The following is a 115,343-nucleotide window of genomic DNA, read 5'->3' as shown; positions in this document are numbered from 1 at the left end:
GACGAGCAGCAAAAACGGGAACGAGCGAATGACATTGACCACACTGTTCAATAGGGTGAACAGCAGTCGATTTTCATATTTTTGCCCTTTGCCGCACAAATACAAAATCGTTCCTGCCGGAAGCCCTAACAGTACAGCTGCTGCGATAGAAATCCCCACCATAATAAACGTCTCTCCGATGGCTTTCCATATCTCAGACTGATATTGCGCAATGATGTTCAGCATTTCATTCATCAGCTTCACCTGCTTTCGCTGTTGAACCTACCGCAGCGTCAGCTACACGTTGCGTGGAAAGCAGCTGTCCATCCCGCATTTCTGATACATGGGTACAAATGTTGCGTACCACGTCCATATCGTGCGTTACAATTACAATGGTAACTCCCAGTTCACGGTTGATCTCCCGTAACACGCCCAGAATATCCGCGGTCGTCTGCGGATCAAGCGCCGAGGTCGGCTCATCACACAGCAGCACCGCAGGTCGATTCGCCAGCGCTCTGGCTATCGCTACACGTTGCTTTTGGCCTCCGCTCAATTGTGCCGGATACTGTTCTGCTTTATCAGCTAAGCCGACGAATTGCAGGCATTCGCGCACACGTTCTGCTCTCTCTTTTTTCGCGACACCTGCCAGCTCCAACGGCATTGCTACATTTCCACTGACCGTCCGATTGTGAACAAGATGATAATGCTGAAAAATCATCCCTATGGATCGCCGCGCTTCACGGAGACGTTTTTCCGGCATGCGAGTCAGATCTTCCCCGTTCACAACCACGTTTCCCTCATCCGGCCTTTCCAATACATTCATCAACCGGAGCAAGGTAGACTTACCGGCACCGCTGGCACCTATAATACCGTGGATTTCCCCCTCCTCCACTTGAAGGGACACGGATTGAACCGCATGAAATTGGCCGCTTGAGGTGGTATAATGCTTGTTTACCTGATGCAGCGTAATCATGAAACCTGGCCTCCTGATGATCCATTTCTCAGGGAAAATGTAATAAGCCCGCCAGCCCAGGCGGGTCTGTACGAGCCGTCAATTCCCATTGCATTAATATACCACAGAGCAGAAAACGGGCAAAGCCTTTTGACAACAATTAACGTACATCCCACACCCCTACATAAGGAAAGCAAATCCCAAGTCCCCAAGCCAGCGTAAGCATGACGACAAAATAGAATATGAATACAATATCTATAGCCGAATAGCCGATCGCATAATAATACGTTCGCTTGGTTTCATTGGTAAAACCCTTGGCTTCCATAGCAATAGCAATGCGCTGGGCACGCCGAATACTTTGAGCGAGTAGCGGAATCGCATACCTGCGAAGCGTGGCATACATATTCCATTTGGACACATGCTGATGTAAACCTCGAATACGGTGGGCTTGTCTCAATGCCTGGAATTCCTCCACCATCATAGGCATCAACCGCATGGCTGCCAAAAAGCTGTATGCATACTTCGGAGGGAGCTTCCATTGCTGCATCAGTGAATAAAAAAGGTCCACTGGACGAGTCGTTAAACCAAACAACAAACCTACCGCAGCCATACTCAGCGCACGAAAGCCCAGATGCATGCCTCGGTAAAAGCTTTCCTGCGTCACATGGATCAAGCCCCATGTCCACCAGGTCGTCACCCCTTTGCCGAACATCATCATGCCCGTTGAAGTTGAAATAAACACCAATATAAAGGGAGACCCGTATAGCAGCAGCCTCTTCCATGGATGGCCTGACCAGACAAGCAGCAACAGCATAGCACACGCAACATTAAACATGACATTCGGATCATGAATGACTATAACGACCACAAACAGGATGGAAAACATCACGAGCTTTAGGCCCGGATTCACGCGATGCAGCCATGTTTTATGATGGGGAAAGGACAGGTTCATACTGTAGTTCCCCTTTCTGAATCCGCCATGTATCGGTACAATATCGACGGACAATTTCCGGGTCATGGGTGACCATCACAATGGCCGTGCCCGCCGCTCTCAGCTGCTCCAACATATCCAGCATGACAAAGGTATTACGCGCATCCTGCCCAAAGGTCGGTTCATCGAGCAGCAGCACTTCCGGCTCACGAATCATAGCCGTAGCAATACTCAACCGCCTTTTTTGGCCTAACGAAAGCTGATACGGATGCCGCTCGTCCAGCCGCTCCAGTCCGAACTGTACGAGCATCCGATCGACCCGTTCCCGGCACTGTTCAACGGTATACAAGCTCTTGGGTAACGAATACTCTAGTTCCTTTCGTACGGTATGCGCTACAAATTGCAGCTCGGGATTTTGAAACGCGAACCCGATACGCTCTGCCAGTTGTTCTGTACTGCCTGCCTCAATTCCGCGCACGCTATAACGTCCCTGTGTGCGAAGTAAGCGCATCATGGAGAGCAGTAGCGAGCTTTTGCCAGCCCCGTTTTCACCAACCACGCCAATCCAGTCGCCAGGCTTCACCTGCGCATGCTCCACATAAATCACTGAACTTAAACCGCGGAGGCCGCTAAAATGTTCTAGCTCCAGCACATCAGTCCCCGCACCATTCTGTTGCGTCACTGCTTCACTCCAACGTGGCGAAGACGCTTCATTCCATACTCCCGGATACCACACGCCGTACTCGGACAATGCCTGCCGGTGCACATGAAATACTTCTTGGGCCCTTCCATCTGCAATGATCTCCCCTTGAGCAGAAAGCACCACAATCCGATCCACATCATGGACAATTTCATTAATTTTATGCTCCACAATCACCAGTGTCTGGTCTACCGAAATGTTGCGAATGGTATCCCACACCTGTGTAGTGCCTTCCTCGTCCAACAAAGCCGTGGGCTCATCCAGAAAAAGCACTTCTGGCTCCATAGCCAGCACAGACGCAATCGCCAGCCGCTGCTTCATTCCCTGTGACATGCTGCCAATGGGCATATGTATATCATCCGTCGATAGACCCACCTGTATCAGCAGCTCGCGAATACGGGATCGCATCTGCTCCCGGGGAACCTGATTATTTTCCAACACAAAAGCCAGTTCCTCATCTGCATATGACATACAGAACTGCGTATCAGGATCTTGAAATACAATACCTGAGACACTTGGGATTACAGCAGCATCGCATTTCATAGGCACTTCTATCGTGCGTGGAATCAGACCGCTTAACACTTGGAGCAGTGTTGATTTACCGCATCCACTCGGTCCCAGTAGCAGCAGCTTTTCCCCCTTGCGGACAGACAAAGACATATTGTGAAAAAGCAGCTCTTGCTCACCGGGGAATTTCAACCGTAGCCGGGTGATCGAAGCCACCACATCTTCGGTTGCCCGGCTCATCAATCCAGCCCCTTATAATCTTGTTCCGTTGCAGGCCTCAAACTTCGCGTGACTCCGGTTACCTCCAATGCCTTAGCCAGATAGAACGCGAATACCCCGGCAATCACAATACTGCCAATCATCCGAAATCCAATATACAAAACATAGTTCCAAGTCGATAGCTGATCAATATACCCGTAGCTGAAGTCTAAAATCAGAGAAGTGACAGCCGCCCCAGCCGCAGCTAGCGAAGCAACCCACAGGTTTGCGTTCCGATACAGAAAAGCCGCAAAAAACAGCTCCGCTCCCAAGCCTTGCAGCAGGCCATAGTACAAGGTGGACATACCCCATTCGCTTCCCAAAAAAGCACTGACCGTTGCCGCTGCCACCTCTGCCAAAATCGCAACACCCGGCTTGCGAATGATGAGATAAGCAAACGTACCTGCCATAAACCACATGCCATACATCAGTTGCTCGGCGTGTAGACCCAATGGTTTCATCAAATCATAGGCAGGTCCCCATATTTTGTAGATCAACCCGAACACAACAGCGATCACAATCGTGACCAAAATATCCGTCAGTTTCAACCCTTTGGACGCTCTTACAGCAGTATTCATTATTGCGTGCTCCCCTTTTTCCTTATAGTTGGCCTCTTGGCCATGAAAAAAAGCTTGTCTGGAGCTGAATCTCCAGGCAAGCTTTATGCGCAGTAAAAGGTGAAGCACCATACAAAACATCATTCGTCGATATGCCTTATATAACCAGTAGTCTAAACTACTACACTGATACCCAGCCAAGTCAGGATCAAGGTAAAATGCTAGGACATACATTGAATCTATCGACAACCGCAAAAAAAAGCGGCATTCCTGTATAGTGTTCTTGGTTTCTCTACGCTGGCATTACCCAGATCAGATTTCACGGTCAGTGGCAAGGGCCACCCTCTCAGCCTGACTTTCTCAAGCTCCCGACAATGCTTTTTAATTCACTATAATATATACCACATCTATGGCTTTGACAATCCTATAATCCGAAGAAACGTTTAGCCGTTTCCGTCGTCGCGATTTCGATCTCCATCATGCTTCGACCTGTACATTCGGCTATCGTAGCAGCAATGTGAGCGAGATACATGGGCTCATTACGCCCTTCTTTAGGCTTCACAGGCAAATTACGCGGGGTCAAAAATGGAGCATCCGTTTCAATCATCAGACGGTCCAAGGGAATATCTCTGACCAGTTCACGCAGATGCTTCCCCCGCCGTTCGTCGCAAATCCAGCCGGTGATTCCGATATACAGTCCCATTTCTACATACGTACGCAATTCATGTTCCGTGCCGGTAAAACAATGCACTACCGCTTTATCGACAAGCCCTTGATACTCCCGAAGCATAGCGACAAAGTCCTCATGTGCATCTCGTTCATGCAGAAATAACGGCATTTTCAGCTCACCCGCCAGTTGGATTTGCTCGCCAAACCATCGGCGCTGCACATCACGTGGCGAAAAATCACGGTTATAGTCCAATCCGCATTCCCCTATGGATACGACCTGCGGCTGACCCGCCAACTGGCGGAGCTGCTGAATCGTGTCTGCACTGCAGTCTTTGGCATCATGGGGATGCACGCCAGCTGTCGCATACAGCTTGCCCGGATAACGCGCTGCATACTGAGAAGCTTCCCGACTGCTGCGGACACTGGTCCCGGTAATAATCAGCGGTGAAATCCCTACAGCCGCGGCTCTCTCTACCACCTGTTCCCGATCTGCATGAAACGAACGATGCATCAAGTTCACACCAATATCAATTAACGGTGTACCCCTTTCCATCTCAATCCCTCCCTCGCAAACTACAATCTTGGATCAATCGGCTCTGATTCCAGAGATAGTGCGGCAAGGACGCATTCATGAATACGATCTACCGTATCCTTGCGGACAAAACGTTCCACGCCTTCCATACCAAGCGCTCCTTCCATCAGGGCATGACGCTCCTTTTTGTTCGTTCGACGCTGCTTCAGACGCTTTAAATTCTCAGGGGCAAGATAATCCATACCGTAAATGATGTGCAAATACTTCCGGCCTCTCACCTTGATTGCAGGCTGAATCATCTTGTCCCGATTTTTCATCAAAAAGCGTTCCGGCTTGATCACAATCCCCTCATGACCATCCTCTGTCATCTCGTTCCACCAACGAATGACCTCTTCCTCGCTTGCTTCGTCCGTGATCACGCGATACTCTGTCTCCATAAACAGGGAAGACAGCCCAGCCAGCTCCCGGTTTTGCTCCATATGCCAAATATGAGAATGGTCGAAAAAAGTCTTTCCGCTGTGTGCCAGCGTATGAAACGGTGCGATACGAATCTCATCCAGACCGTCCACATCCCAGCAATATTTTTGAAAAGCCTCTTGAAACGTCACGGCATTCGCGTACTTCTGTTCCATTTCCTCCAACCAGTCTCCAACCTCTCGGCCCGCAACCTTCGCCTGCTTCAGCTTGTCTACCAGCTTACTGCGATCCAGCAGAGCTGCTTCACCCACATGCGCATACTGTGCAGCAATCAATTCCCGAGCCTTGAGATTCCACGGTACAATTTCCGCATCCAGCAACACAAAATCCGTCTGGTTCCGTTCAAAATATCCGGCAGTCCGTAGATCCACATTCAGCTTTTCCAGCACTTGCTTCCCAAGGCTTTGTTCAAAGAAAGCTCTCCCGCTCCGACTGTAGATCGTGCCCAATGTCGGGTAGCCTACATACTCGACAGCGGCCTGTTCGTTTTTGAATAATAGCAAAATAGCCCGGCTACCCATATGTTTTTTCTCAGCCACCATCGTTTGTACCCCTTGCCCGCGATAATAAGCCAGCGCTTCACGCGGATGCTCCAGATAACCTTCCTCTGCAGACACCGCTGGAGCAGGACTCATGGTCGGTGGAATATACACCAGTTCCTCTATCGGTACTGTCACATGTGACACGGCATCTATAGCGGTTTTGACCGATTCTCCTTGAACGCGCACTTCGCCATACGATTCCGTCAGTACACTGTAACCAGCGATGAGCTTGCGTAAATTCGGCGGGGAAAACCGTTTTCTCTGCCACCGGACAAGTGGGCTATCGGGATCATTCGCATAATTCTCATGTGCCGGAACGCTGACAAATTCCTTTTCCGGAAAACGATAAGCGGTCAGCATACCGCCAAATACCACACCCTGATCAATATTCACCGTCTGATTCACAAGGGTAGGCTGCGGTCTAGGATCATGTCCCCATACTACTATTTCTCCCGATTCATGGTCTACGAACCAATCTTTGCGGATTGGTTTTCCGTCTGCATCCTGTCCTTCCGTATCTCCATAACGGCAATAATCAGAAATACGTGCCGACTGTTTGCCGATAAAATGATCCTTAATCCCCGCATGAGCCACGACCACGTGTCGCAATCCATTCCTGCCAAAAATAAGATGTGAGGGTGCATGTAGCAGAAAATCCCTTAACTCGCTTCTAAGCTGTTCCGCCGCTGCCTTGCCCGCTTTTTGTTCATACTGGGCCAGTTCCTCTGCAAATCGTTCATCCCCATGACTGAGAGTCACCTTTCTTCCATCAAGGTAACGGCCGATTTTCCAGCCATGATTGCTGTCAATCATATACGCTAGTCCAGCATCCACGTGCTTTTTCCAGAACTGCACCGCTTGTAACGATTTGGGGCCACGGCTCATCACATCCCCGACAGATACCAGTCTTCTGCCATCTGGATGATGGTATAGTCCTTCCGTATCTTCCGTATATCCTAGCCGCTCTATCACTTCCAGCATCTCACGGTAGCACCCATGGATATCACCAATGATGTCAATACCTGAGCCAATCTCATGAAACAGTGGCTGCGCACGGCGAACAAAATTCATTTCTTCTATATCCTTAAGGATATAGCAAGCGTTAAAGCCTTCCTCACGGATCCCACGCAGGTTCCGCTTTAACAGCTGTGCCTGCTGCTTGACCCGTTGGCGGCCACGCGGATGCTCCCTGCCTAAATCACGTTCCAGCAGCACAGCTTCGGATACATCCAGTACCAAAGCCATTACAGGAACATGCGCCTTGGCTGCCAACTGTACATATTTTTGACGGTCCTCAGCATACAAATGGGTGGCATCCACAACCGTCAGCTTATTCAAGCGACAGCGCATAGCCAGAATCGTATCCATCGCCTCAAACGCCTTGGCTGACATTTGCTGATACTCATAGAACAGTACGTCCGATTCCAGTCTTGGAAGTCCACTCCAGTCTATAAATTCCGTATCTCCGACCAGCTTGCGAAAATGATCCGAGGATACCACTTCTGTCTCCAGCAGAATCCCTTCGCTCACCAGCTTGTCTAATAATGTGGTTTTCCCACTGTTGGAGGCCCCCACCAACACAACCAGTCCAGCATGCGGTAAATGAATCGTACGTTTGGATGAATTGCTCATGCTTCCTTCTGCTCCTTTCTGCGCGTAAATATAGCCATTTGGGTCGGTTGTCCAAAGCCTTCGACCTCTTCTCCGATCCCCTTCAGCGCTACCGAATAAGGAGCTTCCACAATCCACTGCTCACATCGTTCCTGAAACTCGCTTCTACTCCATTCAAAACGGTGATCGCCATGCCGCATCTCTTGCTGATTCATACGATACACTTCATTATATTCACGATTGGGAGTCGTCACGATCAGCACGCCCGGCTGATACTCCGTTACAATCGTCTTCATCACCCGGTTCAGACGATGCTCATCCACATGCTCAATGACCTCACATAGGATCATCACATCTTTTCCCCGCAATTGTTCATCATAATAAAAGAGAGAGCCCATCATGGGTGTAGGACTGATCGCATCGGCATGCCTTTCCAGCTTGTTAAAACGCTCCACGGCTCTCAACTGTGCATACGCAGACGGCTCCACCGCCCAAATCTCTTCAACGCCCGTCATTCGGGCCATCCGAGCCGATAGCTTCCCTTCCCCTGAACCCAAATCTACGATTTTCTGTCTGCGAGGCAGCTTGCGAATTACGTCCATAATAGCTTGATACCGCAGCTCATTTAGCCGTACTGTAGGCTGTTGCTTCCCTTCCTCATGTGGCTGTTCTGGCTGTTGAATCTGTTCGTGCTTATCCTTTTGAGCTTGGACAGTATCCTTTTCAATATGTTTTTTAATACCTATTTCATCACAATCAGATTGCTCAAATTGCTCAATCAGATTGGTAAAACGAAGCGTGCGTCGAATGATAAGCTCGCGTAGCGGATGCGCTGACAGCCAGCCTTCACCGTAACGTCTCAGCTTGTCAAACTCTTCTTCACTGATATAGTAGTGCTTATAGTTATCCAACACCGGAATCAACAGCAATAACTGACGTAGCGCATACTGCACCGTCTGATGGCCACTTAACGTGACATATCTGACAGTGCTTCGATTTTTCAGCTGAAAAGAATAGTCTGCTTCCCCTCGTTCTATGTCCACTTGATAGCCCAGCGGAGCAAATAGTCCCTCCACCACAGAATCCGGTAAATCCGAAGCAACAGGCCCAAACGATAACTCCAGCGCGAAAGGATGCGTCACCCATTCTGCATACTCTTCTTTGGGTTTGCCGTTCAGTGCCGTACCAAGCGAGCCACGAATATAGGTGCAAAATAAGCTGCTGGTTACAAACTCCCGGTCATTAATATATTGTGTAATATCATAGCTATCTGGACTGTTTTTGACCAAATCTATCGAATCTGGCGAAGCCTGAATGACGATTTCTGCCTCTTCCTCGGTAAACACGGTGTACACCATGCGTACACGCGCACCCTTTTCCGTGCGATCATACGTATTGTAGGGATTTTTGGCAAGCAAGTGCGAAATCATCCCAGCATTGTTTCCGGTTGCTTTTAGCGTGATGTGCATACTCTACTTCTCCTTCCCAGCTTATACTTTCCATACTTCATTCACCGCAGCGCGGAACATATCATCCAACTGCTGATCACGTCCACTCTCCATATGCTGAAGCAAGGGCGCCTTTTGTTCAAAATAAGCAATTTGCTGCTGGATAAAATCATTCACCACCGAAAGCTGTGGCTCCACATCCAGCTCCTCGCCCGCTTTTTTACGATCAAGCAAATGTTCGATCACCTGATAAAGTTCGGTATGTGCCGGAATGAGTTCCTCTAGCAATTCTACGAATTCCATTGGAGGCATGCTGTTGTGACGTTCAATCCAGCTACAAGCCAGCAACGGGCGCAGCACGTAAAAATACTTTTTAATCTTCACCTGTTCTCCCTGCAAATAATCCCGATAATTTCCCCGCGCCATATTCAGATAATGGTACATGCAGGACTTCGGAGAGAAGGTTAACGGCGAGATCGCACGAATCTGATCAGCCACTGCATATTGCTCCAGATAGGAAATCGGAGATTGCAGCCATTCCAGCAAAGGCGGATTGGATTTGCGAAACAATTGGAGCGCCTTTTTTAAATCCCAGCCGTTTATATCCAGCAAATCGCTGATTGGCCGTTCAATCACATCCCGCTTATCAAAAATAGATAAATACCATTCTATGGGTCTTACATAGATAAATCGTACATCATAGTCACTGTCCTGTGAAGGAAACCCCCACGCCCGACTACCTGATTCACAGGCGTATACAATGCGCACCTGCTCCGCTTGCTCCAACGCGCGCAGCTCACGCAAAATCGTCTCACGCATTTCCGGTTGAATGAAACCCTGCCCATGCTTCATATCCGTCATGTTGTTCCCTCCCTTATCATTAAAGTATTTCCCGAATCTGTTCTCTAATCGACTCCTCCGTTTCATCTATCGATAAGCGGCGAAGACGCTCTGTCGTTTCCTCTCCCCACATCTCAGAAGGCCATTCCTTGAGTACATGAAGCGCTGCATGACGATTGGAGGTCACCGGACTCCAAAGTCCGGCAGCAACTAGCTCTTGTCCCATTCCTTCGTAAGAAGACAATAGCTGAAGCAAAATACCCAGACATTGATGCGCTTCATACTCCGGTCCAAAGCCCGGCACATCAGCAGGACCAGAAGAAATTTCTTCCAGAGGCAAGTGCTTTTCTGCAAAAGCCACCAGCTTACGAGCCCGCTGTTCATCCTCTGTCTTGATGAGTTCAAAGTATAGATTAGGCTTGACTGGATATTTACTTAATTGATCAAATAGCACGGGCCATACATCTAGTGCTAGCATTCGAGCTACGCGAATGGCGCAGTGGAGATGCGGTGAATCTGCATACTGCAGTTCCTGCTCTACTGGCTTCACCCACTGCGGATCGTCCATCATCTGCTGGCATATTGACGCGTAACGTTTACGTAATTCCGGCGTCCATTCATGCTCATAACGTGCCTCCCATGAATCGTCTTCTTCATCGAGAAAATCCGCAGTATCCATGATGATCGTAAAATGCTTCACAGTCGTACACATGGTCTTAGCATGGCGAAGGTAGTTGCCTATGACCATAGTGGCATGCTCATAATCGTCTATACTTTCCGCAGGTCCGCCTGCTGCCAGCAAAGCCGATAGAATATCACCCGCCCCGTCAAACAACTCCTGATCAATGTGCGGTACAGCGATGGCTGTATGCAGTTCGCCTTTATGAGCACACTCATAAGCAAGATACTCATACATGACATTGTTGCGGAATCCTTCCCTTAATAACCAGTCACGTATTTCCTGCCGCGCAGGCTCCAGCCGTTCTACTACGTGAATACGTCCCCAGCCATGTACCTGTGAGGCTAAATTATACAATTGTTCGTTGGCCTGCTCCGAAATATTACGGATAGCTACAGCTGCATATAGCGTGAATTCATCATGCTTGGCTAGTGTTAAAATAAGTTCGTGGTGCTGATCCGTCTCCAGTAATCCAAGCAGCGCAATACCGACCTTCACCACATTGCGATGTGCTCCGTGTTCAGCCAGCCAACGTGCTTCCTCATACAATTGATCCGGCTGAATTGCTGGATGCTCGCGCACCGCATCTAGCAGCGGATCAATCAGGCTGAGCGCATTTTCCTCCATCAAGCGTACATACGTCTCACGTCTCGTCTTCATCCCTGGCTTGCGGCATTGTCTGGACAACAACTGCGCCAGATCCTTAATTTTGTCAGTCTCTCCATCTCCGCCAGCGCCATGATGCCCAAATGCTCCATCCAATCCTCCTGCCACCCAACGCATCGTGTGACCTGCCCAGTATTCTTCATCATCTGGCAAATGATCATCCGTAAGCCTGCCCTGAGGGTCCAGTCCCTGCTTAATCGTTTCATAAATCGAAAGCTTACCTACCCATGGATATAACACTTCATTTTTGAATCGTCCAAACATGTTGTATCACCCTTCTGTTATGTATTGCTTCTTACTTATCGTGCTACCTTATATCCCTATAATCCTTTATTTTGGAAGTCATGAACATGGTGAAAGTATTACAAGGATGAATAATTTCCCTTTTTCCTACATCCCTTCCCTGTTAGAATAAAGGGATACTTACTTTCGGAGAACGGCAACAGAAACGGGGAATGCATCATGGCGAGAGAAAGTTTTGATAAAGAAATTCAATTCCTGCGTATGCTCACATTAACAAGCGGCGCCTATAATCGGCAGCAATTCGCAGATAGACTGGGCATTTCGGTACATACCTTTGATAAAACAATCCGGCGTCTCAAGGAAATTGTCCAATCGGTACAACAGCAGTTGCCTGCGGAACACGGACATGATTTTAATGAGATGCTGCGCTTTAATTATTACGAATCGGCTGATCCATTATTGTTATTTCTGTTTCGGGCCAAATCGCTCAAGGAATCGGAAAGCGTCCGCTTATCCCTTCTGCTGACAGCGCTACAGTCACAGCCTATGACCACCATGGAACTATTGGATGCTTGCTGCAACGGGCTGCCTTCCGACAGTTCACTACCGGATGAGAAAACGATTCGTTCCGATCTGAAATATCTGGTTGAAGTCGGCGTCGTTCGCAAGGAACCCGGCGGCAGACCTTACCGCTATGCTGTCCGCAACGATCTGGTGACAGAACTGACGGACGAGGAGCTGCTGGACTTATATGATTTTGTAGACATTATGGCCAACACCCAGCTTCCCTCTGTTCAGGGATATCTGTTGCGAGATCATCTTAAAAAAGCCATGCGCCGTCAAGCCGGAGATCGGGAGATGGCCGAACCTTTTTTATATAAATACCACTATTATTCACGCATTCTGGACGAAGCCCATATTCATCCGCTTCTACATGCCATTCGGCAACGCCGCTGTGTAACTTTTTTATATTTTTCGACATCCAAACGAAGCATGTACGGGTCACAAAACACAAACCCGCTGTTTGAAAAAGAGACCGACGGCCGTGAACACACCATTCTGCCCCTGCAAGTCATCTATGATCATCAATATGGACGTTGGTATGTGCTGGGTCATGTAGGCGGCAAAGGAATCATGAAGTTTCGTATGGAGGGCATGACTCAATTGGTGGAGGGCAAGCCTGTCCCAGAGCAGCTTCATGCCGACCTGTTAGCCGTATTGGAAGAAAAAATGCGGTACAGCTGGCTTGTTGATACGGGCCGTCCTGTAAAGGTACGGGTACGCTTTTTTAATCCTGAGGGCGCGAAGCGCAACTTTATTCGGGAACGTGTGCTGTTACAGGGACAATGGGGTACGATTGCGGAGGAAGAAAGTGAATCCTTTATCTATGAAATCACAGTGAATGGAATCACTGAGATTAAACCGTGGATTCGCAGCTTCGGATCAAGCTGTGAGGTATTGGAGCCCCAGCGGCTGCGGAAGGAATTCAGACAGGAATGGAAGGAGCTGCAAGCCTATTATGAGCCTGTTCGAGAAAATATTTAACTACCAGATCGTCTCTCGGCTGGATGAATCGGGCGCTTTTGCTACCACATCGCAGGAAAGGGTCTGGCTTAAGTCCATGCTGACAGACTCGGCAGCAATAGAGGCTTTCACCCCGTCTACGCTGGATAAGCTTCAGCAGATGCTCGCAGACGACGAGCCGCTGGAGGCTGATGGAAGTTTGCGGGAAAAAGCAGGTATCCCTGCTGTCTCGGTATACCATCCACTATTGCGTGAATTGCGTCCCATTCTGCGGTCCCGTTCAGGCATCTGTATGACCTACAAATTGCGCAATGGACGCTTGCATGAGCGAATGTCCGGTTTTCCATATAAGCTGGAGTTCTCCATGGTCAAAAAAGAATGGAGCCTGCTGTGGTATAACCGCAGACACCGCGCACTCATGTCTACCAAGCTGTCTAATATCGTGAACATCACGGAAGATGAGCTTCTACCCGAAGAGGCCGATAAATTCACCCAACGTATACACGGTATACTGGAGTCGCGCAAGGAACAGGGCATCATCGAAATTGTTCCTGTATATAACGGTGAAATGTCTCGTATTTTATATGCTTTTTCCTGCTTTGAAAAAGAGGTCGAATATGTTCAGGAAGCAGATACCTATCGTATTACACTCACTTTCCAGGCAGACGAATGTGAATATGTGTTATCCAAAATCCGTTTCCTGGGCAAACGTGTCAAGGTCGTCCAAGGCTCCCGGCTGATCTCACGAATGAAGGAAACAACAGCCAAGGCCCTTGCACGCTACGAAGAGGAATAGCTACTGAGGCAAATATGAGATACATCAATGTAAATAGCCCCTCCCTCCGTCTGTTAATGAGACGAGGGAAAGGGCTTTTAAACGAGTTATGGCAAGGCTTGTCCGCGCGCACTGACGTACAATTCATACCATTCCTCACGGGTCATCAGCTCGCTCTGGCGTTCCGCATCCTGACATGCTTTGATTCGTTCAGGATTGGCGCTGCCAATGACAGGCTGAATCCGTGCTGGATGTTTCATAAGCCAGCCAAGGACGATCGCTTCACGTGTCGTTTCCTTTTCAGAAGCCAGCTTCTGCACCAGCTCTGCCGTCTTAACGACATGCTCAGGCGCCCCTTCCAAAGAACCTCCGCTAAAACGTCCCTGCGCCAGCGGTCCCCAGGCTTGGAGCTGAATATCCTCGGTTTGGCAATATTCTAGCAACCCTTCACCAAAATGTACATTCGTCCCCGCCTGCTGGTTCACATGTACGGTCTGATCTACAAAATGCAGATGCGCCAGACTCATCTCCAGCTGATTAGCGATCAGCGGCTCCGTCAGGCTACGCTCCAGAAACCGAATTTGGCTTACATTCATATTAGAGACGCCAAAATGCCTTACTTTGCCGGATGCCTTGAGCTCACTGAACGCTTTCGCTACTTCTTCCGGCTCTACCAGCGGATCGGGGCGATGCAGCAGCAGGATGTCCAAATATTCCGTACCGAGGCGCTTCAGGATACCATCCACGGACTCCATAATATGAGCATATGAGAAATCAAAACGGCCCGGGAGCGTACCATCCGGCAGAAAAATGCCACATTTGGACTGAATTACGATTTGTTCACGCAAGCCCGGCTGTCCCTTTAAAATCCGGCCGAAAATCTCTTCCGCTTTCCCCATACGATAGATATCCGCATGATCGAACATCGTAATCCCGATGGATCGTGCAGCTTCTACAGCTCTTTCTGCTTCAACGACATGCTCCTGCGTAAACGGCGCATGGCTCCATTCACCACCAAAAGGCATACAACCAAGAGCCAGCCGACTATCGGAGATTCCACGTTTCTGTAAAGGCATAATCTTCATGCTGCTCCTCCTTCAACCTTCAAAATATTCCCTGCTTTATCCACCTATGAATAGTTAGTGGAACCGCTATCACACACCTATTTTACCACTTACTTACGTTCATGTATCACTTTGGTCCCAATCCACATCTTTTTATCCGAATATCCCCATGCTCAGATATCGCTCTCCGGTATCCGGGGCAATGCAAAGTACCCGTTTGCCTGCTCCCAAACGCCGAGCTTCCTGAATCGCCGTCCATATCGTAGCTCCGCTAGAGGGGCCCACCAGAATCCCTTCCTGGGCAGCAATCGCCCGTGTCATTGCAATCGCATCCTCATCCGAAACCTGCACGATTTCGTCATACACTTCCGTATTCAGTACGGTGGGAACAAAGCCCGGACTCGTTCCAACTAGCTTATGTGGACCGGGTTTTCCCCCAGATAGTACTGGCGAGCCCTTCGGCTCAACTACAACAATCCGCAGATCTGGCAAATGCTGACGCAGCACTTCACCCGTTCCCGTAATGGTACCGCCCGTTCCCGAAGAAGCGACGAACACATCCAGCTTCCCTTCCGTCTGTTCCAAAATTTCCAGTGCCGTCGTCGTACGGTGGATATCGGGATTTGCCTCATTTTCAAATTGATGTGGGATAAAACTCCCTTCAATTTCTGCCCCCAGTTCGAGTGCCTTGCGAATCGCTCCTGGCATCCGTTCTTCCGCTGGTGTCAGTACGACCTCAGCCCCGTAGGCTTTTAAAATATTGATCCGTTCCTTCGTCATATTCGAAGGCATCACCAAAATTGCATGGTAACCTCGGGCTGCCGCATTCATCGCAAGACCAATTCCCGTGTTGCCACTCGTCGGCTCAATAATGGTGCCTCCCGGCTTTAGATGTCCTGCCTTTTCCGCCTCGGCAATCAGGTTGCCCGCCGCTCGATCTTTAACACTGCCGCTTGGATTAAAATACTCCAGCTTCACATACACTTCCGCATCCTGCGGCCCTGTGAGCCGTTGGAGTCTTACACAAGGTGTATCTCCTATTAAATCTGTAATACTATGTACCACTTTAGGTGCCATCGTTGTATCCTCCTTAGATTGTTTCTTACAGTGTTATTTACGATCTTCATATCATACTACCAAAATAACACACTTGGCTCCTTCCTACCTGTCGCTTTTGTAAATTACATAAAACTCATCAACTTAGTATGTGAAATTCTTGCAAAATGGGTCGCCAGATATCGCCTGTAGTGATATACTCGCATTACTATTTTTTCAGGAGGATACAAGACACTTATGAGTACTCAAGAAAATATGACAGCAAACCGCTTCCCTCCCTCCTTGCTATGGTTGACCCTTGGTGCCTTCGCCATTGGCATGACCGAATTCGTCATTATGGGACTACTGCCCAATGTAGCCCATGATCTTCATGTTACAATTCCGCAAGCCGGGCAGTTAATTACCAGTTACGCACTTGGTGTGGCTATTGGTGCACCTGTGCTTACCGTATTAACTCATAAGGTACCGCAGAAAAAGCTGCTATGCCTACTCATGGCCATATTCATTTTAGGTAATCTTTTTTCCGTCATTGCTCCCAATTACGAACTTCTGATTGCTGCCCGTATGGCTACTGCATTATCGCACGGAACCTTTTTGGGAGCCGGTTCCCTGATCGCTGCCCGATTGGTTCGTCCTGACAAACGCGCGGGTGCTATTTCTATGGTGCTGACCGGTTTGACCGTGGCGAACATTATAGGCGTACCCTTTGGTACCTTTATCGGACAACAACTCGGCTGGCGTGCTTCCTTTGGAGCCATTGTGGTCATCGGCTTGATTTCTCTGTTTGGTATCATTCGTTATATTCCGGTGATTCATCAGGACAAGCCTTCCAGTCTCAAACAAGAAGTCCGAAGCCTGTTTAATCCAAAAGTGCTGCTGATGTTGCTCACAGGTGCAGTCGGTTGTGGCAGTCTGTTCACTGTCTTTACGTACATTACGCCTTTGCTTACGGATATTAGTGGCTTTGCCGAGCATAGCATTACCTGGATTCTCGTCCTGTTTGGCCTAGGGGTAACGATCGGCAACATCGTTGGCGGCAAGCTTGCGGATTGGAAACTGCTGCCATCCCTGATCGCAAACTATGCTGTACTGGCTATTATTTTGGCCATTCTGACGTTTACGCTTCAAAACAAGGTACTGGCGGTTATTACTGTCTTTATCTGGGGCATTGCTGCGTTCGGCATCATGCCGGGTATTCAGGTTCGCATCATGAATCTGGCCTATGAGGCTCCTTTGCTTGCCTCTACCTCCAGCCATTCCGCATTGAATCTGGGCAACGCAGGCGGCGCTTTTATCGGGGGAGTTGTTATTAATCAAATGGGGCTAGCCGCTATTCCATGGGTTGCATCGCTAATTACTGTCGGCGGTCTGCTACTCATGGTAGTTAGCTACATTGTGGATCGCAAGACAGCTCATACTGAAGCGATAGCGGAGATACAATCATAGAATCGTTTAGCAAGTTGGACGTAAACGAATGGTTCATTTTTCATAGATTGAGAGATATTGTCCACTCTCTTCTTCTACATTCCTCATAGTATGACATTGTAATACCAATTTATGAGGAAAGAAGTGTGCATGATGAGCCTTTTTTTTACAAACAACACGAGTAACACCATCTATGCTGCCTATGCTTATCCTGATTCCGACTGTCATCCCATGAATTATTCTAAAATGGGCTGGTATCGGCTAGAGCCTGGTGATACGAGAGAAGTATGGAGCGGGTCTGTAGGGGGAACCACATTCTATTATTATGCTGAGAATCACTCCAATAGGTGGCGTGGTACGTACCGCACACGGCTTCCGAGAAGTACTGACCATGATTTTCATTGGTGTTGGAACGATAGCAGTGGATCATCCAGACGAGTGGGGATGCGCCGACTTGCCATTGATTCATCTGTAGACAATTACACTGTTGAGTTCAGCAGAACCAATCAAAGCTTACTGTCAACAAAGAAAACTCGTAGAGCATTACCTTCCAAATCGGAGGACTCCGGCATTAACAGAATTCCGAGAAGACCGGTTCGCTTTAAAAAAGGAACCCCGGTTCCAGTAAAGTCCAAACGATAAGTCAATGATGAACCGTAACCCACAAGATGGACATTTTGAAAAAAGTGACCCCCTTGCGGGTTATTTTTGTTTTCATCTGGACGCGCAAATGCGTGTTACAACCACAGTATTTTGCCTCGCCGTTCAGCTTAACCAATGATCAAAAAAGTCTCGGTATCCCTGCTTCATCACCTGACTTGAAAACTGTTCCATGGCGTATGCCTGATTTTCTGTAGAAACCCGGCGGGGTGAGGCGGCAGCCATATTGACCAGCTCAAACCAGTTTTTCTCATTCCCTGAAAAAGAATGCGTAGAGCTGATATGTCCATAGCAAGGATGCTCTGGCTTCACGACGATTTTACCCATAGCGAGCGCTTCGGTCAGCGGCATGGCGAACGTATCAAATTTGGAGCAGCTCCAATACACCTTCGCCGTGTTCATCAGCGCAAACACCTCATCTTGCGTCAACGCAAATTGAAGTTTAACATTGTCCGGGATATCATATTTCTTCATACTTTCCTTGTAGCGTTCACCGCCAAATACCATATAGACATCCTTGTCAGGATTATGCCTCGCATACTCCAGTACCAAATCCGGACGTCGGTTCTCCTCATCTCTACCAATCCACATCACCCGGTTCTCTACCACTTGCGAGGGATCAAAATGCTTTTCCACCAGCCGCTCATTAAATCCGATCGGGATGACTGTCACATCGGTTACGCCAAACTTCGAAGCCATCTCCTGCTTGAGAAAGGCAGTCTGTACGATAGCCTTGTCCACGATCTGATAAAAAGGCTTCATCATTTCATAGCCTGTCAGTGCCGGATCAGGAAAACTATGCGGAAAAAGCACGCTGTTTTTAAAAAACATGTTCAAATAGGTAAAGCCAGATACCGTATAAATAACGTGCTCAATCTGCTGCTCATGGAGTTGGTCCAGTACGACGTCATAATTGACCAGGTCGCCTTTTTCGTGTTCATAACCCGGAAGCCAGTCATGACTGCTCACATGGCGCTCCGGTGATACAAATACGATGTCCACCCCCAATTCCAACCCGATCTGCTTCAGACGCTCTGCAAAAATACGTGGACCCTGTGCTTCAGCAAATTGTATTTTTCTCATGACCAAACCAACTTTTTTCATGGATATATTCCCTACCTTCTTTGGCTAACTAAATACAGTCTATGTCTTAAGCTACTATCTACATCGCTGGGCTTGTCCCCAATCCATCATCGCAGCACACTGGTTCAAACAGGCTAACGTTTCGTCCAACTGGGACTCTAATTGCTCTTTTGACCATTTGTCGTTGTTTCTATGCAGGTGCGTTCCAATCCTTTGCAAATCACTTGTGATTAACAACAGCATCCAGAGCGAAAATACCACAGCAAACATGCCATATTCCAGCATAAAAGCCGTTCGATCCACTCTTATCCCCAACAGCTCCAGCTGCTCCACGTAGGTGTCCAGTATACGAATACGCAATTCGGACGTCATGCGTCGGGGAAACAACGGATGGGACATGTCGATCAGGTGATATACATCCCACAGCGGTGTGTTCAGATGAGTATGCTCCCAATCCAGCACCATAAGCCGTTCCCCGCTCAGCGCATAGTTCCCCGGATGAAGATCACCATGAGACAGTACAAGCTGCTGTGAAAAAGATACATGCTCCAGCTGTACATACATACGCTGCATCTGTTGCTTAGATAATCCTAGTGAGCTGCAAAGCTGTAACACATCCGGCTTGCGCGTGTATAGCTCGGAAACCATCTCCTGAATGAGTGGCTTTGGTCCCCGCAGCGGTATCCCAGCAAAACGATCCGTCGGCAAAGCATGCCACCATGCAACAAGTCTAACAGCTCGCAATAAAGTTTCGTCTGCGTGTAGATGATGTAACGGACCAAGATCCTCAAAAACCATCCATTCTTCTCCGCCATCCACACCTGCATCAGACCAGGCTAGCAATCGGGGATAGATCGGTGATAACGCAGGAAGCACATGCTCATACACCCATCTCTCCCGCCCCTTCTGATCATCATTGGTTAGCGGTTTGAATATATAACTTTCAGAGGAAGACACGTAAAAACGTTCCACATGTCGACCATTCGTACCTGTATATAAAACCTCACGATTCCGCACCAGCGTATCATTTAAGGTACCGTCAACATTCACATATTGATAAAAAGGATTCATAGCCACCCAACTTTTTTGTGTAAAATGTAATAGCACGATCATATCATAGTCCTCGTTCCGAACGAAGCCCAGATCATCTTGGGGTAACTCGCTGCACCCAAAAAGGGGCTTGCCCAAGCAGATCATACGACCTGTTGGGCAGCCCCTTATCACATCCGCACTCCTATCCTTACTCTATTCTATACTAATTAATATTGAGTATTGCCGGACTCGCTCGTATTACTGGATTTAAAACCTTTGAACAATTGTTTTACATTATGATAACGAGTATTCGTAATTTTAGCTTTGCTGTTAGGACCGTCCGATCTCAGGATCGAATCCTTCACGTTGGAAATATCCGAGTTATCCAAAGTCATATTCACTCTAAAAGTAGAGCCCCCAAGTTGGCGAACCAGCTTACCGATATCATCGGCTCTAAAGTTTTTAATGTTAATCGTGCCTTCGGCATTAATTTGGAACACTTTATCATATGCGTGGAACGCTCCACCGCCCGTAATGTTTACCGTACCTGGTTCTTTAAGCGTCAACGCATCTTCACCGACATCCTCCCACGTTACGTTGGAGATTGTGCCGTTGCCATATACATGCACACCATCCGCAGCAGGGGCAGCGATGATCACATTTTTCAGTGTTGCATTATTTTCAAGCTTGAAAATAGGCTTTTGGGCCTCTTTCTGGCTTCCATCTCCCAAGGTATCGGGATCAGCCACTACAGTCTTGCCTTTACCATCGTAAACTTCTCCAGCTTTAACAAGTATGGTCTTATGAACGACTTCTGGAGCTGCATGTGCAGAATAATTGCCGACAAATAAGGCGACCAACATTCCTGATAAAGCGATACTGATTCCCTTTTTCAATACGTTAGCTGTGTTTGTTTTCATGTCAATTCATCCCTCTCGTAGATATTTTTCATTGTTCCAACTCTTCGTTGACTAGAACGTGTAGACCGTATCACCACCTTCGCACAATGAACCCAATGACCGATACACGTCTATAAAGCATCATTCAACTATTTGCATATGTATACTTGGTTTTTGGTTCAAAGTAATTTTGTCTCATAAATTATATAAAGCACAAATTGTAAATAGAGCGATTACATTTACAATTTGCATAACTCTATTATAATCACACTTCCAGTAATTTCAATATATTTCTCGGCAAAATATGTCCTTTTTTTCAATTTAGTACATAAAATTGCCTCTTTTATACTTGTACAAGTTTGTTTTTCTTCAATTTACACATTAAACAATACTTGAATACCTTGTTTCGTTTGCCTGCTGTTTATCACTTAATTGGTATTCAGAGTCCCTTTTATCGTATACCTCATTGCTGATGTGATCTATACTATTGAATGACACGTTTGATGAACGTATAATGTATTTAGTGCTTTGAAGCGTTACATCTCAACATTACTGGTGAGAAAAGAGTGGTTATCGTGCAAAACAATAGTGAGATTCCATTAAAAGAACAAAATATTGTGCTCATCGGCTTTATGGGTGTAGGCAAAACAACGATCGGTTCCCATCTAGCGCGCAAGCTGTATCGCGATTTCGTGGATATTGACCAGGAAATTGAACAAGAATACAACATGCCAACAACAGAGATTTTCAAGACTTATGGAGAGAAGCGTTTCCGTGAGATTGAAAAAGAGCATATTTTGAAGCTGTGCAGCAACACACGCCTTAAAATCATTTCCGTTGGCGGTGGTGCATTTTTACAGGAAGAGGTGAAGCAAGCTTGTTTGGCTTCATCGATTGTTTTCTTCTTGGATTTAAATTGGGATTCCTGGAAAGATCGGCTTAAGATGCTGATTGACACCCGTCCTAATCTACAAAACAAGACTTTAGGGGAAATTGAGGATTTATTCCGTTCCAGACAGGACATCTACGCGGTGAATCACTCCAAGATCGATACAGATCAGTTGGATGCGGAAGAAGTCGCAGACTATATTATTCAAACGCTGAATTTAGGTTGGGAGTTATATGAACCTACTCGGGGATTGAATTAAGAGAGTTACACCAAAAAGGAGGGCTCCAGCATGCTTACCGCATAGGGGCCCTCCTTTTTGGTTCACTGCGGATATATTACTGACTGGCGAGTAATGCTATCCATCTTTTAAGAATGGCTATGCAGAACCGTCAATATCTCTCTCAGTTCAGTGACTGGAATCTGCCCCGGTGCGGAAGCTTTCTTAGCGGCACCAAAGGTCAGAGCCGAACCAAACAATTCTCCGGCCAGGCGGCTCACGACACCTTTCCCCGCCATCGACATCGTAATAATCGGCCGATCTGCATGCTCTTCTGCCATAGTACGCGTGGCATCCAGCAAAGTGAGCACATCGGCTGTATTGGTCGGCATCACTGCTATCTTAGGCAGATCGCCTCCCAATTCCTGCGCCTTGCATAATCGGGAAACAATCTCCTCCTTCGACGGCGTCTTATGAAAGTCATGATTAGATATAATCACATACACGTTATGCTTATGTGCTGCTTCTACCAGCGTCTTCACATCGCCTTCCTCATTAAAAAGCTCTACATCAATAAGTTCGACTTGCCCCGTTTCGGCTACTGTACGGTTCAATTCCACATAACTCGCCGCACTGATTTCCTTTTCTCCGCCTTCCCGAGCGCTACGGAACGTAAATACGAGCGGAACATTGGCTAAAATAGACCGAATTTCATGTAAGGCAGATTTTACCTTTTCCAAATCCTCAACATGCTCGAAAAAATCGACTCTCCACTCCACGATATCCAGGTCGAGCGTACGTAAATAAGTAGCTTCTTCCTTCAACTGCTCCAACGTTTCTCCCACCATGGGCACACAAATTTTTGGCGCTCCTTCACCAATCAGGACATCTTTCACCTTTACGATTTTAGCCATCTCTATCTCACTCCCAAATTACAGTTTCAAGTCGAACATGTACAATAATTCATAGTATAACGCATTCTGAATAAGCATGCAGATGATATGATCCAGTCGTCGTTATTTGGGTTCAAGTGCGATTTTAGGCGACAATTTGCGACTTGCTGGAAAAACTAAACTGTACCGAAAATTAACAAACACCGCCAGTACGATCCCTAGCACATTCACAATAATAGCTAGCATAAAAACACTCGATATCTGAGAATGTTTCAACAGAAAGCCTGTAAACACAGGAATGATCGTGTATGACAGCGAGGTTGCTGTATAAACAAACCCGGTAATCTGTCCTTTTCGTTGACTAAAAAATTCACTCATTACGGTTAATGTCAGCTGAAGTACACCTGATATTGAAAACCCGATAACACTCGCACAAATAATGGACGCAGCCCCTGACTTGAAAAGGAGAAGCGCTCCAAAAGCCAACAGGGAAATACATGGATAAATAAGAATAATGTGAACTGGTTTAACCCATTTTCTTAACACAATGACCAATACAAACACGGAAACCAGCGAACCCATATTGTAATAAACTAATAATCTGAGAGACTCTGATTCGGTCATACCGATAAACTGTTGTCCAAAAGTAGGCAACCATAACTGCACAATATAAAGCAAGGTAGGTCCTGTAAATCCAAGCAAGATAAGGCATAGCCCTTCCTGCCAAAACCGCGGCTTACTCCGGTCATTTGCCTCCAATTTTCCCGCTAGGCTTGATACAGAATTACCGCCACTTTGCCCCTTGGCGGGCTGCACGCGCATGTCTGGGAACTTCATTTTGAACAAGTACATTGCATTCAAAGCAAATATGAGGGCAGGTAAAAAGAAAGAGAACCCGTAGAAAATATCGTGATTCATAAAAAAGATAATCATTAACGGTAAAAATGCCGCCCCAACGGATATAAAACCTCTCACCAATACTGTAGCCGAACCAGAGGATTGGGGGAAAGCTTCGATCAGCGCTGGATAAGTACCTGAATCAAGAAAAGAATTCGCTACGCCTGCCAGCACAGCCAGTACGATCGCCATCTCAAAGCTGGAACTCAGCGGTATACCGACCAAGAATACAGCCATCAGTAGCCCGGCTGCCACAATAAACGGTTTGCGACCATAACGGTCGGAGAGCACCCCGGATATGTACAGGGTAAACAACCTGCCAAATCCCATCGCAGAAACCAAGAGACTGATGCCCGCCTGATCTGTATGCAAATGCTCTGTTAAAAAGGACATGTGCGATGCCAGCATAATATTAAACATGCCGAACAAAAGATAGTTTACATAAAGTCCTGTCGCCACTGGAAAAGAAGTACGTTTCATCATGAATTCACCTGCTTTTGTAAGTAAGTCTTGTAGTATCAAAACGTGAATCATTTCACATTGCTTGCGTCGATGATGAAGTATAGAACACAATTTAAAATTTATCAAGTTTAAATATTGCGAGACTCCGGCTTAGACACGCTGATGTGTTTTCAAATAAAACTCCTTGCCATAACTTAGGGCAAAGTTCCGAAACTCTACTACTGCCGGGGATAAATATCTATTTTTAATGCTGGCTAGGTAGATAAAACGCTCGTATTCTGGATTAATAATAGGCAATGTTTTGACGTTAAAATAATCTAACGATGAAATGCGGGGCATAACTCCGATCCCGTAATTGATAGACACCAGTCCTGCCATTGCCGTATCTTCTTCAATCTCGCAAATAATCTGTGGCGTAACGCCCGCCTTGGCAAACAAATTCTCAATAATGGGCCGAACCCCACTCTTTTTGTTGAAGAAGATCACCGGGTAATCTGCTGTATCCTTGAGATCAATTTGGTCCAGAGAAGCCAGCGGATGATCAGGTGAAACAATGACCACCAGTTCCTGCTGAGCCAACGGAATAAACTCCACATCCGGTTCATTTTCCACGTGAGAGCAGAACGCCACGTCATAGTGTTCCTGCTTCAGGCCTTGAATAATATCGTTCGTATTCCCTTGGTGAAACGAAAAGGAAATGTCTTTACGGGCATCCAGAGCTGAAAAGGCTTGGATTATTGCTGGAATGAAGTGTGAACCTAGTGTGTAAATGAACGCCAAATCTATATTACCATGACTTGGACTCACTAATTCCCGTAAGTTATGCTCCCCCTTTTCCAATTCATCCATCGCGTGCTCCACATACTTCAGAAAAAATCGTCCGTATTTGTTTAACCGAATATTTCTCCCCTGCTTCTCAAACAGATGAACGCCCAAATCCTTTTCTAATTCTGAAATCGCATGACTTAAACTGGGTTGAGTGATACATAGCCGCATAGCTGCCTGAGTAAAATGCTCCATCTCCGCAAGTACACGAAAATATTGTAAGTGCTTCAGGTTCATAATTATGTAATTCCCTTCTTTAATTCATATTTTAAATTATAGAACCAAACTATGAAAAACGATAAAAATATGCATTGGATTTATAATAACACCCCTTATATAATTAAGACATAGACATTATGTGAATATTTTCACTTGTTTGTGGGCGTACTTTAATACACCTGGACGATGCCTACCTAGGCCATTGATCTAAAATTTATGTTGGGAGTTACACTTATGAAAAATCCTTATATCAGAATGGCAACAGGGCTTTATATCAACTATTTTCTTCTGGGTATGATTAATGTTATTCTCTCGTCGAATATGAGCTTTCTGACCGTGCAATTGAACACGGATAAAGCAGCCATCGGCTATCTGGTGTCAGCGATTGGAATCGGTAAACTGCTCGCTCTCGGAGTAGCCGGAAAAATGTCAGATAAATACGGAAGGAAACCACTCATTGTTATTGCATCATTTGCTTATTTAATCTTCCTAATCGGTATTCCGCTTGCACCTAACTACACGTTGGCATTCGTGTTTGCCATTATCGCAGGGCTCTGCAACTCGATGATGGATGCGGGGACTTATCCCGCACTCATTGAAGGGTTCGGAAAAAAAGCCGGGTCTGCAACCGTCCTAGTCAAAGCATCCATCTCGATCGGTGCCATTGTTATTCCTTTCATGATTGCATTTTTTATTAATCACGATATGTTCTATGGATATTCCTTCTTTATTCCAGCAGGAATTTATCTGCTGAACGGGATTTTCTTGTCAATGACCGCTTTCCCCAACCACAAAGCCGAGGAACAAAAGGCTCCAGCCGAGACTGGTCAATCAACGGATTCGTTCCACAGCGAGCCTAAGTTTTGGCAAGAAGGTTTGTCTCTGATTATTATCGGTTTTACTTCAACTGTATTGTTCATGATCGTGCAGCTATGGCTTCCTACCTTTGGACAAGAGGCTCTTGGCATGGACAAAGCCAGCGCTATTAAGCTGCTGAGCTACTATAGTATAGGTTCATTAGTTTCCGTTATTTTGTTGGCTATGGTACTTGGTAGATTCATTAAGCCCATTACCGTCATGATTGTGTATCCGCTTATTGCCCTACTTTCTTTGCTGGCTTTAATTGTATGGCACAATCCTGTCGCTACCTTGATCAGTTCATTCTTAATCGGCTTGTCTACCGCAGGCATATTCCAAATTGCCCTTACGGTAATGACGGAATTTTTCCGCAAGAACAAAGGAACTACGACTTCTCTCGTAAACATAGCAGCCAGCCTATCGTTCATCCTGATGCCTTTGGCTACCGGGAGCATGTCCAAAAGTCTGGGAATTACCTCCGTATTCATTCTGGATATTGCGATTGCTGTAGTCAGTATTTTGCTGGCCGTGTTTGTTGCTTATCGATATAAAAAAGTGTTTCATTAAACTACACACGTTACTTGGAGGCTTATATCATGAAAAATGCTGGACGTATTGACGGAAGAACACAATTAATCGGACTGCTAGCTACACCGATCGGACACTCTTTGTCCCCGGCTATGCATAATCTTGCGTTTGAAAAGCTGGGCCTAAATAACGCGTATATGGCCTTTGAAGTAGGCAATGAACAGCTTGAAGAGGTCGTACGAGGGATGCGCGCTCTGAACATACGCGGTTATAACGTGTCCATGCCTAACAAAACAGCTATACTCCAGTATCTTGACGAGCTAGACGACAGCGCTAAATTTACAGGTGCCGTCAACACTGTCGTGAATACGGATGGTAAGCTGAAAGGCTACAGTACAGATGGATCAGGTTATGTTCGTAACTTGCAGGAGAACGGCATTGATCTGAAAGGTAAGAAAATGACACTCATCGGCTCAGGCGGTGCTGCAACGCCGATTGCTATTGAAGCCGCTCGAGCTGGTCTCGCTGAAATTTCAATTTTCGCTCGTAATGACCAGTTCTTTGCCCGGGCGGAAGAAAATGTCCGTATGATTAATGAAGAGATGAAACATGCCCAAGTCAAGGCGAATATCTATGCATTAGAGAATCAGGAGAAGCTGCGTGAAGAGATTCTTACAAGTCATATTTTCGCTAATGGTACAGGTGTGGGTATGAAACCGCTGGAAGGCAAAAGTGTAATTGAGGATGTGTCCATGCTTCGTTCCGATCTGATTGTAACCGATGTAGTATACAGCCCAGCTAAATCCAAGCTGATGGAACAAGCTGAATCCGTAGGTGCAACCGCCATTAACGGTCTGGGCATGATGCTGTGGCAGGGCGCATTAGCCTTCGAACTGTGGACAGGCCAAGAGATGCCAGTCGCTTATATTAAAGAACAACTTTTTGCTGATCAACTGTAAGATTTAGAGCTGCTCAACAAGCACATCAAGCCATGAGTTCCTTCTATTATATACGCATATATGTACTTTAAATACGATGCTCGGCGAATGAACACTTCTGCCGGGCATCGTCTTTTTTATGGGTACAGCCCCGTTCTTCCTTCTCTTTTCATTAATCCTTATACGGGTCAAACTCATTGGCCCCAGCCATGCATACCCCGATTGGCTTCAGCACATGCATAACTTCCACGGTCTCGGAATGAGCGTCCAGTACCTCGCGCAGTTTGCGGTAGACGAACGGACTTTCGTCTGTACCTGCTCCGCGCAGCTCGACACCGTAGTTCCGAACAGCCTCCTTCATCTGTACATCCGTGATTTGTCCACCACTCCGTGTGCGGGTTTTCCAATTCATTTTACCGGCTGCCTGGGTACGACTCATAATACGACCTGCGCCATGGACTGTACTATAGTAGGAATCCCGATTTTCTACCGAATCTTTCCCACGCACAATCACCGAGATATCGCCCATGCTTCCTCCAATAAAGCCCATTTGGCCAGGGGCCGAGGGGGTTGCGCCTTTGCGGACTACAATGGTGTCGCGTCCATCATGCTGTTCCTTCCACGCGTAATTATGGTGGTTATGCACCGTAAAATCCGCTTCGGTCCCCATAATACCAAGCACTTGTTCTATCACATAGTCACGTCCCGCATACGCATAGCGTCCGGCAAGGCGCATCGCACGGTAGTACATGTCTCCCAGCTCACTGTTCATATCCAGCAGTACAGGCGGCTGATCCATATGTTCTCCCGGCGCCTTTCCGAGAAACTCCCGTCCTGCAGCCAAATTTAGAAACCCGCTTGCTGTTTTGTGCCCAAAGCCTCGGCTGCCAAAATGATTGGCAATCCAGACCTGTCCTGTCGCTTCCTCCACAAATACATCAACAAAGTGATTACCACTCCCTACTGTACCCAGCTGTTCTCTTGCCAAGGACTTCAGTTTGTCATGTTCTTGTTTCCCAATCGCCGCATATACTGCCCAATCTGGGTCATCGAACAGCTCATGGTCTACCTGAATTGCATTCACACGGCCTACGCCAAACGAAATATGACGTGCAATCTCATCCATCACGGCTGAAATACGTGGCATAATATCTGCGGCAAACAGCTTGGATCTTACCGCCTTATTCCCGCAGCCGATATCATACCCTACACCTGAAGGTGAAATTTGTCCGTCATACACCATCACACCGCCAATCGGCTGACTGTAGCCTTTATGATGATCTGCCATCAGTAGCGCCTGAATCACATTACCATTTTCGGCACATGTGCGGGCTTGAGATAGTGCTCCCGGGTCAGGTGATCCCCATACGCGTACTCCATTGATTTCTTGATAAGCCATCGCTTTATCCCTCCATATTTTGCAAGAAAATTTCTATATGTAAAATTGACTACTTTTAAACTTTGGATCTCTTAATAGCATTATGTACGGTTTACCCGCTTCCGAACAGGGCGTAAGTATTACAAGCACAACATCAGACGTCTCTATAAGAAAGTCCCTATAAGAAAATAAAAAAGGATATCCATGCAGCCGACCAGACTGTAGGATATCCTTTTATGATTATTTAGAAACCATTAATCAATTTTACTAATATTTTTTGATGATTCCGAATTGATCCACAATAAAAGGTTTGGCATCATTTTTGTTTTGATCAATTTCGTACGTTACGGCTGTAAGTTTATTTTCGTCTACGGTGATGCCAACAAAATTCTGTACCTGTCCTCGTACAGGTCTACGATTGTCACTCGGATCCGGGCCATATACTGCCGCATGATTCTCTTCAGCTAGCTCAAAGAGATTATAGTACTTATCTCCAAGTTTTTCGCTTGGATTCTTGTAGTAGACTTTGGGGCCAGCGGTTGCTGGGATGACATAGATACTTCCATCTGGATTCACACTATATTCAATCGTCTTATCATTTAATGTATCTTTTAATTTTGTTGGCGTTGTTGCTTTACCCTCTTGGTTGATTGGTTTCGTCCGAGCATAAATATGATCGTGCCCCTGCACGACAAAGTCGATATCAAGTTTGTCCATGAGTGGAGCGATTTGGTTACGAACTCCATTGTTATCCATGATGTCAGAATCTGTTGCATGGTTAGAGGTAGTGTAGGGACCTTTGTGAATGTTAACAATGATCCACTTTGCACCTGCCCTTTTGGCTGCCGCAGCATCTTTCTTTAACCATTCAACTTGATCTTCAGAAAAATTGGCATATTTCTCTGAGTCCTCATTGGAGTTCAGTACGATAAAGTGAGCATTGCTGTAATCAAAGGAGTAGTACGCTCCTGTTTTAGTAGCAGAACCAGCTGGTTGATTAATATTAAAGTGATCATAAAAAGCGTAGTTCTCATCCTCGTGATTACCTGCTGAAGGAACAATGGTTGTATTCAAAAGACTTTTTTGTGAATGTCCCAACAACCAGTCCCACTGCTCTTCTTTGGTACCGGTGTCTACGATATCTCCGTTGTGGACTACAAACTGAGCATTACCTACAGTTTGAAGTGCTTTTTCGAGCGTCTGTGAAGACAATATGGCTTCATCTTCACTTTTTGCTTGTGTATCAGCTAAATCAATGAAGGTAAATTCGCCGCTCTTAGGAGCCGTTTGAAACGTACCTGTTTCGCTCCATATCCCGCGCGCTGCATCACCCACACGATAATAATAAGCTGTGTCCGCTTGAAGACCTGTAGCTACAGCTTTATGGACAAGCTCTTCTGGAGAATTGGTCGATGGAGAAGAAGTCCCTTCAAATGTAAGAGCACTCGTAAAATCAGCTTCAGAAGCCGTTTTCTTGATTACTTGAACAGTGCTCTTCGTGGAAAGTTTTGAAGTATACCAGGTAAATCCTTTGGAACCTTTTGTGTCTCCATAAAATGTAGCTGTAACTTTACTAATACCATGATCTGTATTCCCTGATGACTCAGCATGGACAGGCAAGGCTGACATGCCCGTAATCAAACCTAGTGCAAGAGTAACAGACATAGATGTTGCTGACCATTTTTGAAACTTCTTAAACATGTGTACACTCCTCTGTGTAGTTAATATGTAAAAGTTATAAATATGATCATATCAATCAAATGTTAATACGTTGTTTTAGGAAATATAGTAATTTGTAAAAACGAGGTGTTAAGTGACCTAGCGATTGAGGAGAAGGATAACTGCTTTACCCTTTTAGGGCTACAAAGCCAAATAAGGCTAACCGTATATTTGCAAAGTTTGCAAAATCGGCAGCCCTTTGTGCATTGCAATTTCGATCATTCCACTGACTAATGTGCAGAAGTATTTTTCAAATCTGCTTCATAACGAAGGCCGAATTGTTGTCTTGCCTCCTCCATCACTTCAGCGACTGTAAGTGAACACTCCAAAGAGTTAATGGAACTGTTGCGTTCACCAATCTTGATCAGATCTATAAATTCCTGAATTTCATAATACATGGGCTCACGCGTCTGAGCTTTGGTCAGATCCTCAATCGTGCCGTCCCGATAATGAATTTTCACCTCATAGGGCTGACTGATTTTGTCGATCACCATCGTTCCATTCTCACCCTGAATTTCAGCAGGCAGATAGGAATCTGTAATTTTGGAATACATGACGATAGCATCCATATCAGGATACTTCATCACGATACTGCCCTCGCCATCGACACCAGAGGATAAAAGCACACCAACCGCCCGAACCTCCTCAGGTTTGCCGAACAAAGTCACCATAGGATACAAACAATACACGCCAAGGTCCATCAGGGAACCATTGGAAAAGGCCGGGTTAAACGCATTCAATACCTTACCTTGCTTAAAAGCATCAAAGCGGGAGGAGTATTGACAGTAGCTTGCAAAATAACGCCGAACCCGGCCTATTTTATACATATGATCCTTTATTATTTTAAAGTTAGGCATAAGTGTGGATTTAACGGCCTCCATCAGCAGAACATCGTTGTTGCGCGCGGCTTCGATCATACTCTTCACCTCTGCTGCATTAGACGCAAAAGGTTTCTCACACAACACGTGCTTTCCGTGATTCATACATAAGATCGCCTGCTCCGCATGTAAGGAATTGGGGCTGGCAATATATACGGCATCGACCTGGTCACTTGCGGCCATTTGCGCCAGGTCTGTAAAAACCTCCGGCTGGCTGTTATATTTGTCAGCAAAAGCTTTGCCCTTATCCTCTGTGCGTGAGTATACCGCCGTCAGGGAAAATTCGTCCGTCTCCATCGCAGCTTGAATAAACCTCTCTGTTATCCAGTTGGTTCCAACAATACCAAAACGCATCACAGTATCCCATCCTTCCCGTGAGTCATTACAATTCATATGTACCTATTCTCGCATTCCAGCCTAAACTTGTCCACTATACCGTTAGTCATATCTCGTGCTTCAACATGTTTATTCGACAAAAAAAGACTGCGGTCTATCAGCTTAATTTATACTGATTGTACCACAGTCCCTGTCAGTTATTTGGGGTTATATCTCTATTTTTTTGATATTACTTTTCCTACTTCTTCCAAAATAGCATCCATGGAAGCAGGGTCATGTACATCATACTCATCAATGTTCAGACGCAGTACAGGGCAGGCATCAAATTCGTTGATCCAATTGGAATATCTGCGATGCATTTGCTCCCAATAAGAACGCTCGGTCTGGATCTCCATCTCGCGACCGCGCTCCTCAATCCGACTCAGAATGGAGGGCAAACTGCCTTCCAGATAGATCAGCACATCAGGGTGAGGGAAAAACGGTGTCATCACCATCGCCTCAAACAGGCTAGTATACGTTTCATAATCGGTAGGATTCATCGTTCCCTGATCGGCATGCATTTTCGCAAAAATGCCTGTATCCTCATAAATAGAACGATCCTGCACAAAGCCTCCACCAGACAGGAAAATATTCTTTTGTTCCTTGAAGCGTTCCGCGAGAAAATAAATTTGCAAATGAAAGCTCCATCTTTCGAAATCGTGATAAAATTTCTCCAGATAGGGATTATGATCGACCTGCTCCAAAGAGGTTTTAAAACCAAGGCGTCCGGCCAAAGCACCGGTCAACGTGGATTTACCTACACCCACTGTGCCCGCTACCGTAATCAAGGCATTTGCAGGAATGTTGTAATTATTCACTATATAAGCTCCTTTACATCGGAAACAATTTGTTTAAATTGTGCCTGATTTTCTACAAAATCAATTTCATTCCCGTTCACGGTCAATATACGAGGGGAAGGGGACTGTTCAGCGAGAAACTGCATGCCTTTATCATAATCTATGATCAATTGCTCCAGATAGGCAGGGTCCATCTCCTGTTCAAAAGAGCGTGCACGCTTGCGAATTCTCCCCAGCAAGGTATCCAAATCTGCTTTGATATAAATGATAATGTCCGGCTTAGGCATATCATCTGTGAGCAAATGATAGATTTGACGATATTTTTCGAGCTTCACACCCTTAAGCGTACGTTCAGCAAAAATCAAATTCTTGTAGATATGATAATCAGAAATAACAGGCTGAGCTTTCTCGATATATTGCAGACCAGTATCCTCCAACTGCTTATACCGATTGCAGAGGAAGAACATTTCCAACTGGAAACTCCACTCATCTATATTCTGATAAAATTTATCGAGAAATGGGTTCTCCTCGACAATCTCTTTGATTATCGGCCAATGTAGCTCGGTTGAAAGCATCGAAGCTAACGTCGTTTTGCCTGCTCCGATGGGCCCTTCAACGGCTATAAATGGGGCTTGTTTCATGCGGTTCTGCTCCTCCTTGTACTCCAGTCCATCCTGTGGACAACTATCCTATTGTATCACAAGGTAGTACGCTAAAGGCATACCAAATCTATGGATAAAACAAAAAAACAGAGCGCTATATTTTGCTTCATAGCGTCTCTGTTTCTCATTTAAACCAACCTTTTTCATTAAAACGTGTAATCGCTTCGATCCGGTTACTGACACCCAACTTATCGAGAATGACTGAAATATAATTGCGCACCGTCCCTGTCGTTAAATACAGTTCACCAGCAATCTCTTTTGTGTTCTTTCCGTCAGCGATGAGCGCCAAGACGGTCTTTTCACGCTCTGTTAGCGGGTTGACTTCGGCATAAGCATCATCGACCAGTTCCGGAGCATAGATACGCCGACCTGCCATAATACTGCGAATGGAGGAAGCCAGCTCTTCACTGGGACTGTCCTTGAGTAGATAACCGTGTGTCCCCGCCTTGATCGCTCGTTCAAAATACCCAGGGCGGGCAAACGTAGTTAAAATCAGCATCTTGCAGTTCAAGCCTTTGAGTTCTTCAGCCGCATCCAATCCGCTCTTTATTGGCATTTCGATGTCCATAATGCATATATCCGGTTGATGCAGCTTCACCAGTTCTATAGCTTCTTCCCCGTTGCTTGCTTTTCCGACTACTTTCATGTCCTCTTCCAAGTCTAGCAGAGAAGCTAGAGCACCCAGCAGCATACGCTGGTCTTCTGCAATGACAATTCGAATCATGGCCCCACCTCCTCGTTCGGCTTTTCAGGGATATTGGGCACTTTAATGACCAAGGTCGTTCCCTGATCTGAACGCAGCTCCATACATCCGTTCACGAATTCGAGCCTTTCCTTCATACCTTGCAGGCCGTTTCCACGAAGGGTTCCATTTTCTCTCGTAATACCGACTCCATTATCCTGAATCCGAAGAGTTAATTCCTTACGAGACGGCTCAATCGTGATGGAGCAAGCGGTAGCTCCACTGTGTTTCACTACATTGGTTACGGCTTCCTTCATACACATGCTAAGAACATTTTCATTCATTAATGATGTATGCTCCAGCTTCGGGTCGCCCTCTAGAGTTAATTCAATGTGAGCAGCCTTTAAAATCTGCCGAATACGTAGTAGCTCATCCTCTAGTCGCATACCGCGCATTTGAGTAACCATTTCCCGTACCTCTTTTAACGCGCTTCTTGCCGTGAGACGAACATCGTTAATTTCGACATGCGCCCGCTCCGGGTACTGATCCATCAGTTTGCCCGCCAAATCGCTCTTCAGCCCAATGAGTGACAACTTCTGACCTAAGGTATCGTGCAGGTCACGCGCAATTCTTTGCCGTTCCTCCAGCTTAATCAATTCCGATATTTTCTTATTGGCATCCTCCAATTGGACTTGGAGCCGATCGCTTTTGTTGCGATTAAAATTCGTAATCGGAAGGAGAATCACACCGATCAGATTAAGCAGGATAAAAGGAATCTGTTTAATAAAAACGGGATTCTGAGAAACAAAACCATAATTGATCAATCCAATCGTAATAACCATTAAAATAATATACAGCGTCGTAAATGCAGCCTTACTTTTAATATTACCGATCAAATAGGCGATAAATATGGAAAAGTACATATAGCTGAACAGCAGTGTCATGGTAATCGATATGGCAATCTGTACACTGGTCCAAAAGTATATGAGCCAGCCTTTTGAGACAAAAGCCAGTACATAACATGCAAAGAATACCAAAATAATAGCAGTACCCAAAATAATATGACCTGTAGATGAAGAGCTAAAGTAGTAAAAGGGCAGGATGTAAAAGACGACCCAAACATAAGGGCTAAGCCCTGTATTTCTTTGGAAGATCTGATACCATTTTTGCATCCTGCCCACCCTCTTCTACTTCACATGACTTATATTCCTTATCTTATCATACCAGGTTTTGTTCAATGTTATTTTCTTTCTGTGCCTACAACAGGTGTAGGCATGGGTTTCGTAACTGCTACACGTTTGCTGAGGAGCGGCTTCACTTGTTTAAAGGTCAAAAAGGTTTTCGTATTTTCATCCCAAAGTCGGAACTTCAACGATTGCAGACTGCTACTCACTGTGATCGTGGTCGCCTTTTGAAGTAACGGTGTCGCTTCATGTGCTTTTTCCAAATTATAATTTGGAACTTTGGGACTCAGGTGATGAACGTGATGAAATCCGATATTGCCCGTAATCCATTGCAATACTTTAGGAAGCTTGTAGTAAGAACTGCCTTCTACGGCTGCATTAATATAACTCCACTCTTCATCGTGCTCAAAATACGAATCCTCAAATTGATGTTGTACATAGAACAACCAGATTCCCAACATACCGGATACAAAAAAGATAGGTGCCTGTACGAGAAGGAAGGCCTGCCATCCAATAGCCCAGCACAACAGTGCATACAATGCAACGATGGATATATTCGTCACATGAGTGTTCATTTTTTCCTTGCGTTTGGCTGTCTTGATATTAAAGCGATAGGAAATCAAAAAAGTATAGATCGGACCTAGTCCGAACATAACCCAAGGATTTCGGTATATGCGATAGGCCAACCGTGTCCATGTGGAAGCCTCTGTGTACTCTTCTACCGTAAGCACCCACATGTCACCTGTGCCTCTTTTATCCAGATTACTGCTGGTTGCATGGTGGATCGCGTGACTATTTTTCCATTGGTGATAAGGGCAGAGCGTAATAATACCTGTAATCGTTCCCACAATGTCGTTCAGCTTGCGGCTTTTGAAGAAGGATTGATGACCACAATCATGAAAAATAATAAACGTCCGTACCACAAACCCCGATGCAACAATGGCAATGGGAAGCGTCAGCCAGTACGAGACCGACAGGCTAAGATAAGCAGCATACCACAATAGGATCAGTGGACCCAAGGTATTGATAAGTTGCAGAACGCTGGATTTCGTGTTTATTTTCTCGTAGGGAGCCATATTTTTTTTCAATTGGGCTAATGGGAGTTGTGTCATACTCATTATGATCCTCCTTAAAGATGACGCCTATACCTTGATCCTGTTAGGCGTACATGTTGATCTAATCTCAGTATAAGGAGAACGCTCTAGGCGCTGTAGTCATAAACGTCAGTTCGTGTATATGACATTTGTCATATAGACAAGTAACATAACCCGTTTTCCAAATGTTCGCGGGTTTCTTTTCTGATGATTGTTTGTTAAAATATAAGGTATAATAACGCTGTATGTGACTGGCGAAGTCAGTGGAATGAACCACGAGGGAGCATACAAAAAAAGCGTACCGTTCGCCTGGGAGAAGTATTTGCAGAGGATTCGTCTGTCTTGACGACCTTGTGCAAATACTTTTTTTCGTTTTACAAGACCATGACACCCTGTTGATTCCATTATGCAATAAATTCAGAGGAGGCTCGGACTATGGCTATTATCATGAAATCCAAAGAAGCAGCTGAGCAAGTATATGCAACGATCCGTTCACAGGTAGAAGAAATGAAGCAGCAAGGACACCGTCCCCATCTGGCAACCCTATTGGTAGAAGGTGATCCGGCATCTGCATACTATGCACGGACCAAGCAAAAAATAGCGGAGAAGCTGGGCATCTCATTTCATCTCCATACGTTTGATCGTCATGTTAGCGAAACCGAGCTACTGCACCTGATCGGCAGTCTGAACGATGCATCCCATGTACATGGCATTATGCTGGAACTGCCGCTTCCCCAACATCTTTCCGCCTCCGTTATTAAACAATCCATTGCCCCCTACAAGGATATTGATGGGATTACACCCGATAACAAGCTGGCTACTGTAACAGGTGACGCCGGACTATATCCCGCAACACCTCAAGCCTGTATCGAGCTGCTCAAGCATTACGGTCACACATTGGCAGGCAAAAATGTCACGCTCGTGGGCATCGGACAGACAGTGGGACTTCCCCTTTTCCACATGTTGCAAAGAGAAAACGCCACCGTTACCGCCTGTCATGCAGGTACGCGTGATATTGCAGAGCATCTGAGCCATGCAGACATTGCCTTCGTGGCAGTCGGATGCCCTGATGTGATTACGCAAGATATGGTTCATCCCGGTTTGATTTTGGTAGATGCGGGAATTAATGAGACGCTAGAGGGAAAAATAGTGGGAGATGCCGCTTTAGACGTGGGGGAAAAAGTACATGCTATTTCTCCGGTTCCCGGCGGTGTTGGCACCTTAACGACTGCGATTTTGTACAAAAATCTGCTCAAAGCAATACATCTGCAACACTACTCCAGAGAGGTGGTTTACTCATGAGTGAACTGTCGTGGAATCATTCCATCGGACATTTTCTGAAAGAGGCTGCAAGTGCAGCTCCTACCCCTGGCGGAGGAAGTGTATCCGCACTGGCTGCGGCACTAGGCGCGGCTATGACCTCCATGACCGCCAACCTTTCACAAGGAGAAAAATACGCGCACATCCATGAACAAATCACGGACGTCATTAGCAGCATGGAAAGATTGTCTACACATTGTGAGGAATTAATGGTCGCAGACATCCAATCCTTTGAACAGTATATGACTGCCCTGCGTTTGCCCAAGGAAACAGACGAAGAAAAGCGCTATCGTACCCATTCCTTACAGACAGCGGTGATCGCTGCCATTGAGGTACCCATGCGCCTGCTGGAAGTATGCCGAGACGGATTGTCGCAAGCCTATAACATTGTGGAAGTGTCCAATAAAAATGTGATTTCGGATCTTGGCATCGGCGCGATCCTGTTCGAAGCCGCCGCTCAATCTGCCCTGCTTACCGTCGACATTAACCTTGCTTCGCTGAAAGATTTGGATGTCAAACAATCCTACGAAGCTAAAACAGCCGCACTCCTCCGTGAAATCGGACAAATCAAAGAACAAACCTTATTGATGGTGCGCAGCCGAATAACGGGCTGACCATTGGAAGAACCCGTCCCAAGTCATATTCTGCTTCCATGCTCAAAAAATAGCCTCTCAAACCCGCCTCTGCTCGTGGGTTTGGAGGCTATTTTATTGGAATCCAACGATTTGTGGAAAACTTTTCTATATATTCTTCGTCTATTGATAAGGAGATATTCCCCAAGGCGTTATTTAACCTTATATACATTGATGAAGAAATGAGGAAAAACGCATGAAAAGACGTACTCTGTTAATCAGTATGATCGCGCTGTTATTGTTCAGCTCCAGTGCATGGGGGGCCGGTGATGAATCGGCGTCCCGTATTCGCTCCTATGATTCCGGGAGTCTGATTCAATCCGATGGGAGCTTGTGGTTATGGGGCTATAATCAATCCGTACCGACTCGTGTAGAGGATAAGCCAAACGTTGTAAGAACATTTTCGAATATAATCCAGGAAGGCGATCTGATATTTACCTTACAAGATCATTCCGCCTGGTATGTGCCAAGAAACAACATTTCTGAATCCGTGAAATTCATTTCTCTGGAAGGACTACCAAACATCATAAACGTGCGTATTATGAATGATCATGTGCTCGCCCTAAACGCCGAAGGAACCGTATTATCCGCTGATCGAATCGAAAATGGTGGCAACTTTGCTCCTTTTCAAACCCTATCCGGCATCGAAAATGTTACAGAATTGGATAGTTACTATGAAAAAAGACCGCAATATGAGGAACGCTGGATCTTCTTGAAGAAGGACGGAAGTGTATGGAAAAATACAAGGTCCTTGCAGGGCTTCGAGCTTGTTCCATCATTAAAGGATATTACTGCTGTCTCCAAAAACATAGCCTTAAAGAAAGACGGTACTGTATGGACATGGCCCAAAGAATTTGATAAAAATGTAACTCCGTCCGAAACTTTATCCGTATCGCAGATTCAAGCCTTATCGGACATCAAAATAATTAAGACCAATGGAAGTTCCAATCTCGCGATTGATCGACAAGGACGGTTATGGTTCTGGGGTGAAACGGTCACAGGTTACTCAGATAATACAACCTATCACAATGAAAATACCCCTGTGCTATTATCAGGAGTAAAAGATGTTAAAGACGCCTTTTTCGCCGAACGCTCCATACTCGCCCTCACCACAGCTGGGAATGTATATGTTGCGTCTCTAGATGGTGAAAAGTTACCATCCAACGCCCCCTTTACATTGCTTGCTAAAAATATTCAAAGTATCAAAGCAGGTCCACGGCACGTAATCATGCAAAAAGCAGATGGGGCCTTATGGGGCTGGGGTGTCAACAAACACGCGCAGCTAGGTATAGGAGACTATGAGTTTCTGTATAGTTCACCAGTTCCTGTACAAAAACCGATTCTTGTCCGTCTCAATGGTTCGCCTGTCTCTCTGAGTAATGGTGTCATTACCCGCAACGGGCAAGCGTTTATTCCCCTTCGTTCTGTTTTTGATAAACTGGGGGCCGAGATCGCTTATGATTTCAACAGCAAAATAGCAAAAATAGATCAGTCCAAGGCAGAAGATCACCCTGTCTTTCTAGAAATAAATTTCAAAACCAGCCAAGCAAAAGTGAACGGTAAGGCTGTAAAGCTTACCAATCCGCCCTTCATGGTGAATGGTATTGGTTATCTTCCATTAAGGCTGATCAGCGAAACGCTGGGGGCCAAGGTAGATTGGATACAAAAAGAAGATACTATTGAAATTACGACAAAATAGTAAATCAAAAACCAGTCCAAACATGATTCATGTTGGACTGGTTTTTAATGCTATATACTGTGTATAATATGCGATCTCTTATCTATTTCAACAATTTGTTATAGCGCAGAATCTGCTTATTGTTTAGCTTTATTCTCTTTTTCTCTTTCGACCAGCATATCTACGATCATATCAATCTGTCCTGTAATAGCGATTGGATCATAGCGATAATACGTATCAAAATCGTTAAAGAACACTCTATTGTTCTTCACCGCAGGAAGATTCCCCCATACAGCGGACGACTTCAGTTGCTTGAGCGCGTCACCCTTTTTCTCCGGGTCATACGTAGTCAGGAACATATAATCTGCGTCATACTGCGGCAATACCTCCATCGAAAGCTGTACCGTTTGTTCCTTGGAGTTCACTGTTTTCTTTGGCATGTTCAGTTTGAGCGCATTGTATACGGCTTGTCCGCCGCGACCCGCATTGTCGCCAAAGATCCAAAGTGCGTGCTTGTCCGTCAGCTCATACAGACCGAAAGTTGCCTTTTCGTCAATCACACCTTTAAGACGTGCGCGACCTTCAGCGGCCTTTTTATCAAATGCAGCAATAAATTGCTCAGCCTTCTCCTTTTCCCCGGTGATATCGCCGAACAACTTGACCGTATCATAAAAATTAGTCGTCGTGCCGTACGGAATATACAGGGTAGGCGCAATTTTAGACAAAGCCTCATAATTCGTATCCTTCATAACCACGATCAGATCGGGTTTGAGTTCCAACGTCTTTTCCAAATTGGTCGGATCACCCACCTCTTTGGTTCCTTGTTCCTTCAGCAAATCGGTCAGAAAAGGATTTTGAAACGCAGTTGGCTCTACACCCACCACGTTAGCACCCACGGACAGCAATTCTCCACCGTAAAAATCCGTTACAATGCGCTGTGGCTTGGTCGGAATTTGAATATCCCCTTTAACCGTTTTAAAGCTTCTCGTCTTTCCAGTAGAAGCCGACTCTTGCTTATCTCCTGAAGATGAAGCCGGATTACTTCCATTATTATTTCCGCCGCAAGCGCTGATGAATACAGACAATACAAGTAACATAGCTGTCATCATAAAATACGATTTTCTTTTCAACTGATTAGCCCCCTATATATTGCGCAGATGATCTTCCAATACATATGATAATGATTATCAATATCGTAAGAAATATATCAAGCGTCGTCCTTGCTGTCAACTGAAAAACGAACTTTGCACATTCCTTTTTAATAAACCAAAAGACCTGCCAAAATGATGGCCAGGTCTTTTTCGTGGAGCCGTCTTCAAAAACCTACACATTGGGGCTAGGTTGCTGAAGACTGCTTTCTGGTGATCGCTGTTTTGTTTTATATTCTTCTCCCCAATCTTTCATCAAGTTAATAATCGGTATGAGCGTTTTCCCGAATTCGGTGAGAGAGTATTCAACCTTAGGCGGAACCTGCTGGTATACTTCACGGTGAACGACACCATCCTCTTCCAGCTCGCGCAATTGGAGTGTCAGCATACGCTGGGTGATCCCCGGACATATCCGCCGAAAATCACTAAATCGCTTAGTCCCATACATGAGATGATATAAAATAATTCCTTTCCATTTGCCCCCAATCACGTCCAGCGTGAACTCAACTGGACACGCCTGATCATTCCCAGCGGTACATTCCCCAAAGCCGCCTTTCCGATTGCGCATAGGCTTTTCTCCTCCTTAGTATCATTTTATATACTACAGCACATTAATGTGCGTACTTCAAAAACGATCATGTATATTCTAATATTAAGCATGTCACTTGGTAAGCGTCAATTTTAATCACATCCATAAGGAGTGGAATAACGATGGAAACCTTAGCTACTACTAAAGATCAAATCTTATCTGCATACGAGTTCAGACATGCAACGAAGGAATTCGATAGTCATAAGAAAATTAGCGATTCTGACTTCGACTTTATTCTTGAAACCGGTCGTTTATCTCCAAGCTCGTTTGGCTTTGAACCTTGGAAATTTGTTGTCGTTCAGAGTAAAGCTATGCGTGAGAAGCTACTGCCTTACTCTTGGGGGGCCCAAAAACAACTGCCAACAGCCAGCCATTTTGTACTCATCCTCTCTAGACTTCCTGAAGATATGATAGCCTCCTCCGATTATATCAAGAGTATGATGGAGAACGTGCAGCAATTACCAGCTGAAGTGATGCAAGGCAAAGAGAAAGTATATGACGCCTTCCTAAAATCAGATTTTGCGCTGGAGGAAAACAAAAGAGCCTTGTTCGAGTGGGGCTGCCGACAAACCTACATCGCACTGGGCAACATGATGACTGCCGCAGCTCAAATCGGCATTGATTCCTGCCCTATCGAAGGTTTTAATAAACAGGAAATCGAACGCATCCTCTCTGAAGAAGGCATTATGGATGCCAAGCATTTCGGTATTTCTTGTATGGTGGCATTTGGCTACCGTCTCAACGAGCCGCGTGGCAAAACTCGGCGATCTGTAGATCAGGTTATTGAGTGGGTGTAAAACCTTTTCTCTAAAACAAGGGGGTGTCCCCACAGCCATTTCGATGGCTGTGGGGACACCCCCTTTTCATAAAACCTCAGCTCTTAACTCTTTCCAATTACTTACTGATAATTTACTTCTTCTGCAAAGTAAATATCCTTCAAACGATCCTTTACGCGTTGAATTTCATCCGCTGTTAAAGGAGCCGTTGGACATAGCTTGAAGTTCCTTCCGGTGACATAGCTTACGTCCGTGTGACCATCCAAGTTGTAGTCCATCTTCGGAACCGGTTTTCGGGTATAATCGGTAAAGTCAATAATGGACCATGCCGCATCTCCATCCTCTTTGGATAAAATAATCCGCTGTGAGGCATTTTCGGTCCACAAATAGCGCAGATTTGCTGGTGAATTATTGGAATCCATAGCCGTCTTAATACCTGAGCCTCTAAACATGAGCGTAAACTCCGTATGATCATTATTGGATCCTGCTACCGATTCATAAATCTGTTTCAGCCCGTCCACGCCTACAATCTCAACCTTGCGATCAACAGGGAAGTGGTTCACAAAATTCTCCCATATTGGAGCCATGTTATGGGTGTTGGCAAGTGCGTTGATGTCCAAAATAATGGACAAGTAGTTTACCGTATTTATACGTTGATAAGGGTTATCCAAATATTGCTGTACTATATACAGTTGTGGTGCTGCATCCGTCTCAGTCACATATGGGTCAAGCGGATGAAGAGTCCAGCGTGAGGAATCTTTCGTATAGCGTGATCCAATCGGATCAATCGTAACCGAGTTCATGAATACGGTACCGCTATTATCTGCAAGTCCCTGTGCGGGAACAATCGGATTGTCCTTATGGGACCAGTAAGGCATCAATGGAGAGCCCTCACCATACATACCGTTGACATTATATTGTGTAGCCGACCATCCCATCGCGGATGTAATCCGATAGTGATCTTTAAGCCATTGAGTCTGTTCGGGATTCACCGTAAAGCTGGTCAATGATTTCGGCAGATACTTCCGATATTGGTCTGTATCCATGCTTTCAAACACAGATGGTGATCCCATTGTACCGGATTGGTGCAGCTCATTGAATGCATTATAACGATACATATACAACCACTCATCCATCTTTGCTTCCCAAATAGGAAACTTCAACTGGTTCGGATACCCATCCAACATTCCGACTTCGTCGTCATATTGATCAACGTATGCCAAAACCTGTCTAAGCTGCGGGCGATTTGCTTCTACAAAAACAAATCCGTTTTCCATCGCCCACGTCACTTTGATATTAGGACCAAAGTGGTCCATCAGCAATTGACGCGCTTGCTTGATTTGATCTACCGTCGTCGCGCTTCCCTGCAGCATGATGGAGACAGCAAAGTATTGCTTTTTGCGTTCCCCGGGTTCTACCGTTAATTCCGCATCAGATGTGAAGTGAACCCCTTGAGATGGCGACTCAACCGTGATCTTTAATGGAATGACCGAGTTTACTACCGGAATCAAATGCAGGTTGGCAATCTTTCCATCCTCATCAAATATTCCTCTGGAATCCTCTACCCGAAGTATCAAGTCTGAGGGCAGCAATCCAGGAGCTATAACCTCTCCATTAGCATTATGAAATACGTAGGACATATTCCAAGCAGCAGGATCTAAAGTAGCAGCCTCTGAAATGGTATACGTAGCCAAGTATACGGACCTGATTACGTTCGGTGGCTCTGCCGGCGGAGTCTTCCCTTTCACGATTAGCTTGGCCTGAGCTGTAAGGACCTGATAAGGTTTGGCAACGGTGACCTTCATTTCTACAGGAATGAAGCTGTCCGCAACCGGAATATTTTCGGGATGTGCAATTTTCCCTTGTTCATCAAAAATACCTAACCCATCACTAAATGTGTACGTAACACTTGTGACGCTGGCAGCAGGAATGCTTACGGGTCGCCCTTTATTGTAGAGCTGAAAAGATAGCTGATACGAAGGGTATGTCTCCGGTTGATTTACCAGCTCCTGCGCCTTGATTACGACCTCATCTACCAGAAAATCCGAAGAATGATCCGGTGGATCTACCGGAATTACTGGTGGTTTGGGTTTAGGTCCCGGCGGTGTCACCGACGGTTCCGGCTTCGGTTCTGGTGGTGTCACCGGAGATGCTGGTGAATCAGGGCTTGGGCGATGCCTTTTAGGCTCCTCGACTTCCGAATTCACAGGTTGTTGACTAATTTCCGGTGTCACATCGACCTCGATCTTCTTCGATTCTTGTTGGCTGGTCGTCTGAGGCATCGTTGCAGTTCCATCTCCTAATGACCCTAGCAAACGCTTGGCACGTTCTCTCAGACCGTCACCGCCTAACCATATTCGATAAGCAACCAGCGTGGCATCCTGCCGTCTCACAGACTCTTTAGGATGGAAATAGTGATTCGTATCTCCCTCGATCAGTTCCAGCCGTTCCATCAGCCATACGCTCGTTTGTGCATAATCTGATATATCAGATTGATCCACAAAACTGGATATACCAGCCGATCGGGTATCTTCAGTAACACCAAAATAGCGGGCATACCAAACGGCCATATCCTGACGAGTCATATTGTGCTTGGCACCGAATAATTGATCACTAATTCCTTTCGTAATGCTCTCTTCCTGTAAGGCCTGTACATAAGGTAGAGCCCATGGTGACACATCACGAAAAGAAGTTACGCCTCTGTTATTCGATGTTCGCTTTAAGGTTTTAGCGAAAATGCTTGCCCATTCCTGTCGCGAGATAAAATGTAAAGGTCGAAAGCTCCCATCCTGATAACCCGTAACATAACCTTGAGCAGCCATGGCCTCAATCGCATCAGCTGCATAGGAATGTTCGATATCGTTAAAGGCTCTGTCCGCAAAAACAGGCGCACTATGTATACAGAACAACCAGACAGCCAGTAAACCAGCCATGTAATGCCTAATTTGTTTTAACTTTTTTTCATAATTCATTATTCGGAATCATTACACCTCCTTTACTAGATAGCACTGAGCCACTTTCGCCTGTACTTTCATATCAACTTTGAAAATTAGTCTCTCTTGTTTTCAATCGGTTTTTCATTACTGTTAACACCAAACTGTATATACTTGAATTATCGGAATAATCTCCCTAGGATTGAATAAAGCCAGTAAAAAAAGTAGTTTTGGCAATCTACTATCCTGTTTATTCACCATCTTTTTTTAAGCCGTAATTCCCTATCACTAAACAATGGTTTTCATTGGTAATTAAATATTTATCATCTTTTTGTGTTACTATGTTGATCCCGTATACAAATAAAAAAAGAGATAACATCTGTATCCGCATTCGCTTGAAGAATACAAAATGTTATCTCGTTCTCGTGTACATATATACTTATAAAATCCTGTCTGCTGTTTTAATTCTCTTTAAACTCAGAACCCTTATAAACATAAAAGTAGCCGTTTAAAGCCCCATTTTGTGGATAGGCAGCAGGATCTTTGCCTTTTATTTGACCAACCAACTCTCGATTTATAAACGCAGGGGGGCCTTCCTCAACTAGCGCTTCAGCAGACATTCCAGTGATTGATTTTACTGTGTTGGACCAGAATGTAACTAAGTAGACATCGTCAGCATTAAAATGATAGCGTCCTTCACTTGGAGTTCCCTCATAAAACAGCTCTGCCAAAGAAGCTGCCTCAGACCCTCTCATAAAAATTCGAATCTCATCGGTTCCGTTCCATGTATGAGGAACTCCACCTTTTGGATTAACGTATTCTACAGTTTCTGGCTCCTTGTCGCTAATAAAATCAACAACTGCATATTTATAAACCTCATCTGTTACACTCTTGGTTGCAATTTCAGTTGTTTTCTCTGTTCTATAGCCACTGAACTTTCCATACACATTCGGGGTTTTGCCAATAGCAGCTAAGGCCTTTTCCTGATCCATGAATCCGGCTCTTCCAGCTACTGGTGTCAGCCTGTACGTCTTGATTTCAGTCCCCTTGTACTGATCCCAAGTGTATTCGTAATAATATTTCGCATAAGATACTCCACTGTTCCAGCCTACGGATAACAGCATGAGAATACCTATCATGAATACTAACGGCCATTTTTTCAACTTCATACCCTCAACCTCTTTTCTCCAAGTACACTCAAATCATCATTAGCATTATAGCTTTTCAATAAATCTATCGACAGTTAAATATTAGAAGAAAGTGTGGATAAATTATGTCCTTGATAATTTACTATTTGCCTGTGTTTTACTGATCGGTTGCAGCTTTGAGACGTTTTTCCATTTCTGTAGACACCATAATGTTTAATAGCCCCATAAGATTATTGGTCTCATCTCTTGCTTTTTGATAGGCCGCAGCGAAGGCTTTTTCATTCGCGGCAGGGTTTTTAATGTCACTTAGTTTCTTCCACTCGGGCTTAACGCGTTGATCGTACATATCGTACAAGCTGATGTCTGTAGGTGTCTGGGCAACAGGCATCATAGACTCAAATTTCGAGGCAACCTTAAAAAATCCCAGCGTATTTTGGACCGATGGACTAGAATAATCATGCGTCTTCATCGCTTCTTCTAAAATATGAAGTCCCTCTCGTGACAAATAGAGCATTTTGACGAGTCCTCTTTCAGTATTAGAGGTTTCCTCCCACTTCTTGTAGGACTCACCTGGAGCAACTCCCTCTGTAAAAAAATTATAAGCTTCATGAATAAATTCATCTGTATTCAGGTGGATGGGTTCTTCTGTATATAAATTCACGACAGAATCACTGTAATTTGCAATGTTTACATGTTTCCCAGTTGGATCGGAAACCCGCCGAATCGGATGATCCTGCACTCGTACCAGTCCATAACGATCGGCAAAGGTAAGAAGCTGCTCCTGCGTCGTATTTAACCCTATTTGTCCTGCTGGCTGATCGGGTTTCGCTGCTTCTTTAGCCACGTCGGAATACGTCTTTCCATTACTTTTTGTAGCTTGGTCTGTAGTATTGCTCACAACACCATCCACACCAGCCTGTTCCGCATTGTCCGCCTTGGCATTCTGGGTAGTCGTAGTGGTTGCCGTTGCTGCTCCAGTCGTAGATTCACCTTCAATTTGCTTCTTGGAGTCACCGCATGCGGTCAGCATAGCAGTTAAACTTATTACAGCAGTCAACAAAATAATATACGCTTTTGCCTTCATCAGTATCTTCCTCATTTCCTTATGTATCATTCTTTCGTGGTTTGATAGTAGACTTCAATAATATGGAATTAATCTTATCAAAAATAAAAATGAGAGAATACTGGACCATACTCCTGATTATCTTCGATGATTCTATAGTAATTCGTTGTTTTCTGAACTAAAGTCGTGGCTCTCAACCTACATAATGGGCAAATTGCCCGTTGACTTTCGGAATACTTGATCCTCGGTACTACTCCTGCCTGTTCAAGTTACATCATATTTGGTTCCTAGTTTTCTAAAACCGATCGTGCTGTTTTAAATCAGTAGGTTGTAGTAAATCGAATATTACAAACGAAAGCACCTGTAATTCATATAGAAATGGATGAATTACAGATGCTTATCTATTAGTTAGTAATGAGACTCCCTATTTTATTGTTTTTATGAATATTTTCCGTTCCGGCATCCAATGCAGTTTTGTAATATGAGCATTTATGTTCAATAACTTCCATTGTTTTTTTAAGTTCTTCCATTTGTGCTTCTACAGTTGCTTTTCGTTCCATAAACATGTCATATCTTTGTTGTAGTGTGGAATCCCCACCAGAACACCAATCAATGAAATTTTTAATTTCTTTGATCGGCATCCCGGTGGATTTTAGACATTCAATTATTTTTAAAGCGTCGATATCGGATTCTTTAAATAATCTTGTTCCGCTAGATGTCCGTTCTACAAAAGGCATAAGTCCCTCTTTGTCGTAGTAACGCAAAGCGTATGCTGTAAGATTCAATTCTTTTGCAACTTCGCTGATAGAATACGTCTTCATCATGTATCTCCTATTCTTAATGACATAGACTTCGAGTTAACTCTATGATATAAGGGGGATTCTATCAAGGTATTTGTAGAATGTCAAAGTCCCCTTATAGGAAAAGTAGAATCAGATGCTATCTAACGAAATATAATTAGCAAGAAAACAACATTACTGAATAGACGCTTATAAACCTGCGCTTGACTTAGAGTTAACTATAAGGATTAACATTGATTTGCAAGAGAAAAAGTATAAATGGAAATGAATGAAGGGGAACTTCAACCGACTTCAGCTAGTTTTCAATTTATACCGATATAACTGCATTCTCTTGAAAAATAAAAATAATTGGAGGCTATTTATGATAACTGCTAAAGCACGAGCTGTCGATGGCCCAGACAAACCGTTTCGATCGGCTGAAATTAAACGACGGGATCTTGATTCACACGATGTTCTGATTGAAATTAAATATGCCGGCATATGCCATTCTGACATCCACACTGCTCACGGCGAATGGGGCCCAGTGAACTACCCTCTCGTACCTGGACATGAAATTGCAGGGATTGTCACGGAGGTAGGATCTGAGGTTACAAAGTACAGCGTTGGTGACCGGGTAGGGGTTGGCTGTATGGTTGATTCCTGTGGCGAATGTGAGAACTGTCGTAAAGGAGAGGAACAATACTGCCTTAAAGGAAATGTCCCTACCTATGCTGGTGTTGACAAATACGGCGAGCCTACACAAGGCGGATATTCTACCCACATTGTCGTAACTGAGGATTTTGTAGTGAAAATTCCAGATAACATTGAGCTTGACGTGGCTGCTCCATTACTTTGTGCAGGTATTACGACTTATTCACCGTTGAACCGCTGGGGTGCTGGTCCAGATAAAAAAGTGGCCGTTGTGGGAATGGGAGGCCTTGGTCATATGGCTATCAAGATTGCACATGCTATGGGTGCTGAGGTAACCGTTCTATCCCAAACATTAAAGAAAAAAGATGATGGCTTGCAATTTGGTGCGGACCACTATTATGCTACAAGCGAACCAGAAACATTTAAAAAACTTGCTGGGCACTTTGATTTGATCATTAACACGGTAAGTGCTGCCATCGATATGGATGCTTATTTTGCACTACTCAATCTAGACGGAACTTTGGTGAATGTCGGTGCCCCTGGGGAGCCGTTGTCACTAAATGTGATGTCCCTTATCGGACATCGCCGTTCATTTGCTGGTTCAATGATAGGAGGCATCCGTGAGACACAGGAAATGTTGGATTTTTGTGCAAAACACAATATTGTTCCTAAAATTGAAGTAATTTCGGCCGACCAGATTGACGAAGCCTACAAACGAGTGTTAGCTTCTGATGTGAAGTATAGATTCGTGATTGACATTAGCACAATGTAAGCTATGTAAATCATAAGTTGTACAAGTGATTTTAATTGTGAAGGTGTCCCCAAAGTATTACTTGGGACACCTTCACTTTATTCTGTGTACCATCCTATTGTCCATTTCCTCTTTTTGTATTTATTTGTAATCCAAAGATTCCACCCTTAGAATATAATACATTAGGAATAAATAGGAAGGTGGAACTTATCTATGTTTAAGAAAATGGATATTTACAAAATCCTCACTTTAATATTTGCTGTAGTTGTTATGATCTCTTCCTCTTTATCACTCGCATACCCAAACACCTACGAGGATTTGTACAAAGTCTCACAATTTTTTCTAGGGTTTATATTTTTATTTTCGGGAATTACAGAGTTTAAGGCTAACCGTAAGAGTATGGCAATAATCAACTTCTCCATTTTCGTTCTCACTTTTTTTGTATTTGTATTTACACTTGTAGTGCGAACTGGATAACCACACGGTTCTATACCTCAGTAACAACCTTTCCATAGCCCCTCCCTCGTCATGTAAAAGAAAAGCCGAGCGAACTCAGGTCATCTGAATTGCGCTCGGCAAATGTTACGTATTTAGCAATCTTTTAGTTTTCCTCTAATTCTTCAATTCTCTGCCGCTTTCCTATGCCAAAGACAAAATATCCAACAATAACGATCGCCATGAATGTTGCCCCGACAATCAACGACAAGCGTGTGTCTGGATTAAACCACATTCCAACGATCACAAGCAACAAAAAGACAATGGTGATGTAATTACTGATTGGAAAAAAACGAGATTTAAAGGTGTGATCCTTCATTTCATCCTTCCACTTTTTCCTGAATTTAAATTGACTGATGGCTAATGCAAACCACGGTACCATGCCTGGAAGAACACTGGCGCTGTAAATATACAGAAACAGTTTGGAATCAGGCATTAAATAGTTAAATAACACCCCTACCAGTAGCAAGGAAATGGTCGTTATTATACTATTTCTAGGGACGCCGCTTGGAGAAACTTTCCCAAAGAACTTAGGAGCTTGTCCGTTCTTAGCCAATGTATATAACATTCTGCCCGCACTGTAAATACCACTGTTACAACCAGACATCGCAGCTGTAAGTACAACAAAGTTAATGATACCCGCAGCAGCCACAATTCCTACCTTGGCAAAAGTCAGAACAAATGGACTACCGATCTCGCCTATTTGGTTCCAAGGATAAATCGTAACAATGACAAAGATTGCACCCACGTAGAAAATCAGAATACGCCAGATGATGTTTTTAATGGCTTTTCGCAGTGTCATTTTCGGATTTTCTGCTTCACCTGCCGTAATACCCACCATCTCTATCCCTTGGTAAGCCGCTGTTACAATGCAGAGTGCAAATAGAAACCCTTTCAAACCACCTGCAAAGAAGCCGCCCTGGCTGTACAGATTGGATAGACCTATCGGTTGTCCACCGTTACCGAGGCCAAAGAAGATCATCCCCGTACCCACTACTAGCATGAAGATAATGGCGACAATTTTAATCATCGCAAACCAAAACTCAAATTCCCCATAAAATTTCACAGCCGCCAAATTGGCCAATGCAATAATAATTACACCTGCCAAAGCCGGCAACCATTGCGGGATATCCGGGAACCAGTAGCCCACATATACCCCAATCGCAGTGACTTCTGCCATCCCTACGGTAACCCATAAAAACCAATAGCTCCAGGCGGTCAAGAAACCGGCTAAAGGGCTGATATATTTATGAGCAAATGTAGCGAATGAGCCTGTCACCGGTTCAAGAATCAGCATTTCCCCCATGATCCGCATGACAAAAAACATAATAATCCCAGCTAAGAGATAAGCCAACAGTACTGAGGGACCTGCCCATTTTATCGTACTTGCCGACCCCATAAACAAACCGACGCCAATCGTGCCTCCAAGCGCAATCAACTCAACGTGCCGTGGCTTTAGCCCTCTCGTTAATTGTTTCGATTCCAAAAGAACGCTCCCCTTCGTATATGTTCATCATCAAACGCTAATGATCCGGAAAACTGCCCCCAAACATTATTAATTTTTCAGACTGACGTGGTCGTGAGTGAACGACTACAAAGTAGTTCCACGATTCTTAAATATACAAGGAAACCACGTCCTATTTACCGTCCAAACCTTACTGTTTCTAAGACCGAGTCCGTAGCATTAGATGCATTGTATGACAAAAAACGCCTAAATACAACTGCTAATTAACAGACATATTTAGGCATGAAATGGAAAGGAATGTGATTCACGTTTTCTGAACAATGGTCAATTTAATGCGATGCATTAGAGTACTAAACACAACTAGTTTTTCAATGATAAATATCACGATATTAAGCCTATGTATTTATTTAAGATTTTTTATAAAATTTTTCTGATCCTTGGTAAACATATAGCCACGTCGTTCATAGAACCTGTGGGCCTGTATCCGACTTGGGTGAGATAACAGTTTGATCCCGGAAAATCCATGGGACTTTCCCCACTGTTCAAGACGCTCAATCAACATGCTACCTACACCTTGATTTCTATACTTTTCTTTAACAACAAATCCTAGTATATTCACCAGAGATTCAGAAAAAAGTAATTCATGTGGGCTTCCATGAATATATCCTAATACCTCGTTGTTTTCTTCATAAACAAAGATCATATCTTTTGATTCCTTTATAATCCTTTCAATTTTCTCTTTTACTTTTACTTCAGGAAATAGATATAGATCGGGATTAAAGTCTTGGTTTAACAAATAAATATCATGATAATCAGTTGCCCTAATTTCCCTAACATTTTTTTCTTTCACTTTTGAAATGCCCCCTATTTTCATCATCCGATGCTTTATGTCGAATCATTACTCCTCGCAATCTTGACCGTTAAAACAATTCAGCATACCAATAAACGCTTCAAGTTTGGAATTCTCCCATGTTGAAATACGTTGATAAAACTCATTTTCTTTTTCTTTTAAAGCTTCTAGGGCTTTTTCACGACCATTAGCTGTCAGGGATATTAACACTCCCCGACGATCCTCAGGGTGAGTTTCACTTTTTACATAATTCAAGTGTTTAAGCTGAGTAACAAGTCGGCTGACAGAGCTTCGATCCATAGCGGTGGATTCCGCCAAAAATGTAGCGCTTGCCGGACCGTACGAAAGAAGGCAGCGTACGATCAGAAAAGCCGCAGGTTGTAATGATGGATCGAAAAGTGCCGCTGTTCTTACATTGAGTGCATGTGACGCGCTTATAAGTGCATTAAGTTGTTCACCAAGATTCAGTTCTAATTGCTCTCTTGTAGAATTTGAATGTTGAGTTTTATGATCCATATGTCTCCACCTTATTTGAATGAGTTCGAATATATTTGACATATATCAATTAAAATACATATACTTGATATATATCAATCATATTTTCGGCTTTGATAAGTGTCAAGCAGAAGATCTACAGTATAAAGCATCTACAACCTTAAAGCGTAAGCATGAATAAGAATGTAATTGGATCGAGAATTAGGAGGATGATGTATATGTCGACATACCCGACTATTGTAATCACTGGTGCTACTAACGGTCTTGGACAATTAGTAGCAATTGAATTAGCCCAACGCGGAGCGCATCTAGTCTTAACAGCCAGAAATGAAAAGCGTGCTGAAACGACTAAAAATGTTCTAAAAGATCTGGCGCCAAGTACAAAGGTAGACTTTTTTTTCGGGGACTTGTCTCTTATGAAAGATGTCAGGCGTATTGGTGATGAAATTAAAGCTAATTATCCAAAGATTGATGTATTAGTGAACAATGCTGGATTACATGGATTTGAACAGCGAATAACCTCAGAGGGTTTGGCAGAAATGATAGCCGTAAACTATCTTGCCCCGTGGCTGTTAACGCATACCCTACTCAATTCACTCATGGAATCCACAAATGCTAGGATCGTCAATGTGGCTTCTGAAGCGTCACGCAACCATGGCGAATTAAAATTACCGGAGGATTTAACAGATATATCTGCATTTACCGCAAGAGGCTCATCTAAGATATACGGAAAGACTAAACTTCTTAATATCATGTTTACAGAAGAACTTGGACGTCAGCTGGATGGAACCGGAATCGTAGTTAACGCACTTAATCCAGGATTTAACGTTACCGGCCTTGGCCGTGAGTTAGGATTTTCTTCAGTACTTGCAAAAATATTGAACGCTTTGCACATCGGAGACCCACGAAGAGGAGCAGAAATTATTATTCGTTTAGCAACAGAATCTCAATATCGAGAAGTGACAGGTGGATATTTTAATGTTGGCACTGGTAAGCCGATTGTGCCGACATATCCTGGTGGGGATAGCAAGATGCAACGCCTACTTTGGAGTACTACTACCGAATTGTTACGGCAAAAAGGGGTTATGGCATGAAATAGGAGCTATTATCAAATAATGCCCCCCAACGAATGGTTCATTTTGTAAACTAAATCTCTCTTTTAACCGATAAATACATATGCTGGTTCTGTACTTAAATATCTCCTTCCATCTTTACATATTCAAGTACAAACGTGTATTTTTCCTAAAAGGGGGCTTCCTATGAACTATCTAGACGAGCATATACTTAGCCTCAAAGCTAAAATGGTGGATCGGAAGACAGCTAATAACGATAATGTGAAATCCATTCCAGCTCAAACTCAGAAATCGGAACAGTACGGTTCCATGTTTGAAGAAACAAAGCTACTTCATATTGAAAACGATTATCTCGCATTGGAGCCCATTACAATACTACACGGAGAAATTGGTTTCTACATTCCCAAGTCCTTTACTCCTATGCCAATGGAGCAAGCTATAATCAAATATCCTTCAGAGCATCGACCAAAGGTCATTTATACCTCATCTGAGGAGACTATCAATATCACTTTTAATCCTACAGATACTGCTCTGGAAGCGGAAGAGCTGCCCGATTTTGTAGAGCAAATGGCGGATATTTTACGGTCTGTACAACCGATTCGCAACTGGTTAGGTACCGAAATGGTTATCAACGGTTCCGGACTTTCAGTTGGGCAGATTCGTTTTGTGGCGGCGGGGATCGACGGTAATCTATACAACGAAATGCTATTCTTCATCCACAATGGACGAGTTGTCATAGGTTCCTTTAGCTGTCTGGAGGTAGATCTCGAAATCTGGTTACCTGTAGCAGAATACTGGGTTCAATCCCTTTCTGTCCTTCCACCCTCCACCTATTCTACAAATGAGAAAGGAATGACTACACCATGAGTCTGGGATACGATCAAATTCACATTCACCCTTATGAACAAATGGACTTAGAAGAGCTCACCTTAACGAAAAAAGTTAACGAGCATACTCGGCTTTATTTTACAGGTGTTATCCCCGAAGACTTGCAAGACAGTTACGTGGAAACGACAGAAAAAAATACCATCATTGAAGTCAGTCAACAAGATGAGTCTGGCGCAAGCAAACCGCTATTTAGTGGGATTGCCCTCTCGGTCGAGGTAAAAGTCGTGCGAGGTGTGTACTATCTGGAGGTGGAAGCTATTTCCCATACGTACCGGATGGACATGAAGCAGCGTACTCGTTCTTTTCAGTATACGAAAATGACGATTCCTCAAATGCTGGAGCACATAGGTAAGGACTATGAAGGACTGGATGTGATCGACGGAGCTACTGGGGGAGAAGCCATCGGGCGGCTTGCCATTCAGTATCAGGAGACAGACTGGGCTTTTTTAAGACGCATAGCCTCCCGTTATCATACGAGTCTGATGCCTGTAGCCCGTTTTGACAGTCCCAAATTTTATTTTGGTATTGAGGACAGCCCTGCACAGGCGATACTGGATCATACCCGTTATACCGTACGTAAGCAATTGCTTCCTTTTCGTTATTTTCAGGAAAATGAACAGACCAAACTGAGTGAACACGATTTTATTTTTTATGAGGTAGAAACGGATGAGGTACTCGACTTGGGCGCTCAGTTGAATTTTCAGGGGCATAACCTGTATGTCATGGAAGCCTACACCGCCATGAGTCAAGGACTGCTGCGGCATCAGTATGTGTTGGGTTCTTACCAGGGATTTCGGCAAAAAAGCTACTACCAGGATAAGCTGGCAGGAGCCTCATTAAGCGGTGTTGTACTGGACGTACGTCAGGATCAGGTACGCATTCATCTGGATTGTGATGAACAACAAGACGCAAGCAAAGCACACTGGTTCAACTATTCTACTGTTTACAGTGGCGGTGGCCATACTGGCTGGTACGTCATGCCAGAAAAAGGCGATTCCGTTTCTCTCTATTTCCCCGGTAGTCGGGAAGAAGACGGCGTGGCAGGTAGTGCGGTGAGACGGGCAGATCGCAAGAGTACGCATAACCATTTTTCCAATCCACAAATGAAAATATGGCGTACCCCGCATGGTAAGGAAATTCGGCTGGGACCGGATGAACTGGTCGTTACAGCCAAGGACGGCGCTATTTACATCAAACTGGATGATAAAGAAGGCATTCATATCACCAGCAGCAAGCAAGTGAATATTTCGGCGGGAGGCAATCTCAGCCTGTCTGCGGGAAAGACGATGAGTCTGTCCGCAGGTAGTCAGCTCCGTATGGATTGTAACGGCAGTCATATTGAATTAAGCGGGTCAGCGGATATGAAAGGCAGCGAAGTGAAGTCAAATTAAGGATGATTAGCAATGGAAAAGCAAACAGATGTGTTAGATCAGCAACAAGCAGCTCTTCTACAGGCTTGGTCTCTCATTCGCAAAGAATGGGCGTTGAAATGTAAATCAACACAAACACAACGATTACAGCATATAGTAGAACATTTTCGCGCCTTTTGTGAGCTGGTTCGGCAAAAGCAACTCACAGGTCGTAAAGGTCATATCGGTTACATCACCTACTCCATGCTGCGCACCACATGGCTTGAACAGAAGCCCGTTTATCTTGTTGAAGCTACGGATGCCTTATGGATGCTTGATGCTGAGCCCGTTCAGTTGGAATACGATGCAAGTTGGATTTTTCTCTATTGGACTCAATTACATGAACAACTTGGGGCTGAAACCTTGAACCAGCAAGTCTCCCTTTCCGAACTTGAATTAGAGCAGATCATGCTGGAAGCAGCGGGATATCTTCATACGATGATCGTTAGTCTGGTTCGTCAGGCTATGAAGCAAGCAGTCCACCTACCAGAGTTTGAGGCGTTGGATCGTGAAGAAGCTTTTGAGATTCGCGTCGGAGAGTATATGGATCATAGTGTCTCCGTGTACCGGGAAGATCGAAGACCCGTGGATGCTAACATCATAAAGTCTTGGCTGGAGGAAAAAGAAGGATCGGCCTACAGCTACCAAGCACTGTCTCAAGTGCAATTGTCGGATGGAGATTACAGTTCCTTGGATTTTCGTTATACAGTCTTTCGCCAGATCGGGATGCAACAAAGCCGATTGCATCACTGTATCCTCGTAGGCACGGTATGGCAAGAAGCTCAGCTAGATGGAACCGACTTTTCGCACAGCCTGCTTCACGGAGCCGATTTCCGTGGCTGTTCCCTGCAAGAGGCTGTGCTGGACGAAGTTATAAGCAATAGCGAATATGGATCGGATGCTTGGCTGGATTGGGAACCGCTAGGATTGGATGGAGTGGATTTTACAAGAGCTAATTTACAGGGAGCTCGTTTTCAACATGCACAGCTTCAAGGAGCTACTTTCCAAGATGCCGCGCTGCAAAGAGCTTTATTTAACGGCGCGGATCTAACAGGTGCCTGCTTTGTAGGAGCCGATGTTACTGGCGCTTCGTTTATAGGTGCATGTTTAGTAAAAGCTAATTTTACAGGGGCAAAGCTACACCGGGCAATCTTTACAGATATCCAACTAAGCGAAGCCATTGGTCTTGCTGCTGTAGAAGCACCCCTGGCTACACAGGTAACAGATACAGTGAGTAAGGAGAGTGGGGGTAAATGAGATATTTTCGACTCATGGTGGACGAGCGCGTAAAGCATCGGGTAGAGACTGCGCCCCTGTCTCCCTTGCAGGTGGAAGAACTCCTTTCGGGTCATACCATTCAGGCGGAGGACACTCCCCAGTTTTTAGCAGTACATACAGATCCACGAACCGTATATCCGGATTTTCTGGAGTTCCCTTTGCCACTGGTTTCAGACTCCATGAAAGTCCTGTTGGAAAAATATATGCCGGAGCTGGAATGGAAGGTCGCTATACTTACCGATTTTCAGAAGGCCAGGCAGGATGTGTACTGGATATTGCGTCCACCTGTGGTGGATTGTCTTTCCTCACAAACCGAGTGGTATCCTGACCATACCTTGAAGCAGTTGGTACTTAAACACGGAAAAATCCAATCGTCTATATTTCGGATCGCCGGCTTGTTGGAAGCTCATATCTATATCAATCTCGCGGTAGCGGAAAGTCTGCTGCGTCGTCCATTTACAGGTGTTCGTGTGCAAAAAGTGGAGATGTCCACAAAGGAGGAATAATCCGTATGGAAGAAGCAAGTGTGCAGCCTGGGTCAGGTGCGAAAAAAAGCTATGTCGTGGCAGGTGCGATTTTAAGCTGTAGTTACGGTACACAGCCTACGCGTTTGAAGCGCCCTTTTAGCCACGGGGTGTATGTCAAAAATAAAGCCCAGATGAATATTGGAGATTATGTGCCTGGAGTGAACATAAAATCTTTTGGAAATTGCTCCAGTCCGCTGAATCCGGCTGTGCAAGCCAGTGAGATGGTCGATATTTATGGGGTGAAAAAGGCTCCGTGTATTCCTGTCCTTACGATGCCTTGGCTGAACGGGAAAAGTGACATGCGCATCGAGGGCCAGCCCGCTCTTACGCAGAACTGTACGCATCAATGTCTTTATTGCGGACACATACAGATCGAAAATGACGGTCAGGAGCTGGATTAATCAGTTGCAGCCTACCAAAATAAAAACAAAATGCGTTGGTGAGAGATTGGCTATCTTCATCACCAACGCATGATATAAGTTATCTTCAAATCGTTCGCCCGCATCAGGTACCACAAAAGGTTCGGTATGAGCAGTTGGATTCCTCTGGCAATGTAGAGTACATTTCCTGTTCGGTAGAGTAAGCATAAGGGTTCGAAAGAACTTTAAGAAGCTGCTCCATCACCCGGTAGTCTTCTCGTTCCACCGCAGCTTCCAGTGCTTCTTCTACCCGATGATTGCGTGGGATGATAGCAGGATTACTGCTGCGCATCAGCTGATGCGATGAATCTTGCGATTCCTGCTGTCTGTCCAGTCTCGCCTGCCACTGCTCGTGCCACTGGGTGAATTCCTCAGTGCTGAACAGAACCGTATCCTCCAGCTTGTTCAAAGTTAGGGCACGGAAGGTATTGGTGTAGTCGGCACGATGCTTCTGCATGATATTCAGAAGCTCCTCAATAAGAGATTCATCCTCCTGCTCTTCGTTAAAGATCCCTAGCTTCGCCCGCATTCCCGCAAGCCAATGATGGTGAAATATTTTTGCGAAATCTGAAATTGCATCCTCAGCCAGTGTGACAGCCTGCTCCCTGTTGTCATGCAGCAGTGGCAAGAGCGTCTCAGCAAATCTCGCGAGATTCCACGCAGCAATATGCGGCTGATTGGCATAAGCATAGCGGCCCTGCCTGTCGATGGAGCTGAATACCGTCTCAGGATCATAGGTATCCATAAAAGCGCAAGGACCATAATCAATGGTTTCTCCGCTAAGGGTCATATTGTCGGTGTTCATCACCCCGTGAATAAAACCAACCAGCTGCCATTTGGCAATCAGCTCGGCCTGACGCTTAATCACTTCCTGTAGCAGTGAAAGGTAACGGTTTTCGTCATTGGCAACTTCCGGGTAGTGTCTTTCCAAGGTATAATCAGCCAGAGTACGGAGATCTTGGGACGTGCCCCATGCTGAGACGTATTGAAAGGTTCCGACCCGAATATGACTGGCAGCCACACGGGTCAGAATGGCACCGGGCTGCTCGGTTTCCCGGATGATCGACTCACCCGTGGATACCACCGCCAAGCTGCGGGTGGTAGCAATACCCAGCGCATGCATCGCCTCACTGATGATGTATTCGCGAAGCATTGGCCCAAGTGCCGCCCGGCCATCACCACCGCGGGAGTATGGCGTTCTGCCTGAGCCCTTGAGCTGAATATCAACCCGCTCACTCAAGGGAGTGATCTGTTCGCCAAGCAGCAGAGCACGCCCATCTCCTAACATGTTAAAATGCCCGAATTGATGACCTGCGTAAGCTTGAGCAAGAGGTGCGGCTCCATCTGGAACCTGGTTGCCGGCCAGCTCCGTTACGCCATCATTCCTTTGCAGCGCTGTACCGTTCAGCCCCAGTGATGCTGCCAACGGATGATTAAAAATAATCAGCTTTGGTGAGCGGACAGGAGTTAGGTTGAGCTTTGTAAACATGGATTCCGGCAGACGAGAATAACTGTTATCGAAGTTCCACCCTATTTGATCTGCTATTTCTTTTTTCTCCGTCATAGTGTCTCCTTTTCTGCTGTGGTATCTTGGATTTTCCCCTTTTAGTTTTTACCTCTGTCCATTTATTATCCACTTTTCACCATGCTATTGTGCTTTTTAGCTTTTAACAACCTTTTTATTGTAATCGATTATCAAACATTAATTGTATTTGAATACCGAACGGGTCTTCAATAATACCGTAGGCTTGGCTAAACATATTATTAGATAAAGGCACGATAATTTTCACGCGATTATCTGTAATTAAGCTATGATAAAAATGTTTAATTTCTTCTAAGTCAGCACTTTGAATACATAATGAAGTGTTATTACCAACTGTATATTTTTCACTGGGATTCATTGTATCTTCTGCTATCATTACTTTTGTTTTTCCGATGGATAAGACAGAATGAGAAATATAATTTTCATTTTCATCCGTAATCTGTATGGAACTGTCACGTTGGGCCATGTCTTGATAGGTAACCAGAAACAATTCCTCTGCGTTGAAGTGTTTTTTGTAAAAATGCATAGCTTCCTTTGCCTTTCCGTTCATGGATAAGAAAATAGCTACTTCCAGTGTTGCACTCATGATATCAATCTCCTTTATATATAATCTTAGTCAGGATTTTGTAAAATCCTCAGGTAGATATCTTATGAATTTGATATATTCCCTTAAGCTTATTATCATATAAAAAGGTATCAAAACATGACACCTTTATAAGGAGGTTTAGATGAAGAAATCAGAAAGATTAAATGATATGATCAGATACTTAAACAGTCGAGAGTTCTTTAATTTAAATGACCTGATGGATAAATACCATATTTCAAAAAGTACAGCTCTACGTGATATTCATTCATTAGAACAATTAGGTATGCCTATTTTTTCGGAACATGGCAGACATGGGCGATATGGTATCTTAAAAAATAGGTTGTTATCTCCCATTATTTTCACGATGGATGAAGTATATGCTCTGTACTTTGCAATGTTGACGTTAGAAGCTTATCAATCCACCCCCTTTCATTTAAGTATTAATAAACTCAATGAAAAGTTTGAACACTGTCTTTCTAAAACACAAATAGACCAGATTCATAAAATGAAAAAGGTCTTACAATTTGAAGTATATCAGCATACTCATGTTAGTCGTTATTTAGATAAAATTCTAACAAGCATTCTTAATGAGAGTACCTGTAAAGTTAAATATGTAAAAAATAATCAGAAAAAAAGTTACTATATTCAATTTTTCAAAATTTCCGCTAAGTTTGGTCAATGGTATGCTACTGGCATAGAGTTAAATACGAATAAATATAGAGTTTTCAGATGTGATCGAATAACCTTAATAGAAGAAGAGGAGAGCAATTCTGACTTTTCTATAGATGAGCTCCTTAATCGTTCATTAGAAATGTATCAATCCGAGAAGAGCATTGACTTTGAAGTAGAGATTGTAGAACAAGCGAAGGACATTTTCTATAAAGAACATTATCCCTCTATGAAAATAGAAAATGGTGATAAGACAGTCATTAAGGGATTCTATAATCCTGGAGAAGAAGAGTTTATCGCTCATTATTTTATGAGATATGGTCATTATGTACGATCTGTGAAGCCTGAATCTTTAAAACAGATTATTAAAGAAAAAGTTGAGCATCTCTTGAACCACTATCAAAAATTATAAGATCATCGAAGGTTTGTTCAACATTTCCTCTACCTTTTAGCAAGGAAAAGAAGGATCAAGCTCCTTTTCCTTGCTAACGATGACATTTGAATTATGGCTTCCGTTTGGCGATAACAGCATAGGAGACCGTTCTTGTGAATCCAGTTGGATTCCATGCAGTAAAGAACCATCTGTCTTCCGCCGCAGAATAGTTATCGAGAAGAAACCCTTGCTGATTTCCAGAGAAAATCCATGAACCGCTAATCAGATTGTAGGCGTTACCGTTAATCGTAGTGCTTCTAAAGCTATTTGGGGGGATAGTAACCGCAGCGAAAGTGAAACGCGCAAATCCATCTCCAAGTTGAGTTACACGAATGGCTTTTTTAAGATTCATAACCACGTGACTTCTTTTTTTTAACTTTCTTCCCAACTTGGCTTCCGCATTTTTAATTTTCATTAAGGTTGCCTTTCTCAAAGAAATCATCTCCTTCATTGTTTTACTTATAGTTAATGATGGAGTAGATACTTTTGAATGGACAAAATCCCCGGTAAATTGGCTGGATTTTCTGGAGGTGCTAAAACAAAGAGCCCTTCCTTAAATAAAGGAGGGCTTGACACCGCTACTCTTATTATTTTCCGTTTCTATACCGATTTTGTTAAGCCAATACGAGTGATCATGGTGTCATACGGATCTAATTCCATCGTTTGTTTGCCATATTCCGTATCAACCGTCGTTCTTTGAAGTTGATCGCTATTGTTAATAACCACCAACATTTTACTTTCTGGATAATAAGCACACTCTGTATATAGGTTATCCGTAATATACTTCGTTTCATGTAACTCATTGCCCGCAAAGCGAATCATATTCAGCAGCAATCTTGTGTTCTCCCAGCTGAATTCGAATGAAGGAAGGTAAATTCCCTTTCCTTTACCGAAGGCATGTATAGACAGTGTTATCATACCACTTGCTTCCTCCACTACCACAGCTGACCCATCCGTAAGATAAATGCTATTCTTTGGCGTTATACTTGCCCCCTCAGGCACCAAACCATACTCATCCCTAACCTCATATGTCCATCTTCCATGACCTACCCTGGAGCCTGTATCCTCATCCAGTCCGAGAACATGCGCCATTCTAAAAAAGCTGTCGTGACCTTCTACCGCCGAAGGCTGATTGATGCCAATAAAGGTACCCCCCTCATAAACCCATTGGGTCAGTAAGTCCACACACTTGTTGTCATTCCAGTACTCCCCACCACTCCATGCTGAACCAGCAGAGCCGGCATTGATCACTACATCACAATCCTGTAGAATTCCCTGACGGATATCTTCAAAATTAATGAACTGCACTTCAACCGGCAATCCAGATAAAGCTTCATTGACATGAATCAAATCATGCATATACGTTTCATGGAAATGGCCGGACAAGGTCCACGATCTCAATTTCCCCCAGCTATGCAGAATAGCTACCTTCGTCTTCATTTGATAGGGTTTGCCTTCATGATGTAGTTCTTTAATTTCTCTAAATTCATTGGCAATCTTTTCGATATAGTCACAAAAATCCGGGTAAGGCTCTACAAGATGCAAATATCCCCCCAGCCCAATCCGGTCAATAGGCTCCCGCAGCAAGGCGCGCCGGATATTAATCCAATACTTTTTGGCATCCAGCGTGGGGTTTCCCCCTTCCATAAAGGTCGGAAGCCCGCCTAAGCCAACCGGAAATAAGTAAGGATGCAGCCGAATCTCATGTGTATTCACTTTTACACCTGAACACAGCCTCGCCTCATAACCTGAGAATACACATTTAATCAACCCGTCAAATCCAAACTCTTGAAAACGGTCATTGTAAGGCTCCATGCCAACCCAACTGTCATCATAGAAAACATAGGCCAGCTTGTCGTGCTTATGCACAATATCAATTAATTTCTTGCCAAATTCGATTACAAAATCATTGATAAATGCCATCCAATCCAGCTTGCGCTGCTCAGCCGGGATATGACTGACGCGGTATTTCCCGCCATTCACAAAATCCTCGGCAGTCATCGAATACCCGTATTTCTTGGCAAACAGATCAAGCGCCCTTGAGCTTACCGTAAAATCGTATGAACCCCAGTCTGAGAACAGATGGCGATTGCGCTCATTACTGCCCCAGATCCAGACGAAATTATAAAATAAGGAGGTAAACCGAACAACCGTGGTTTCCTTATGATGAAGACACCAATCTTCCATCCAATCCAGCAGATATTGTTGCGTTTCTGCATAGATAGGATCAATCTGCATCAAATGCTCTTTGTCCCAATGATTCGTGGTGTGATTGTACATGGAAATCTCTTCCCAGATCCGGTAGGCCATAAAGCTTACCGTGTATTTATGCCAAGGAACAATTCCGGTAATGACCACATTTCCGGATTCCCTTTCATAATTCCACTGTTCTCTTGGAACTTCCTCTCCGGTCGTTCTGTCAAAAACCTGCCAATAGTTAAACGCTTCTTTGGAATCATTCACTTTGAACTGTTCAGCAAAAAAATCCTCCATCAGATAGATGGACACATAATCTTGTACAGCTACCTTTGGATTTGTAATTAAAAAACACTGCTGCAGCTTATCCAGATTACGGGACGCCCACTCATTATGATCTCTGATGATACAGATTGTCGAATATATGCCGTACCCAGCGTTAATAATCTCATCGGACAATTGCGTGCCGTCACTATCACGGATGACATCGGCACCCCACCGTTCAGCTAATTTCAGGGTCAGCGCCTCATAACCGGATTCTCCCGGTAGTGTAAAGTTCCCCGTAGTTTGTTTGGACAACTTGCTTCCCTCCTAATTCAACATATCAGACAGAAAGGCCAATGCCAGGCCTTGACCCCAGCCCTGAATCCAGTCCTTTGGAATATTGCGATACCCATCCCGATCTTTCATAACCGCTGTGCCGCCCGACACACCTAGTACCCGACCGTCCTCGCTAATATGGTTCAAGATGCCCTCCAATGCCTTTTGCACGTATTTGGTATGCAGCGGATTGCCGTTATTGATCATGGCCGCCGCGATACCGCAAGATGCCGACACTTCTTCATAGGACTCCTCGTCATCCAGTACCGTCCGCCACAAACCATTCTCCGTTTGAACACCCTTTAGTGCCGCCAGTTGATCCCGAAGCGAACACTCTACGTCCATGCATTGCGGATACAAGTACCAGTCTTTTAAATGAATTTTGACTTGCGACATGGTATATGCTCCCCAAGCATTCGCTCTCCCCCAGAAAAATCCGGACATGTGATCCTGCTTGACATTATTGTAGCCATGGTACCAGAGACCGCTACTAGGGTCTTGCAGGTATTTGATATGCCAGTAATATTGATTTAAGGCGTCCTGGATCATTGCCTCATCCTTTAATTTGGTTCCTACACGCAGCAGAAAAAATGCCGCCATAAACAATGTGTCCGCCCATGCCTGTTCTGGAAAATCATTAGCCACGGATACCGTATGCTGCAAAACATGGTCTCCGAACCGGAGAGCATTGTTTTGGATGTAATCCACCTTGCTCATCACAATATCCCAATATTTTGGGTCTCCTGTTTCTTCATACAACGTGATCAGCATATGGCCCATAGCACATGTGTTTACCGTCCAGTGCGGCAGACCCAGCTCGATATATTCATCCGCCCACTGCACAAGCATATTTAAATACTCTTTATTTCCTGTTTTCGTATAGGCTCTGGATACACCATAGTAAGCCACACCGCAGGGCCAATCCCACGTTAAATCCATCGTCATGGTTTTTCTGACGACTTTGTCGATAACTTTTAATATCTCTTCCTTGTCACAAACCAATTGAAGCATCTTTATTCCCCTCTCTTAGCGCCCACGCTCCCAAAAGCACTTGAGAGCTGTTCGTCACTATTTTGAAAACGCTTTACTTATTCCATTCTACGCAGTAAAATAGTCTCCATCTAAGCATATTCGCAACAAAACTGCGCATTTCCAATCATTTATGTGAGGATTTTACAAAATCCTGATGTATATCTGCTGGTTAAAACCAAAGTCATGGGGGTATTGAATATGCCCAGAAAAAAGAAGCCCGTTATAGAATATCGACACTATAGCTTGCCCATAAATTTCCCTGTCTTGCTATTAAGCGGTGAACGTTGGAAGATTTCTGATATTAAAAGTGAGCATCTCCATTTCCATAACCATTTGGAGATTGGTATATGCTATTCAGATAGCGGCGTCATGGAGATCAAAGGAGAATCTGTACCCTTCAAAGCCGGCGATGTGACCTTCATCCCCAGGTATCTTCCTCATACCACGTATAGTTCGCCAAATACAGCCAGTCTGTGGTCTTATATCTTTTTTTCACCAGAGGATCTCTTTCAACATTCATTTAAAAGTGCTTACAGCAACTTCGAACCAAATTTGTGGGTGGTGAAGGGAAAAAACTGTATATTGAATAAGGAGCAGTATCCCAAGGTTTATACACTTGCAACTTCGATCGTAGAAGAATTAAAACAGCAGAATCCTTACTATCAGGAAAGTGCCTATGGCTTATTGCTATCCCTTTACATAGAACTCCTTAGAATTCATTCCAGGAATGAACTGTTGGCAGATCAAGAAACAGAGCATAGCCTGAAAAACGATTTTGTCATTTCTCCGGTTTTGGAATACATCACGAAAAACTATATGAACCCCATTACGATGGATTTTTTGGCCGACCTGTGCCATTTAAGTACAACTCATTTTCGAAGAAAATTCCATGAAATTATGGGGACGTCGCCTCTCGATTTCCTAAACAGCACCCGAATCGAAGAGGCTTGCAAGCAGTTAAAAAGCACGGAGGATTCTATTCTTTCGATCTCCGAACAAGTCGGTTTTCACTCCATTTCCAGCTTCAACCGTTGCTTCTCCAGGCTTATGGGAAAGCCGCCAAAAGAATGGCGTAAAGGGGCACAATCTGAAGCGCAATCTGCGAAAGCGTCTATACTGGAGTTTACGGGATGGGTTTAGCATAACAGCAGAAATAAACTTGATAAAACGAACTCAACATCATGAATATGGATTAAACCTGAGCCATATAAATATAGTCTGCATGTGGAGCCTAAAAATAAACGTAATGATGAAATCGGTGAATCTCACAATATGACAACAGATGTTATATTATACTTTGGTTGAAGTTAAACAAAGGAGATGCTTATGATGAATCAAGAACTAAATCAACAATTAGGTGAGATTATTGAGCAGTTCATACATTCATTTATAGCAGAAAACAATAACATTCGATCTCAAAAAGTAATCAACACTGCAGATGGGGATACAATAGCTCATTTAAGGGGAATTGGTTTTCCGAAAAAAGGAAGACCGATACAAGAGGTCGTCGATGAAATGAGGAAAAACGTCTATCCTCACCAAACCTTCATGCAACACCCTCGCTTTTTCGCATTGGTTCCTGGTCCAATGTCTCTTTACTCGTGGTTAGGAGATATCATGACTAGCGCCTATAATACCCATGCCGGAAGCTGGATGCTGAGTTCGAGCGCAAGCCTTTTAGAGGGGGAAGTGATACGGTGGATGTGTGACCAAGCAGGATATCCCAATACTGCTGGAGGCTTATTTCTGTCGGGCGGATCGCTGTCGAATTTGACCGCTTTAGCGGCTGCACGCAATGCAAGGTTATCCGAGCAGGAATATGCCATTGGAACTGCTTATGTTTCAGATCAAACTCATTCATCGGTCGCCAAAGGGCTACGCATCCTCGGATTCCGTAGTGATCAAATCAGAAAGGTTCCAAGTGATAAAAATTTTCGTATGGATGTTTCAGCCTTAGAGAAAAAAATAATGGATGATCAGGCGACTGGCATGAAACCTTTTGCGATCATTGCCACGGCAGGCACAACCAATACAGGAAGCATTGACCCGCTAAACGATATTGCTGACCTATGTGAAAAACATAACATTTGGTTACACGTGGATGGAGCTTACGGTGCATCGATTTTGGCCTCTTCGAAATATAAGCCCCTTTTGAGCGGAATATCGCGTTCAGATAGCATTACCTGGGATGCACATAAATGGTTAATGCAGACATATTCCTGTAGCGTAGTTTTAGCCAAAGAAAATCAACAGCTCAGAAACTGCTTCAGCACACATCCAGAATATTTGAAAGATGCCGAGACTAATGAAGAACATATTAATTATTGGGATCTGGGTCCTGAATTAACGCGGCCTGCTCGAAGTTTGAAACTATGGGTGACACTACAAGCTTTAGGAACTAATGCTGTCGGTGAAGCCATAGAGCATGGAGTTCAACTCGCAGAATGGGCTGAAGATGAAATCAAAAAACATAATCATTGGGAAATTGTATCCCCCGCTAAGTTAGCGATTGTTAACTTTCGATATGCGCCAACTGGATTATCTGAGCAAGAATTAGATTCACTGAATAGAAGGATCTCCCAAGAAATGACGACAAACGGATACGCCTCTGTGCTTACAACACAACTTAATGGAAAAACGGTTCTCCGAATCTGTGCAATTCACCCAGACACTACGGAAGATGAGATAAGGAATACAATTCAGCTTTTATCGAATATAGCAAGATCATTGAATGAGAGAAAAGTTTTTTTATGATGATAAATTATGAAAATGAAGTGCTACACTTTCTGTAAATAAATGAAAATGCTCAGCATTACGAAAATAAGAGGGGCACACCGCCCCTCTTTGCTGTTTTCCCAGACATCCAAATTATTTGCCAATGTGCAATGCAGCAACAATGAACAGCACTTAATCCTGACACGACGTGCCCCCATCAATGAAAGTTATTTATTTTCATAACGTACTACGCCGTAGTTCATAAAAATACTGCACAATGGGATGCTTTAACTTCATCTTCTCGGTCATGTTTAATATTCGTTTTTTTCCAACTCGTCTGTCCACTAAAGCTAGAATATTCAATAAGATATCATTACTCTCTAAGCTTTCCTCTATAGAAGTAGTTAAAAATTTATTAGCTACAATATTAAAATTAGACTTGCTTAATGAGGCCTGTGCTGAGAAAAGCTCCTTTGCATGTTCTGATATTTTTCTACCTCTTGCAATTACTTGTAGACGCTCCTCGGGAACGTTCCCCTTAGTATCTTTTCTGACCGTTTCAATGTCTTCATTGCTGATAGGAACTTGGATATCTGGATCATTCTTGATTTCCAACTCCGTCTGATACCATTTGATCGAACTAGTGATATCATTCATATTGAGTATGTTCTTCTTATCTACAGTTATATAACAGATTCCAGACTTATCAGGCAAATAACGGTAACTGGTCGCTCGGTATTCGACTCTTCCGTCTAACGCAGGACAGCGGAAGCTCTCCAGTTGTTGCTTCAATTTACTCCAGGACATATATCCTCCTATGTTTTCAATGCCTACTAACAGCCCGTCTCCCAACTTGGCAATTTAATTTCCACGTTCCTCTACCTCATCATGATCCTTGCTTCCAAACTCATCAAGCAATGTACGCACTTCACTTGTTGATTTGGCGTTCATTAAGCTGTTTCTGAGTTCACTTGCCCCTCGGAATCCACGGACATATATTTTGAAGAAGCGGGCGAGAGGGCTGAACGAACGTGGCTCCTGCGCTGAATAATGATCATGGAGATCTAGATGAAGCCGTAGCAGTTCAAGCAATTCCTCACTGCTGTGTTCCTTCGGCTCCTTCTCAAACGCAAATGGATTCTGGAAAATACCACGCCCAATCATAATGCCATCCACACCATATTGCTCAGCGAGCTTCAAGCCGGTCTGACGGTCCGGAATATCTCCGTTAATGGTCAGCAGTGTATCTGGTGCCACCTCATCACGAAGTTTCTTAATCTCCGGAATTAGTTCCCAGTGAGCGTCTACTTTACTCATTTCCTCTCTTGTCCGCAGATGAATGGACAAATTCACAATGTCTTGTTTCAAAATATGGGTCAACCAGTCGCGCCATTCGTCTACGGTAGTGAAACCGAGCCTTGTTTTTACACTGACGGGCAGTCCCCCGGCTTTGGCGGCCTGAATGATATCCGCTGCGATTTCGGGACGGCAGATCAGGCCGCTTCCCTTCCCATTCTCGGCTACATTCGCTACAGGACAACCCATATTAATATCGATGCCTTTGAAGCCTTCTTTCGCCATACCGATGCTCATTTCACGGAAATATTCCGGCTTATCTCCCCAGATATGGGCCACCATGGGCTGTTCATCCTCTGTAAAAGTCAAACGCCCGCGTACACTTTTGTTCCCCTCCGGGTGACAATAACTCTCTGTATTCGCAAACTCCGTAAAAAACACATCCGGTCTGGCTGCTTCACTTACGACATGGCGAAACACAACATCCGTCACATCTTCCATCGGTGCCAGTATAAAAAAAGGTCGTGGCAAATCACGCCAAAAATTATTCGTCATATCAAAAACTCCTCTATAAATACCAGGACAAATCTTTGGTCCCAAAATGGTAAAGCTAACCTGTTCATGTCCTTGCTTCTTCTTCACATATAACATGTTTAAGCAACGTAGTTCAAACGGCAGTATATGTTAAGCATAGACATCTAAATGAGTATATCATACTCAATAGAGGAGCATACTCCCCAAAAGACTCGCAAAAAAAGGAAGAGCGCCCGCCCCTCCTTGCCATCTTCTATAACGTACTGCGCCGCAGTTCATAGAAATACTGCACGGCATTACTTCCCCCAGCCTATGCCGTTCCCATGCGAATAGCTTAAAAAAAGAGCCGAGGAATAATATCCTTGACCCTTTTCGTCAATTTCTACACATGAATACCTAAAATTTTCAGCTGATGCCACACGAGCATATTTATCAACATCTACACGATTTCGGTACGTTTCGATAATCTTATTGATGTTTTTATCAGTAAGTTTGTTTTGATTTTTACCTTTTTCAAACGCCAATACACCTCAACTATTAATCTTTTCTGACCAATAGTGAACAGCACTCCACATGCACCGTATGCGGAAACATATCTACGGGTTGCACTTCCACAGTAATATACCCGCCATCCTCCAATATCCTTAAATCCCGCGCCAGTGTGCTTGGGTTACAGGATACGTACACCACGCGCTCTGGCTTCATCTCCAGAATGGTGTCGAGCAGGCGTGGATCACAGCCCTTACGGGGCGGATCGACAACGATAACATCAGCTGTGATCCCTTGCTCTTTCCATGCAGGAATGACGTCCTCGGACGCGCCTACCTCAAACTTCACATTGCGCATTTCGTTCAACAGCGCATTACTCCGTGCATCGTCGATGGCTTCTTTGACGATCTCCACCCCATACACCTGATCCGCATGCTGAGCGAGGAACAAAGAAATCGTGCCAATGCCGCAATACGCATCAATTACCGTTTCTTTGCCCGTGAGCCCGGCATATTCAACGGTTTTGCTATACAGCACTTCCGTTTGTACGGGATTCACCTGATAAAAGGATCTCGCGGAAATCGCAAACTGGACGTTTCCAATGTAGTCATAGATCACGTCACGTCCCCACAGTACACGAGTCTCGTCGCCAAAAATAACGTTCGTTCGCTTTGTATTCACGTTCTGGCATATGCTTGCCACGTGTGGAATATGCTCACGGATACTGCCGATCCACGCATCTGCATGCGGAATATCTCGCCCATTCGTGACGAGCACCAGCATCATTTCACCCGTGCGAAAAGCGGTCTTTACAACGACATGGCGCAGTAGCCCGCGTCCGGTTTCTTCATTATATGCACTGATGCCCAGCATTCGGCCAATCTCTTTCACACGTGCGACAACTTCGTCATTACGCTCATCCTGAATGAGACAGGTGTTCATATCCACAATTCGATGGCTGCCACGTGCATAGAAACCGCCGACAAGCCCACCCTCGGTAACACCAATCGGCACCTGGGCTTTGTTGCGGTATCGCCAAGGCTCACTCATACCAAGCGTAGGATGCACGACTACGCCTTGTACACGCGACATACTGTCGGCATTTCCATCCGCATTCATGGCCGAATCAGAAGCCTTGGCTGTATCGGCCTCACCATCTGTAGCCACACTCAGCTTCCCGATACGCTCCAGCACATCCACCACGTGTTGCCGCTTCCAGCCCAGCTGCGCTTCGTAGCTCATATGCTGGATCTGGCAACCACCGCATTGATCGTAGATGGCGCACGGAGCTGCAATTCGGTCTGGGCTAGCCTGCGCGATATCCAGCAGCTTGGCATAGCCGTACTGCTTTTTCGTTTTCAGCACCTTGACCCGTACCTTTTCACCTGGCAATGCACCCGGAACGAACAGCGTAAAACCCTCGACACGTCCTACACCCTCGCCATCGTGGTTCATGCCGATGATGTCTATCACGGCCTCATCGTTCTTTTGTACAGGCAGATCGCTACGCTCTACACTAGACCGGTTACGATTGGAAGCATCATGACTTCGTCTACCGTTGGAAGAACGACGAGTATCTCGTCCGTTCTTTCTCTTCTTCCGATCCGAATCATTCATATTTTCATTCACATTTCCATTTTTATGTTTGATTTCGGCTTGAAGTAGCCCATTTCCAGCTCTAACTTGAGACTGTTCTGGTTCGCTCTCTCTTGTCGCCTTCATAGTGTTTTGGTGCTGATTTCCTTGAACAGGAGTTGCTGTTGCTGCATTCCGGCGGCTTTTTCCACGTCCGCTACGGTTATTCGTCATGAATGTCACTTCTTTCTGATCTTCTTTTTATGCGGTATTTTCTTTCGTACGTCTAATTTGAACGGTCATCTAAACATACAAACATCAACTCGAAAATGCCGTTACTCCCCACGGAGAACGGCAAGAACCAATATGCTCACACAAAAAAACAACTACCTACTCTGCATTCCATATACTATATTGCGTTGCCGTCCGGAAGCAGAAATATTTCCTCATCATTCCTCACCGGAAAACATTCAAATGATGAGGTAAATTCCGGAAGGTCGCTGGCAAAGTGCCCCCCAGTTCGCCATCCAGATTAAGCTGGACATAGCCGGGTGAGGTCACTTCCATGTAATCTGTTTTGAAATAAACAATCTTCTTGTCCTGCAAATGCTCACCACGCAGCGCAAGGGTTACCAATCGGATCATTTCCGCCAGATTGCATTTCCGCACAGCGATGACGTCAAGCAGTCCATCATCTATTGTCGCCCCAGGAGCAAGCTTTTCAAACCCGCCCACCGAATTCGTATTCGCAATCAGGAAAAGCATAAATTCGTCGTGGATCACTTCCTGACCCGATGCCTTGATGATCAGCTCCTGTGGAGCAAGGCTGACCATTTTCTCCATACCTTTAAAATAGTACGCCAACTGGCCAATCATCGTCTTTAGCTTGCTTGGAACTTCATACGTAAGCTCGGTTAAAGTTCCCCCGCCTGCAATGTTGATAAAGTAGCGGTCGTTCGCTTTTCCGATATCCAGTGGCTTCGGATTTTGACGAATAACGAGGTCGCAATAATCCTCCCAGTGCTTGGGGATGCCCAGTGCTCTGGCGAAATCATTCGTCGTCCCCAGAGGAAACACACCTAGGGGCGGGCGGTTTTCTCTTTCAGCCATGCCGTTAATGACCTCATACAATGTACCGTCGCCACCAGCGGCGATAATCATGTCATACCCACGCTCAATGGCCTCTATTGCCGCACGTGTTGCGTCCCCTTCACCCGTAGTTGCATGGCAAGAGGCTTCAATACCACCTTCATCCAGGCGCTGCAAAACATCCGCAAGACGACGCTTCATTTCCTCACGCCCAGAGGTCGGATTATAGATTAATCTAGCTCTTTTCATTCCGTTACGCCACCCGTATATTTAATGATATTTATATTCACATCGCAGTTCATCATATTCAGTCTGTACAAAATATCATCATACTGGAAAAAGACCTCTTTTACAATAAAAGAAGCCAGACTTCGCCCAAATAAGGAAATTTAAGGCTGAAATGACGTTATAGCCGAACCAGACTATCTATTACTTGACCTCGCTTGCTTCTGCATGCTTTGCAATAATTCATGAATTTGCCTGTCTATCCAGCTTGTGAGCAAAGGATGCGGCAATAAAGGATCTCCCGAATAACGGTATTCGAGCCCCTGCAAGCGTTTAGGAATTATGTGACTTGTAAAATATCCCGAACTCAAAAATAGCGGCGCCACAATAACATCATGACCCCGATCCTGATTCCAGTACGCTGCCTTGTCGTACACACTCTCGGGATTTAGCAAAGCGTAGTCCGTGATGATACCACTCACGTTTTGCACCGTACGGGCCAACGAAGAAATCCCCTGCTCCCAGCGCTGAAAAAAGCCGTTATGCACACTGCCGTGACCTACGAGTAAAATAACCTCTCTCGCAGGGTCGGCTGATAGCGGGCGAACCTTGCCCCACACCATGTGAGCAACATCTTCTCCGTCATCCAGCGGGCTACCAAAATGCACTTGCGCTTTCAATCGAAACGGCTCCAAATCTGTTTCTTTGTCCGGCGCATCTTTGACACCCAGCGCATAGCTAATCTCATCTACATGCGTACTACCTGATGACACAAACAAAGGAATAACCAATATATCTGTTACACCCAAGGCTTCCAGACGGTCAATACCATTTTGAATCAATCTTTCTTTAACCGTTTCCAAAAATGAAACCTCTACCGGTATTTCTTCCGGCAAATGAAGCTTTGCAACTGCCTGATCCACCTGTTCTACCCAATATGGCTCCCTAGAGCCATGGCTGATGACCAGTATCCCAGGGCTCCGCATTAGCGTCCCAGACGTTCCAGAGTCATTTTGTATCCGTCATTACCGTAGTTCAGACAACGTTTAACACGTGAAATGGTAGCTGTACTGGCTCCTGTCTCTGCTTCAATCTGATTATATGTGCTGCCTTTGCCTAGCATACGGGCAACCTCTAGACGTTGGGAGAGGGATTGAATTTCGTTAATCGTGCACAGATCATCAAAAAACACATAGCATTCTTCCAAATTTTTAAGAGTTAAAATAGCTTCGAACAATTGATCAATACTTTTATCATTAAGCTTTTTAAGCTGCATGGATTATCATCTCCCAAGGTTACGATCTCTCCTCATTGTACCTGAGGAATAGTCAGTTTTTCAAGCATTAACGGTTTCACGCATTACAGAACAACATTATGATCATAGAAACATACCGTACGAATGCCCAAATCCGCTTTTATACCTGATTTCGGGACACGCGCCTAAACCCACTGTGCGTTTGTAACATACAGTAGAGTATCAACCTGCAAAGGAATGTGATCTCATGCCTGGACATTACTATCATCGGAGGGCGCAAACGCGTGCCATTTCCGATCCGTATAGTTCATCTCCTTATCCTGGACTCGATCCATACAGCGAGGTTCCGCAAGTCGATTCCTCCGCACTGGTTCCTTACGAGGCGCCAGCGAGTATAACAGACTCTGCCGTGGTTACGCCAGACCCCGCCCCTGCCAAAGGAGGACTGCTTGGCGGCCTTGGCAATCTTGGTAATCTCAACGATATTAAAGGTATTATTGACCGTATGGGCGGTATTGACGGGATTGTTGCTACGGTCGGCAAGGTACAAAAGATCATGTCTAGCGTGCAGCAATTTGCTCCGATGGCAAAACTGATTATGGGCTCGCTCCCAGCATTCAACAAAAACGCAAGCAAAAAATCTACAACGCAAATTACTGAGGAACTGGATGAATATACACCACCACGCCGACGCCGGAAAAAGACACAGCGCAAAAGTACCACTACCCCGCGCAGACGTCCGCGCAAACGCACAAGAAAGTAGACTATACTATTTGAACCAGCCTCGGCGCATAAACCAGACCACCATGGCAACACTCAACAAAAACATGAAGAACAGTACGCCAAAATATCCATATTTCCAGCCTAACTCGGGCATATTCGAAAAATTCATACCATAGATTCCTGCAATCAGCGTCAAGGGCATAAAAACAGTCGTAATTACGGTTAGCGTCTTCATAATTGAATTCATGCGATTGGAATTGAGCGATATATAACTGTCCCTCAGGTCGGCTGTCATCTCGCGGTCGGCCTCCAGCATGTCTGTCAGCTTCAATAAATGATCATATATATCGGTAAAATAAGCCATATGATCTCCTTGGCCCTGCACATGCTGCGAATTCAAAACTCGGTACATCAGATCACGCATAGGTACGATGGTACGGCGCAGCTTGAGCAGCCTGCCACGCAGGTCAAACACCTGCTTCATTAATTCCTCTACGGATTCGCGACCGCCCAAGCCCTCCAGCTCAGCCAATTCATCCTCAATCATAAAAAGGCTCGGAAAATAGTTATCTACCAGTTTGTCCATCACCGTGTAGGCTGCAGCCAGCGGTCCTCGCGACCATATTTTGCGTTCATTCGCATGCTGGACAATCCGCTCCCAGGCTTGATCCAGCTCCTCTAACTCATGATGGTGATATGTTACCAAAAAACGAGCGCTGATAAACATATCCACTTCTTCCGCAGCTAACGTATCTACATCGAGCGCATGCACGACCAGAAACTGCACATCCTCGTAATAATCCAATTTGGGACGTTGCAGAACATGCATACAATCCTCCACAGCCAATGGGTGAAAATGAAAATAACTTGTCAGCAGCTCCGTCTCGCGATCTGTAGGCTCGCTAAAATCTACCCACATCCATATGTAATCCTCCATGACGATCTGATCCAATGGTTTTCCCACTGTTACCTGATGATCATGACCTATAGCCAATGTACGTATCACCGTACGTCCCCCTCGCTTACACTTCCGTCTGATATGTCATTTATATTTTATATAAGCCAATCAGCATTATACAAATCTCAAGCTCTACATTCCCATACACTAAATAAGAAAAGGATATCTCCGGGTCAACAAGCCGTCCCAAGATATCCTTTATCCTCGTGCAGAGCAGTTCTTATCTTCAAAGCAAGCCTTCCACTTCAGAATTTTGCAAAATCCTCACTTATGAAAATAAACATCATAAGCCACTAAGCGGTCGGAGGCTTACCTCGCCCCTCGGCGCAGCAAGCACCGAGCTGCGTCGCGCCCTCTTCCCCTGCACCCACTCATTCAAAAGTGAGGCAGGCTCATGGCACGAAAAGGGCAATCAGCGAGCCGTAGCGTAGCGGTCCATTTGAATCTGGAGAAGCGGAGCGTTCGCCTTTGCCCCTGTATTTTAACCTTTTCATGTGTTATACAATCCAAAAAAATTCAGGGGCAACAGCGATCGAAAGATCAAATGGAACGCGGAGCGTCTTACAACGAGATCCCCGCCTACATCCACAAACCCTGCCTCACTTTTAATCCTCTTACAATACTTTTTCTAAGAAACTAATGGTCCGCTCGTTTTTCGGATTACCAAATACCTCTTGTGGCGTTCCTTCTTCTACGATGTAACCACCGTCCATAAAAACAACACGGTCGCTTACTTCGCGTGCAAAACCCATCTCATGCGTTACGATCATCATCGTCATGCCTTCACGCGCCAGATCATTCATTACGCCAAGCACTTCGCCCACCATTTCAGGATCGAGCGCCGAGGTCGGCTCGTCGAACAGCATAATGTCTGGGTTCATGGCCAGCGCACGTGCAATCGCCACACGCTGCTTCTGACCGCCGGAAAGCTGTCCTGGCAGTGCATCTGCCTTATCGGCCAACCCCACACGATCCAGCAGCTTCATGGCCGTTTCCCGGGCCTCTGCCTTAGACTGCTTCCCCAGTTCAGTCGGCGCGAACATAATGTTCTTAAGCACGGTCATATGCGGAAACAGATTGAAGTGCTGAAATACCATACCTATATTTTCACGAACTTTGTTAATGTCCACGTTTTTGTCACTCAAGTTGTAGTCATCGACAATGACCTCACCTGCGGTAATTTCTTCAAGCATGTTCATACAACGCAAAAACGTACTTTTTCCCGAACCAGAGGGGCCAATGACACACACAACTTCGCCTTCACGTACTTGCATGTCGATGCCCTTTAGCACTTGGTTACTACCATAGCTTTTTTTAAGATTTTTAACGATAATTTTACCCACGGCGAACTCTCCCTTCAAGACGGTTGGAAATTTTGGTCAGGACTGTAATGACGATAAGATACATCACCGCTACTACCAGCCAAATATCAAAGGATTGGAATGTCCGCGCAATAATGATCTTACCCGATTGGGTCAATTCGACCAGACCGATAACAGACAAAATGGACGTATCCTTCAACGTAATAACCAACTGATTGATAAACGACGGGATCATGATTTTCACAGCTTGTGGCAAAATGATTTTAAGCATAGCCGTCCGATAGGGTAGACCAAGCGAACGAGCTGCTTCCATTTGTCCCGGATCAATGGACTGAATACCACCACGGATAATCTCAGTTACATACGCACCCGCATTCAGGGATAGCGTCAATACAGCCGCAACAAAAAGTGGCATTTTGAAGTCCAGTGCCTGTGGAATACCAAAGTAAATAAAGAAAGCAAGCACGATCAGCGGAATACCGCGGAATATATCGACGAAAACAGTTGCAATACCACGGAACACCTTGTTATGGCTTACTTTCATAAAGCCAAACACCAAACCTAGGATAAAGGCTACGAGTAAAGATACAAGTGTGTACAACAACGTATTTCCCATGCCTTTAATCAGCGAAGGCAGCGAAGCGGAAATCAGCCCCCAGCGGCTGGTCTCTACAGGCGCCACACCTTTGCCCGATTCGCCAAGGTATTTAGCCAAAATCTTATCGTATTCCCCGCTATTACGCAGATTAACAAGCCCTGCATTAAATTTCTCCAGCAACTCCTTGTTTTTGCCTTGGTTAACAGCAAACCCGTAAGAAGCACCTTTTTCCTTATCTGTTACCAGCTTAAGGCCGTTATTCTGGTTTACACCGTATGCCAGTACCGGATAGTCATCAAAGCAGGCAACCGAATTACCTGTTTTAACTTCATCATACATTTGAGAAGAATCGTCGAACGGTACTGTAGTAAAGCCGTATTTGGCCTTAATGGACTCTGCGAATGTATAACCTTCCGTTCCTGTTTTGACAGCGACACGCTGCCCTTTCAAGTCCTCATAGCGTTTAACCGTATCATTATCCTTACGGACCGCCATGACGACGCCTGAATCAAAATAAGGCTCAGAAAAATCAAATTTCCGCTTGCGTTCATCGGTAATACTCATCCCGGCAATGACACCATCCACTTGATTCGTTTCAAGGGCCTGCACTGCCGCGTTAAAGCCAAGAGGCTTAATGGTATATTCAAAATTCTGATCCTTGGCAATAGCTGCCAGCAAATCCATATCAATTCCGACGAATTTACCATCTACATCTTCAAACTCAAAAGGCGCGAACGTTGTATCCGTGCCGATATCATACTTTGTTTTATTTTCTGCATGTGCCACTACACCGAAATTACCGGCCAGGGCAACCACAAAAAACAAACAAATGATAAGTGCTATTAGTTTTCTAGATTTTTGCATAATTTCCTCCAGTCAGTTGAACGGTTCAAAGTTTTCTGTTTATTTTACAGGAGTTATTAAAAATTGACTACTTTGATGTCAGGTATTTTTGAAAAACGTTTCATGGAACTATCTGGAGGTGTAAACTTTGAAGAAGCCGTTTTGCCCCAGAATGCCAATAAGCCCCTGCCGCAAAAAGCGGACGGAAGCTTATTGTGTGTTCTATAGTGTGTACCTATTTTTCAAGAAATAATAACGAACTAGAAAAGAATTTTGAAAATCAATCCAGATAACAGCGCAGCAATCGGTATCGTTATCACCCAAGTAATAATAATTCGACCGGCCAGCGACCAACGCACAGCGGAAAAACGCTTCGCAGAACCCACACCCAAAATAGCCGAAGTAATGGCATGAGTGGTACTTACGGGCAAATGAAGCAATGTAGCTGTGAAAATAACAGAGGCTCCCGAAATGTCGGCTGCAAATCCGTTAATTGGCTCGATTTTAAAAATCTTGGTTCCCATCGTCTTGATGATTTTCCAGCCCCCGATAGATGTACCTAGCGCCATGGCTGTTGCGGCTGAAATTTTTACCCACATGGGTACTTCCAAATGGTCCTGATACCCCGACGAAACGAGTGCGAATGTAATAATCCCCATCGCCTTTTGAGCATCATTCGTACCATGCGTGAACGACTGAAGCGCTGCTGTAATGACCTGCATTGTACGGAACCCTTTGTTCACCGTATGCGGACTACGATGAGCGAAGATGTATTTTAAAATCATCATCACGATGTAACCGACAACAAAAGCAATCAACGGGGAGAAAATAAGTCCTTCGACAATCCCGATGAAGCCGCTCCAGTTTAATTTTTCCGATCCTGCACCTACATACACCGCTCCAGCCAATGCACCAATCAATGCATGAGAAGAGGATGAAGGAATACCGAACCACCAGGTTAAGAGGTTCCAGATAATCGCAGCGATCAGCGTCGCAATGACGATATCAATTCCATTCGTAAGCTTGGTTGGATCAGCCACACTTCCACCAATCGTCTTCGCAACCCCTGTAAACAATATTGCCCCGAGAAAGTTCATGACCGCAGCCATAATAATCGCACGTCGCGGGGTCAATGCACGGGTCGATACCGAAGTTGCAATCGCGTTCGCCGTATCATGAAACCCATTAATAAAATCAAATGCCAGAGCAAGAAAAATAACAATACCCAATACCAGTAAACTTGTATCCATGTAAAAGGACTCCTTACGAGTTACGCATAATGATGGATTCCAGCATATTTGCAACATCCTCGCATGAATCCGTTGTCGTTTCAAGGCGTTCGTACAATTCTTTGCGTTTAATCAGTTCAATAGGGTCAGTTACAGTTGCAAACAGGTTTTTGATGCAAATACGCAACAATTCATCCCCCTGATTTTCCAAATCATTCAGACGAATAGTGTATTCACGAATGGCCAGCAATTTTTTCTGTGAAAGCAGATGTACAGCTTTCTGAATTTCGTAAGCTGATTGACGCAGAATATCAGCGAACTGCACAATATACTCGTCCGGCTCCGTAATGTTGTACATATAAAAACGGGAAGCCGTCGCTTCAAGACCGTCCAACACATCATCCATGGTTGTTGTCAGTTCCATGATGTCGTCGCGTTCCAACGGCGTAATGAAGGTCTTGTTCAGTTCAGTAATAATCGTGTGTGTGTAATCATCACACTTATTTTCATACTTCTTCATTTCATTTGTAAACAAAGTCACATCTTGAAGATTTGAAGTATGTTGGGCAAAATAATCGGCTGCTTGCACGATCGTATCTGCCATATTTTCCAACGTCTCGAAGAATATATCCTTTTTCTTCAATCTCATAACGATTACCCCTTTACGAAAATATCCGCAACCTGTTTCGACTGCAATAGACAACCTTTGCTATCTTATCACACTCATCAATGTTTTTGTAATGTTTGTAAAAGCAAATTTCATGATATACGTATACAGTGCCCGACATATAAGCTCATTATCCGACAATTTTTTCCTAAAAAGGTGTAATTCGTTTTCTAATTCACTTCTATGGTTACATGTTCCTTTAGTGGTGTATCTGCAGGCACCACATGTATATAGGATGTACCTGGCGTTAACGGAATTTCAACCCCATTCTTCATAAAACGAATCGCATCACCTGGCGTATGTTGCCACTCAGCCTGTATTAACTGTCCTTGTTGAAACACCATGGCCTCTCCGCTGCCGTCCAGTTCAACACTTAATCTGCCTACATCATCCAACGTTCGATGCCTGGTGCTCATCACAATGACATTGGCTGCTGAGAGCTGTTGGTTATTATTTTGATCCACATGTGACTTTTCGTTCACAAAACGCTTATATTGTTGATCCGCTGGATCATAGGTATAAGATACCCGGTAGCTTTTAAGCAAAAACCGGATTTGTAAAGATGTTGCAGTCTCGTCCACCATAACTGGGGTTTCGCCGGATTTAAGGTAAGTATATACTGGAACGTCCGTATGCGTAGCATACCCTTTACTATCGCTTCCTTTGCGCAGTCTATTCACGTCCGTGTATAGATTATGCGGAGGACGACGATCTTTGCTTCGCCAGAAGTATGCCCCTCCATTTGAAATCTCATCTAAATGTTCCTTCCGCTGCTGCTGTAAAATCGCATAGGCATCTGTGCTTCCCCCTGCGTGTATCGGCAACGCACCATAAGTTTCGCCCAGCTCAATCAAATACGGACGAATGCTACGGACCGGACCAACCTTTACATCTCCGCCATGACTTTGGAAAAAAGCGACCAGACGGGTAATTCCGCCTTCTGCAAGAACTTCATATACCATATCTGCCTGACTAAGTCCTGCCTGCGGACGTGCTGCTGGAGCATTGTTAATCATGACAGCGAGCGGTCGCTCCAAAACTGGCTGCTCCACCGGAAGACCGGTAAGCGGAGCTGTAAATGCCGGAGTAGACTGCTCCTTCGGCGGTTCAAGCGCCTCCTTCTCTGTTTTATGCTTGGTCGGTTGAGGAACGGGTTCAGTATCTCCCGTATTGGACATAGCAGAACAAGACATCAGCGTCATGCATAACAGAGCTGAGGCCATTACACGCAACCAATGATTTCGTTGGGAAATGGGCCCGGACAAGTTCATCCCTCCACTTCGTTATTTTTCTCATTATAAGCTTTATTTCCTGTTTTTGTCTTGATTGAAGCATGACCTCTCTATAGAATACTTATCTGAAGACATTAAAATTTTAAAAATATTCATACTTTGTGATTTTTATCACAAATAACTGTAACTGAACCTACTACAATAAAGGTGTAGCAAAGATGATCATCCCAACAAAATGAAATACAACCAACATTATAGATTAAGAAAGAGGAGTGGTTTGAATGTTTAATAGCTGGTTACGTGAGAACAAAGTCGCAATGTGGTTGCTGACTGTCGTACGGGTTTATCTAGGTTATGAATGGATGACTCACGGACTTGAAAAGCTGACAGGTGGATTCGATGCAGGCGGATTTATCTCGGGGGCCATTGCTAAAACAGGTGGAGACCATCCCGCTGTACAAGGCTGGTGGGGATCGTTCCTCGAAGCCTTTGCCCTGCCGAATGTAGGTTTGTTCAACGTCCTGATCCCGTTGGGTGAGTTCTTGGTCGGGGTTGGCCTGCTTCTCGGTACATTGACTACACTGGCTGCTTTGATGGCCATGGTTATGAACTTCTCGTTCCTGTTCTCGGGTACAGTAAGCACCAATGCAATCTACCTGCTGTTTGAAATCTTCCTCGTAGTTGCTGGCGCAAATGCCGGAAGAATTGGCTTTGACCGTTGGGTACTGCCCTTCCTGCGTGGACTGTTTGGTAAAAATAAAGATACCTTTCCAGCGGACCCTAGTCGAAAAATAGCTTAAACATCCCCCAAATAACCGTTATCCTCCGGGATAATGGTTATTTTTTTTGCGCTGTTATGCTCACAAGGAGGATTTTAGCTCCTCCTAACTCGGACTCTTTTATCGGATTCATTATCCTCCCCAAACGTTTACAAGTTGGATACAACATGGAATGCTCACGATACATTTACCCTATACACTACAGTTACATCAAAGAACGTAATGGAGGGTTATATCATGAAAAAAATCACCAAAGCCTATCTCATGCTCGCAGCAGTAACTTTCACAGTGCAGACTATGGGATCGGGATATACGGCATCAGCCCAAGCGGCGACGTCTACTACGACATCTCAGGCAGAAAGTGTACAACATATCTCCAAGGCCTTCGAGCAGCTACTAGGCCAACCCGGCAAGCTATCTCAGGCATTCACTTATTTGCAAAAGCATATTCAATCCATTCCAGCTTCTCAAGCTACCCTCATGGTGCTTCATCTGGAAAATGCACAGAACCAGCAATTGGATTCCTATGCACAGACCCTATACCCGACCTCTGTTCAAACCAAAATAAATCAAATCTATAAACCCGGTGATTCGTTCACAAATGTAATCAGCCGTACAAGCGATGCGAACCTGAAAAAGTTGCTAACTCAAACAAGAGATGCCGGCTACAAACTTGAAACCGCAGAAGGCATGTATTACCCAATCATCAACTATGAAAAATATAAAGTATTCGGGAAGCACACCACGGCAGATATCCGCAGCTATATTGACATCATGTCGATGGAATCCGGACAGGCTGCTACCAAAGATGCCGCGCTCCGTATCGGCTATCAACAGTTAGCCGGACGAGTGCTGGCACAGGAATTGTTTTTAAACCAATATCCACATTCCAATCGTACACAAGCTATAAAAAAATTGCACGATCTGTACTTTTTCTATACTTTCTACGGCACGAACAATACGCCATTATTCGATCATGATACCGGGAGGATTCATCCGTATGCCAAAAAAGGGTATCAATGGTTCGTTCAACGTAATATGGATTCGAAGAGCACCTATATTCAAAAGCTGAAAGCATTTATGACACTGTTGGATCAAAATGGAGATCAACGTACTTCGCAGGTATCCACTTGGCTAAAAAAGAACGTGCCTTCTAATTAATCGAAGACGCAAAAAACACAAAAGAACTTCCATTCCCACACAGCATGTGGATTCGGAAGTTCTTTTTTACATTTACGTATCACTTTCTTGACCAAAAGCCCAACAATTGAGACTCAGCGAGCCAAGGACATACGACTGAAAAAGCTTATGCGCGGAGCGCTCCTGATCCGCAGCCCCCATCGCATAAAACAAAGGTGAAAAATGCTCTATTCCATAAGAAGGTACCGCTTGTTTGGCATATGGAGCCTTCTTGTCATATTGGAATAAGTGACGTAAATTCCAATCTTGAAGCTGCTGTGCAATCCAGTCATCATATTGAACGGCCCAATCGGCTGGCTCACTCGTCTGCTTGAGTGTCCGCAAGTTGTGGACCAATCCGCCGCTACCGATAATCAAAATCCCTTGTTCTCGCAACGGCGCCAGCATCCGTCCAATCTCGTATTGCTCTTGAGGAGCGCGCCGAGAATCAATAGATAACGGTACGACCGGTATGTCCGCATCAGGATATATATGCCGCAAAACCACCCATGCTCCATGATCCAGTCCCCGGTTCCGAACCGGCTGGTGGAACAAGTTATGCTGACTGAACAGATGCTCTATCTCCTCATACAGCTTTGGATCGCCTGGTGCAGGGTAATCGATTGAGTACATTTCTTCAGGAAAGCCATAGAAATCGTGCAACGCTGCATGCTGATCATCCGCGCCAATACATTGATCGGGGCTATCCCAATGCGCGGAAAAAATGACAATTCCTTTGGGTCGGGGCAGGCTCGCGCCCAGCTTTGAAAGAAAGCTGGTATATGCGTTATTTTCTACAGCCAGTGTCGGTGAACCATGCGCAACAAAAATTGAGGGTAATGTCATCGCTGCCAACCTCCACACGCCAGTATAGTGTTACTCTTCCATTTTACTCCGGCGGAGGCGCAATTTCCAATACAATCCGTTACACACTGAAATCAGATCATCCAGTGCTGCCAATCACGTTGAATATTTTCCTGTTCATCCAGCCATTCAAGCGTCCGATCAATGAGCCGTTGCCGCTCTTTACCTGACGAGAAAGTGTGATCTCCCTGGAAAATAATCTCTTTATCACAGCGTCCCTCTGGGCGCATCCAGAATATCTTTTGAAACAGAAATGCATAATCGACAGGAATAATATCATCCGAGGTTCCATGAATGACGAGCACATCCCCGTTAAATTTAACGGCCTCCTGGAACGGCTGAAATTGAGCTAACGACTCAAAGTAAGCAGGCGTAAACTTATAGCCCAAATAATCGGCATGACCAGTTTTAACAGACTCATCGTACACGCTTCGCTCCGTAATTTTGACGATGTCATTGAACGGATAGCCCACTGCTGACCAAAGGACCAGATTTTGTACTCTCTTGTCCCGTACGGCTGTGAGAAGGGCAACCGCGCCCCCCAGACTGTGACCGATCAGCGTCACCTTGGTCGGGTCAATGTCCGCACAATTGACGGCGTAATCCAATACGGTACGTGTCTGATTAATCATGGACTCGAGCCCCTGCTTGCCGTATTCACCTGTGCTTTCCCCACAACCGGCAAAATCAAAGCGCAGGACAAAATATCCCCCTTCGGCCAGTTCACGCGCAGTCTTGACGAATAATCGATCTACGCCGATACGATTGCCTACAAAACCGTGACATATAACAACGAGGGGAACTCGTCTCTGACGCTCTCCCTCATTTGTACGGTTTGGATAATGAATTGTTGCGGCCAGCTCTTCATGTTCAAAACGAATTCCAATTTGCCGTTCCATCCTGATTCCCCCTGTTTCAAGCTTCACTACACATTTATGATTTCGAACTCATATAGTAACGTGGAATATCCATCCAGGATATTCATTTACTTTAATTCCGATAAGTTTAATAAGTTTTATAGTAAAGTCAGTCTATCATCGCCCTGCTTCCTTGTCAACCTGTCAGTTCACATCGTTAAAAAAGTAAACAAATAGCGCTCCCCGATGCGATTCCGGAGAACGCTATACTACACTTATGTGAGTGAATCCACTACATTTAAAAGTGACATTCGTTATTCGTAGCTGTTCCTGAACATTTGGTGGGTCTCCGTTCGTCCTTCCCACTGCAGTTTACAAGAGTCGCCGTTATGTTCATCCTCATGCCACAGGCTGCGGTAGTTCTGTGCACCTAGCTCACCTGCAAATTCTGTATCCTCAGCCACTTCGATATCGTCCACTATACGGTACGTTGGAGATGTTCCTTGAACGCTCCGGTGACTCACATTTGTAGACGAGGCCGCCCCGCTATTCCCATTCGAAGCGTTTCCCAGTCGTTTTTGGACTAAATAATCTGCCTGGTTCTCCAGTTTCATGATGCCACATCCTCTCAACGTTTATATTCAGGTTGCTCCACGTGCTCACCCTCTATCCAGTTTGAGGAGAATGCAACGGTAATATACATGCTATAGATAAAGTCTTTTGCCATCCGACGCTTCCTCACGTATACTGTCTTTGTTACGAAATGGCGGTTCCATCAGCTTGGAATACGCTCATAAAGCAGGAGGAAGCAATGAATAAAGCAAAAAATTATACGCTTATTGCATGGGTTGCCTTGTCCATGTTTTTTTTGACACAGGCGATTATCGGATGGTTTGTCACCTTTACAGGCGGAGATCTCAAACCCTTTGAAGAAATCAGCCTATCCACCCTTATCATCATCGCCGCAGGAGCCATTCTACTCGTTGAAGCCCTGATGAATTTTATGGATCGTCCCGAAGAAGGCGAGGAGATACAACATCCAAACCCCGCCCCCGTAAAGCCCCAGATGAATCTTAAATCCATCTTGATGTATGTTGTGTTAGTTGTCGTGATTCTTGTCGCCGGACTAGCGCTGCGCAGTGTACTGCCAGTATTCAGGATCTCACCTTGGGTAAATTTAATTCTCGCCGCCATCGGCTTTATTGGACTCAAACCGATTTTTCTGCGTAAAAAACGTTCATAGCCCGCAATTTTCATTATATGGAGCTGCCCCATTTTGGGTCATAGCAGCTCCTTTTCATTTCGATCAGGCAATCGACTTACAGCTGGGGTGTGCGCCAAAAAGCCGTATTCCTGGCCTGCAAGAAGCTGCATGGAGGAATACGGCTTGATATATTTTAGAACTTATTTGGAAAATAGTTGTTCTGCATTATCCAGAGCCATTTTGTGTCCCATTGCGGAATAGTCCAGCCAAGGCTGTCCGTCCAACATGTAGACATGCCCTTGCTTCACCGCTTTGAGACCTTGCCATACTGTGTTTCCTTCCAGCTGCTTGTATACCTTTTGGGCATCCGCGCCTTTACTGATGATAACAAGAATCGCATCGGCATCATAATCCGGTAAAACCTCTTGGGAAACCACCTGATAAGCCTTGTTGATCTTCTCCACACCCTTGGCTGGCTTCAAACCCAAGTCCTGATACAACAGCGGTCCTACCGGACGCTTCATCCCCATAACACGAACCTCTTTCGCCGTCACACGTACAGCCATAACCGTTCCGTCTCCAATTTTTGAATGAATCAGCTTTTTGACTCGTTCCCTCTGTGTATCATAGTCTTTTAGAAATGCGTCTGCCTGTGCTTCATGTTTGACCATAACGGCTATTTTTTTCAATTGATCTTTCCATGTGCCTTCATCCAGATCAAAAACTTCGGTCGGCGCAATTTTTTCAAACTTAGCCACATCGGTTCCCGAATATTTTTTGTCCAAGAAAATATGATCAGGTTGGAGCTCCAGTACCGCTTCCATATCCGGGTCCGTGACAACACCTAGCTTACGGGTACTTTGAAGACGATCTTTTACATGCGGTAGAAAATCCTTCACATCTCCGCCAATGACCGAACCAGCCGGAGTAATACCCAATGCCAGCAGGTTGTTCGTCAAATGAATAGACATCGAAGCAATACGCGAATCCGCACTAATAGTTGTCTGCGCACTGTCCGCCGCTTTCGTATCGGCAGTCTGTTTGTCGGCTGCTTGTCCGCAAGCAGATAGCATGATCATGCATACAACAAGAGTTGTGACTACCCATGAACGTTTAAAACCTGAACCCTCAAATTTGTGTTTTCTCATGTTTATTCTCTCCTATGCTATAGAACTCTACATTATAATGATCAATATAGAAGGCTTCTACTTAGTTATTAATTTCAGCGGGTTGTATCATTTGCATCCTATGATTTCATATGTACCTATTCCTTCTGTCATTTGGTTCGGGACAGCAGAAATAAAAAATACGGAGCTCCTACCACAGCAACCACCACACCTGCGGGAATCGCATTCGGCTGAAACAGCGAACGCCCAATCGTGTCGGCGGTGACCAGAATGACGACCCCGACCAAACAGGCTACTGGCAGCAAATGCTGGTACATCGGCCCAACCAGGCGGCGAGCCAGATGAGGCGCAATGAGCCCGATAAAGCCGATGCCTCCGGCCATGGATACGCTGGCACTGGATAGAGCCACAGCTGCGCCCAGCAGTAATAGGCGCTGGCGCTTCACACTTGTACCGATTCCAGCTGCGGTCTCGTCGCCCAACGACAGGTTATTCAGACTGCGCGTCTGCGACAGAACGTAGGGTAATACAATGACTAACCAAGGCAGCAAAGCTGCTGCATGTATCCAGTCCCGGCCCCAAACGCTGCCAGCCAACCAACGTGCGGTAAATGCGTATGTATCCTCATCCAGCCGCAACGACCAATACAGCGTTATAGCGCTAAGGCCCGAGGCTACACCGATACCGGACAAAATCAGACGCACTGGCACGATTCCTCTGTTACGGCTATAGGACAACAAAACAATCAGCACCGCCGCAATGACACCTCCTGCAAAGGTAAACAAGGGGATCAGGACGGCGGCCGAACCGTCCAAGTCGCGAAAAAAGCTAACGAACATCACCAGTCCCAACGCAGCCCCTGCATGAAGACCGAGCACTCCCGGATCAGCAAGTGCGTTCCGTGACAAGCCTTGCATGACCGCCCCGGCTGCGCCTAGTCCCGCTCCAGCCAGCACCGTTACAGCAATACGAGGCAGACGATACTCGAACAGAACGATATGATCACGTCCGCTGCCACCGCCAAACAACGTATCCAGTACGCGTAGCGGTGGAATACGAATCGTTCCGGTATTCAAACCCAAAACAAGGACGGCAAAGCTGATTCCCGCCAATACCAAACAAACGAGCCAAGCCTTTTTCGTTCTCGTGTCCCCAATCCCTAAAGAGCGACTCACTATAAATCCCTCCTTTCCTTACGGGCGAGAAAGAGGAAAAAGGGTACTCCGATAAAAGACACCATAATTCCAATAGCTAGCTCCTCTGGCGGATTTGCCATTCTCGCTCCCAAATCTGCCAGCACCAGTAACACGGCTCCCAATAACGCAGACAGCGGCACGATCTGGCGATAATCCACACCGATTAGCTTGCGAGCGATATGTGGGATAACCAAACCTACAAAGCCGATGGCTCCAGCAGCCGATACAGAGAGTCCGGCCAGTACCACTACGGTCAGCAGACCCAAAAGCCGAATGCGCCTGAGATTCAACCCAAGGTTTAACGCCACCTCATCGCCCATCGAAATCAGCGAAATAGAACGTGCCAGCCCCATAGACCAGGCGATCACAATAAGCAAAATCGGTGCAAGAATCTCAAGCTGCGACCATTTGATCCCGGCTACACCACCCGCATACCAGAAGGCTAAATCCTGACTTAAATCAAAATAAATCGCAATCCCCGAAGTCATGGAACCTAACAGGGCAGCCGTCACAGCTCCAGACACCGTCAGTCTCATAGGTGTCAAACCACCAGGCGCAGATGCTCCCAGACCAAATACCAGTAAGGTACTCATCAGCGCCCCCAGGAACGACAATACTATTAACGTCCCATAAGGAAGATCGGGAAAAAAGGCAAAACTCACTGCAACTACAAACATCGCTCCTGCGTTAATGCCCAGCACACCTGTATCTCCCAGCGGGTTGCGCGTAATGCCCTGAATCAGAGAACCTGCAACCGCAAGCGCAGCTCCAATAACAGCTGCACCGAGTACACGCGGCAATCTCAACTCATGAATGATCTGATGTGTCATCAGCGAACGATCATAGTGAAATACTGCCGACCACACGGTGCTTACGGTCAAGTCCTTGGCTCCGAGAGAAATGGCGGCGAATATGGCCAAACCCAACAATACAGCCGAAGCTGTGAACAACAACGCCTGCCGAATCCTAGCCGCTCGAAGTACTGGACGTGCTGTTATGACTACTTCAGGAACTGCCCTCTCTGTCCGAGCTGTATGTTTGTCCATGCTGTCTTTAGACTGCATTTGATGAGGTCACTCCCTCCGTACCTGAAAAAATCATTATGTTTTCCAAAACAATAACGATAATGATAATTGTTATCAACTTGATACATAATAGCATGTTTCTATGACATTGCAAGCCAAAAACTGTTCCCCATAAGAGGAACAGTTTTTGAATATATCTATATGATTTTACTACATAGGTGACTCCAAACGGTCCTCTCTTTAGTACGTAGGCCAGCCTGCCGAATCCCATTTTAAATCACTAATCAGAAGTTTTGGATTTCCTTTATCAGTGGCATCATAGGCATGACGCGCAATCACACTGTTGTTATAGACGGATTGGCCGCCCGGTCCCTTCCAACGGTCATTCCCCGCATCCAGTATCGTTCCGCCGCCGTCCATCAGGCTTTTGCCGCTCTTGTCCACATACGGTCCGGTAATACTAGTAGAGCGACCGTAAATAATCTTATAATTACTATCTACGCCTTTGCAGCAGTTATCAATGGAAGCAAACAGATAATAATACCCATCGCGGTATGTAACATGTGGCGCTTCCAAACCACCCGCCGTACGCTTGGCGATAGAATAGATCTGCCCCGTAGGCTTCATCGTATTCTTGTCCAATCGAGTCACTTTCAAGCCTGAATTCCATGAACCAAAGGAAAGCCACGGGTTACCGGAAGCGTCAATGACGAGATTTGGGTCAATCGCATTATAATCGTTGGCATCCGTCGTACGCAGCACGAGTCCATCATCTCTCCAGCTCCCCGCGCCAATGCTTGTTGCTGAAGTCAATCCAATGGCCGAAGTGCGTGACCCAAAAGTAGAAATGGAATAGTAAACCCAGACACGTCCATTGTACTTCTGAGCGTCCGGTGCCCACACATCGTTAGGCTTTTGCTTAGGTACATACGATTTCCACCATGATGGCGGCGACAGGAATATTTGCGGCAATCTGTAAAAATTGCGTCCGTCGTCCGATCTTTGAACCTGTATCCCCTGCCCTGTGGAGAAAATATACCAAGCGTTGCCTTCTTTCGTAATGGACGGATCATGTACTGCCACATCACCAGTTAACGCCCAGTGCTCTGCGGATGCAGATGGCATCACTGAAAGTAACAAAGCAGCCGAGGTTACGGCAGCAAACGCCGTTCGGGTCAATTTACTCCGTACTGATTTTTTCCATGCTTTCAACATTTCTTTCGCACCTCCGAATGAGTATCTTATAATGAAATTCAGGTGACACACCTATTACATTAGTGTTTATACTTATGAAGTTACCCATATATTAACCTATCACATTCTATTTTGTAAACGCTTTATTTCAAATAAAAAGAAATTTATAAACTACGCATAACGCTTTACATACGAGGATTTTGCAAAATCCTGATACAAAAAAGGGAGCCCGCAGGCTCCTTTTCAAATTAGCATATTAAATAGATTTTCGTTTTTATTCAGTTCCGTATATTTAAGCCCCTTGCGGTTCATTCGTTCAATTAAAGGAAAATAGTCTTCCTTGTGGAACAGCTCAATGCCGACCAGAGCTGGTCCATTTTCCTTATCATTCTTTTTCGTATATTCAAACCTAGTAATATCGTCGTCCGGTCCAAGCACATCCTGTAGAAACTCACGCAGTGCCCCAGCTCTTTGCGGGAAATTCACCATAAAATAATGCTTCAGTCCTTCGTAAATTAGGGACCGTTCCTTAATCTCCTGCATTCGATCTATATCGTTGTTACCACCGCTGACGATACAGACAACCGTTTTGCCTTGAATCTGCTCGCGGTACAGATCAAGTGCTGCAACAGGCAGTGAACCCGCAGGCTCCACAACAATCGCATTTTCATTATACAGCTCCAGAATCGCGGTACATGCTTTACCTTCCGGTACCTTCACAATATCGTCCAAGGTATGTTTACAAATATCGTATGTCAGCTGACCCACACGCTTCACCGCAGCTCCGTCAACAAACTTGTCTATTTGATCCAGTGTAACCACCTTGTGTAAACGCATCGCTTCCGTCATCGACGCCGCGCCAAGGGGTTCCACACCAATGACCTTGGTGGATGGACTCACGGTTTTAACATACGTACCTACGCCTGCCGCCAAACCGCCGCCGCCAATCGTTACGAACACATAATCCATAGGTGTATCTAGACTCTCCATCACTTCCATCGCAATCGTACCATTGCCCGCAATAATTTTCGGCTGATCAAACGGATGTATGAAGGTCATTGCCTGTTCGCTACACACCTTCATGGCCTCATCATAGGCATCGTCAAACGTATCTCCAGTCAAAATGACCTCGACACTGTTTCCGCCAAAGCGACGAACCTGCTTCACCTTCTGATTGGGCGTTGTACTCGGCATAAATATTTTACCATGGATACCAAGTGCATTACATGAAAAAGCCACACCTTGCGCATGATTCCCCGCACTCGCACACACGATGCCTTTTTCCATTTGCTCAGGAGTCAAGCTACGGATCATGTTGTAAGCTCCACGGATTTTAAAGGACCGCACGACTTGAAGATCCTCTCTTTTCAGATACACATTACAGTTATATTTGGCCGATAGGACGGCATCCCTCTGTAAAGGTGTACGTACAATCACCTCACGCAGCATATGATGCGCCCGTACAATATCCTCCATGCCAACGGTTGACGCCATGGCCGGGTCATTTTTCTGGGTTTCTGTTGGTTCCATAGGTTCTCCACGCTCCGCCTGAATATTTCTGTATTTGAAATCTTTCAAATATCATACCACGTTTACCCATAGCTTGTGCAGATGATAGCATGAAAATGAGAATGAAAATCAATCAAATCTAAAAAAAGGAAGACCGGGATCAATGCCCGATCAACCTTTTCTGACGTTGCACATTTCTTGTATTCAATCGCTCCATTGAATACCTTTCCGATTACCCTTTTACTCCACCTGCCGTCATTCCTTCAATAAAGTAACGCTGGAAGAATAGAAACACGACCAGAATCGGTAAAATAGCCAAAACGGAGCCCGCAATCAGCACATCATAATTGTTGCCATATGGCGTCAGCAGACTAGACAGTCCAATGGGCAGTGTCAGCATGTCGTTGGTCCGCAATACAATCATCGGCCACAGGAAGTTATTCCAACTGTTCATCGCCTGCAAAATAGCCATTGCCGCAAATGCAGGCGCCATTAGAGGCATCATAATGCGTACGAAAATGCCATATTCTGAGCAGCCGTCAACCCGCGCAGCATCCATAAAATCCTTGGGTACTCCACTCAAATATTGACGGAAGAAAAAGATTGGGATCGGCGCGACGACGAAGGGTAGAATTACACCCCATACTGTATTAATCAGCTTCATGCCGATCATTAGCTTGTAGAGCGGCAGCATGATAATTTCTACCGGGATCATCATCACGACCAGCACTAGTGTGAAAATCACATTTTTCAATCTAAAACGGTACATCTCCAGACCATACCCCACCATCGCCGACAATATCAGACATAACACCGTAAACAAGACGGTAATAACAATACTGTTCCAGTACCATTGAAAATAATCCGTCGTCCCCTGAAAGATGAACGCATAGTTTTTCAAGGACATGATGTCCCACTCCAGCTTAAGATTCAAGCCGTAGCGCAACAGCTCTGTCGATGGCTTGAACGAGGCAAGCGTCACGGCAAATAGCGGAAACAGGGCAAACCCGGCAAACAGAATGAACAGGACAACGAGCAATGCGGATAACGAGCCTTTTTGTTTCTGAGCCATCGCTTAATCCTCCTTCCGGAACATGCCGAAAAATTTGAGCTGGATCAGGTTCAGCACGAGTGTAAATACGAGCAATACAATGCCCACCGCAGCTCCGAAGCCCATACTGTTCTGCTCCAGACCTTGGCGATAGAGATAGCCAACAATCGTTAAACCAATATCGTTCGGGGAGTTATTTCCGTTCCACAACATGTAGCTCTCCGTGAACATGGACAACCCCGCATAAATGCTAATCGTAAATACGTAGATCGTCACTGGTTTCAGCATAGGAATCGTAATCCGCCAAAATGAATCGAAACGACTGGCTCCATCAATCTGCGCAGCTTCATACAACTCGGGAGGAATGTTCTGGAGTCCCGACATGTAGTACAGCATATTTACGCCCAACCATCTCCACAAGGCCAGCACGATCAACGCTAAAAAGCCGGTGTTCGCGTTCATTAGCCATTTGTAAGGCTCCAGACCGAATACCCCCAACAGAGAGTTCATCAGAGAACCATCCAATTCCCCGAACATGAGGCGGAAGATCGTTCCTGCTACCACCACCGAGGTTAGTGCAGGTATAAACATCACGGAGCGAAACAACCCTCTGCCCGGCATTTTAGGCGAATTCAGCAATACCGCCAGTACCAGTGGTAGAGGAATCAGCACGACCAGTGTAAGCAGCGTGTACAGGACGCTATTCAATATCGCCTTTCCAAACGTAGGATTGATTAAGTCCTTATAATTTTCCAGTCCAACATAAGTTGTTATCCCTGGCAGGACTTCCTGGAAGCTCATAATGACCGTCGAGATGACCGGATAGGCAAAAAATAGCGCAAAGGACAGTAAAAATGGAAGGACAAACACATACGGTGCCGTACGACTGGAATGAATAAATCGGCTCCATTGGCTTCTGGCCGGACGCTGAGTTTTTGGCGGCTGACCTGTCGGTACATTAGCGTTCGTATGAACGGGCGTTGCCATGAATCTCACTCCCTTTCCTGTTGGGGTCTATCTCAGTTCATCTGCTAGCTCATGCAGCACCGTGGCTGGATCTTCGCCACTCTGTAGTGTCCGATAAAGTATTTTATTGCGTACAGCACTGGCGATGTCAGGCGTTTTCGGTCCAATATGCACCGCATTGATCTCATCTTTGACTTCGATCAGCGTGTCAAAAATATTTGTTCCGAAATACTCCGTAAATTTATTTTTGGCTTTGGCTTCCGGCATTGTCCACACTTCACTGCGGATGGGATCAAACCCTAGCTGCTTCCAAATCTCCACATTCCCTTGCTTGGATAGCTTGGCAAAGGCTAGAAAACGCATCGCCAGATCCTGGTGCTCTGATTGGTTCGTGACTACCGTTCCGGTCCCGCCCATACCTGCTGAGCGATAGCCGCCTTTTTCCCACGCCGGCATGGGTCTGATGATAATTTTACCTTTGAGGTCAGGCATGTAATCCGTAAAACGCCCCATGTACCACATCGGCATCCATACCGAAGCAGCCCCACCTTTGTTCATAAACCCGTAGTATTCCTCCATGTGATGCCCGCCGCCCGGTGAGGGAATAGCGACTTTGTCTTTTACCAACTGCTGAAGAAATTCAAGTGTTTTAATATTGGTTTCGTTATCCAACGTCAACTCGCCCTTGTCATCTAGAAAATCTGAATTTTGCTGGGAGATCATCGGCCAATAGCTCCACAGATCATTCGTTTCTAAGGTCGCCATTGGCTTGCCTGTTTTCGCCAGTACTTGCTTGCCTGCAGCAGCATAGTCTGCCCAGGTGACGATGGAATCCGGGTTTACCCCCGCCTGATCCATAATCTCTTTATTGTAATACATCACTTCGGCCCCAACGTGGAAGTCAATGCCGTAATATTTACCGTCTTTGCCGTAAATCTGTACTCTGGAAGGTACAATGTTATTGATCTCGGGGTCAATCACCGGATTGAGCGGGACCAGTTGCGGTATCCCTTTGAGGAAATTACCGATCTTGTTCACCTCGATATCCGCGATATCCGGCGCTCCCACCCCCGATTGCAGCGCAATCGACAGCTTGCTGTGATGGTTGTCATAAGGAAATGTATTCGCTTTCAAATTAATCAATTCATCAGGGTGCTGTTGGTTCCATTGGTCAGCCATTTGCAGAAAAAACTTCTCATGCAGTTCATTGAACGTCCATAATACAAGTTCTGTTCCCGGCCCTTCCTTTTCATCGGTCTTGAAAGAACAGCCTTGCAGCAGTCCAGCCATCAAAACCACCGCCATAAGCATCAAACCCATGCTTTTTCTTCGCAGCAGCATATCCTTCCCCCTTCGCATGATGAAATCCTAATTCATAAATGATTGCGCTTTCTTTTATTATTTAACATCAATACAAATTAGTTTACAACAACATTATTTATAAAATATTTTTTTCAACGCCGATTAGCGTCTCCATTGCATTATAGGGGGCAAATGAATTGAATGCGGTTATGATGATTTTTGCATAAAAAGAGGCCCCACTCGAATTGAAACTCGAAGTTGGGCCTCGTTCTTTTAACTATTCTTGGGAATGAGCTGCTTCGTCCTTAACTTCTTCCCGAAATGATCTAATACTTTCTTTACGACGATTATTTTTTTCTTCGATCTGCTTACGTTCCTCGTTGCTGATTTCAGAGGAAAATTCGTTCAGATATCCTTCAGCTTCATGCAGGTTCTGCTGTGTGTTCTGAATACTTTGTTGCAAATGTTCAACATTATCGGCTCGATTATCTGGTTTTGCCATTCCTTTGTCGCCTCCTAATCATGGGGTCGCTCAGTAGAGCGCTAATCCGTAGCTTGATCGCTATCGGATCATTTTATGCATGCCTGAGCCAAATTAATAAAATGGAGTAATTTAGATTACATTATTCAGTTATATTAAAGTTAGAAGATATGAGAAAAGGAGCCCCGTTTATGGAAACGAATAAGCAAGAGCCGCTAAGGGGACAATTAGCCACTCTTCTTCAAGTGCTGATGGTGTCCGCAAAATTAGGACTCACTTCCTTTGGAGGACCGATTGCACATATAGGATACTTCCATGATGAATACATACGTCGCCGAAAGTGGATGGATGAAGCAAGTTACGCCGATCTTGTAGCCCTCTGCCAGTTTCTCCCTGGTCCTTCCAGTAGTCAGGTTGGCATTGGAATTGGGGTTGTAAGAGCAGGATTACTTGGAGGACTTGCTGCCTGGATTGGTTTCACACTGCCGTCGTTTCTTGTGTTAGTTGCGTTTGCTTTCTTGCTTCAAGGATACGATATAGCGAGTGCGGGGTGGATTCACGGATTAAAGATCGTAGCTGTTGCGATTGTGGCCCATGCTATTCTAGGTATGGGACAGAAGCTGACGCCTGATCGGGATAGGGCGACAATTGCCGTGATTTCCGCCGTGATTACGTTGTCCTGGCATACAGCTTACAGTCAAATTCTAATCATTGTTACTGCTGGTGTTATCGGGTTATGGCTTTTTCGAAAGCAAGAGGCGGAGATTACGTCCAATCTTCAAATTGCGATTAGCCGAACTTTTGCGGTCTGCTCCTTGATTGTATTTGTTGCAATGCTTGTGGCACTTCCGCTTCTTAGATCCTCAGAGGAAGTGGGATGGTTAACGCTGTTCGATAGCTTTTTTCGTTCAGGCTCTTTGGTATTTGGTGGGGGACACGTGGTATTGCCGCTTTTGGAGAGGGAAGTTGTTCCAACTGGATGGGTTAGCCGAGAGAATTTCTTGGCAGGTTACGGAGCTACGCAAGCCGTTCCAGGGCCGTTATTCACCTTTGCAGGTTACCTTGGAGCTATGGCCTGGGGGTTACCAGGAGCGATGATTGCTACTCTCGCCATTTTTTTGCCAGCATTTCTTCTTGTTGTCGGCGTACTTCCGTTCTGGAATAAATTAAGAAACAGTCCGAAAATCCAAAGGGCTTTGGTAGGAGTGAATGCAGCTGTGGTTGGTATTTTGCTGGCTGCGCTGTATGATCCGCTTTGGACTACCGCCATCCTGAAGCCAATAGACTTTGCTCTGGCGGTCATTTTGTTTGTGATGCTGGTTTTTTGGAAGCTGCCGCCCTGGGTGGTAGTTCTTGTGGGGGCAACTGGAGGAATGCTGCTAGGATAAGAGCCGACAGCCTACAAGCAGTCGACTCTTTTGGGCAATGATTTTAACCAGGTTACTCGCCCTATCCTCAACATTTTAACTTATCCGGTATTTAAATCTGCTCTCCACTCAGATTAAAATGCTCTCCAAACCATTGGCCTGCGGCGGCAGCTTCTGTACGGGTCAATTGATGACCATTGCGTTCCCAATATGCTTCCACCTGCGCTCCGGCTCCCTCCAATAATGCTTGCAGCTCCCGGGATTCCGAAGCCGGAACAATCGGGTCATTTTCACCGGAAGACAGAAATACAGGGACACCGTTCAATTCAGGCAAGTCCAGCCCACGCAACGGCACCATTGCATGGTGCAAAATAGCTCCGCGTAACGCTTTTGCATCGTGAAAGAGCATGCTGGCGGCTATGTTTGCACCATTGGAATAGCCCAGAGCCACCACGTTATTACGGTCAAAATCGTATTGCTCTGCAGCTGTGTCCACAAATTCGCTCAGTTCTTTGGTACGAAATACGAGATCCTCAATGTCGAACACTCCTTCTGCCAAACGGCGAAAGAAACGCGGCATCCCATTTTCCAGCACATTTCCTCTTACGCCTAACACAGAAGCTCCCGGTGCTACCATCTCAGCCAAAGGTATTAGGTCTTGTTCATTCCCGCCTGTACCATGCAACAGCAAAATAACCGGGGCTTGCGGATGATTTCCTTTACGAAATACGTGTTTCATCTATATTTCCTCCCTCGTTTTTCTTTAAATTAAGATTCTTATTTTTAGTATAAATTGATTATAGCCAACTTCATTGCTTTTTACAACACAATCGACCTCATGTAATTCTTTTTTCTAAAATGATGTCTTGTTCCATTGACATGTAGTATAGCTGTATTTTACTATGGTGTTAGATATTTAGAATATTATCTAAATATCTAAAGGAGGAAATGTATTTTGAACGATGCCTTCAAAGCTTTGGCTGATCCGACCCGGCGTACAATCTTGCAGCTTTTAAAGGAAAAAAGCATGAGCGCAGGCGAAGTAGCTGAACATTTTCAAATTAGCAAACCCAGCATCTCCCACCATCTCAATATCCTAAAGCAGGCTGGGCTGGTGCTGGATGAACGACAGGGGCAAAACATTATATACACCCTGCATACAACGGTTGTGGCGGATGTCATCGGTTGGATGTTCAGTATAGCCCACTCCGATACCCCTGCCAGGAAAAATGTGAATCATATTAAGGATGGGGAGGAATCTGAATGAAATTTCGAACACCTTGGAGCTTGACGGATGTTTTGACAACTTTGATTGCCTTATCACCCGCCATAGGCGCTATACTGCTGTACGACCGGCTTCCCAATGTTCTAGTCTCGCATATTAACTTTAACAATACAGCAGACGGGTATACGAGCAAAAGTGGTTCTATTATCATGCTCGTGTTGTTGGGCCTAGTCCCGCTGGTCATTCGATTGGCACGCCACATGGACCCCAACAGAGCTAATTATGAGAAATTTTCAAAAGCCTATGAGGTTACGCGTGTAGGCACTTCGCTCATTCTCGCTATAGCCGGTTGGGGAATGCTGCTGTATAACCTGAATATACGACTGCAAATGAATGCTATAATTTTAGGATTAATAGGCCTGATGCTGATGGTGATGGGGAATTATATGACTCAGGTACAGCCGAACTATACGTTCGGTATCCGCACGCCGTGGACTCTGTCTAATCCCGAGGTATGGCGTAAAACGCACCGTTTCGGGGGGCCTATGATGATGCTTGGCGGTGCTTCAGCGTTGGTGGCGGCATGGATCGGTGGAATGGCGGGAGTAGTCATTTTCCTAACCGTACTGATCATATCCGTTATCTCTCCTGTACTCTATTCTTACTTGTTGTATCGTAAGCTAAACAAGTAAATAGACAAAGCCACACCTGAACCTAAAAAAGGAACCTCCCAAACCGCGATAAACGCAGAATGGGAGGTTCTTTTTACAAGTGAATATTTATTTAAAACAACAGCTTATCGGGATGGGTGCCTACACGCTCATCCAGATGAAGACCATTAATTCGGTCAATATCCTCAGGAGTTAGTTCAAAATCGAACAAATCGGCATTTTCGCGGATACGATGCGCGGTAACCGATTTGGGAATCGTCACAATCCCCCGATCCAGATGCCAACGCAAAATGACCTGCGAAGAGGTTTTACCGTATTTGGCAGCAATCTCAACGATGTCCGCTTGCTCGGTTAATTTCCCCTTCATCAGCGGGCTCCACGATTCTAGCTGAATCTGGTGCTCCCGGCAGTATTGATGCAGCTCTTGTTGTGTCAGACGTGGGTGAAGCTCCACTTGATTGATGACAGGAACCATGTTGCTATCTTGGAGGAGGTCTTCGAGATGGTGAACTTGGAAGTTACTAACGCCGATAGCGCGTACGCTTCCTTCTTCATACAAGCGTTCAAATGCTTTCCAGGTTTCCTTGTACTTATCCTTACCAGGCCAATGAATGAGATACAGATCAATGATATCCAGACCCAGCCGTTTACGACTTTCCTCAAAGGCACGCAGTGTTGAATCGTAGCCCTGATCCTGATTCCATAGCTTGGTGGTTACAAACAGATTTTCTCTAGCCGCTCCACTATCACGAATGGCTTGTCCAACCAGTTCCTCGTTGCCGTAGATCGCCGCTGTATCAATGTGACGGTAACCGACCTCAATAGCTGTTTTGACCGCTTCGTAGACCTCATTACCTTCCGCCTTGTAGGTACCAAAACCAAGCCAAGGCATCTGAACTCCGTTATTCAGTACAGTTGTATCTGCAATGTTCCCCATGTCTATTCCTCCTGTTCCTGATTATGAATTATCCAACGGGATGGTTACAGTTTAGTTGCATCCTGAAAAGCATTCACTTGAAGCGGAGCAGCCAACAATTCTTTAGCGGCGGCAACAAATGCCTGGAAATGGGCAGAATTATTATGGAAATCTACAGCAGCAGCATCTTTCCACTCTTCAACCATCGTAAATGCGTTAGGATCATTCAGATCCTGCATTAACGTGTAACGTACATTGCCTTCTTCAGCTTGGGATGCGCTGATCAGCCCTTGGGTTTGTTGCAAAAAAGTTTCTCTTTTCTCAGGTAAAACTTTCATATCGGCATGAATAATAATCATATTATGTTCCTCCTCGTATTATGTAACTATTTCTATTATAGACCATTCTTTCGATAGAATAAAAGTGCGGGCGTTTCTGTAATGCAGTAAAATGGATCGTATGGAGGAGATTATCGGCTGATTCGTTCCTCCTATATTTTGTTTAACGGCGGTGAAGGCATGTGCGTTTTCAGGCAAAACTAATAGTATTTATATCCCTTTTAGTACTGGTAGTTACCGGGCTGTTGGGATTATCCTTTCGATATATGATCACCTCCGCTCTATATGATGAAATCGGAAAAAGGGCGCTAACCGTCGCCAATACCCTCGCCGTAGATGCGCAGGTCAGAGACGCTCTGGAGCGGACCGAGACGACGCAATTGCGTTCGCGTATCAACGAGGCCATAAAGCCCGTCCAAGCCAGCAGCGGAGCTGATTTTATTACTATTGCTGATCGCCATCTCATCCGGCAGTGGCATGTAAACCCGGAGCGCATCGGCACGCCTATGATAGACCCCATGAATGATAAGGTACTGCAAGGGCAGTCCTTGATCACTGAATCGACGGGCTCTCTCGGACCGTCAATACGCGCCAAAACAGCCGTTTATGATCAGCAAGGTAAGGCCATCGGGCTCGTCTCTGTAGGTTTTTTAATGACAGATGTGCAGCAAAATATTCGTACATACACATATGCATGGCTCTGGTTAATGGTGGGTGCTCTGATGATCGGCATATTGGGAAGCCTGATTATAGCGCAACGGGTACGCCGCGCACTGCATGGACTGGAGCCAGTGGAGATCGGACGGTTGTACCAGGAAAAGCAAGCCATTATTGAGTCCATCGGCGAAGGGATTATCGCGGTTAATAGTAACGGACAAATCACACTTGCCAATCCACAGGCAGCTCGTTTGATCGGACTCCCGCCGGAAACCTCTATCTACGGATGCGACCTTCGTCACTTGACTGGTGTTCCGGATGTACTGGTTGATATGCTTGTTGCCGATTACACAGTAGAGCATTCAACGATGGGGCCAGATCAGGGACAGTACATATGGAATAAGGAAATTGAGGTCCAGCAGCGAATTGTAGTCGTCAGCCGTGTGCCGATCCAGGATCGTTCCGGTCGCATCATGGGCACAGTTGCCAGTCTGCGTGACAAGACCGAACTGCTCCGAATGACACAACAGTTGACAGAGGTCAAAGATTATGCGGAAGTACTGCGATCACAAACACACGAATACGCCAATCGGCTGTATCTCATATCCGGCCTGATTCAGTTGGAGTGTTATGACGAAGCGGTGGACTTTATCACCCAGGAATCAGAGGAATATCGTGTACACAGGCCGATTGCCACAGCTCTCCTGCCCGATTCAATCATCGCCAGCCTACTGATCGGTAAGAAGAAACAGGCGCTGGAAAAAGGGATTTTACTCCATTCTGATATTAAAGGAGCATTCTCAACCCAGTCTCCTACGTTGGAGTGGTCCTTTCTCGCTTCCATAGCCGGAAACCTGCTGGACAATGCCATGGAAGCTGTTGCGATGTCCTCCATCTCTGACGGACAGGTCTGGTTCCGGCTTGAAGAAACGACTGAAGCCATCATCGTCGAAGTTGCAGATAACGGATCGGGAATTTCTCACGATATCCAAGAAAAGCTGTTTGTCAGAGGAGCTTCGACCAAAGCAGAAGCTGGACATGGATATGGCCTTGCTCTCGTGCTGGAGTACACTGAACGAATGGGCGGCTCTATAGAAGTACACGAACGGCCTGGTGGTGGAAGTATTTTTGAGGTATACATTCCTTTACAAAGAACTGATACGAGTAATGATGCAAAAGGAGATTACGCCCATGAATGAGCGGGTTTTATCGGACATTGAGGTTCTTATTATTGAAGATGATCCGCGAATTGCGGAGATTAACCGCCGATTTATTGAAAAGGTGGATGGGTTCACCGTATGTGCAATCGCGACGAACGAATTTGAGGCAAAACTTCAACTGGACGTACTCCGTCCTCCTCTAGTCGTGCTGGATGTTTATTTTCCTGATACGGATGGTCTAACCCTGCTATCGTTCATCAAGCAACACTATCCGGGTACAGATGTTGTTATGCTGACTGCCGCCAAAGAAGCTGAAACAGTGGTACAAGCCGTTCGTGCAGGTGTGTTTGATTTTATCGTGAAGCCGCTTGTATTTGAGAGATTGCGTGCTACCTTGAAGGAATACGCCCGGTTTCGGCGACAAGTCACAACATGGCAGGAAGAACAATCCACGGTGGAGCAATCGGAAATTGACAGTTTGCTTCAAAGCGCGGGCACCGGTCGGATGGCAGGGAACGTAGTTGGAGATCTATGGGCCAAAGGCATCGATAAAGTGACTTGCGACAAAGTGTTAGATCTCCTGAATCGACGGGGTGAGGTGACTACAGGTACAGTGGGAATTGAGCTGGGTATGAGCCGTTCTACAGCCAGAAGGTATCTGGAGTACTTAGTGGAAAGTGGCGATGCGCACCACGATCAGGTGTACGGAACCGTTGGCAGACCGGAGCGTATCTATCGCCGACAACGGGGGGATGCATAAACCTTACATATCTGATGTCCTGGTACTTCCCCCTCCTCCCATTCGTAATTTTAATGAATTTAATTCATTTAATCGATCAAAACGGTTTAAATGACCACATTATTTACGTCCTCCTTCCCGATTGCTAGAATGATCATCAGTTAGTTGATTGATAATGATTATCAGTTTCTCTGGTAAGCATACTTGGAACGGGGGATAATATATGGCAACACCGAAACAACCACTGCGCACAGGCATGCTGCTTGCAGTGATCCTGGCACTACTGACGGTCATTATGGCGGGATGTGGAAGCCAGTCACAAGATAACAGCGCAGCAGCACCTCAAGCAACAGGCGACACTCGAATGATTAAACATGAGATGGGAGAAACCAAAGTTACAGGTACACCCAAAAGAATCGTAACCTTGGAATTCTCTTTTGTCGATGCTACAACCCAACTGGGCGTAACACCTGTCGGCATAGCTCAGGAAAATGACGATGATATTGAGGGGCTGCTCGGCAAGAAAATAAACTTCACACCAGTAGGCACGCGCAAACAGCCCAACCTGGAGACGATCAGCTCCTTGAAGCCGGATTTGATTATTGCCGATCTGAATCGTCATAAAAGCATATACAAAGAACTAAGCGAGATTGCTCCGACCATTGTTCTAAAGAGCCGAAATTCCTCCTATGAACAAAACCTGGCATCCTTCAGTGTCATCGCCGATGCGTTGGGTGAGAAGGAAAAAGGCGAGCAAATTCTCGCGGCGCATAAAGCTACAATGAAAAAGTTGAAAGAAGGCATCCAAGCGGGTGAGCCACGCAGCGTATTGCTAGGGGTATTCCGTTCTGATTCACTATCGGCTCACGGCGCTTCATCCTTTGATGGACAACTGCTGGAGCAAGCAGGTATCCACAACGCCCTTCAAAATACAAGCGAACCTACCGTCAAGCTGACGCTGGAACAGATTTCACAAGCGGATCCTGATGTGATCTTTTTGGTGGAAGCCGACGAGAAGCTGATTGCGGAATGGAAGCAAAACCCGCTTTGGCAAAACATTACAGCCGTCAAAAAAGGGGAAGTTTACGAAGTAAACCGGGCACTATGGACCCGGTACCGTGGACTCGGCTCAGCCGAGAAAATACTGGAGCAAGCCATTTCGCTTCTGTATCCCGCGCAAAGTAAAGGAGACGGCTCCCATTGATCGGACAAGCCTCACGCGACCGGCTGAATAAGCCGGTCTTCTTTGCACTTATCGCTGCGTTGCTGGCTGGATTGCTACTCAGCGTGGCGATTGGCCCAGTCAGGATGGACATCCCCACCATGCTGACTGCGCTGTTCACCGAGCACCCGTCCAAGGATCAGCTCATTGTCTTGACGGTCCGCCTACCGCGTGCCGTTATTGGCCTAATCGTCGGGGCCGGGCTTGCCGTGGCAGGAGCCCTGATGCAGGCCATCACACGCAACCCGCTGGCTTCGCCGCAGGTATTCGGGGTCAGCTCAGGCGCTTCGCTGGCTGTCGTGCTGTCCGTCGTGCTGCTGCCGAATATCGGATCGTCCGGCAGCATTTATTTTGCTTTCGCCGGGGCCATCGCAGGCGGCTCCTTCGTATATGCGCTGGCCGGAACGGCGGGCATGACGCCGGTCAAGCTGGCCCTAGCCGGGATGGCCGTGCATCTGCTGCTGGCCTCCATCACCCAGGGACTGCTCGTGTTTAACGAGCAAATATCTGATGTGCTGTATTGGCTCGCCGGAGCCATCGACGGGTCCACATGGGCCGACACGCGTCTGGTGCTGCCATGGTTTGCCGTGGGTATGATTCTTGCACTGGCGCTAGCCCCTTCGCTATCTGTGCTGAGCCTCGGGACGGAGGTCGCACAGGGATTGGGACAAAACGTACGTCTTGTCCGTCTACTGGCCTCGGCCTCAGTGATTATGCTGGCAGGCTCTGCCATAGCGGTAGCCGGGTCCATCGGCTTTTTGGGCCTGATGGTACCGAATATCATCAAGATGTTTACAGGCGACAATTACAGACGGATCATCCCCCTGTCTGCAATCTGCGGAGGTCTTCTGCTGACCTATGCAGACGTGCTTGGACGATTTATTGCATTTCCTTATGAATCGCCCGTTGGCATTGTAACCGCACTGGTGGGCGCGCCCTTCTTTTTATATCTAGCGCATAAGAACGGGAGGGCTTCACGATGAAAAAACTGTGGATTTTACTCGCGCTCATGCTGAGTGTTGCTTTTATAGCTATAGGCGTAGGCAGCACCTACATTACGCCCTCTGAGCTGATCGCGGCTCTGACTGACCGGAATGCCTCTTCCTGGTTCATCGTTCACCATTATCGGCTGCCGCGCGGCCTGCTGGCCATCATGGCCGGAGCTGGGCTGGCAGTGGCCGGTGTTCTGCTGCAAGGCATGATCCGCAACCCGCTAGCCTCACCAGATGTGGTAGGTGTATCCAAAGGGGCCGGCTTTGCGGCGGTTCTCGTCATCGTACTGCTCCCCTCATCCCCAGTGGCGCTGTTGCCTGTAGCCGCCTTTGTCGGTGCCGGGCTAGCAGCACTGTTGCTCGTACAGCTTTCGATGAAGGGAGGCATGCGTCCCAACATGCTAGCCTTGACCGGACTGGCGGTGGGCGCTATTTTTCAGGCTGCGACCGACTATATACTGGTCAAGTATCCACTCGAAGCCAGCGACACGCTCACTTGGCTAGCTGGAAGTCTGTGGGGCAAAGGCTGGGACGAAGTGTACGGGCTACTGCCGTGGTTAATCGTGTTACTACCTCTCGCCTATGCACTACAGCGCAAGCTGGATATTATGAGCCTAGATGAGGAAAGCTCTGCTGGGCTGGGACTTAGCGTGAAGCGTGTGCGTACAGGACTGCTAGCCGTGTCAGTCGCCTTGGCTGCCTCCTGTGTCGCTGCCATCGGCTCCATCGGATTTATCGGACTGCTGGCACCGCATCTGGCACGACGGTTATTTGGCAATCGCCACCGCTATCTATTGCCCGGCTCGGCGATGATCGGCGCGCTGATTCTCGTCCTCTCCGACGCGCTCGGACGGGGTCTGAAGCCGCCGCTCGAAATTCCCGCTGGCATCGTGACAGCCGTCATTGGCGCGCCATATTTTTTGTATCTATTACTACGGGAACGCAAACAGAAAGGCAGCGGATAGGATGAGGATAAGGAGTTGCGCATCGCAGCTAAACGCTGTATTATACCGTAGCGTTTAGCTGCGTTACCTTCTCACCTGTACACCGATACGCTGATTAATTTCTTTTGTAAACGATTTATCATGTAGTAATCTCTTTTTAAAATCATTTATCATTTCAGGCAAGCTGGCATTTGTGTTAGGATCCAAATCGTTAAAAAAGACAGCTAGCTCTGTCAAATGCCCTTCCTTATCTGTCGCATACATGGCCAGTGTCAAAACGTAAGCTGTGGAGCCACCTTTTTGCCCAGTATGTTTCAGAAATTGCTGGTTTTCAGGAAGAACCATAAGAGGTTTCTCCATGACCTCGGACAATAACTTTTGCTCAACTTTTGTGAACCCTTGACGGCGGTTCAGCTTACTCATTAAAAAGGCATAATCGGCTGTCGTTGAAGCTATAAAACGATCCGTATTGATACGGTCATAATCCTGATCATACCAGGTCTTAATATCTGCGTTTCTCTTGTAAGAACCACTCACATCACGGCGCAGCTTGTTATGAATCACACGGGCATATCGGCGAAACTCCGTGTCAGACATCGCCTGGATGGCTTCTTTGGCAGAAATATTATTCTTTGTATTATTCCAATTCTCACCTTGGCTCTCCTTCATACGTTCGTAAGGAATCAGAATTGAGGATACAAAAGGATAAATAGGATCATGATTTTGCAAACCCAAGTTGGCTCTCGTCCGATTGATCGCTTCCAACCCCAGTTTGTCCATTAAATACTCCGCATTGGCGTTGGAACTGAATTGAATCATCCCCTTGGCAACCTCACGTACAGATACAGTTTCATTCTGTATCCGCCCTTTAGCTTCCATATCCTGTAGCCACGCCGCGTGAGCACCACCATCCAAACCCGGCAAATAAAACCTTTCCAGCGAAATCAGCTTCACTCTCTTATCCGGGTTAATCTGACCCACCGCCGCTTGCTTGGCATATTCAATCGCAATGATCGTTTTGACAGTGCTCGCCAAAGGCATCATCCGGTTCTCTTCTTGGCCTGCCAGCTTTTTTCCATCTCTCAGAATCGTAATCGAAACCTTTTCTGCATTCGTCTCCACAAAATGAAGCAAACACCGAGCAGCATCCTGTTCCTTCGTTTCACCCTGAACCTCGGCTACAATCGCAGTTGTGGGTCGGACGGTATTCGGGGGATTAGCCACTTGATTCTGCACGAAAGATAGTAATCCTGTTGTCACACCCATAACGATGAGCACTGTAGCCACAATAGTTGCTATTATGATAAGGCACTTTCGTTTCACTATAACCTCCCCCTGTATGCATTTCATACATAGGTTTATTTTCCCATTTTTATATTTCAATTTCTATTTTAAACGAAAACACAGTACAAAAAGTTTCATTACGTGTCATATTTTCAAATAACATAAAAAAGAGAGCCTCCTGTATATAACACAGGCTGACTCTCTTTCATTATTCTTCAACACTTATGCTGGATAGGGTACTTCGGTTCCATTCAAAATGAGGTGCATTCGAATTTCCGCTTTTAAGGAATCGGATACGGCACAATATTTTTCCTTACCCATCTGAATTGCTTTCCATACGCGGTAATCCGGAATATCTCCATCTACGTGGAATGTCAGATCAATCGCTGTAAAGCCTGTCGGCGTTTCTTCCTTGCGCGTACCTTCTGCGTCAATATCAATACGAGCAATGTCCGACAAGAAACGATCCAAAATCATTGTGATATCAATACCCATACATCCTGCCAGACCTGCCAACAGCAGTTCCATGGGTGTCATTCCTTTACCATCACCGCCATAAGCCGCCGTAGCATCCATCCCTACCGAATAACCGGATGGTCCCTCCGAAGTAAACGCGCGTTTACCGTGCCAAGTTGTAGATACTTTCATGTTCAAAGGCCTTCTTTCCATTTTAATAATCTATGATTCATCCTCGATCTTATTTTAAAATTCACTGATTTGGCGTAAAAATTTCTGTGTTCTCTCATGCTGGGGAGTATCAAAAAACGCCTGTGGCGCTGCCTCCTCCAAAATGATACCATCTGCCATAAATACGACCTTGTCCGCCACCTCACGAGCAAATTTCATCTCATGGGTAACCACGACCATCGTCATCCCATCTTGAGCCAATTCTCGCATAACACCCAGCACTTCCCCTACCAGCTCGGGATCAAGCGCCGATGTCGGCTCGTCGAACAGCATAATTGCCGGGTCCATCGCCAGCGCACGCGCAATGGCTACCCGTTGCTGCTGTCCACCGGACAGACGTGAAGGATGTACATCCTGCTTGTCCGATAACCCCACCCGCTCCAACAACCGTTGTCCGATGGACATAGCCTTGTCGCGCGGCATTTTTTTTACGGTCAGCAGTCCTTCAATGACATTGCCGATGGCGGTTTTGTGCGGATACAGATTGAATTGCTGGAACACCATCCCCGTCTGTTTGCGAATATCACGAATGGCTGCTTGGCGGACACGAACGGGAGCTGTAGCATCGACCTCAATCCCATTTACCTCAAACTTGCCGGAAGACAGCTCTTCCAGACCGTTCAGGCAGCGCAGCAAGGTACTTTTACCTGAGCCGCTCGGGCCGAGTAATACGACGATTTCACGAGCGGCAACCTGAAAATCAATGCTTTTCAGAACCTCTACCTGTCCGAATCGTTTACCTAAACCGTTTGTTGTTATCATCATCTATCATCTCCACCTTAATAAGCTCGAGCCAGACGCTTTTCCACCCGCTCCAGTATAGCGGAGAATCCAATGCTCATAATCCAGTACATCAGGCCAATTTCGAGCAGAAACGGCATGTAGAGCAAATACTGTGCTTGTAAAAGCTGGGCCTGTCGCATCAATTCACTGACCCCGATCACCGACACCAGCGATGTTTCTTTAAGCATACCCACAAATGTATTCCCCATCGGTGCAATTGCAATGCGTACCGCCTGAGGAAGAATAATACGCCACATCGTTTGACCGGGCGACATTCCCGTCGCATAAGCTGCCTCGGTCTGACCCTGGGGTACGGCCAAAATAGCTCCACGGAACGTCTCCGACAAGTACGCACCTGTATTAATACTGAGTGCCAGACAAGCAGCCGTCAGCGATCCGAATGATATTCCATAATCATCCAGTCCATAATAAATGACCGCAATCTGCACCAAAACCGGCGTCCCCCGGATGATCGATACATACATGCGCGCCAGCCATCGCACGGGTCGATTCCCCTTCAACCGGGCCACAGCAACAACCAAACCAAGGATTAAGCCAAAAAACATAGAGACAATCGTAATATATAGCGTATAATAAGCACCCTTTAATAAAAAAGGGACGTTCTCCCACATTAATTCAAGCATCGGTTATATTCCCTTCTTTCAGACGAGTGGCCCCATGTCAGCATAAAAGCCAAGACTGGAGCCAGACGCCTCTAACAGGCTTACGTTATTCTTTTGGCTCCTCGCCAAACCACTTTTTGAAAATTGTTTTATAAGTGCCGTCTTCCTTCATTTCCTTCAAAGCCTTGTTCAAGGCTTCTTTGAGCTCAGGAGTTTTCTTGTTAATGGCTACACCCGCTTGATCCGATTTAATCGGCTCGCCTACGGCTTTAATTTGGAACCCGTTTTTATCGATAATGGGCTTGAGAGCATACAGATTGTTGATTGTTGCGTCAATACGTCCAGAGTTTAGATCCTTTAAGGAAGTAATGACATCATCATATGTTTTAATCTCAAAATCGCCTACCTTCGGCAGTACTTCATTCCGCAGATAAGATTCATCATTCGTTCCCAAGCCGACACCAATGGTTTTGCCTTTAAAGTCCTCCAGCTTGGTAATATCATTTGTTTTGCTGTTTACGATAATGTTTACATTGTTTGTGATATAAGGCTCTGTGAAGTCAATGGCCTTCTTACGATCCTCTGTAATCGTCACCTGACTAATCACTGCATCGAATTTTTTCTTTTGCAAACTTGGAACCAGTCCCGAAAATTCTTGTGCCGTGAACTCCGGTTTCACTCCAATCCGCTTCGCCAATTCTTTGGCAATATCTACATCAAATCCGTCCAATTCCTTGTTGTCGTTCAAAAAATTGTACGGCGGATAGGTGCCCATCATGCCTACCTTCATTACACCAGCCTTTTTGATGGCTTCGAGCTGGTTACTCGCTGCCACATTACTGCTACCCGCTCCATTGCTAGTATTAGAAGCTTCTGGCTTAGTACCGCAAGCGCTCAGCACAAGGCTGAACAATGCCAGAGCCATAAGTATAGTTACCAAGAACCCTTTTTTACGTGTTTTCATGTATCCTTCTCTCCTGTCTGGATGTAAATGATTGAGTTCATATATGTGATTTGGCTATATTATTTGTTGCCAACTACCCATTCATGCGATGTTGACCCTCTAGCTTTGACCTAATAATCCGTAAAATTCAAAATTAGCCGCTTCTTCTGCCAATCTTTTAGCAGTTATCTGCGTGATGTGGTCATGTGTTCCCTCTGAACCGAATAGCCAGCGTGTAATGACACCTTCGATCATGCTCATGAGTAGTGCCGCCCTTAATTCGACATCCAATTCAGCAGGCAACATGTTCAGCTCCATCGCTCTTTCCATATTGCGCCGGAATGCCAGCTCCATCGCGGCCCTTGTCTCTCGGATACTCTGGCGCACCGGTTCATCGACACCGCTGCCGATCAGCAGCAACCCCATCAGATAGCGGTTCTCCGATGCAAAATCAAATAATCGAACAAACAGCGCTTCCGAAGCCTTAACCATATCAGCCAGCGTTCCCGCATCACGGCGATATCCCTGTCCAATCGCTGACAGTAGTTGTTCACGACCGGTGGCGATAATCTCCAGCGCCAGTGCCTCTTTGCTTTTAAAATGCCAATAAAACGTGCCTTGGGCTACTCCCGCCTCTACCACGATATCTGAAATCTTCGTTTGGTGGTAACCCTGCTCGGCGAACCGCTTTAATGCAATGTGAAGAAGCTGTGTTCTGCGGTCTGTTTCTTCTCCCGCATGCTCAGCAGGTTGGTCATTTGAGTCAATCTCGGACTGCTTCGCCTTCCGTGGCTGCATGGATTTCCTCCTCCCGATTGATCAGTCAGTCAGTTTTGTATTTTTAATCCTATAGGATAAGTATACTTTTGTCAAAGAAAAAAGTGTCAGAAGAAAATAAAGTTTTGCTGCTCCAAGCGGCTTTTAAATTTTAAAAACCGACAGATCCCATAAAATAAGTATTAGACTGGCGCCAACAAAAAAGACAGCGGCAGTCTCAGACTACCGCTGTTTTATTAAACTAACGTTTCTCGTTAGCGTAATGGGTTCATTGTCATTAGCCTCAACCGCTTACTTGTTTGCTCAGACTCCTGGCAACAGCTGGGGCATGATGCTTTTGCCATAATCCAAGACGTACTTATTAATCTCTGAGACAAGTTTTGTGTCCTTAGTTTTGTAGTGCACCTTGTTAATTACGAAGTAACCTGTACTAGAATATTGCTCATCACTCGAAAACATCAACGTAAAACGATAAAACAAAAAAGCCGCTAAAATAGCGACTTCAAATGGGACTATGCTCTTGTCCCCCGACAGTTAATCCAGATACAAAATCTCAATCTCGCCCGGAGCGAAGGATTGCTCTGCGTAATTCCCCCCCCAATCACAAAGCGATCTCAAAATGGGTTCAAGTGATTGACCCAGTTCCGTCGTTGAATATTCCACCTTAGGCGGTACCTGATTGTACATCTTTCTGCGAATTAATCCGTCTGTTTCCAGTTCCCGAAGAGTTTGAATCAGCATCTTTTGCGATATATTATGAACGAGTCGCTTAAGCTCTCCCGTCCGTTTAGGTCCTTTTATTAAATAGTACAGAACAAGCCCCTTCCACTTTCCTCCGATAACCTCTAGTGTAACTTCCAGTTCACAGAAAAATGTTTTCATATCAATACACCATCTCCCGATCTAAGAATATCCCCTTCATGTATCGCTTGATCCTTCAAGGATCACTGAAGGAAAAATTGAACGTTACATGGAGGGGATAATACAATCGCCTTTAAGTTGATTTAAAAATCTTTGTCGTTTGAAAATTACTATGTCCTGGTTAAACTTGAGCTACTCCGCCATCTACGAATAATTCAACGCCGTTCATATAGCTGCTTTCATTAGAGGCTAGGAACATGACAGCATTGGAGATCTCTTCAACCTGCCCCACTCTGCCGAGCGGAATATCATTTTTTGCCTGTTCCAGTAAATGATCTAGTTCAGAGCCAAATAACTCATCGTACGCCGGCGTTACGATTGTTCCCGGACTAAGGATGTTTATACGAATTTCGGTCCCTCTCATATCAAGAATCCAGCTGCGGACGAGCTGTCTGATCGCTGCCTTGGATGCACCATAGATACTAAACGCTGGCATCCCCGTCGAGCCAGCAGTGGATCCCGTTAGAATAATCGAACCTCTTTTATTTGGAAACAAAGCTAATGCCTTTTGTACTGTAAAGATGGTTCCTTTCACGTTGACATCGAAAGTCTTGTAGTATTGTGCTTCTGTAATTTCTCCTAATGGAAGCAATGACCCTAGTCCGGCATTTGCAAAGAGAATGTCCAAGTGTCCCTTTTCTCGCTTAACTGTTTCAAATAATATATCTAGATCTTCCGATTTAGATATGTCACCTCGGACACCTGTAACATTCTTTCCGATCTGCTTTACTGCTTCATCCAGTTCACGTTGTCTGCGTCCCGTGATAAAAACGTAAGCCCCTTCTTTTACGAACTGTTGTGCCGACGCGAGACCGATGCCGCTTGTACCTCCGGTTACAACTGCTACCTTCCCGTCAAATTTCCCCATTCTATTACACTCCTTTTATAATGATTTATATGGTATAGGATGCTCTGTCTGCTTCATGAACCTCCTATGAACGATAGTATGGGGGAAAAGTTACAAGAAAAACAGTACCCACTTTTTTGTGATATAGTCACCAAAAAGTGATAATTGAGGCGGCACAAGCGTTTGTTTTTACAGCCTAACAGATGGAAGTGAGCTCCATTAAGTTTGAGATTGTATATGTGCTTTTAATTTCTGCCGGACTTCTTTGTCCGGTTCTGTTGACCCAACAGGTGTCAATGCCCGACTGAAGACCACCATCTGAAATATGACTTATGACGTAATTGAAAAATTCTCCCTTCGGTTTTTGATAACCAATGCTTTGCGAATCAAAGATATCCTCGAAAAACTTATATAGCCCAGACTGCTTCAAGCGTTTGATTTGCGTGTGAGTGATACCATTCGTGATTACGAACATTCGATGGGTCTTTGATAAGCGATGACAGACATCCATTGCGCCTTCCATAAGCAATTGGTTTCCATCTCCCAACAATTCTCTATACAAACCTTCCCATTCCAAGCCGACCACGATTTCCCTCATTCTCAACATTGTAAAAGAGGGCTCCATTAATTACTCACCACATGATACCACGTATTTGAACTATCCTGCCCGTTCGTATTATGGGATCAACCAGTTCTTTCTGGTTGATCCTTTTTGCCTTTGCTTTGAGGATTA

Annotated in this window: 111 protein-coding genes and 2 riboswitches (1 of these 113 running past the window's edge); of the genes, 34 read left to right on the top strand and 77 right to left on the bottom strand. The window is 45.4% G+C overall.

Features of this window, described 5'->3' with window-relative positions:
- From G9G53_RS20940 to G9G53_RS20895, 10 genes are all read right to left on the bottom strand, one after another.
- On the bottom strand, positions 1–234 hold the 5' end (the start) of the coding sequence (locus G9G53_RS20940; protein WP_039272472.1) for a methionine ABC transporter permease. The gene continues 438 nt to the left of window position 1, outside the view; the window shows 234 of its 672 coding nt (coding positions 1–234); the start codon lies at positions 232–234; its stop codon lies beyond the left edge, outside the window.
- Positions 227–952, bottom strand: coding sequence for a methionine ABC transporter ATP-binding protein (locus tag G9G53_RS20935; RefSeq protein WP_165150007.1), 726 nt, complete (start codon positions 950–952; stop codon positions 227–229). Before G9G53_RS20935 ends, G9G53_RS20940 begins: the two co-directional genes overlap by 8 nt.
- Positions 953–1,091: 139 nt before the next feature.
- Positions 1,092–1,883, bottom strand: a complete 792-nt coding sequence (locus G9G53_RS20930) for an energy-coupling factor transporter transmembrane component T family protein (RefSeq protein ID WP_039272469.1) — start codon at positions 1,881–1,883, stop codon at positions 1,092–1,094.
- Positions 1,858–3,309 (bottom strand): ABC transporter ATP-binding protein, encoded by a 1,452-nt coding sequence (locus G9G53_RS20925; RefSeq protein WP_165150005.1) that lies wholly within the window; start codon positions 3,307–3,309, stop codon positions 1,858–1,860. Before G9G53_RS20925 ends, G9G53_RS20930 begins: the two co-directional genes overlap by 26 nt.
- Positions 3,309–3,905: an ECF transporter S component gene (locus G9G53_RS20920; RefSeq protein ID WP_029517589.1), complete on the bottom strand. Its 597-nt coding sequence runs from the start codon at positions 3,903–3,905 to the stop codon at positions 3,309–3,311. The genes G9G53_RS20925 and G9G53_RS20920 overlap by 1 nt, the downstream gene beginning before the upstream one ends.
- A 250-nt stretch (positions 3,906–4,155) precedes the next feature.
- Positions 4,156–4,265, bottom strand: a riboswitch (TPP riboswitch).
- A 43-nt stretch (positions 4,266–4,308) separates the two neighbouring features.
- Positions 4,309–5,106, bottom strand: coding sequence for a TatD family hydrolase (locus tag G9G53_RS20915; protein WP_165150003.1), 798 nt, complete (start codon positions 5,104–5,106; stop codon positions 4,309–4,311).
- A gap of 20 nt (positions 5,107–5,126) precedes the next feature.
- The gene (locus G9G53_RS20910) at positions 5,127–7,736 is read right to left on the bottom strand and encodes a polynucleotide kinase-phosphatase (RefSeq protein WP_029517591.1); all 2,610 of its coding nucleotides are present in this window, start codon (positions 7,734–7,736) and stop codon (positions 5,127–5,129) included.
- Positions 7,733–9,184, bottom strand: coding sequence for a 3' terminal RNA ribose 2'-O-methyltransferase Hen1 (locus G9G53_RS20905; protein WP_165150001.1), 1,452 nt, complete (start codon positions 9,182–9,184; stop codon positions 7,733–7,735). Before G9G53_RS20905 ends, G9G53_RS20910 begins: the two co-directional genes overlap by 4 nt.
- A 21-nt stretch (positions 9,185–9,205) precedes the next feature.
- A complete protein-coding gene (locus G9G53_RS20900) occupies positions 9,206–10,024 on the bottom strand; it encodes a nucleotidyltransferase domain-containing protein (RefSeq protein WP_029517593.1) in 819 nt (272 codons plus the stop codon).
- Between the two features lie 19 nt (positions 10,025–10,043).
- Positions 10,044–11,612 (bottom strand): limonene hydroxylase, encoded by a 1,569-nt coding sequence (locus tag G9G53_RS20895; protein ID WP_165149999.1) that lies wholly within the window; start codon positions 11,610–11,612, stop codon positions 10,044–10,046.
- Positions 11,613–11,810: 198 nt separating this feature from the next.
- On the opposite strand from G9G53_RS20895, the gene G9G53_RS20890 reads away from it, so the two are divergent.
- Positions 11,811–13,136 (top strand): helix-turn-helix transcriptional regulator, encoded by a 1,326-nt coding sequence (locus tag G9G53_RS20890; RefSeq protein ID WP_165149997.1) that lies wholly within the window; start codon positions 11,811–11,813, stop codon positions 13,134–13,136.
- Positions 13,111–13,911 (top strand): WYL domain-containing protein, encoded by an 801-nt coding sequence (locus tag G9G53_RS20885; protein WP_165149995.1) that lies wholly within the window; start codon positions 13,111–13,113, stop codon positions 13,909–13,911. Before G9G53_RS20890 ends, G9G53_RS20885 begins: the two co-directional genes overlap by 26 nt.
- Positions 13,912–13,997: 86 nt before the next feature.
- Here G9G53_RS20885 and G9G53_RS20880 read toward each other — a convergent pair whose 3' ends face one another.
- Together G9G53_RS20880 and cysK are read right to left on the bottom strand one after the other, a co-directional pair.
- On the bottom strand, positions 13,998–14,975 hold the full coding sequence (locus G9G53_RS20880; RefSeq protein ID WP_165149993.1) for an aldo/keto reductase: 978 nt from the start codon (positions 14,973–14,975) through the stop codon (positions 13,998–14,000).
- A gap of 132 nt (positions 14,976–15,107) precedes the next feature.
- Positions 15,108–16,031 (bottom strand): cysteine synthase A, encoded by a 924-nt coding sequence (gene cysK, locus G9G53_RS20875; protein ID WP_165149991.1) that lies wholly within the window; start codon positions 16,029–16,031, stop codon positions 15,108–15,110.
- Positions 16,032–16,247: 216 nt separating this feature from the next.
- On the opposite strand from cysK, the gene G9G53_RS20870 reads away from it, so the two are divergent.
- Positions 16,248–17,456: an MFS transporter gene (locus G9G53_RS20870; protein WP_165149989.1), complete on the top strand. Its 1,209-nt coding sequence runs from the start codon at positions 16,248–16,250 to the stop codon at positions 17,454–17,456.
- 129 nt (positions 17,457–17,585) lie between these two features.
- A complete protein-coding gene (locus G9G53_RS20865; protein ID WP_165149987.1) occupies positions 17,586–18,077 on the top strand; it encodes a DUF1036 domain-containing protein in 492 nt (163 codons plus the stop codon).
- 123 nt (positions 18,078–18,200) lie between these two features.
- Here G9G53_RS20865 and G9G53_RS20860 read toward each other — a convergent pair whose 3' ends face one another.
- From G9G53_RS20860 to G9G53_RS20850, 3 genes are all read right to left on the bottom strand, one after another.
- Positions 18,201–19,199, bottom strand: a complete 999-nt coding sequence (locus G9G53_RS20860; RefSeq protein WP_025721310.1) for a glycosyltransferase — start codon at positions 19,197–19,199, stop codon at positions 18,201–18,203.
- Positions 19,200–19,253: 54 nt separating this feature from the next.
- A complete protein-coding gene (locus G9G53_RS20855) occupies positions 19,254–20,291 on the bottom strand; it encodes an aminoglycoside phosphotransferase family protein (RefSeq protein WP_185156374.1) in 1,038 nt (345 codons plus the stop codon).
- A gap of 146 nt (positions 20,292–20,437) precedes the next feature.
- Complete coding sequence (locus G9G53_RS20850) at positions 20,438–21,130, bottom strand: pectate lyase (RefSeq protein ID WP_029517613.1); 693 nt, start codon at positions 21,128–21,130, stop codon at positions 20,438–20,440.
- 554 nt (positions 21,131–21,684) lie between these two features.
- Here G9G53_RS20850 and G9G53_RS20845 point away from each other — a divergent pair.
- On the top strand, positions 21,685–22,257 hold the full coding sequence (locus G9G53_RS20845; protein ID WP_029517614.1) for a shikimate kinase: 573 nt from the start codon (positions 21,685–21,687) through the stop codon (positions 22,255–22,257).
- A gap of 107 nt (positions 22,258–22,364) precedes the next feature.
- Here the strand turns inward: G9G53_RS20845 and aroD are convergent, their stop codons facing one another.
- From aroD to G9G53_RS20830, 3 genes are all read right to left on the bottom strand, one after another.
- On the bottom strand, positions 22,365–23,129 hold the full coding sequence (gene aroD, locus G9G53_RS20840; protein ID WP_165149985.1) for a type I 3-dehydroquinate dehydratase: 765 nt from the start codon (positions 23,127–23,129) through the stop codon (positions 22,365–22,367).
- A 102-nt stretch (positions 23,130–23,231) separates the two neighbouring features.
- Positions 23,232–24,488 (bottom strand): MFS transporter, encoded by a 1,257-nt coding sequence (locus G9G53_RS20835; RefSeq protein WP_165149983.1) that lies wholly within the window; start codon positions 24,486–24,488, stop codon positions 23,232–23,234.
- 129 nt (positions 24,489–24,617) lie between these two features.
- Positions 24,618–25,529, bottom strand: coding sequence for a LysR family transcriptional regulator (locus G9G53_RS20830; protein ID WP_069012907.1), 912 nt, complete (start codon positions 25,527–25,529; stop codon positions 24,618–24,620).
- A 216-nt stretch (positions 25,530–25,745) separates the two neighbouring features.
- On the opposite strand from G9G53_RS20830, the gene G9G53_RS20825 reads away from it, so the two are divergent.
- Together G9G53_RS20825 and G9G53_RS20820 are read left to right on the top strand one after the other, a co-directional pair.
- Positions 25,746–26,936, top strand: coding sequence for an MFS transporter (locus tag G9G53_RS20825; RefSeq protein ID WP_029517617.1), 1,191 nt, complete (start codon positions 25,746–25,748; stop codon positions 26,934–26,936).
- Between the two features lie 29 nt (positions 26,937–26,965).
- The gene (locus G9G53_RS20820) at positions 26,966–27,856 is read left to right on the top strand and encodes a shikimate dehydrogenase (RefSeq protein ID WP_165149981.1); all 891 of its coding nucleotides are present in this window, start codon (positions 26,966–26,968) and stop codon (positions 27,854–27,856) included.
- A gap of 151 nt (positions 27,857–28,007) precedes the next feature.
- On the opposite strand, the gene G9G53_RS20815 is transcribed toward G9G53_RS20820, so the two are convergent.
- From G9G53_RS20815 to G9G53_RS20780, 8 genes are all read right to left on the bottom strand, one after another.
- Positions 28,008–29,234 (bottom strand): RtcB family protein, encoded by a 1,227-nt coding sequence (locus tag G9G53_RS20815; RefSeq protein ID WP_165149979.1) that lies wholly within the window; start codon positions 29,232–29,234, stop codon positions 28,008–28,010.
- 246 nt (positions 29,235–29,480) lie between these two features.
- Positions 29,481–30,914, bottom strand: a complete 1,434-nt coding sequence (locus G9G53_RS20810) for a purple acid phosphatase family protein (protein ID WP_165149977.1) — start codon at positions 30,912–30,914, stop codon at positions 29,481–29,483.
- Positions 30,915–31,162: 248 nt separating this feature from the next.
- Positions 31,163–32,164, bottom strand: coding sequence for a Gfo/Idh/MocA family protein (locus tag G9G53_RS20805; protein WP_029517621.1), 1,002 nt, complete (start codon positions 32,162–32,164; stop codon positions 31,163–31,165).
- Between the two features lie 197 nt (positions 32,165–32,361).
- A complete protein-coding gene (locus G9G53_RS20800) occupies positions 32,362–33,003 on the bottom strand; it encodes a deoxynucleoside kinase (RefSeq protein WP_013308920.1) in 642 nt (213 codons plus the stop codon).
- A complete protein-coding gene (locus G9G53_RS20795) occupies positions 33,003–33,623 on the bottom strand; it encodes a deoxynucleoside kinase (RefSeq protein WP_029517622.1) in 621 nt (206 codons plus the stop codon). The genes G9G53_RS20800 and G9G53_RS20795 overlap by 1 nt, the downstream gene beginning before the upstream one ends.
- 145 nt (positions 33,624–33,768) lie before the next feature.
- Positions 33,769–34,368 (bottom strand): response regulator transcription factor, encoded by a 600-nt coding sequence (locus tag G9G53_RS20790; RefSeq protein ID WP_029517623.1) that lies wholly within the window; start codon positions 34,366–34,368, stop codon positions 33,769–33,771.
- On the bottom strand, positions 34,365–35,498 hold the full coding sequence (locus tag G9G53_RS20785) for a sensor histidine kinase (protein ID WP_029517624.1): 1,134 nt from the start codon (positions 35,496–35,498) through the stop codon (positions 34,365–34,367). Before G9G53_RS20785 ends, G9G53_RS20790 begins: the two co-directional genes overlap by 4 nt.
- A 68-nt stretch (positions 35,499–35,566) precedes the next feature.
- Positions 35,567–36,628: a fatty acid desaturase gene (locus G9G53_RS20780; RefSeq protein ID WP_029517625.1), complete on the bottom strand. Its 1,062-nt coding sequence runs from the start codon at positions 36,626–36,628 to the stop codon at positions 35,567–35,569.
- A gap of 213 nt (positions 36,629–36,841) precedes the next feature.
- Positions 36,842–36,926: riboswitch (ZMP/ZTP riboswitch) on the top strand.
- Between the two features lie 113 nt (positions 36,927–37,039).
- Here G9G53_RS20780 and G9G53_RS20775 point away from each other — a divergent pair.
- From G9G53_RS20775 to G9G53_RS20765, 3 genes are all read left to right on the top strand, one after another.
- A complete protein-coding gene (locus G9G53_RS20775) occupies positions 37,040–37,906 on the top strand; it encodes a bifunctional 5,10-methylenetetrahydrofolate dehydrogenase/5,10-methenyltetrahydrofolate cyclohydrolase (protein WP_029517626.1) in 867 nt (288 codons plus the stop codon).
- Positions 37,903–38,538 (top strand): cyclodeaminase/cyclohydrolase family protein, encoded by a 636-nt coding sequence (locus G9G53_RS20770; protein ID WP_069012904.1) that lies wholly within the window; start codon positions 37,903–37,905, stop codon positions 38,536–38,538. Before G9G53_RS20775 ends, G9G53_RS20770 begins: the two co-directional genes overlap by 4 nt.
- Before the next feature lie 214 nt (positions 38,539–38,752).
- Complete coding sequence (locus G9G53_RS20765; RefSeq protein WP_165149975.1) at positions 38,753–40,255, top strand: stalk domain-containing protein; 1,503 nt, start codon at positions 38,753–38,755, stop codon at positions 40,253–40,255.
- 116 nt (positions 40,256–40,371) lie between these two features.
- Here G9G53_RS20765 and G9G53_RS20760 read toward each other — a convergent pair whose 3' ends face one another.
- Entirely contained in the window at positions 40,372–41,364 is a 993-nt protein-coding gene (locus G9G53_RS20760; RefSeq protein ID WP_185156373.1) for an ABC transporter substrate-binding protein, read from the bottom strand.
- Between the two features lie 193 nt (positions 41,365–41,557).
- On the bottom strand, positions 41,558–41,950 hold the full coding sequence (locus G9G53_RS20755) for a winged helix-turn-helix transcriptional regulator (protein WP_068938572.1): 393 nt from the start codon (positions 41,948–41,950) through the stop codon (positions 41,558–41,560).
- A 143-nt stretch (positions 41,951–42,093) separates the two neighbouring features.
- Here G9G53_RS20755 and G9G53_RS20750 point away from each other — a divergent pair, with 143 nt between their 5' ends.
- On the top strand, positions 42,094–42,768 hold the full coding sequence (locus tag G9G53_RS20750; RefSeq protein WP_029517631.1) for an NAD(P)H-dependent oxidoreductase: 675 nt from the start codon (positions 42,094–42,096) through the stop codon (positions 42,766–42,768).
- A 101-nt stretch (positions 42,769–42,869) separates the two neighbouring features.
- Here G9G53_RS20750 and G9G53_RS20745 read toward each other — a convergent pair whose 3' ends face one another.
- From G9G53_RS20745 to G9G53_RS20730, 4 genes are all read right to left on the bottom strand, one after another.
- Positions 42,870–45,719: an S-layer homology domain-containing protein gene (locus G9G53_RS20745; RefSeq protein WP_165149973.1), complete on the bottom strand. Its 2,850-nt coding sequence runs from the start codon at positions 45,717–45,719 to the stop codon at positions 42,870–42,872.
- Positions 45,720–46,141: 422 nt separating this feature from the next.
- On the bottom strand, positions 46,142–46,849 hold the full coding sequence (locus G9G53_RS20740) for a hypothetical protein (protein WP_029517090.1): 708 nt from the start codon (positions 46,847–46,849) through the stop codon (positions 46,142–46,144).
- Between the two features lie 136 nt (positions 46,850–46,985).
- Positions 46,986–47,912, bottom strand: a complete 927-nt coding sequence (locus tag G9G53_RS20735; RefSeq protein ID WP_165149971.1) for a hypothetical protein — start codon at positions 47,910–47,912, stop codon at positions 46,986–46,988.
- Positions 47,913–48,295: 383 nt separating this feature from the next.
- Positions 48,296–48,712, bottom strand: a complete 417-nt coding sequence (locus G9G53_RS20730; protein WP_029517092.1) for a MerR family transcriptional regulator — start codon at positions 48,710–48,712, stop codon at positions 48,296–48,298.
- 340 nt (positions 48,713–49,052) lie between these two features.
- Between G9G53_RS20730 and G9G53_RS20725 the strand changes: the two genes are divergently transcribed.
- On the top strand, positions 49,053–50,093 hold the full coding sequence (locus G9G53_RS20725; RefSeq protein ID WP_029517093.1) for an NAD(P)-dependent alcohol dehydrogenase: 1,041 nt from the start codon (positions 49,053–49,055) through the stop codon (positions 50,091–50,093).
- Positions 50,094–50,673: 580 nt separating this feature from the next.
- On the opposite strand, the gene G9G53_RS20720 is transcribed toward G9G53_RS20725, so the two are convergent.
- The 3 genes from G9G53_RS20720 to G9G53_RS20710 form a co-directional block, all read right to left on the bottom strand.
- On the bottom strand, positions 50,674–52,053 hold the full coding sequence (locus tag G9G53_RS20720) for an amino acid permease (RefSeq protein WP_061831603.1): 1,380 nt from the start codon (positions 52,051–52,053) through the stop codon (positions 50,674–50,676).
- 382 nt (positions 52,054–52,435) lie between these two features.
- Entirely contained in the window at positions 52,436–52,882 is a 447-nt protein-coding gene (locus G9G53_RS20715) for a GNAT family N-acetyltransferase (RefSeq protein WP_165149969.1), read from the bottom strand.
- A gap of 48 nt (positions 52,883–52,930) precedes the next feature.
- A complete protein-coding gene (locus tag G9G53_RS20710) occupies positions 52,931–53,398 on the bottom strand; it encodes a MarR family winged helix-turn-helix transcriptional regulator (RefSeq protein WP_029517097.1) in 468 nt (155 codons plus the stop codon).
- Positions 53,399–53,595: 197 nt separating this feature from the next.
- Here G9G53_RS20710 and G9G53_RS20705 point away from each other — a divergent pair, with 197 nt between their 5' ends.
- The 6 genes from G9G53_RS20705 (at position 53,596) to G9G53_RS20680 (ending at position 58,953) form a co-directional block, all read left to right on the top strand.
- Positions 53,596–54,471 (top strand): SDR family NAD(P)-dependent oxidoreductase, encoded by an 876-nt coding sequence (locus tag G9G53_RS20705; RefSeq protein ID WP_029517098.1) that lies wholly within the window; start codon positions 53,596–53,598, stop codon positions 54,469–54,471.
- Between the two features lie 165 nt (positions 54,472–54,636).
- Positions 54,637–55,317, top strand: a complete 681-nt coding sequence (locus tag G9G53_RS20700; protein ID WP_029517099.1) for a hypothetical protein — start codon at positions 54,637–54,639, stop codon at positions 55,315–55,317.
- Positions 55,314–56,729 (top strand): phage baseplate assembly protein V, encoded by a 1,416-nt coding sequence (locus G9G53_RS20695; RefSeq protein ID WP_165149967.1) that lies wholly within the window; start codon positions 55,314–55,316, stop codon positions 56,727–56,729. Before G9G53_RS20700 ends, G9G53_RS20695 begins: the two co-directional genes overlap by 4 nt.
- 12 nt (positions 56,730–56,741) lie before the next feature.
- Positions 56,742–58,004 (top strand): pentapeptide repeat-containing protein, encoded by a 1,263-nt coding sequence (locus G9G53_RS20690; RefSeq protein WP_029517101.1) that lies wholly within the window; start codon positions 56,742–56,744, stop codon positions 58,002–58,004.
- Positions 58,001–58,531 carry a hypothetical protein gene (locus G9G53_RS20685; protein ID WP_029517102.1) on the top strand — a complete coding sequence of 177 codons (531 nt, stop codon included), beginning with the start codon at positions 58,001–58,003 and terminating at the stop codon, positions 58,529–58,531. Before G9G53_RS20690 ends, G9G53_RS20685 begins: the two co-directional genes overlap by 4 nt.
- Positions 58,532–58,536: 5 nt before the next feature.
- On the top strand, positions 58,537–58,953 hold the full coding sequence (locus G9G53_RS20680; RefSeq protein ID WP_029517103.1) for a DUF4280 domain-containing protein: 417 nt from the start codon (positions 58,537–58,539) through the stop codon (positions 58,951–58,953).
- Positions 58,954–59,056: 103 nt separating this feature from the next.
- Here the strand turns inward: G9G53_RS20680 and G9G53_RS20675 are convergent, their stop codons facing one another.
- Both G9G53_RS20675 and G9G53_RS20670 read right to left on the bottom strand, forming a co-directional pair.
- Positions 59,057–60,535, bottom strand: a complete 1,479-nt coding sequence (locus tag G9G53_RS20675) for a protein adenylyltransferase SelO (RefSeq protein WP_029517104.1) — start codon at positions 60,533–60,535, stop codon at positions 59,057–59,059.
- Between the two features lie 115 nt (positions 60,536–60,650).
- A complete protein-coding gene (locus tag G9G53_RS20670) occupies positions 60,651–61,100 on the bottom strand; it encodes a VOC family protein (protein WP_029517105.1) in 450 nt (149 codons plus the stop codon).
- 142 nt (positions 61,101–61,242) lie between these two features.
- On the opposite strand from G9G53_RS20670, the gene G9G53_RS20665 reads away from it, so the two are divergent.
- A complete protein-coding gene (locus G9G53_RS20665; RefSeq protein WP_029517106.1) occupies positions 61,243–62,181 on the top strand; it encodes a helix-turn-helix transcriptional regulator in 939 nt (312 codons plus the stop codon).
- 91 nt (positions 62,182–62,272) lie between these two features.
- Here the strand turns inward: G9G53_RS20665 and G9G53_RS20660 are convergent, their stop codons facing one another.
- The 3 genes from G9G53_RS20660 to G9G53_RS20650 all read right to left on the bottom strand — a co-directional run bounded on the left by G9G53_RS20660 (position 62,273) and on the right by G9G53_RS20650 (position 66,009).
- Entirely contained in the window at positions 62,273–62,644 is a 372-nt protein-coding gene (locus tag G9G53_RS20660; RefSeq protein ID WP_238437976.1) for a hypothetical protein, read from the bottom strand.
- A 158-nt stretch (positions 62,645–62,802) separates the two neighbouring features.
- Positions 62,803–64,977 (bottom strand): 1,3-beta-galactosyl-N-acetylhexosamine phosphorylase, encoded by a 2,175-nt coding sequence (gene gnpA / locus G9G53_RS20655; protein WP_029517108.1) that lies wholly within the window; start codon positions 64,975–64,977, stop codon positions 62,803–62,805.
- Between the two features lie 12 nt (positions 64,978–64,989).
- The gene (locus G9G53_RS20650) at positions 64,990–66,009 is read right to left on the bottom strand and encodes a glycoside hydrolase family 88/105 protein (protein WP_069012888.1); all 1,020 of its coding nucleotides are present in this window, start codon (positions 66,007–66,009) and stop codon (positions 64,990–64,992) included.
- A 219-nt stretch (positions 66,010–66,228) separates the two neighbouring features.
- Between G9G53_RS20650 and G9G53_RS20645 the strand changes: the two genes are divergently transcribed.
- Positions 66,229–67,170 (top strand): AraC family transcriptional regulator, encoded by a 942-nt coding sequence (locus G9G53_RS20645; RefSeq protein ID WP_069012887.1) that lies wholly within the window; start codon positions 66,229–66,231, stop codon positions 67,168–67,170.
- Positions 67,171–67,359: 189 nt separating this feature from the next.
- The gene (locus tag G9G53_RS20640; RefSeq protein ID WP_238796277.1) at positions 67,360–68,784 is read left to right on the top strand and encodes a pyridoxal phosphate-dependent decarboxylase family protein; all 1,425 of its coding nucleotides are present in this window, start codon (positions 67,360–67,362) and stop codon (positions 68,782–68,784) included.
- Positions 68,785–68,982: 198 nt separating this feature from the next.
- On the opposite strand, the gene G9G53_RS20635 is transcribed toward G9G53_RS20640, so the two are convergent.
- From G9G53_RS20635 to G9G53_RS20605, 7 genes are all read right to left on the bottom strand, one after another.
- Positions 68,983–69,552: an SF0329 family protein gene (locus G9G53_RS20635; RefSeq protein WP_029517112.1), complete on the bottom strand. Its 570-nt coding sequence runs from the start codon at positions 69,550–69,552 to the stop codon at positions 68,983–68,985.
- A 54-nt stretch (positions 69,553–69,606) separates the two neighbouring features.
- A complete protein-coding gene (locus tag G9G53_RS20630) occupies positions 69,607–70,596 on the bottom strand; it encodes a tRNA dihydrouridine synthase (protein ID WP_013308869.1) in 990 nt (329 codons plus the stop codon).
- A 275-nt stretch (positions 70,597–70,871) separates the two neighbouring features.
- Positions 70,872–71,099, bottom strand: coding sequence for an N-6 DNA methylase (locus G9G53_RS26940; RefSeq protein ID WP_425312655.1), 228 nt, complete (start codon positions 71,097–71,099; stop codon positions 70,872–70,874).
- A 13-nt stretch (positions 71,100–71,112) separates the two neighbouring features.
- Positions 71,113–72,873, bottom strand: a complete 1,761-nt coding sequence (rlmD, locus tag G9G53_RS20620) for a 23S rRNA (uracil(1939)-C(5))-methyltransferase RlmD (protein WP_165149963.1) — start codon at positions 72,871–72,873, stop codon at positions 71,113–71,115.
- Positions 72,874–73,095: 222 nt separating this feature from the next.
- Entirely contained in the window at positions 73,096–73,977 is an 882-nt protein-coding gene (locus G9G53_RS20615; protein WP_013308843.1) for a diacylglycerol kinase, read from the bottom strand.
- A gap of 173 nt (positions 73,978–74,150) precedes the next feature.
- Entirely contained in the window at positions 74,151–74,939 is a 789-nt protein-coding gene (locus G9G53_RS20610) for a sirohydrochlorin chelatase (protein WP_165149961.1), read from the bottom strand.
- Positions 74,939–75,229 carry a YerC/YecD family TrpR-related protein gene (locus G9G53_RS20605; protein ID WP_007428885.1) on the bottom strand — a complete coding sequence of 97 codons (291 nt, stop codon included), beginning with the start codon at positions 75,227–75,229 and terminating at the stop codon, positions 74,939–74,941. Before G9G53_RS20605 ends, G9G53_RS20610 begins: the two co-directional genes overlap by 1 nt.
- A 226-nt stretch (positions 75,230–75,455) precedes the next feature.
- On the opposite strand from G9G53_RS20605, the gene G9G53_RS20600 reads away from it, so the two are divergent.
- A complete protein-coding gene (locus G9G53_RS20600; protein WP_165149959.1) occupies positions 75,456–75,971 on the top strand; it encodes a tyrosine protein kinase in 516 nt (171 codons plus the stop codon).
- A gap of 6 nt (positions 75,972–75,977) precedes the next feature.
- Here G9G53_RS20600 and corA read toward each other — a convergent pair whose 3' ends face one another.
- From corA to G9G53_RS20585, 3 genes are all read right to left on the bottom strand, one after another.
- Entirely contained in the window at positions 75,978–76,937 is a 960-nt protein-coding gene (corA, locus tag G9G53_RS20595) for a magnesium/cobalt transporter CorA (protein ID WP_029517120.1), read from the bottom strand.
- Between the two features lie 566 nt (positions 76,938–77,503).
- The gene (locus tag G9G53_RS20590) at positions 77,504–78,232 is read right to left on the bottom strand and encodes an amino acid ABC transporter ATP-binding protein (RefSeq protein WP_029517121.1); all 729 of its coding nucleotides are present in this window, start codon (positions 78,230–78,232) and stop codon (positions 77,504–77,506) included.
- Positions 78,225–79,673 carry an amino acid ABC transporter substrate-binding protein/permease gene (locus tag G9G53_RS20585; protein ID WP_029517122.1) on the bottom strand — a complete coding sequence of 483 codons (1,449 nt, stop codon included), beginning with the start codon at positions 79,671–79,673 and terminating at the stop codon, positions 78,225–78,227. Before G9G53_RS20585 ends, G9G53_RS20590 begins: the two co-directional genes overlap by 8 nt.
- Positions 79,674–79,736: 63 nt before the next feature.
- On the opposite strand from G9G53_RS20585, the gene G9G53_RS20580 reads away from it, so the two are divergent.
- Complete coding sequence (locus tag G9G53_RS20580) at positions 79,737–79,880, top strand: hypothetical protein (protein ID WP_155271710.1); 144 nt, start codon at positions 79,737–79,739, stop codon at positions 79,878–79,880.
- Positions 79,881–79,912: 32 nt separating this feature from the next.
- Here the strand turns inward: G9G53_RS20580 and G9G53_RS20575 are convergent, their stop codons facing one another.
- The 3 genes from G9G53_RS20575 to G9G53_RS20565 form a co-directional block, all read right to left on the bottom strand.
- Complete coding sequence (locus G9G53_RS20575; RefSeq protein ID WP_029517123.1) at positions 79,913–80,902, bottom strand: inorganic phosphate transporter; 990 nt, start codon at positions 80,900–80,902, stop codon at positions 79,913–79,915.
- A 13-nt stretch (positions 80,903–80,915) separates the two neighbouring features.
- The gene (locus G9G53_RS20570; protein WP_007428879.1) at positions 80,916–81,530 is read right to left on the bottom strand and encodes a DUF47 domain-containing protein; all 615 of its coding nucleotides are present in this window, start codon (positions 81,528–81,530) and stop codon (positions 80,916–80,918) included.
- A gap of 188 nt (positions 81,531–81,718) precedes the next feature.
- The gene (locus G9G53_RS20565; RefSeq protein WP_165149957.1) at positions 81,719–82,813 is read right to left on the bottom strand and encodes a DUF3048 domain-containing protein; all 1,095 of its coding nucleotides are present in this window, start codon (positions 82,811–82,813) and stop codon (positions 81,719–81,721) included.
- Positions 82,814–83,061: 248 nt separating this feature from the next.
- Between G9G53_RS20565 and G9G53_RS20560 the strand changes: the two genes are divergently transcribed.
- Complete coding sequence (locus tag G9G53_RS20560; protein ID WP_029517125.1) at positions 83,062–83,580, top strand: DoxX family membrane protein; 519 nt, start codon at positions 83,062–83,064, stop codon at positions 83,578–83,580.
- Positions 83,581–83,796: 216 nt separating this feature from the next.
- Positions 83,797–84,720, top strand: a complete 924-nt coding sequence (locus tag G9G53_RS20555) for a hypothetical protein (protein ID WP_165149955.1) — start codon at positions 83,797–83,799, stop codon at positions 84,718–84,720.
- Positions 84,721–84,792: 72 nt separating this feature from the next.
- On the opposite strand, the gene G9G53_RS20550 is transcribed toward G9G53_RS20555, so the two are convergent.
- The 3 genes from G9G53_RS20550 to G9G53_RS20540 form a co-directional block, all read right to left on the bottom strand.
- Positions 84,793–85,584 (bottom strand): dioxygenase family protein, encoded by a 792-nt coding sequence (locus tag G9G53_RS20550; protein WP_165149953.1) that lies wholly within the window; start codon positions 85,582–85,584, stop codon positions 84,793–84,795.
- Positions 85,585–85,676: 92 nt separating this feature from the next.
- The gene (locus G9G53_RS20545; protein ID WP_029517128.1) at positions 85,677–86,501 is read right to left on the bottom strand and encodes an alpha/beta hydrolase; all 825 of its coding nucleotides are present in this window, start codon (positions 86,499–86,501) and stop codon (positions 85,677–85,679) included.
- A gap of 272 nt (positions 86,502–86,773) precedes the next feature.
- On the bottom strand, positions 86,774–87,073 hold the full coding sequence (locus G9G53_RS20540; RefSeq protein WP_029517129.1) for a hypothetical protein: 300 nt from the start codon (positions 87,071–87,073) through the stop codon (positions 86,774–86,776).
- Positions 87,074–87,270: 197 nt separating this feature from the next.
- Here G9G53_RS20540 and G9G53_RS20535 point away from each other — a divergent pair, with 197 nt between their 5' ends.
- Positions 87,271–87,702, top strand: coding sequence for a hypothetical protein (locus G9G53_RS20535; protein WP_029517130.1), 432 nt, complete (start codon positions 87,271–87,273; stop codon positions 87,700–87,702).
- A gap of 161 nt (positions 87,703–87,863) precedes the next feature.
- Here the strand turns inward: G9G53_RS20535 and G9G53_RS20530 are convergent, their stop codons facing one another.
- From G9G53_RS20530 to tlp, 9 genes are all read right to left on the bottom strand, one after another.
- Positions 87,864–88,811 carry an ABC transporter substrate-binding protein gene (locus G9G53_RS20530; RefSeq protein WP_165149951.1) on the bottom strand — a complete coding sequence of 316 codons (948 nt, stop codon included), beginning with the start codon at positions 88,809–88,811 and terminating at the stop codon, positions 87,864–87,866.
- Between the two features lie 128 nt (positions 88,812–88,939).
- Complete coding sequence (locus G9G53_RS20525) at positions 88,940–89,965, bottom strand: FecCD family ABC transporter permease (protein ID WP_165149949.1); 1,026 nt, start codon at positions 89,963–89,965, stop codon at positions 88,940–88,942.
- Positions 89,965–91,050, bottom strand: a complete 1,086-nt coding sequence (locus tag G9G53_RS20520) for a FecCD family ABC transporter permease (protein ID WP_165149947.1) — start codon at positions 91,048–91,050, stop codon at positions 89,965–89,967. The genes G9G53_RS20525 and G9G53_RS20520 overlap by 1 nt, the downstream gene beginning before the upstream one ends.
- A gap of 201 nt (positions 91,051–91,251) precedes the next feature.
- Positions 91,252–92,226 carry a glycoside hydrolase family 43 protein gene (locus tag G9G53_RS20515; protein ID WP_029517134.1) on the bottom strand — a complete coding sequence of 325 codons (975 nt, stop codon included), beginning with the start codon at positions 92,224–92,226 and terminating at the stop codon, positions 91,252–91,254.
- Positions 92,227–92,448: 222 nt separating this feature from the next.
- A complete protein-coding gene (gene ilvA, locus G9G53_RS20510) occupies positions 92,449–93,735 on the bottom strand; it encodes a threonine ammonia-lyase IlvA (RefSeq protein WP_165149945.1) in 1,287 nt (428 codons plus the stop codon).
- Positions 93,736–93,946: 211 nt separating this feature from the next.
- Positions 93,947–94,786: a carbohydrate ABC transporter permease gene (locus G9G53_RS20505; protein ID WP_029517136.1), complete on the bottom strand. Its 840-nt coding sequence runs from the start codon at positions 94,784–94,786 to the stop codon at positions 93,947–93,949.
- Positions 94,787–94,789: 3 nt separating this feature from the next.
- Positions 94,790–95,752 (bottom strand): carbohydrate ABC transporter permease, encoded by a 963-nt coding sequence (locus G9G53_RS20500; RefSeq protein ID WP_029517137.1) that lies wholly within the window; start codon positions 95,750–95,752, stop codon positions 94,790–94,792.
- A gap of 27 nt (positions 95,753–95,779) precedes the next feature.
- Entirely contained in the window at positions 95,780–97,072 is a 1,293-nt protein-coding gene (locus G9G53_RS20495; RefSeq protein ID WP_165149943.1) for an ABC transporter substrate-binding protein, read from the bottom strand.
- A gap of 238 nt (positions 97,073–97,310) precedes the next feature.
- On the bottom strand, positions 97,311–97,535 hold the full coding sequence (gene tlp, locus G9G53_RS20490; protein WP_013308822.1) for a small acid-soluble spore protein Tlp: 225 nt from the start codon (positions 97,533–97,535) through the stop codon (positions 97,311–97,313).
- Positions 97,536–97,705: 170 nt separating this feature from the next.
- Here tlp and G9G53_RS20485 point away from each other — a divergent pair, with 170 nt between their 5' ends.
- Positions 97,706–98,902 carry a chromate transporter gene (locus G9G53_RS20485; protein WP_165149941.1) on the top strand — a complete coding sequence of 399 codons (1,197 nt, stop codon included), beginning with the start codon at positions 97,706–97,708 and terminating at the stop codon, positions 98,900–98,902.
- A 91-nt stretch (positions 98,903–98,993) separates the two neighbouring features.
- Here the strand turns inward: G9G53_RS20485 and G9G53_RS20480 are convergent, their stop codons facing one another.
- The gene (locus tag G9G53_RS20480) at positions 98,994–99,620 is read right to left on the bottom strand and encodes an alpha/beta hydrolase (protein ID WP_165149939.1); all 627 of its coding nucleotides are present in this window, start codon (positions 99,618–99,620) and stop codon (positions 98,994–98,996) included.
- A gap of 216 nt (positions 99,621–99,836) precedes the next feature.
- Here G9G53_RS20480 and G9G53_RS20475 point away from each other — a divergent pair, with 216 nt between their 5' ends.
- Together G9G53_RS20475 and G9G53_RS20470 are read left to right on the top strand one after the other, a co-directional pair.
- Positions 99,837–100,148 carry an autorepressor SdpR family transcription factor gene (locus tag G9G53_RS20475; RefSeq protein ID WP_029517140.1) on the top strand — a complete coding sequence of 104 codons (312 nt, stop codon included), beginning with the start codon at positions 99,837–99,839 and terminating at the stop codon, positions 100,146–100,148.
- Positions 100,145–100,798, top strand: coding sequence for an SdpI family protein (locus G9G53_RS20470; RefSeq protein WP_165149937.1), 654 nt, complete (start codon positions 100,145–100,147; stop codon positions 100,796–100,798). The genes G9G53_RS20475 and G9G53_RS20470 overlap by 4 nt, the downstream gene beginning before the upstream one ends.
- Before the next feature lie 91 nt (positions 100,799–100,889).
- On the opposite strand, the gene G9G53_RS20465 is transcribed toward G9G53_RS20470, so the two are convergent.
- Entirely contained in the window at positions 100,890–101,714 is an 825-nt protein-coding gene (locus G9G53_RS20465) for an aldo/keto reductase (RefSeq protein ID WP_165149935.1), read from the bottom strand.
- Positions 101,715–101,758: 44 nt separating this feature from the next.
- The gene (locus G9G53_RS20460; RefSeq protein ID WP_013308817.1) at positions 101,759–102,052 is read right to left on the bottom strand and encodes a putative quinol monooxygenase; all 294 of its coding nucleotides are present in this window, start codon (positions 102,050–102,052) and stop codon (positions 101,759–101,761) included.
- A gap of 161 nt (positions 102,053–102,213) precedes the next feature.
- On the opposite strand from G9G53_RS20460, the gene G9G53_RS20455 reads away from it, so the two are divergent.
- The 5 genes from G9G53_RS20455 to G9G53_RS20435 all read left to right on the top strand — a co-directional run bounded on the left by G9G53_RS20455 (position 102,214) and on the right by G9G53_RS20435 (position 107,766).
- Complete coding sequence (locus G9G53_RS20455) at positions 102,214–103,887, top strand: ATP-binding protein (protein ID WP_165149933.1); 1,674 nt, start codon at positions 102,214–102,216, stop codon at positions 103,885–103,887.
- Entirely contained in the window at positions 103,880–104,608 is a 729-nt protein-coding gene (locus tag G9G53_RS20450; protein WP_165149931.1) for a response regulator, read from the top strand. Before G9G53_RS20455 ends, G9G53_RS20450 begins: the two co-directional genes overlap by 8 nt.
- Positions 104,609–104,810: 202 nt before the next feature.
- Positions 104,811–105,791: an ABC transporter substrate-binding protein gene (locus G9G53_RS20445; RefSeq protein WP_165149929.1), complete on the top strand. Its 981-nt coding sequence runs from the start codon at positions 104,811–104,813 to the stop codon at positions 105,789–105,791.
- Positions 105,788–106,792, top strand: coding sequence for a FecCD family ABC transporter permease (locus G9G53_RS20440; RefSeq protein WP_165149927.1), 1,005 nt, complete (start codon positions 105,788–105,790; stop codon positions 106,790–106,792). Before G9G53_RS20445 ends, G9G53_RS20440 begins: the two co-directional genes overlap by 4 nt.
- Complete coding sequence (locus G9G53_RS20435) at positions 106,789–107,766, top strand: FecCD family ABC transporter permease (RefSeq protein ID WP_039272375.1); 978 nt, start codon at positions 106,789–106,791, stop codon at positions 107,764–107,766. The genes G9G53_RS20440 and G9G53_RS20435 overlap by 4 nt, the downstream gene beginning before the upstream one ends.
- Before the next feature lie 63 nt (positions 107,767–107,829).
- On the opposite strand, the gene G9G53_RS20430 is transcribed toward G9G53_RS20435, so the two are convergent.
- The 9 genes from G9G53_RS20430 to G9G53_RS20390 form a co-directional block, all read right to left on the bottom strand.
- Positions 107,830–109,068: a serine hydrolase gene (locus G9G53_RS20430; protein WP_165149925.1), complete on the bottom strand. Its 1,239-nt coding sequence runs from the start codon at positions 109,066–109,068 to the stop codon at positions 107,830–107,832.
- Positions 109,069–109,251: 183 nt separating this feature from the next.
- On the bottom strand, positions 109,252–109,677 hold the full coding sequence (locus G9G53_RS20425) for an OsmC family protein (RefSeq protein WP_039272373.1): 426 nt from the start codon (positions 109,675–109,677) through the stop codon (positions 109,252–109,254).
- Between the two features lie 54 nt (positions 109,678–109,731).
- Positions 109,732–110,481 (bottom strand): amino acid ABC transporter ATP-binding protein, encoded by a 750-nt coding sequence (locus G9G53_RS20420; protein WP_080710711.1) that lies wholly within the window; start codon positions 110,479–110,481, stop codon positions 109,732–109,734.
- 14 nt (positions 110,482–110,495) lie between these two features.
- Entirely contained in the window at positions 110,496–111,143 is a 648-nt protein-coding gene (locus G9G53_RS20415) for an amino acid ABC transporter permease (protein WP_165149923.1), read from the bottom strand.
- A gap of 85 nt (positions 111,144–111,228) precedes the next feature.
- Positions 111,229–112,086 carry a transporter substrate-binding domain-containing protein gene (locus G9G53_RS20410; protein ID WP_165149921.1) on the bottom strand — a complete coding sequence of 286 codons (858 nt, stop codon included), beginning with the start codon at positions 112,084–112,086 and terminating at the stop codon, positions 111,229–111,231.
- Between the two features lie 99 nt (positions 112,087–112,185).
- Positions 112,186–112,863, bottom strand: a complete 678-nt coding sequence (locus G9G53_RS20405; RefSeq protein ID WP_165149919.1) for a TetR/AcrR family transcriptional regulator — start codon at positions 112,861–112,863, stop codon at positions 112,186–112,188.
- Positions 112,864–113,376: 513 nt separating this feature from the next.
- Positions 113,377–113,724 (bottom strand): winged helix-turn-helix transcriptional regulator, encoded by a 348-nt coding sequence (locus G9G53_RS20400; RefSeq protein WP_019685981.1) that lies wholly within the window; start codon positions 113,722–113,724, stop codon positions 113,377–113,379.
- A gap of 160 nt (positions 113,725–113,884) precedes the next feature.
- Positions 113,885–114,631 (bottom strand): SDR family NAD(P)-dependent oxidoreductase, encoded by a 747-nt coding sequence (locus G9G53_RS20395; RefSeq protein ID WP_165149917.1) that lies wholly within the window; start codon positions 114,629–114,631, stop codon positions 113,885–113,887.
- A 175-nt stretch (positions 114,632–114,806) separates the two neighbouring features.
- Positions 114,807–115,217 (bottom strand): HAD family hydrolase, encoded by a 411-nt coding sequence (locus G9G53_RS20390; protein WP_238437971.1) that lies wholly within the window; start codon positions 115,215–115,217, stop codon positions 114,807–114,809.
- Positions 115,218–115,343: the final 126 nt, after the last annotated feature.

The sequence above is a fragment of the Paenibacillus sp. EKM206P genome, assembly GCF_011066155.1.
Classification (GTDB): Bacteria; Bacillota; Bacilli; order Paenibacillales; family Paenibacillaceae; genus Paenibacillus; species Paenibacillus polymyxa_D.
Note: the sequence above shows the minus strand (reverse complement) of the source record. Positions and strands in the feature narration are given on the sequence as shown.

Bases quoted from the DNA above. Each gene is read 5' to 3' on its own strand.
- G9G53_RS20935 (WP_165150007.1), bottom strand. From the start codon at position 952: ATGATTACGCTGCATCAGGTAAACAAGCATTATACCACCTCAAGCGGC.
- G9G53_RS20930 (WP_039272469.1), bottom strand. From the start codon at position 1,883: ATGAACCTGTCCTTTCCCCATCATAAAACATGGCTGCATCGCGTGAAT.
- G9G53_RS20925 (WP_165150005.1), bottom strand. From the start codon at position 3,309: ATGAGCCGGGCAACCGAAGATGTGGTGGCTTCGATCACCCGGCTACGG.
- G9G53_RS20920 (WP_029517589.1), bottom strand. From the start codon at position 3,905: ATGAATACTGCTGTAAGAGCGTCCAAAGGGTTGAAACTGACGGATATT.
- G9G53_RS20915 (WP_165150003.1), bottom strand. From the start codon at position 5,106: ATGGAAAGGGGTACACCGTTAATTGATATTGGTGTGAACTTGATGCAT.
- G9G53_RS20910 (WP_029517591.1), bottom strand. From the start codon at position 7,736: ATGAGCAATTCATCCAAACGTACGATTCATTTACCGCATGCTGGACTG.
- G9G53_RS20905 (WP_165150001.1), bottom strand. From the start codon at position 9,184: ATGCACATCACGCTAAAAGCAACCGGAAACAATGCTGGGATGATTTCG.
- G9G53_RS20900 (WP_029517593.1), bottom strand. From the start codon at position 10,024: ATGACGGATATGAAGCATGGGCAGGGTTTCATTCAACCGGAAATGCGT.
- G9G53_RS20895 (WP_165149999.1), bottom strand. From the start codon at position 11,612: ATGTTTGGACGATTCAAAAATGAAGTGTTATATCCATGGGTAGGTAAG.
- G9G53_RS20890 (WP_165149997.1), top strand. From the start codon at position 11,811: ATGGCGAGAGAAAGTTTTGATAAAGAAATTCAATTCCTGCGTATGCTC.
- G9G53_RS20885 (WP_165149995.1), top strand. From the start codon at position 13,111: ATGAGCCTGTTCGAGAAAATATTTAACTACCAGATCGTCTCTCGGCTG.
- G9G53_RS20880 (WP_165149993.1), bottom strand. From the start codon at position 14,975: ATGAAGATTATGCCTTTACAGAAACGTGGAATCTCCGATAGTCGGCTG.
- cysK (WP_165149991.1), bottom strand. From the start codon at position 16,031: ATGGCACCTAAAGTGGTACATAGTATTACAGATTTAATAGGAGATACA.
- G9G53_RS20870 (WP_165149989.1), top strand. From the start codon at position 16,248: ATGAGTACTCAAGAAAATATGACAGCAAACCGCTTCCCTCCCTCCTTG.
- G9G53_RS20865 (WP_165149987.1), top strand. From the start codon at position 17,586: ATGATGAGCCTTTTTTTTACAAACAACACGAGTAACACCATCTATGCT.
- G9G53_RS20860 (WP_025721310.1), bottom strand. From the start codon at position 19,199: ATGAAAAAAGTTGGTTTGGTCATGAGAAAAATACAATTTGCTGAAGCA.
- G9G53_RS20855 (WP_185156374.1), bottom strand. From the start codon at position 20,291: ATGATCGTGCTATTACATTTTACACAAAAAAGTTGGGTGGCTATGAAT.
- G9G53_RS20850 (WP_029517613.1), bottom strand. From the start codon at position 21,130: ATGAAAACAAACACAGCTAACGTATTGAAAAAGGGAATCAGTATCGCT.
- aroD (WP_165149985.1), bottom strand. From the start codon at position 23,129: ATGGCTAAAATCGTAAAGGTGAAAGATGTCCTGATTGGTGAAGGAGCG.
- G9G53_RS20835 (WP_165149983.1), bottom strand. From the start codon at position 24,488: ATGATGAAACGTACTTCTTTTCCAGTGGCGACAGGACTTTATGTAAAC.
- G9G53_RS20830 (WP_069012907.1), bottom strand. From the start codon at position 25,529: ATGAACCTGAAGCACTTACAATATTTTCGTGTACTTGCGGAGATGGAG.
- G9G53_RS20825 (WP_029517617.1), top strand. From the start codon at position 25,746: ATGAAAAATCCTTATATCAGAATGGCAACAGGGCTTTATATCAACTAT.
- G9G53_RS20820 (WP_165149981.1), top strand. From the start codon at position 26,966: ATGAAAAATGCTGGACGTATTGACGGAAGAACACAATTAATCGGACTG.
- G9G53_RS20815 (WP_165149979.1), bottom strand. From the start codon at position 29,234: ATGGCTTATCAAGAAATCAATGGAGTACGCGTATGGGGATCACCTGAC.
- G9G53_RS20810 (WP_165149977.1), bottom strand. From the start codon at position 30,914: ATGTTTAAGAAGTTTCAAAAATGGTCAGCAACATCTATGTCTGTTACT.
- G9G53_RS20805 (WP_029517621.1), bottom strand. From the start codon at position 32,164: ATGCGTTTTGGTATTGTTGGAACCAACTGGATAACAGAGAGGTTTATT.
- G9G53_RS20795 (WP_029517622.1), bottom strand. From the start codon at position 33,623: ATGAAACAAGCCCCATTTATAGCCGTTGAAGGGCCCATCGGAGCAGGC.
- G9G53_RS20790 (WP_029517623.1), bottom strand. From the start codon at position 34,368: ATGATTCGAATTGTCATTGCAGAAGACCAGCGTATGCTGCTGGGTGCT.
- G9G53_RS20785 (WP_029517624.1), bottom strand. From the start codon at position 35,498: ATGCAAAAATGGTATCAGATCTTCCAAAGAAATACAGGGCTTAGCCCT.
- G9G53_RS20780 (WP_029517625.1), bottom strand. From the start codon at position 36,628: ATGAGTATGACACAACTCCCATTAGCCCAATTGAAAAAAAATATGGCT.
- G9G53_RS20775 (WP_029517626.1), top strand. From the start codon at position 37,040: ATGGCTATTATCATGAAATCCAAAGAAGCAGCTGAGCAAGTATATGCA.
- G9G53_RS20770 (WP_069012904.1), top strand. From the start codon at position 37,903: ATGAGTGAACTGTCGTGGAATCATTCCATCGGACATTTTCTGAAAGAG.
- G9G53_RS20765 (WP_165149975.1), top strand. From the start codon at position 38,753: ATGAAAAGACGTACTCTGTTAATCAGTATGATCGCGCTGTTATTGTTC.
- G9G53_RS20755 (WP_068938572.1), bottom strand. From the start codon at position 41,950: ATGCGCAATCGGAAAGGCGGCTTTGGGGAATGTACCGCTGGGAATGAT.
- G9G53_RS20750 (WP_029517631.1), top strand. From the start codon at position 42,094: ATGGAAACCTTAGCTACTACTAAAGATCAAATCTTATCTGCATACGAG.
- G9G53_RS20745 (WP_165149973.1), bottom strand. From the start codon at position 45,719: ATGAATTATGAAAAAAAGTTAAAACAAATTAGGCATTACATGGCTGGT.
- G9G53_RS20740 (WP_029517090.1), bottom strand. From the start codon at position 46,849: ATGAAGTTGAAAAAATGGCCGTTAGTATTCATGATAGGTATTCTCATG.
- G9G53_RS20735 (WP_165149971.1), bottom strand. From the start codon at position 47,912: ATGAAGGCAAAAGCGTATATTATTTTGTTGACTGCTGTAATAAGTTTA.
- G9G53_RS20730 (WP_029517092.1), bottom strand. From the start codon at position 48,712: ATGAAGACGTATTCTATCAGCGAAGTTGCAAAAGAATTGAATCTTACA.
- G9G53_RS20725 (WP_029517093.1), top strand. From the start codon at position 49,053: ATGATAACTGCTAAAGCACGAGCTGTCGATGGCCCAGACAAACCGTTT.
- G9G53_RS20710 (WP_029517097.1), bottom strand. From the start codon at position 53,398: ATGGATCATAAAACTCAACATTCAAATTCTACAAGAGAGCAATTAGAA.
- G9G53_RS20705 (WP_029517098.1), top strand. From the start codon at position 53,596: ATGTCGACATACCCGACTATTGTAATCACTGGTGCTACTAACGGTCTT.
- G9G53_RS20700 (WP_029517099.1), top strand. From the start codon at position 54,637: ATGAACTATCTAGACGAGCATATACTTAGCCTCAAAGCTAAAATGGTG.
- G9G53_RS20695 (WP_165149967.1), top strand. From the start codon at position 55,314: ATGAGTCTGGGATACGATCAAATTCACATTCACCCTTATGAACAAATG.
- G9G53_RS20690 (WP_029517101.1), top strand. From the start codon at position 56,742: ATGGAAAAGCAAACAGATGTGTTAGATCAGCAACAAGCAGCTCTTCTA.
- G9G53_RS20685 (WP_029517102.1), top strand. From the start codon at position 58,001: ATGAGATATTTTCGACTCATGGTGGACGAGCGCGTAAAGCATCGGGTA.
- G9G53_RS20680 (WP_029517103.1), top strand. From the start codon at position 58,537: ATGGAAGAAGCAAGTGTGCAGCCTGGGTCAGGTGCGAAAAAAAGCTAT.
- G9G53_RS20675 (WP_029517104.1), bottom strand. From the start codon at position 60,535: ATGACGGAGAAAAAAGAAATAGCAGATCAAATAGGGTGGAACTTCGAT.
- G9G53_RS20670 (WP_029517105.1), bottom strand. From the start codon at position 61,100: ATGAGTGCAACACTGGAAGTAGCTATTTTCTTATCCATGAACGGAAAG.
- G9G53_RS20665 (WP_029517106.1), top strand. From the start codon at position 61,243: ATGAAGAAATCAGAAAGATTAAATGATATGATCAGATACTTAAACAGT.
- G9G53_RS20660 (WP_238437976.1), bottom strand. From the start codon at position 62,644: ATGATTTCTTTGAGAAAGGCAACCTTAATGAAAATTAAAAATGCGGAA.
- G9G53_RS20650 (WP_069012888.1), bottom strand. From the start codon at position 66,009: ATGCTTCAATTGGTTTGTGACAAGGAAGAGATATTAAAAGTTATCGAC.
- G9G53_RS20645 (WP_069012887.1), top strand. From the start codon at position 66,229: ATGCCCAGAAAAAAGAAGCCCGTTATAGAATATCGACACTATAGCTTG.
- G9G53_RS20640 (WP_238796277.1), top strand. From the start codon at position 67,360: ATGAATCAAGAACTAAATCAACAATTAGGTGAGATTATTGAGCAGTTC.
- G9G53_RS20635 (WP_029517112.1), bottom strand. From the start codon at position 69,552: ATGTCCTGGAGTAAATTGAAGCAACAACTGGAGAGCTTCCGCTGTCCT.
- G9G53_RS20630 (WP_013308869.1), bottom strand. From the start codon at position 70,596: ATGACGAATAATTTTTGGCGTGATTTGCCACGACCTTTTTTTATACTG.
- rlmD (WP_165149963.1), bottom strand. From the start codon at position 72,873: ATGACGAATAACCGTAGCGGACGTGGAAAAAGCCGCCGGAATGCAGCA.
- G9G53_RS20615 (WP_013308843.1), bottom strand. From the start codon at position 73,977: ATGAAAAGAGCTAGATTAATCTATAATCCGACCTCTGGGCGTGAGGAA.
- G9G53_RS20610 (WP_165149961.1), bottom strand. From the start codon at position 74,939: ATGCGGAGCCCTGGGATACTGGTCATCAGCCATGGCTCTAGGGAGCCA.
- G9G53_RS20605 (WP_007428885.1), bottom strand. From the start codon at position 75,229: ATGCAGCTTAAAAAGCTTAATGATAAAAGTATTGATCAATTGTTCGAA.
- G9G53_RS20600 (WP_165149959.1), top strand. From the start codon at position 75,456: ATGCCTGGACATTACTATCATCGGAGGGCGCAAACGCGTGCCATTTCC.
- G9G53_RS20585 (WP_029517122.1), bottom strand. From the start codon at position 79,673: ATGCAAAAATCTAGAAAACTAATAGCACTTATCATTTGTTTGTTTTTT.
- G9G53_RS20575 (WP_029517123.1), bottom strand. From the start codon at position 80,902: ATGGATACAAGTTTACTGGTATTGGGTATTGTTATTTTTCTTGCTCTG.
- G9G53_RS20570 (WP_007428879.1), bottom strand. From the start codon at position 81,530: ATGAGATTGAAGAAAAAGGATATATTCTTCGAGACGTTGGAAAATATG.
- G9G53_RS20560 (WP_029517125.1), top strand. From the start codon at position 83,062: ATGTTTAATAGCTGGTTACGTGAGAACAAAGTCGCAATGTGGTTGCTG.
- G9G53_RS20555 (WP_165149955.1), top strand. From the start codon at position 83,797: ATGAAAAAAATCACCAAAGCCTATCTCATGCTCGCAGCAGTAACTTTC.
- G9G53_RS20550 (WP_165149953.1), bottom strand. From the start codon at position 85,584: ATGACATTACCCTCAATTTTTGTTGCGCATGGTTCACCGACACTGGCT.
- G9G53_RS20545 (WP_029517128.1), bottom strand. From the start codon at position 86,501: ATGGAACGGCAAATTGGAATTCGTTTTGAACATGAAGAGCTGGCCGCA.
- G9G53_RS20540 (WP_029517129.1), bottom strand. From the start codon at position 87,073: ATGAAACTGGAGAACCAGGCAGATTATTTAGTCCAAAAACGACTGGGA.
- G9G53_RS20535 (WP_029517130.1), top strand. From the start codon at position 87,271: ATGAATAAAGCAAAAAATTATACGCTTATTGCATGGGTTGCCTTGTCC.
- G9G53_RS20530 (WP_165149951.1), bottom strand. From the start codon at position 88,811: ATGAGAAAACACAAATTTGAGGGTTCAGGTTTTAAACGTTCATGGGTA.
- G9G53_RS20520 (WP_165149947.1), bottom strand. From the start codon at position 91,050: ATGCAGTCTAAAGACAGCATGGACAAACATACAGCTCGGACAGAGAGG.
- G9G53_RS20515 (WP_029517134.1), bottom strand. From the start codon at position 92,226: ATGTTGAAAGCATGGAAAAAATCAGTACGGAGTAAATTGACCCGAACG.
- ilvA (WP_165149945.1), bottom strand. From the start codon at position 93,735: ATGGAACCAACAGAAACCCAGAAAAATGACCCGGCCATGGCGTCAACC.
- G9G53_RS20505 (WP_029517136.1), bottom strand. From the start codon at position 94,786: ATGGCTCAGAAACAAAAAGGCTCGTTATCCGCATTGCTCGTTGTCCTG.
- G9G53_RS20500 (WP_029517137.1), bottom strand. From the start codon at position 95,752: ATGGCAACGCCCGTTCATACGAACGCTAATGTACCGACAGGTCAGCCG.
- G9G53_RS20495 (WP_165149943.1), bottom strand. From the start codon at position 97,072: ATGCTGCTGCGAAGAAAAAGCATGGGTTTGATGCTTATGGCGGTGGTT.
- tlp (WP_013308822.1), bottom strand. From the start codon at position 97,535: ATGGCAAAACCAGATAATCGAGCCGATAATGTTGAACATTTGCAACAA.
- G9G53_RS20485 (WP_165149941.1), top strand. From the start codon at position 97,706: ATGGAAACGAATAAGCAAGAGCCGCTAAGGGGACAATTAGCCACTCTT.
- G9G53_RS20480 (WP_165149939.1), bottom strand. From the start codon at position 99,620: ATGAAACACGTATTTCGTAAAGGAAATCATCCGCAAGCCCCGGTTATT.
- G9G53_RS20470 (WP_165149937.1), top strand. From the start codon at position 100,145: ATGAAATTTCGAACACCTTGGAGCTTGACGGATGTTTTGACAACTTTG.
- G9G53_RS20465 (WP_165149935.1), bottom strand. From the start codon at position 101,714: ATGGGGAACATTGCAGATACAACTGTACTGAATAACGGAGTTCAGATG.
- G9G53_RS20460 (WP_013308817.1), bottom strand. From the start codon at position 102,052: ATGATTATTATTCATGCCGATATGAAAGTTTTACCTGAGAAAAGAGAA.
- G9G53_RS20450 (WP_165149931.1), top strand. From the start codon at position 103,880: ATGAATGAGCGGGTTTTATCGGACATTGAGGTTCTTATTATTGAAGAT.
- G9G53_RS20445 (WP_165149929.1), top strand. From the start codon at position 104,811: ATGGCAACACCGAAACAACCACTGCGCACAGGCATGCTGCTTGCAGTG.
- G9G53_RS20435 (WP_039272375.1), top strand. From the start codon at position 106,789: ATGAAAAAACTGTGGATTTTACTCGCGCTCATGCTGAGTGTTGCTTTT.
- G9G53_RS20425 (WP_039272373.1), bottom strand. From the start codon at position 109,677: ATGAAAGTATCTACAACTTGGCACGGTAAACGCGCGTTTACTTCGGAG.
- G9G53_RS20420 (WP_080710711.1), bottom strand. From the start codon at position 110,481: ATGATGATAACAACAAACGGTTTAGGTAAACGATTCGGACAGGTAGAG.
- G9G53_RS20415 (WP_165149923.1), bottom strand. From the start codon at position 111,143: ATGCTTGAATTAATGTGGGAGAACGTCCCTTTTTTATTAAAGGGTGCT.
- G9G53_RS20410 (WP_165149921.1), bottom strand. From the start codon at position 112,086: ATGAAAACACGTAAAAAAGGGTTCTTGGTAACTATACTTATGGCTCTG.
- G9G53_RS20405 (WP_165149919.1), bottom strand. From the start codon at position 112,863: ATGCAGCCACGGAAGGCGAAGCAGTCCGAGATTGACTCAAATGACCAA.
- G9G53_RS20400 (WP_019685981.1), bottom strand. From the start codon at position 113,724: ATGAAAACATTTTTCTGTGAACTGGAAGTTACACTAGAGGTTATCGGA.
- G9G53_RS20395 (WP_165149917.1), bottom strand. From the start codon at position 114,631: ATGGGGAAATTTGACGGGAAGGTAGCAGTTGTAACCGGAGGTACAAGC.
- G9G53_RS20390 (WP_238437971.1), bottom strand. From the start codon at position 115,217: ATGTTGAGAATGAGGGAAATCGTGGTCGGCTTGGAATGGGAAGGTTTG.